This window comes from Pontixanthobacter rizhaonensis (assembly GCF_012972675.1).
In the GTDB taxonomy this organism is placed as follows: domain Bacteria; phylum Pseudomonadota; class Alphaproteobacteria; order Sphingomonadales; family Sphingomonadaceae; genus Pontixanthobacter; species Pontixanthobacter rizhaonensis.
In genome coordinates, this window is record NZ_JABCRE010000002.1 from 346628 (window position 1) to 461970 (window position 115343).

Annotated in this window: 107 protein-coding genes and 1 tRNA gene (2 of these 108 running past the window's edge); 63 read left to right on the forward strand and 45 right to left on the reverse strand. The window is 55.8% G+C overall.

Annotated elements, in window-relative coordinates; genetic code table 11:
• On the forward strand, window positions 1–859 hold the final stretch of the coding sequence (gene clpB / locus HKD42_RS01525; RefSeq protein ID WP_170009645.1) for an ATP-dependent chaperone ClpB. The gene continues 1721 nt to the left of window position 1, outside the view; only the last 859 of its 2580 coding nucleotides appear in the window; the start codon falls outside the window, past its left edge; the stop codon is at window positions 857–859.
• Window positions 860–925: 66 nt separating this feature from the next.
• Here clpB and HKD42_RS01530 read toward each other — a convergent pair whose 3' ends face one another.
• Window positions 926–1492 carry a hypothetical protein gene (locus HKD42_RS01530; RefSeq protein ID WP_170009647.1) on the reverse strand — a complete coding sequence of 189 codons (567 nt, stop codon included), beginning with the start codon at window positions 1490–1492 and terminating at the stop codon, window positions 926–928.
• A gap of 251 nt (window positions 1493–1743) precedes the next feature.
• Between HKD42_RS01530 and HKD42_RS01535 the strand changes: the two genes are divergently transcribed.
• Entirely contained in the window at window positions 1744–4665 is a 2922-nt protein-coding gene (locus HKD42_RS01535; RefSeq protein WP_170009649.1) for a TonB-dependent receptor domain-containing protein, read from the forward strand.
• Window positions 4666–4787: 122 nt separating this feature from the next.
• Here HKD42_RS01535 and HKD42_RS01540 read toward each other — a convergent pair whose 3' ends face one another.
• From HKD42_RS01540 to HKD42_RS01550, 3 genes are read right to left on the reverse strand one after another with little or no spacing between them, the layout of a single operon-like run.
• Window positions 4788–5711: a class I SAM-dependent methyltransferase gene (locus HKD42_RS01540; protein ID WP_170009651.1), complete on the reverse strand. Its 924-nt coding sequence runs from the start codon at window positions 5709–5711 to the stop codon at window positions 4788–4790.
• Window positions 5712–5738: 27 nt separating this feature from the next.
• Window positions 5739–7427 carry a putative 2OG-Fe(II) oxygenase gene (locus HKD42_RS01545; RefSeq protein ID WP_170009653.1) on the reverse strand — a complete coding sequence of 563 codons (1689 nt, stop codon included), beginning with the start codon at window positions 7425–7427 and terminating at the stop codon, window positions 5739–5741.
• A complete protein-coding gene (locus tag HKD42_RS01550; RefSeq protein ID WP_170009655.1) occupies window positions 7424–8167 on the reverse strand; it encodes a 2OG-Fe(II) oxygenase in 744 nt (247 codons plus the stop codon). The genes HKD42_RS01545 and HKD42_RS01550 overlap by 4 nt, the downstream gene beginning before the upstream one ends.
• A 178-nt stretch (window positions 8168–8345) precedes the next feature.
• On the opposite strand from HKD42_RS01550, the gene HKD42_RS01555 reads away from it, so the two are divergent.
• From HKD42_RS01555 to HKD42_RS01580, 6 genes are all read left to right on the forward strand, one after another.
• On the forward strand, window positions 8346–9518 hold the full coding sequence (locus HKD42_RS01555; protein WP_170009657.1) for an acetyl-CoA C-acetyltransferase: 1173 nt from the start codon (window positions 8346–8348) through the stop codon (window positions 9516–9518).
• Window positions 9519–9567: 49 nt separating this feature from the next.
• Window positions 9568–10353 (forward strand): SDR family NAD(P)-dependent oxidoreductase, encoded by a 786-nt coding sequence (locus HKD42_RS01560; RefSeq protein WP_170009659.1) that lies wholly within the window; start codon window positions 9568–9570, stop codon window positions 10351–10353.
• Between the two features lie 28 nt (window positions 10354–10381).
• Window positions 10382–11485: an amidoligase family protein gene (locus tag HKD42_RS01565; protein WP_170009661.1), complete on the forward strand. Its 1104-nt coding sequence runs from the start codon at window positions 10382–10384 to the stop codon at window positions 11483–11485.
• A 38-nt stretch (window positions 11486–11523) separates the two neighbouring features.
• Entirely contained in the window at window positions 11524–12318 is a 795-nt protein-coding gene (locus tag HKD42_RS01570) for a hypothetical protein (protein WP_170009663.1), read from the forward strand.
• A gap of 13 nt (window positions 12319–12331) precedes the next feature.
• Complete coding sequence (locus HKD42_RS01575; RefSeq protein ID WP_170009665.1) at window positions 12332–13216, forward strand: crotonase/enoyl-CoA hydratase family protein; 885 nt, start codon at window positions 12332–12334, stop codon at window positions 13214–13216.
• 83 nt (window positions 13217–13299) lie between these two features.
• On the forward strand, window positions 13300–13737 hold the full coding sequence (locus HKD42_RS01580) for a MarR family winged helix-turn-helix transcriptional regulator (protein WP_170009667.1): 438 nt from the start codon (window positions 13300–13302) through the stop codon (window positions 13735–13737).
• A 120-nt stretch (window positions 13738–13857) separates the two neighbouring features.
• On the opposite strand, the gene HKD42_RS01585 is transcribed toward HKD42_RS01580, so the two are convergent.
• The 7 genes from HKD42_RS01585 to HKD42_RS01615 all read right to left on the reverse strand — a co-directional run bounded on the left by HKD42_RS01585 (window position 13858) and on the right by HKD42_RS01615 (window position 21170).
• Window positions 13858–14865: a type II secretion system F family protein gene (locus HKD42_RS01585; RefSeq protein ID WP_170009669.1), complete on the reverse strand. Its 1008-nt coding sequence runs from the start codon at window positions 14863–14865 to the stop codon at window positions 13858–13860.
• Window positions 14866–14883: 18 nt separating this feature from the next.
• Complete coding sequence (locus tag HKD42_RS01590) at window positions 14884–15855, reverse strand: type II secretion system F family protein (RefSeq protein WP_170009671.1); 972 nt, start codon at window positions 15853–15855, stop codon at window positions 14884–14886.
• A gap of 76 nt (window positions 15856–15931) precedes the next feature.
• Window positions 15932–17221, reverse strand: a complete 1290-nt coding sequence (locus HKD42_RS01595) for a pilus assembly protein CpaE (RefSeq protein ID WP_170009673.1) — start codon at window positions 17219–17221, stop codon at window positions 15932–15934.
• A 3-nt stretch (window positions 17222–17224) separates the two neighbouring features.
• On the reverse strand, window positions 17225–17872 hold the full coding sequence (locus HKD42_RS01600; RefSeq protein WP_170009675.1) for a CpaD family pilus assembly protein: 648 nt from the start codon (window positions 17870–17872) through the stop codon (window positions 17225–17227).
• A gap of 11 nt (window positions 17873–17883) precedes the next feature.
• A complete protein-coding gene (locus HKD42_RS01605) occupies window positions 17884–19440 on the reverse strand; it encodes a type II and III secretion system protein family protein (RefSeq protein WP_170009677.1) in 1557 nt (518 codons plus the stop codon).
• A gap of 98 nt (window positions 19441–19538) precedes the next feature.
• Window positions 19539–20579: a Flp pilus assembly protein CpaB gene (gene cpaB / locus HKD42_RS01610; RefSeq protein ID WP_170009678.1), complete on the reverse strand. Its 1041-nt coding sequence runs from the start codon at window positions 20577–20579 to the stop codon at window positions 19539–19541.
• Window positions 20580–20678: 99 nt separating this feature from the next.
• On the reverse strand, window positions 20679–21170 hold the full coding sequence (locus tag HKD42_RS01615) for an A24 family peptidase (RefSeq protein ID WP_170009680.1): 492 nt from the start codon (window positions 21168–21170) through the stop codon (window positions 20679–20681).
• A gap of 107 nt (window positions 21171–21277) precedes the next feature.
• On the opposite strand from HKD42_RS01615, the gene HKD42_RS01620 reads away from it, so the two are divergent.
• From HKD42_RS01620 to HKD42_RS01630, 3 genes are read left to right on the forward strand one after another with little or no spacing between them, the layout of a single operon-like run.
• Window positions 21278–22237, forward strand: coding sequence for an alpha/beta fold hydrolase (locus HKD42_RS01620; protein ID WP_170009682.1), 960 nt, complete (start codon window positions 21278–21280; stop codon window positions 22235–22237).
• 1 nt (window position 22238) lies between these two features.
• Window positions 22239–23345 (forward strand): NAD(P)/FAD-dependent oxidoreductase, encoded by a 1107-nt coding sequence (locus tag HKD42_RS01625; RefSeq protein ID WP_170009684.1) that lies wholly within the window; start codon window positions 22239–22241, stop codon window positions 23343–23345.
• Between the two features lie 56 nt (window positions 23346–23401).
• Window positions 23402–23584, forward strand: coding sequence for a YegP family protein (locus HKD42_RS01630; RefSeq protein ID WP_170009686.1), 183 nt, complete (start codon window positions 23402–23404; stop codon window positions 23582–23584).
• 56 nt (window positions 23585–23640) lie between these two features.
• Here the strand turns inward: HKD42_RS01630 and rnhA are convergent, their stop codons facing one another.
• Genes rnhA through ispH form a run of 3 tightly spaced genes read right to left on the reverse strand, consistent with a single transcriptional unit; the run spans window position 23641 to window position 26065 of the window.
• Complete coding sequence (gene rnhA / locus HKD42_RS01635) at window positions 23641–24075, reverse strand: ribonuclease HI (protein WP_170009688.1); 435 nt, start codon at window positions 24073–24075, stop codon at window positions 23641–23643.
• A gap of 3 nt (window positions 24076–24078) precedes the next feature.
• Window positions 24079–25077 carry a homoserine kinase gene (gene thrB, locus HKD42_RS01640; protein WP_170009690.1) on the reverse strand — a complete coding sequence of 333 codons (999 nt, stop codon included), beginning with the start codon at window positions 25075–25077 and terminating at the stop codon, window positions 24079–24081.
• Window positions 25078–25090: 13 nt separating this feature from the next.
• Entirely contained in the window at window positions 25091–26065 is a 975-nt protein-coding gene (gene ispH, locus HKD42_RS01645; RefSeq protein ID WP_170009692.1) for a 4-hydroxy-3-methylbut-2-enyl diphosphate reductase, read from the reverse strand.
• Between the two features lie 71 nt (window positions 26066–26136).
• On the opposite strand from ispH, the gene HKD42_RS01650 reads away from it, so the two are divergent.
• The 9 genes from HKD42_RS01650 to tatC all read left to right on the forward strand — a co-directional run bounded on the left by HKD42_RS01650 (window position 26137) and on the right by tatC (window position 33638).
• On the forward strand, window positions 26137–26787 hold the full coding sequence (locus HKD42_RS01650) for a hypothetical protein (protein ID WP_170009694.1): 651 nt from the start codon (window positions 26137–26139) through the stop codon (window positions 26785–26787).
• Between the two features lie 71 nt (window positions 26788–26858).
• Window positions 26859–28631: an arginine--tRNA ligase gene (gene argS, locus HKD42_RS01655; RefSeq protein ID WP_170009696.1), complete on the forward strand. Its 1773-nt coding sequence runs from the start codon at window positions 26859–26861 to the stop codon at window positions 28629–28631.
• A 3-nt stretch (window positions 28632–28634) separates the two neighbouring features.
• Complete coding sequence (locus HKD42_RS01660; RefSeq protein WP_170009698.1) at window positions 28635–29468, forward strand: SPOR domain-containing protein; 834 nt, start codon at window positions 28635–28637, stop codon at window positions 29466–29468.
• Window positions 29469–29582: 114 nt separating this feature from the next.
• Window positions 29583–30602, forward strand: a complete 1020-nt coding sequence (gene nagZ / locus HKD42_RS01665; protein ID WP_170009700.1) for a beta-N-acetylhexosaminidase — start codon at window positions 29583–29585, stop codon at window positions 30600–30602.
• Window positions 30599–31420 (forward strand): segregation and condensation protein A, encoded by an 822-nt coding sequence (locus HKD42_RS01670; protein ID WP_246236657.1) that lies wholly within the window; start codon window positions 30599–30601, stop codon window positions 31418–31420. The genes nagZ and HKD42_RS01670 overlap by 4 nt, the downstream gene beginning before the upstream one ends.
• On the forward strand, window positions 31417–32040 hold the full coding sequence (scpB, locus tag HKD42_RS01675; RefSeq protein ID WP_170009701.1) for an SMC-Scp complex subunit ScpB: 624 nt from the start codon (window positions 31417–31419) through the stop codon (window positions 32038–32040). Before HKD42_RS01670 ends, scpB begins: the two co-directional genes overlap by 4 nt.
• Before the next feature lie 82 nt (window positions 32041–32122).
• Window positions 32123–32356, forward strand: coding sequence for a twin-arginine translocase TatA/TatE family subunit (tatA, locus tag HKD42_RS01680; RefSeq protein WP_170009703.1), 234 nt, complete (start codon window positions 32123–32125; stop codon window positions 32354–32356).
• A 23-nt stretch (window positions 32357–32379) separates the two neighbouring features.
• Entirely contained in the window at window positions 32380–32841 is a 462-nt protein-coding gene (gene tatB, locus HKD42_RS13430) for a Sec-independent protein translocase protein TatB (RefSeq protein WP_170009705.1), read from the forward strand.
• A gap of 5 nt (window positions 32842–32846) precedes the next feature.
• A complete protein-coding gene (gene tatC / locus HKD42_RS01690; protein WP_170009707.1) occupies window positions 32847–33638 on the forward strand; it encodes a twin-arginine translocase subunit TatC in 792 nt (263 codons plus the stop codon).
• Window positions 33639–33845: 207 nt separating this feature from the next.
• On the opposite strand, the gene HKD42_RS01695 is transcribed toward tatC, so the two are convergent.
• From HKD42_RS01695 to HKD42_RS01705, 3 genes are all read right to left on the reverse strand, one after another.
• Window positions 33846–34079 (reverse strand): hypothetical protein, encoded by a 234-nt coding sequence (locus HKD42_RS01695; RefSeq protein ID WP_170009709.1) that lies wholly within the window; start codon window positions 34077–34079, stop codon window positions 33846–33848.
• A 310-nt stretch (window positions 34080–34389) separates the two neighbouring features.
• Window positions 34390–36063: an amidohydrolase gene (locus tag HKD42_RS01700; protein WP_170009711.1), complete on the reverse strand. Its 1674-nt coding sequence runs from the start codon at window positions 36061–36063 to the stop codon at window positions 34390–34392.
• Window positions 36064–36073: 10 nt separating this feature from the next.
• Window positions 36074–36967, reverse strand: a complete 894-nt coding sequence (locus HKD42_RS01705; protein ID WP_170009713.1) for an NAD(P)-dependent oxidoreductase — start codon at window positions 36965–36967, stop codon at window positions 36074–36076.
• 99 nt (window positions 36968–37066) lie between these two features.
• On the opposite strand from HKD42_RS01705, the gene HKD42_RS01710 reads away from it, so the two are divergent.
• The 4 genes from HKD42_RS01710 (at window position 37067) to HKD42_RS01725 (ending at window position 45697) form a co-directional block, all read left to right on the forward strand.
• Window positions 37067–38296, forward strand: coding sequence for a threonine ammonia-lyase (locus HKD42_RS01710; RefSeq protein ID WP_170009715.1), 1230 nt, complete (start codon window positions 37067–37069; stop codon window positions 38294–38296).
• A 162-nt stretch (window positions 38297–38458) separates the two neighbouring features.
• Window positions 38459–39325, forward strand: coding sequence for an arginyltransferase (locus HKD42_RS01715; RefSeq protein ID WP_170009717.1), 867 nt, complete (start codon window positions 38459–38461; stop codon window positions 39323–39325).
• Between the two features lie 46 nt (window positions 39326–39371).
• A complete protein-coding gene (locus tag HKD42_RS01720) occupies window positions 39372–41513 on the forward strand; it encodes an autotransporter assembly complex protein TamA (protein WP_246236659.1) in 2142 nt (713 codons plus the stop codon).
• Window positions 41513–45697 (forward strand): translocation/assembly module TamB domain-containing protein, encoded by a 4185-nt coding sequence (locus HKD42_RS01725; protein WP_170009721.1) that lies wholly within the window; start codon window positions 41513–41515, stop codon window positions 45695–45697. Before HKD42_RS01720 ends, HKD42_RS01725 begins: the two co-directional genes overlap by 1 nt.
• On the opposite strand, the gene HKD42_RS01730 is transcribed toward HKD42_RS01725, so the two are convergent.
• Together HKD42_RS01730 and HKD42_RS01735 are read right to left on the reverse strand one after the other, a co-directional pair.
• Complete coding sequence (locus HKD42_RS01730; protein WP_170009723.1) at window positions 45694–46314, reverse strand: lysozyme; 621 nt, start codon at window positions 46312–46314, stop codon at window positions 45694–45696. The genes HKD42_RS01725 and HKD42_RS01730 overlap by 4 nt on opposite strands.
• Window positions 46315–46613: 299 nt before the next feature.
• Window positions 46614–46865, reverse strand: a complete 252-nt coding sequence (locus tag HKD42_RS01735) for a hypothetical protein (RefSeq protein ID WP_170009725.1) — start codon at window positions 46863–46865, stop codon at window positions 46614–46616.
• A gap of 466 nt (window positions 46866–47331) precedes the next feature.
• Here HKD42_RS01735 and HKD42_RS01740 point away from each other — a divergent pair, with 466 nt between their 5' ends.
• Window positions 47332–47544 carry a hypothetical protein gene (locus HKD42_RS01740; RefSeq protein WP_170009727.1) on the forward strand — a complete coding sequence of 71 codons (213 nt, stop codon included), beginning with the start codon at window positions 47332–47334 and terminating at the stop codon, window positions 47542–47544.
• Here HKD42_RS01740 and HKD42_RS01745 read toward each other — a convergent pair.
• The 6 genes from HKD42_RS01745 to HKD42_RS01770 form a co-directional block, all read right to left on the reverse strand.
• Window positions 47534–50989, reverse strand: coding sequence for an autotransporter domain-containing protein (locus HKD42_RS01745; RefSeq protein ID WP_170009729.1), 3456 nt, complete (start codon window positions 50987–50989; stop codon window positions 47534–47536). The genes HKD42_RS01740 and HKD42_RS01745 overlap by 11 nt on opposite strands.
• 181 nt (window positions 50990–51170) lie before the next feature.
• Window positions 51171–52580, reverse strand: coding sequence for a type I glutamate--ammonia ligase (glnA, locus tag HKD42_RS01750; RefSeq protein ID WP_170009731.1), 1410 nt, complete (start codon window positions 52578–52580; stop codon window positions 51171–51173).
• Between the two features lie 95 nt (window positions 52581–52675).
• Window positions 52676–53014 carry a P-II family nitrogen regulator gene (locus HKD42_RS01755; protein WP_170009733.1) on the reverse strand — a complete coding sequence of 113 codons (339 nt, stop codon included), beginning with the start codon at window positions 53012–53014 and terminating at the stop codon, window positions 52676–52678.
• A 265-nt stretch (window positions 53015–53279) separates the two neighbouring features.
• Window positions 53280–54212 carry an N-acetyl-gamma-glutamyl-phosphate reductase gene (gene argC, locus HKD42_RS01760; protein ID WP_170009735.1) on the reverse strand — a complete coding sequence of 311 codons (933 nt, stop codon included), beginning with the start codon at window positions 54210–54212 and terminating at the stop codon, window positions 53280–53282.
• Window positions 54209–54571 carry an SH3 domain-containing protein gene (locus HKD42_RS01765; protein ID WP_170009737.1) on the reverse strand — a complete coding sequence of 121 codons (363 nt, stop codon included), beginning with the start codon at window positions 54569–54571 and terminating at the stop codon, window positions 54209–54211. The genes argC and HKD42_RS01765 overlap by 4 nt, the downstream gene beginning before the upstream one ends.
• Window positions 54572–54662: 91 nt before the next feature.
• On the reverse strand, window positions 54663–56051 hold the full coding sequence (locus tag HKD42_RS01770) for a leucyl aminopeptidase family protein (RefSeq protein WP_170009739.1): 1389 nt from the start codon (window positions 56049–56051) through the stop codon (window positions 54663–54665).
• A 72-nt stretch (window positions 56052–56123) separates the two neighbouring features.
• On the opposite strand from HKD42_RS01770, the gene map reads away from it, so the two are divergent.
• Window positions 56124–56951, forward strand: a complete 828-nt coding sequence (gene map / locus HKD42_RS01775) for a type I methionyl aminopeptidase (protein ID WP_170009741.1) — start codon at window positions 56124–56126, stop codon at window positions 56949–56951.
• Window positions 56952–57061: 110 nt separating this feature from the next.
• Here map and HKD42_RS01780 read toward each other — a convergent pair whose 3' ends face one another.
• Complete coding sequence (locus HKD42_RS01780; RefSeq protein ID WP_170009743.1) at window positions 57062–57715, reverse strand: heme exporter protein CcmB; 654 nt, start codon at window positions 57713–57715, stop codon at window positions 57062–57064.
• Window positions 57712–58296, reverse strand: coding sequence for a heme ABC exporter ATP-binding protein CcmA (gene ccmA / locus HKD42_RS01785; RefSeq protein WP_170009745.1), 585 nt, complete (start codon window positions 58294–58296; stop codon window positions 57712–57714). The genes HKD42_RS01780 and ccmA overlap by 4 nt, the downstream gene beginning before the upstream one ends.
• Window positions 58297–58360: 64 nt before the next feature.
• Between ccmA and HKD42_RS01790 the strand changes: the two genes are divergently transcribed.
• Complete coding sequence (locus HKD42_RS01790) at window positions 58361–58663, forward strand: 4a-hydroxytetrahydrobiopterin dehydratase (protein WP_170009747.1); 303 nt, start codon at window positions 58361–58363, stop codon at window positions 58661–58663.
• Window positions 58664–58666: 3 nt separating this feature from the next.
• Here HKD42_RS01790 and HKD42_RS01795 read toward each other — a convergent pair whose 3' ends face one another.
• From HKD42_RS01795 to HKD42_RS01805, 3 genes are all read right to left on the reverse strand, one after another.
• A complete protein-coding gene (locus HKD42_RS01795) occupies window positions 58667–59473 on the reverse strand; it encodes an SDR family oxidoreductase (RefSeq protein ID WP_170009749.1) in 807 nt (268 codons plus the stop codon).
• 113 nt (window positions 59474–59586) lie between these two features.
• On the reverse strand, window positions 59587–61656 hold the full coding sequence (locus HKD42_RS01800; RefSeq protein ID WP_343042120.1) for a S9 family peptidase: 2070 nt from the start codon (window positions 61654–61656) through the stop codon (window positions 59587–59589).
• Between the two features lie 92 nt (window positions 61657–61748).
• On the reverse strand, window positions 61749–62366 hold the full coding sequence (locus tag HKD42_RS01805; protein WP_170009751.1) for a DNA-3-methyladenine glycosylase family protein: 618 nt from the start codon (window positions 62364–62366) through the stop codon (window positions 61749–61751).
• Between the two features lie 93 nt (window positions 62367–62459).
• Between HKD42_RS01805 and HKD42_RS01810 the strand changes: the two genes are divergently transcribed.
• From HKD42_RS01810 to HKD42_RS01945, 28 genes are all read left to right on the forward strand, one after another.
• Window positions 62460–62777 (forward strand): 2Fe-2S iron-sulfur cluster-binding protein, encoded by a 318-nt coding sequence (locus tag HKD42_RS01810; protein ID WP_170009753.1) that lies wholly within the window; start codon window positions 62460–62462, stop codon window positions 62775–62777.
• 76 nt (window positions 62778–62853) lie between these two features.
• Window positions 62854–63870 carry a cysteine synthase A gene (locus HKD42_RS01815; RefSeq protein ID WP_170009755.1) on the forward strand — a complete coding sequence of 339 codons (1017 nt, stop codon included), beginning with the start codon at window positions 62854–62856 and terminating at the stop codon, window positions 63868–63870.
• A 47-nt stretch (window positions 63871–63917) separates the two neighbouring features.
• Complete coding sequence (locus HKD42_RS01820; RefSeq protein WP_170009757.1) at window positions 63918–64274, forward strand: hypothetical protein; 357 nt, start codon at window positions 63918–63920, stop codon at window positions 64272–64274.
• Window positions 64261–65016: a Gldg family protein gene (locus HKD42_RS01825; RefSeq protein WP_170009759.1), complete on the forward strand. Its 756-nt coding sequence runs from the start codon at window positions 64261–64263 to the stop codon at window positions 65014–65016. The genes HKD42_RS01820 and HKD42_RS01825 overlap by 14 nt, the downstream gene beginning before the upstream one ends.
• Window positions 65017–65379: 363 nt before the next feature.
• Entirely contained in the window at window positions 65380–65898 is a 519-nt protein-coding gene (locus HKD42_RS01830) for a division/cell wall cluster transcriptional repressor MraZ (protein ID WP_343042121.1), read from the forward strand.
• Entirely contained in the window at window positions 65895–66845 is a 951-nt protein-coding gene (gene rsmH / locus HKD42_RS01835) for a 16S rRNA (cytosine(1402)-N(4))-methyltransferase RsmH (RefSeq protein WP_170009761.1), read from the forward strand. The genes HKD42_RS01830 and rsmH overlap by 4 nt, the downstream gene beginning before the upstream one ends.
• Window positions 66845–67402, forward strand: coding sequence for a hypothetical protein (locus tag HKD42_RS01840; RefSeq protein ID WP_211483475.1), 558 nt, complete (start codon window positions 66845–66847; stop codon window positions 67400–67402). The genes rsmH and HKD42_RS01840 overlap by 1 nt, the downstream gene beginning before the upstream one ends.
• Window positions 67399–69156 (forward strand): peptidoglycan D,D-transpeptidase FtsI family protein, encoded by a 1758-nt coding sequence (locus HKD42_RS01845; protein ID WP_170009763.1) that lies wholly within the window; start codon window positions 67399–67401, stop codon window positions 69154–69156. The genes HKD42_RS01840 and HKD42_RS01845 overlap by 4 nt, the downstream gene beginning before the upstream one ends.
• Entirely contained in the window at window positions 69153–70646 is a 1494-nt protein-coding gene (locus tag HKD42_RS01850) for a UDP-N-acetylmuramoyl-L-alanyl-D-glutamate--2,6-diaminopimelate ligase (protein ID WP_170009765.1), read from the forward strand. The genes HKD42_RS01845 and HKD42_RS01850 overlap by 4 nt, the downstream gene beginning before the upstream one ends.
• Window positions 70643–72097 (forward strand): UDP-N-acetylmuramoyl-tripeptide--D-alanyl-D-alanine ligase, encoded by a 1455-nt coding sequence (locus HKD42_RS01855; RefSeq protein ID WP_170009767.1) that lies wholly within the window; start codon window positions 70643–70645, stop codon window positions 72095–72097. Before HKD42_RS01850 ends, HKD42_RS01855 begins: the two co-directional genes overlap by 4 nt.
• Before the next feature lie 49 nt (window positions 72098–72146).
• On the forward strand, window positions 72147–73217 hold the full coding sequence (gene mraY, locus HKD42_RS01860; protein ID WP_170009769.1) for a phospho-N-acetylmuramoyl-pentapeptide-transferase: 1071 nt from the start codon (window positions 72147–72149) through the stop codon (window positions 73215–73217).
• A gap of 7 nt (window positions 73218–73224) precedes the next feature.
• The gene (gene murD, locus HKD42_RS01865; RefSeq protein ID WP_170009771.1) at window positions 73225–74565 is read left to right on the forward strand and encodes a UDP-N-acetylmuramoyl-L-alanine--D-glutamate ligase; all 1341 of its coding nucleotides are present in this window, start codon (window positions 73225–73227) and stop codon (window positions 74563–74565) included.
• A complete protein-coding gene (locus tag HKD42_RS01870) occupies window positions 74562–75818 on the forward strand; it encodes an FtsW/RodA/SpoVE family cell cycle protein (RefSeq protein WP_170009773.1) in 1257 nt (418 codons plus the stop codon). Before murD ends, HKD42_RS01870 begins: the two co-directional genes overlap by 4 nt.
• Window positions 75815–77026 carry an undecaprenyldiphospho-muramoylpentapeptide beta-N-acetylglucosaminyltransferase gene (murG, locus tag HKD42_RS01875; RefSeq protein WP_170009775.1) on the forward strand — a complete coding sequence of 404 codons (1212 nt, stop codon included), beginning with the start codon at window positions 75815–75817 and terminating at the stop codon, window positions 77024–77026. Before HKD42_RS01870 ends, murG begins: the two co-directional genes overlap by 4 nt.
• A complete protein-coding gene (murC, locus tag HKD42_RS01880) occupies window positions 77023–78453 on the forward strand; it encodes a UDP-N-acetylmuramate--L-alanine ligase (protein ID WP_170009777.1) in 1431 nt (476 codons plus the stop codon). The genes murG and murC overlap by 4 nt, the downstream gene beginning before the upstream one ends.
• Window positions 78450–79415: a UDP-N-acetylmuramate dehydrogenase gene (gene murB / locus HKD42_RS01885; protein WP_170009779.1), complete on the forward strand. Its 966-nt coding sequence runs from the start codon at window positions 78450–78452 to the stop codon at window positions 79413–79415. The genes murC and murB overlap by 4 nt, the downstream gene beginning before the upstream one ends.
• Window positions 79412–80401 carry a D-alanine--D-alanine ligase gene (locus HKD42_RS01890; RefSeq protein ID WP_170009781.1) on the forward strand — a complete coding sequence of 330 codons (990 nt, stop codon included), beginning with the start codon at window positions 79412–79414 and terminating at the stop codon, window positions 80399–80401. The genes murB and HKD42_RS01890 overlap by 4 nt, the downstream gene beginning before the upstream one ends.
• A complete protein-coding gene (locus tag HKD42_RS01895) occupies window positions 80388–81287 on the forward strand; it encodes a cell division protein FtsQ/DivIB (protein WP_170009783.1) in 900 nt (299 codons plus the stop codon). Before HKD42_RS01890 ends, HKD42_RS01895 begins: the two co-directional genes overlap by 14 nt.
• On the forward strand, window positions 81287–82567 hold the full coding sequence (gene ftsA, locus HKD42_RS01900; protein WP_170009785.1) for a cell division protein FtsA: 1281 nt from the start codon (window positions 81287–81289) through the stop codon (window positions 82565–82567). The genes HKD42_RS01895 and ftsA overlap by 1 nt, the downstream gene beginning before the upstream one ends.
• A gap of 123 nt (window positions 82568–82690) precedes the next feature.
• Window positions 82691–84376, forward strand: a complete 1686-nt coding sequence (gene ftsZ / locus HKD42_RS01905; RefSeq protein ID WP_170009786.1) for a cell division protein FtsZ — start codon at window positions 82691–82693, stop codon at window positions 84374–84376.
• Between the two features lie 26 nt (window positions 84377–84402).
• On the forward strand, window positions 84403–86178 hold the full coding sequence (locus tag HKD42_RS01910) for an SPOR domain-containing protein (RefSeq protein ID WP_170009788.1): 1776 nt from the start codon (window positions 84403–84405) through the stop codon (window positions 86176–86178).
• 182 nt (window positions 86179–86360) lie between these two features.
• Window positions 86361–86867, forward strand: a complete 507-nt coding sequence (locus HKD42_RS01915; protein ID WP_170009790.1) for a type III secretion system chaperone family protein — start codon at window positions 86361–86363, stop codon at window positions 86865–86867.
• Window positions 86868–86896: 29 nt separating this feature from the next.
• Window positions 86897–87703 (forward strand): pyrroline-5-carboxylate reductase family protein, encoded by an 807-nt coding sequence (locus tag HKD42_RS01920; protein WP_170009792.1) that lies wholly within the window; start codon window positions 86897–86899, stop codon window positions 87701–87703.
• Between the two features lie 112 nt (window positions 87704–87815).
• Window positions 87816–88589 carry a Bax inhibitor-1/YccA family protein gene (locus HKD42_RS01925; RefSeq protein ID WP_170009793.1) on the forward strand — a complete coding sequence of 258 codons (774 nt, stop codon included), beginning with the start codon at window positions 87816–87818 and terminating at the stop codon, window positions 88587–88589.
• Window positions 88590–88752: 163 nt separating this feature from the next.
• The gene (locus tag HKD42_RS01930; RefSeq protein ID WP_170009795.1) at window positions 88753–89463 is read left to right on the forward strand and encodes a hypothetical protein; all 711 of its coding nucleotides are present in this window, start codon (window positions 88753–88755) and stop codon (window positions 89461–89463) included.
• 63 nt (window positions 89464–89526) lie between these two features.
• Window positions 89527–90582, forward strand: a complete 1056-nt coding sequence (gene obgE, locus HKD42_RS01935; RefSeq protein WP_170009797.1) for a GTPase ObgE — start codon at window positions 89527–89529, stop codon at window positions 90580–90582.
• A 56-nt stretch (window positions 90583–90638) separates the two neighbouring features.
• Window positions 90639–91772 (forward strand): glutamate 5-kinase, encoded by a 1134-nt coding sequence (proB, locus tag HKD42_RS01940; protein WP_170009799.1) that lies wholly within the window; start codon window positions 90639–90641, stop codon window positions 91770–91772.
• Window positions 91769–92686 carry an NAD-dependent epimerase/dehydratase family protein gene (locus HKD42_RS01945; protein ID WP_343042129.1) on the forward strand — a complete coding sequence of 306 codons (918 nt, stop codon included), beginning with the start codon at window positions 91769–91771 and terminating at the stop codon, window positions 92684–92686. Before proB ends, HKD42_RS01945 begins: the two co-directional genes overlap by 4 nt.
• 4 nt (window positions 92687–92690) lie before the next feature.
• On the opposite strand, the gene HKD42_RS01950 is transcribed toward HKD42_RS01945, so the two are convergent.
• The 9 genes from HKD42_RS01950 to HKD42_RS01990 all read right to left on the reverse strand — a co-directional run bounded on the left by HKD42_RS01950 (window position 92691) and on the right by HKD42_RS01990 (window position 101184).
• Window positions 92691–93485 carry a phosphoadenylyl-sulfate reductase gene (locus HKD42_RS01950; protein WP_170009800.1) on the reverse strand — a complete coding sequence of 265 codons (795 nt, stop codon included), beginning with the start codon at window positions 93483–93485 and terminating at the stop codon, window positions 92691–92693.
• Window positions 93478–93915: a DUF934 domain-containing protein gene (locus HKD42_RS01955; protein WP_170009802.1), complete on the reverse strand. Its 438-nt coding sequence runs from the start codon at window positions 93913–93915 to the stop codon at window positions 93478–93480. Before HKD42_RS01955 ends, HKD42_RS01950 begins: the two co-directional genes overlap by 8 nt.
• Entirely contained in the window at window positions 93908–95539 is a 1632-nt protein-coding gene (locus tag HKD42_RS01960) for a nitrite/sulfite reductase (RefSeq protein ID WP_170009804.1), read from the reverse strand. Before HKD42_RS01960 ends, HKD42_RS01955 begins: the two co-directional genes overlap by 8 nt.
• Window positions 95539–95835 (reverse strand): DUF2849 domain-containing protein, encoded by a 297-nt coding sequence (locus HKD42_RS01965; protein ID WP_170009806.1) that lies wholly within the window; start codon window positions 95833–95835, stop codon window positions 95539–95541. The genes HKD42_RS01960 and HKD42_RS01965 overlap by 1 nt, the downstream gene beginning before the upstream one ends.
• Entirely contained in the window at window positions 95832–96590 is a 759-nt protein-coding gene (gene cobA, locus HKD42_RS01970; RefSeq protein ID WP_170009808.1) for a uroporphyrinogen-III C-methyltransferase, read from the reverse strand. The genes HKD42_RS01965 and cobA overlap by 4 nt, the downstream gene beginning before the upstream one ends.
• A 98-nt stretch (window positions 96591–96688) precedes the next feature.
• The gene (locus tag HKD42_RS01975; RefSeq protein ID WP_170009810.1) at window positions 96689–97813 is read right to left on the reverse strand and encodes a mechanosensitive ion channel family protein; all 1125 of its coding nucleotides are present in this window, start codon (window positions 97811–97813) and stop codon (window positions 96689–96691) included.
• Entirely contained in the window at window positions 97810–99018 is a 1209-nt protein-coding gene (metC, locus tag HKD42_RS01980) for a cystathionine beta-lyase (RefSeq protein ID WP_170009812.1), read from the reverse strand. The genes HKD42_RS01975 and metC overlap by 4 nt, the downstream gene beginning before the upstream one ends.
• A complete protein-coding gene (locus HKD42_RS01985) occupies window positions 99015–99887 on the reverse strand; it encodes a sulfurtransferase (protein ID WP_170009814.1) in 873 nt (290 codons plus the stop codon). Before HKD42_RS01985 ends, metC begins: the two co-directional genes overlap by 4 nt.
• Before the next feature lie 58 nt (window positions 99888–99945).
• On the reverse strand, window positions 99946–101184 hold the full coding sequence (locus tag HKD42_RS01990) for a hypothetical protein (RefSeq protein WP_170009816.1): 1239 nt from the start codon (window positions 101182–101184) through the stop codon (window positions 99946–99948).
• A 149-nt stretch (window positions 101185–101333) separates the two neighbouring features.
• Between HKD42_RS01990 and queF the strand changes: the two genes are divergently transcribed.
• Window positions 101334–101807: a preQ(1) synthase gene (gene queF / locus HKD42_RS01995; protein ID WP_170009818.1), complete on the forward strand. Its 474-nt coding sequence runs from the start codon at window positions 101334–101336 to the stop codon at window positions 101805–101807.
• A 287-nt stretch (window positions 101808–102094) separates the two neighbouring features.
• Here the strand turns inward: queF and HKD42_RS02000 are convergent, their stop codons facing one another.
• The 4 genes from HKD42_RS02000 to HKD42_RS02015 all read right to left on the reverse strand — a co-directional run bounded on the left by HKD42_RS02000 (window position 102095) and on the right by HKD42_RS02015 (window position 105541).
• Entirely contained in the window at window positions 102095–103042 is a 948-nt protein-coding gene (locus HKD42_RS02000; protein ID WP_170009820.1) for an LAPAL motif-containing putative phage structural protein, read from the reverse strand.
• A gap of 145 nt (window positions 103043–103187) precedes the next feature.
• A tRNA-Thr gene (locus HKD42_RS02005) sits at window positions 103188–103263 on the reverse strand.
• A 42-nt stretch (window positions 103264–103305) separates the two neighbouring features.
• Window positions 103306–104199 carry a hypothetical protein gene (locus HKD42_RS02010; protein ID WP_425500357.1) on the reverse strand — a complete coding sequence of 298 codons (894 nt, stop codon included), beginning with the start codon at window positions 104197–104199 and terminating at the stop codon, window positions 103306–103308.
• A 7-nt stretch (window positions 104200–104206) separates the two neighbouring features.
• Window positions 104207–105541, reverse strand: coding sequence for a replication-associated recombination protein A (locus HKD42_RS02015; protein ID WP_170009822.1), 1335 nt, complete (start codon window positions 105539–105541; stop codon window positions 104207–104209).
• Window positions 105542–105700: 159 nt separating this feature from the next.
• Here HKD42_RS02015 and HKD42_RS02020 point away from each other — a divergent pair, with 159 nt between their 5' ends.
• Window positions 105701–106123, forward strand: coding sequence for a hypothetical protein (locus HKD42_RS02020; protein WP_170009824.1), 423 nt, complete (start codon window positions 105701–105703; stop codon window positions 106121–106123).
• Window positions 106124–106152: 29 nt separating this feature from the next.
• Here the strand turns inward: HKD42_RS02020 and HKD42_RS02025 are convergent, their stop codons facing one another.
• Window positions 106153–107301, reverse strand: coding sequence for a glycosyltransferase family 4 protein (locus HKD42_RS02025; protein WP_170009826.1), 1149 nt, complete (start codon window positions 107299–107301; stop codon window positions 106153–106155).
• 176 nt (window positions 107302–107477) lie between these two features.
• On the opposite strand from HKD42_RS02025, the gene HKD42_RS02030 reads away from it, so the two are divergent.
• The 6 genes from HKD42_RS02030 (at window position 107478) to HKD42_RS02055 (ending at window position 114630) form a co-directional block, all read left to right on the forward strand.
• The gene (locus HKD42_RS02030) at window positions 107478–108629 is read left to right on the forward strand and encodes a phosphoserine transaminase (protein WP_170009828.1); all 1152 of its coding nucleotides are present in this window, start codon (window positions 107478–107480) and stop codon (window positions 108627–108629) included.
• 122 nt (window positions 108630–108751) lie between these two features.
• Window positions 108752–110347: a phosphoglycerate dehydrogenase gene (gene serA / locus HKD42_RS02035; protein WP_170009830.1), complete on the forward strand. Its 1596-nt coding sequence runs from the start codon at window positions 108752–108754 to the stop codon at window positions 110345–110347.
• Between the two features lie 79 nt (window positions 110348–110426).
• Window positions 110427–111548: an ATP phosphoribosyltransferase regulatory subunit gene (locus HKD42_RS02040; protein WP_170009832.1), complete on the forward strand. Its 1122-nt coding sequence runs from the start codon at window positions 110427–110429 to the stop codon at window positions 111546–111548.
• Window positions 111549–111713: 165 nt separating this feature from the next.
• A complete protein-coding gene (locus HKD42_RS02045; protein ID WP_170009834.1) occupies window positions 111714–113003 on the forward strand; it encodes an adenylosuccinate synthase in 1290 nt (429 codons plus the stop codon).
• A 28-nt stretch (window positions 113004–113031) separates the two neighbouring features.
• Window positions 113032–113562, forward strand: coding sequence for a L,D-transpeptidase family protein (locus HKD42_RS02050; RefSeq protein WP_170009836.1), 531 nt, complete (start codon window positions 113032–113034; stop codon window positions 113560–113562).
• 66 nt (window positions 113563–113628) lie between these two features.
• Window positions 113629–114630 carry a helix-turn-helix domain-containing protein gene (locus HKD42_RS02055; protein ID WP_170009838.1) on the forward strand — a complete coding sequence of 334 codons (1002 nt, stop codon included), beginning with the start codon at window positions 113629–113631 and terminating at the stop codon, window positions 114628–114630.
• A gap of 42 nt (window positions 114631–114672) precedes the next feature.
• Here the strand turns inward: HKD42_RS02055 and HKD42_RS02060 are convergent, their stop codons facing one another.
• A protein-coding gene (locus HKD42_RS02060) for a hypothetical protein (protein ID WP_170009840.1) crosses the window boundary here: on the reverse strand, window positions 114673–115343 show its 3' portion. The gene runs 1228 nt beyond the window's last position; 671 of the gene's 1899 nt are visible here — the last part of the coding sequence; its start codon lies beyond the right edge, outside the window; it ends in the stop codon at window positions 114673–114675.

The following is a 115343-nucleotide window of genomic DNA, read 5'->3' on the forward strand; positions in this document are numbered from 1 at the left end:
GCGGCAGCCGATTGAAGCGGTCTCCAAGGCCGTTCGGCGGGCGCGAGCAGGGCTGCAAGATCCGGGCCGTCCGCTGGGTTCATTCCTGTTCCTCGGCCCCACCGGCGTGGGTAAAACAGAATTGACCAAGGCGCTCGCAGAATTCCTGTTCGACGATGATAGCGCGATGGTGCGCATCGATATGAGCGAATTCATGGAGAAGCACGCGGTAGCCCGTCTGATCGGCGCGCCTCCGGGCTATGTCGGCTATGAGGAAGGCGGCGTGCTGACCGAAAGCGTGCGCCGGCGGCCATATCAAGTCATCCTGTTTGACGAGGTGGAGAAAGCCCACTCCGACGTGTTCAACGTTCTGCTGCAAGTGCTGGATGATGGGCGTTTGACCGACGGGCAAGGCCGCGTGGTCGATTTTTCCAACACGCTGATCATTCTAACCTCCAACTTGGGCAGTCAATATCTGGCCAATATGGAAGATGACCAGACCGTGGCCGATGTCGAGCCGCAAGTGATGGATGTGGTGCGCGGGCATTTCCGGCCGGAATTCCTCAACCGTTTGGATGAGACAATTCTGTTCCACCGTTTGGCGCAGGAACACATGGCGCCGATTGTCGCGATCCAGGTTGGGCGTGTGCAAAAGCTGTTGGCGGACCGCAAAATTACGCTGGATCTAACCGATGCGGCGCTGCGCTGGCTGGGCCGGGTGGGTTATGACCCGGTATACGGCGCCCGCCCGCTGAAACGCGCGGTACAGCGCTACTTGCAAGACCCGCTCGCGGATATGATCCTGAAAGGCGATGTGCCCGACGGTAGCACGGTCGCGATTGATGAAGGTGATGGCGAATTGCTGATGGTGGTAGGGTAGAAGGCGGAAACAGAAAAGAATCGAAACAAGCGACATGCATTGCCGTAAACGTCTTCTTTTACTCTCCTATTCTACCCGTTTGCCTTTTATGCCAAGGCGACCGTTTATCCTGATGAAATAGGTTCCGAGTGAGGCCTTTTTAAAGACGACCGTGTCGCCGACTTTCGGGCGGAGCATGTTTCTTGGTGGATTCGCCATTCTCCATACAGCATCACCATCCTTAATGGTGATGCTGATTGCCCGGCGCTCGCGAAAACTGACTTTCGTAATCGTGGATTCGAACAGTTTTTCTTCTTCTTCTTCTTCTTCGTCCGAGTTGCCTCCCAAAATGCCCAAGTCTGGTATCCGAAAGCCGAACAGGTTGCGACGCGTCGTTTTTACATCCTGTCGATCCACTAGCGTGACGTTACCTTCGTCCGCCGCCGTGACCACCCGGCCAACTGCTTCATCATAACATGCCAGTCTCTCACCATTTTCAGCGATCGATAAGCACTGTTTTAAAGGGTCCAAATAAGCAACTGCCCCAGAGCCAGCACCCACTTCATCTGCGGGCATGTCTTGGGCAGCTACACCCACGGCGGTTAGGTATGACGAAATAGCGATGATCGGGCCGATATATATATAATGTCGCATAGAGTGACTCTAACTTCCTAAAGCAGGAAAACAACTGAGGGCTGTGGTTAGTCCATTGATGATGCCACACTAAGGGAGGTGCGCCAACTGATGCACGAATATCACACTCGAAATTTTACAGATGCCTAAACAATCACACGCGTTGCGAACGCCTTACAGCTTCGCCTAGACGGGCGAAATTCGGGTTAATAGCTCGATACTTTCTGTTTTACATGCTCGCCATGGTGGCGGGCATTACTAAGGGGATTGGAATGTCCAACCGTTTTACTAAATCCGCGCTGTTAGCAGGGACTTTCATGGCTGGTGCCATGATTGCTACGCCTGTTGTGGCGCAAGAAGCAGCTGGTGAAGCAGCTGCCGCTGAAGATGAGGGCTTCATCGTTGTTACCGGTTCGCGTATCGCGCGTCGCAACGTTGAAACAGCTGCGCCAATTGCGGTTGTTGATGCTGCCGAATTCTCACTTTCGGGTACTGTTAACGTCGAAAACGTTATCAATACACTGCCGCAAGTTGTGCCAGGCACAACATCTTTCTCCAACAACCCAGGTAACGGTACAGCGTCGGTAAACCTTCGCGGTCTTGGTGCTACGCGTACAATGGTGCTCGTGAACGGTCGCCGCTGGATGTTCTATGATACGAACCAAATTACTGATTTGAACACAATTCCACAGTTCTTGCTTGAATCTGTGGACGTTGTGACCGGTGGTGCCTCTGCCGTTTACGGTTCAGACGCTCTTGCTGGTGTTGTGAACTTCCGTCTTCGCGAAGTTGAAGGTGTTGAAGTCGGTGGTCAGTACTCGCTTACTGAGCAAGGCGACGGCGCGCGTTATCAACTTAACGGCGCAGTTGGTTCTAGCTTCGCAGACGGTCGCGGTAACGTGACTTTGTTTGGTGAGTACTATAACCGTGAAGAAATCTTCCAAGGCGATCGTACGTTCTCGAACTTCGCGCTTGGTGGTTCGCCGCTTCGTCAATTGGGTTCATCGCTTCCACCAGAAACACGCCTCCGTTATGACGGTGATGGTGACGTGACAGGTACGTCGTTTGAGCCTAACAGCAATCTGGCTATCTTCGGCTCGCCTGGTTCGCTGCGCGATTACCAAACACCACGTGATCTGTATAACTATGCACCTGTGAACTACCTGCAATTGCCGCAAGAACGGTACATGCTCGGTGGTAATGCACGCTATGAAATTTCAGACGCTCTCGAGCTTTACACTGAACTAGCGTACATCAACAACCGCGTGGATTCAGAGCTTGCTCCGACTCCAATTCTTGTGAACACATTCCTCGACATCGATTCTTTGGTTGCGAATGGCTTCATTGACGCCGCTACCGAAGCTCAGTTCCGTGACTTGGATGCTTCAGAAACTGGCGCAGACCAAAACAACGGTCTAATCGACGTACAAGTTCGTCGTCGTCTGGAAGAAGCTGGTGGTCGTCGTAACCTAGACGAGCGTAACTCATTCCGGATCGTTACTGGTGCTCGTGGTCAGATTAATGACTATCTCAGCTATGATGCATATTACATGTTCTCACGGACACGTAACTCCAACATCCAGCAAGGCAACGCGTCTGTTTCACGTTTCACTGAAGCGATTAACGGCACCGGTGCGACACAGATCAACATCTTTGGTGCCGGTACTCTGACACCTGACATGGTCGATGTGTTCCGTATCCAAGCGCAAAACGGTGATATCTCATCAATTGAAGTCGCCTCGGCTTCTCTTTCTGGCACTTTCGGCGATTTCGCTCTAGGTGCTGCTGAGCCTATCGCATTTGCTGTTGGTGTTGAATCCCGTGCAGTTAGTTCGCGTTTCATTCCTGATGAATTCTTGGCATCGGGCGACGTTGCTGGCTTCAACGCGGGTGAACCAACCGAAGGCTCTTATAATGTTAAAGAGATCTTCGGTGAGTTGAACATTCCGTTCGAAACTGAAAGCGGTATGCGCTTTGAAGTTAACGGTGCGGTACGTTACTCGGATTACTCACTCGATACCGTTGGCGGTGTATGGGCATATGCTGGTGGTGTACAGTTCGCTCCAATTCCTGACGTCACTTTCCGTGCTCAGTATCAGCGTGCGGTGCGTGCACCAAACGTAGGTGAATTGTTCCAAGGTACTGCGATTGGTTTCCCTGGTGCTACCGATCCTTGTGCTGGTGTTGGCGGTGCTACACCGACCGGCGGCCTTCTCGCTACCTGTTTGGCGAACGGCGTTCCTGCAGGGAACATCGGTCTTCAGCAAGATCCTAGCGTAAATCGGAACCAAGTGATCCAGCCTGATGGCCAAATCGCGACTCTGTTCGGTGGTAACCCTAACCTGACTGAAGAAACTTCAGACAGCTACACCTTTGGTGTTGTTCTGCAGCCTTCCTTCATCCCGGGTCTTACGATCACTGCCGACTATTTCGACATTGTTGTTGAAGATGCAATTTCGACTGTCAGCTTGCAGACTGTTTTGGATATCTGTTTCAACGAAATCCAAGATCTGAACTCACCTACATGTCGGAACTTCAACGGTACACGTGATGCGCAAGGCGCGTTTGGCCGTGATAACCCACCTGTTCTCGGTGGAGCTAACATTGCTGAAATTAGCGTTTCAGGTGTCGATCTGGAAGCCAACTACTCAACAACTATTCCGTTCTCGCTTCTCACCGATTCAGGTGAGCAGATGTTGAACCTGTCGTTCTTGGGTACTTGGACAGAGACTTCTGACTTTGCACCAATTCAGTCAGATCCTACTAACGTTATCACATGTGCCGGTGAATTCGGTCTGACTTGTGGTGAGCCAACACCGTCGTTCAAGTGGACGTCACGTGCTAGCTTCTCTGACGGTCCATTGACTACATCGATTCGCTGGCGTCACCTGTCAGCAGTTGATGATGACACAGATGCGGCTGATAACTTCGTTGAACGCATCGATGCGTACGACCTTATCGATCTCACATTGTCTTTCGATGTGAACGAGCGGTTGACGATTGCAGCTGGTATTAACAACCTGTTTAATACGCTGCCGACAACACCACAGTTCGATGCTGCTGGTAATGTTATCAACGACACCAACACACTGCTACTCGGCGATTTCAATAACGGTGAGCAGTCTAACACATACCCAAGCACATATGACGTGCTGGGCCGTGACTTCTTCGCATCTGTGAACTTCAAGTTCTAAGATTTAAGAAGCTACGATTACAGACAAAGAAGGGGGCGACGAACTTCGGTTCGTCGCCCCCTTTTTCTGTATTTAACTGTAGCCGAAACGGCGTGCGTTCAGTCAGCAGCCGAGACCAATTTCTAGTTGTGTGTTATCGACCGAAAATCGGCTACGGGAGAGCCGCTGCCAGGATCGACGATGTCTGTACGATCAATTTGTTCCAGACCGCCGTCCTTAAGTGCCGTCAAAAACAGGTCTGAATCTGCCGTTTGCTTGCAAGCATATTCAAGTGATGCGATCCGCCCAATTTCATTCTTGGCCCGCATTGCAATGGTGTCGAGCATGTTGGCGACGTTGGCAGGGTGGTCGCGCACGCCCATCACCAGCGTTTGACGAATGGCCTCTGGTATTTCCCACCCAGCAGATCCCCGACCAAATTTCTGAGCGCCTTCAATAGGTGCGTTTGTAATCTTGGGCGGTACGCTACGAATGCCACTAGCCCATAATTGAAGGCTACGTTTTGCGATTGCTATCAAATCCTGATCTTCTAGCGCCCATTGAATTTGACTGCGACGTTCCAAATTATGTTTCAAGATTGGCCCGTCGATACGGTGAGTTATCAATCCTACTTTACCGCCAGGCTTTAATACTCGCGCGATTTCAGCGGCCGCCTTCGGTAACTCCCCATATTCAAAGCCAAATTGGCTGACGACGGCGTCAAATTTGTTGTCCGGTAGCGGCATTCTCTCCATTGGTACACCGGGTTTGGCCTTCGTTCCTTTAGGGGCGGGCGGTAATTCTGGAGCTAAATCGACTCCTAAAAATTTGAAATTCGGCTTATTTTTGAGCAACCATGCCATAACGCGGCCATCGCCCGTTGCGATGTCCAGTCCATGGCCTTTGGCAGGTAGGGTGTGTGCAAATGACTGCCATGCAGCGCGCTGCGCCGCATCAATGCCTTGCCATTTTGATGGTAAGCATCCGCCGTCTTGGCCGGAACTGCGATTTTGCGCCCAGAAATCGCTCCATGCCTTCTTGCTTTCAGGGTTTTGTTCCGCGTTCATTGGCTATGGTCTTTCAAAGGAGTTTGGCTAACAAGTTTGGGTCGCAGTTACATCAAAAGCTACGGTCATGCGCTGCTGATGAGAGAAAGCCCGTGTGCCGTGGTATAGGGTACTTGGAAATAGCGCCATATATCCAACTTTGGGCTCTATTGTTCGCAAGGGTTCGAGTTCTAGCCGCAAGTCGGGGGGCGGGCGGCCGATCTCCAGCCAACCCGCTTTATCTTCATTTTCTGTCTCTTCTGGCAGCTCCAAATACAGTGCGGATGAGACAATTCCCTGAGGGTGAATATGTGAGATATGATAATCACCACCCCCAGCCAAGCGGACTGACCATGAGCCTGCCACATTCCAATCGAGATCACGATATCTTAGAAGTGGGTGAGCGCTGTCGTGTCCTGGTAGAGACTGTCGAAACTGTTCAACGGTGTCACGAACGGCATCACCCAACTGTTGGAAAACTGCCTCGTGGCGATCGAACAAATTACCACGGGTCTGTGAGCCGCCACGCAAGGATTGACCCAGGGGCAGCGGGGAATTGTCATGCAGTCGATGCAGGGCGGGAATGATGTTTTCCAGAACTTCACCAGCGCGTTTCAATGGCACCAACTGCACCAACTCGGCCTGTTCATGTAGCCATCCGGCCTCCGGGGCTTGTGTCACGCGCCATAGAAGCCCGCGAAGCGCCCACGCTGCAACACTCTCAGAATCTGAGGTCAGGAGCGTATCTAAAAGCTTATCTGCTTCCGAATATTCTGCTCGCCGTATGCGGTGTCGTGCTTCGTTTAACCGCCGTTCTGGCGTGTCTAGCTCCAACGTTGAGTAGAGTTTGTCTGCTTGTTCACTATCTCCTGCTGCGCCAATATATGTGGCTTGTAGTAAACGGAAGTGTTCAAGCTTTGGAAAAAGCACGCTGCCCCGCGAGGCTACATTGGCCGCCTCTTGATGATAATCTAGGCCAGCAAGAATTCCGCACCACTCGGCGTAGATATTGGGATCTTGGGGTACGCGCTCTGCAGCATCTCCATAGTGTGACGTGAAATCTCGATCGCCTGATGCCAATCGCAATTGGGCAAGGAAGCGTAAGCCTTCCGACCATTGCGGTGCTTGTTGAACAAGAGATTCCGCGATGGCACGAGCGCCAACGACATCACCGGCTACATCGAGAGATTGAGCCTTGCCGAGCCACAGATCAGCGTCACCTTGGTTTACCGATAGTGCTTTATCAAACCATGCCAGCGCATCTGTCTCGCCGCGCTCGAGCGCGACGCGCGCACGTCCGTGAAGTGCCTTAGGCCGAACTGGTTCCAATGCTAAAGCTCGGTCATACCAACGGGCAGCCTCAACCTTGTTCCCTTGTCCGCGAGCGACCATTCCCCGAGTCGATGAATACAATGCCGAACGTGATCCTTCTGCTTCGTAGCGCTGCAGCACTGCTAAAGCGTCAATATGACGGTCAAGCCCAGCTAAAGAAATTGCATGGTTGATGGCTATATCCAACGCTTCCGGTTTTAACGCGAGCGCTTTGCCGAATTGGGTTTCGGCTTCTTCCATATCTCCCATTTTTTGGAACAGGCTACCGGCGCTGTTGCGGAATGAAGAATCTTCAGGGAAAGCCGCGAGCCCTTCTTTCAGCGCCTGACGAGCTGCATCTGCATCTCCGGTCTTCGCAGCTGCCTGCGCCGTTTGCCAAGCTTGAAACGCGGAAGAAACAGTCACCGGTCCCGTAGCCAGCCGGTTATCGCAAACCGCCCTGTGGGACCGGTTGGCGGTACATATGAAACGTTATGTGCCTGCGGCACGAGAAACAGGTTAAGGGCGTTAAAGCGCGGACGATAGCCACGAACAACGTCTCCGTCGTTATCAAAGAAATTGAGATAGCCGCCCCAATCAGGCTTCCATTCATCCAGTCCGAGATTCAAGACATAAGCAACCCTCCACCCCTCTGCGACATGACTGTCGATGTGCAGTCCAAGAAAGTGCTGGGCCGCAAACAGTGTTGCTTGACCATCGGCCTTCGCTAGCTCTTGAATTCCGGTCACGTCACGCACCAGTTGCAGAAAGTCAGGGGCATTCAAATATTCGAGCAGCATGTCGTGTACGCCGCCTTCATCCCATTTCTCGTTTAGCCCTTGTACCAAAGAATATTGCGCGAAATGAAACCCATATCCACCTTTAGCACTTTCTTGATAGGCAGCATTGGCTAACTCTTGGGCTTTTTTCTTACCATTATCGGACGCTAGTTCTTTTGCCAGAACTTGTTGCGGGCCTGGGTCTAGGCTGTCGCCTGCTTGCATTGCCAACCCCCATGGGGTTTGGCGAGCCAAGATCATCCTGACTTCTTCGGCGGTCTCACGCGTCAAAACATCACGAATTTGGGTTCTAGTGTTTGCGGCAAAGTCTTCTGCGCAAGCAACTCGATCGATAGCCGGGTTAATTTCGAACAGCTTTTTGGCCATGACGTCCTTGGTTAGCTCTCGGTGGGAACAAATACTCTGCGCTGGTCATTAACGGGAGAGGCGACCAGTTGGCAAGAAGGTCAAATATCGGCTTATGCGACGCTTGACCAAGCAATTGATGATGCTAACCAGCGTTTCACAACATAGCTAACTAAGTGAACCTTGTGGAGAGATACGTATGGCCACCGCTTATATCGTAGATGCTGTTCGGACAGCCGGAGGCCGCCGTGGCGGCAGGTTGGCCGGGATACACCCTGTTGATCTGGCCGCGGCATCGCTTGATGCTTTGATGGAGCGGACGGGTGTTGATCCTGCCGCGATTGATGATGTCGTGATGGGCTGCGTTAGCCAAGCTGGCCAGCAGGCAGGGCAAGTAGGCCGTAACGCAGTGCTGGCCTCCAAACATCTGCCGCAATCCACCCCTGCGGTGACGATTGATCGCCAATGCGGTTCATCCCAGCAAGCGATTCAGTTCGCTGCGCAAGCGGTTATGTCCGGCACGCAAGATGCCGTGATTGCGGCGGGCATTGAAAGTATGTCGCGCGTGCCCATGGGCTCCACTGGCAGCTTCCATATGAAAGAAGGTCTGGGTCACTATAAATCACCGGGGCTCGAAGAGAAGTATCCCAACATCATGTTCTCCCAATTTATGGGCGCGGAAATGATCGTGAAAAAACATGGCTTTTCTAAAGATGATCTCGATCAATTTGCATTGAACAGCCATCTGAAAGCCATTGCCGCCACGGAGGCAGGTGCTTTCAAAAACGAAATCGTTCCGATCACAATCGAAACACCGGAAGGCGAGGAGCAACATACAGTCGATGAAGGCATCCGGTTCGATGCCACGCTGGAGGGCATTAGCTCGGTCAAACTCATCCAAGAAGGCGGAGCGGTTACTGCGGCTAGCGCAAGCCAGATCTGCGATGGATCTAGCGGCGCGTTGGTGGTTTCTGAAGAGTTCTTGAAAGCTCACAATCTAACCCCGCTGGCGCGGATCCATAATCTGACCGTGACGGCAGGTGATCCTGTTATCATGCTGGAAGAACCACTGTTTGCGACGGACAAGGCGCTTGAGCGTGCGGGCCTTAGCATCAACGATATTGATCTGTTTGAGGTGAATGAGGCTTTTGCTCCGGTACCACTGGCTTGGCTCAAGCACACCGGAGCTGACCCGGAAAAGCTCAACGTCAATGGCGGTGCGATTGCGCTGGGGCATCCGCTCGGCGCATCGGGCACGAAATTGATGGCCACTTTGCTGCATGCGTTAAAAGCGCAAGGCAAGAAATACGGTCTGCAAACGATGTGCGAAGGCGGCGGTGTCGCCAACGTCACGATCGTTGAATCACTTTAACCCCCTTATTAACTAGACGATTAGATTCAAATTCAGAGAGGAATTGTTCATGGAAGTTGGCGCAAATACACCTGCAGTCGTTACCGGCGGCGCATCAGGTCTTGGTGAAGCAACCGCGCGGGCATTGGCTGCAAAAGGCGTGAAGGTCGCAATTTTTGACCTTCAGGAAGAAAAGGGCCTTAAGGTTGCTTCGGAAATTGGCGGTATCTTTTGCGAAGTAAATGTTACCGACGATGCATCCGTAGATGCCGGCTTTGCCAAAGCGCGTGAGGCGCATGGCCAAGAGCGTATTCTGGTCAATTGCGCAGGCACTGGCAACGCAATCAAAACGGCTAAGCGGGATCGCAACACTGGAGAGATTTCACACTTCCCCCTTGATGCGTTTAACTGGCTGATCCAGATCAACCTGGTTGGCACGTTCCGTTGTATCGCCAAATCTGCTGCGGGCATGATGGCGGTTGACCCGCTCAGCGAAGACGGTGATCGCGGCGCTATCGTCAACACTGCATCTGTTGCCGGTGAAGACGGTCAAATCGGCCAAGCTGCTTACTCCGCTTCCAAAGGCGGCGTTATCGGTATGACGCTGCCCATCGCCCGCGACCTGATGAACGAAGGTATCCGGGTCAACACAATCCTGCCCGGTATCTTTGAAACCCCGCTGATGGCTGCGGCACCGCCGCAAGTGAAAGAAGCGCTTGCAGCGTCTGTGCCGTTCCCGAAACGTTTGGGTAAGCCAGAAGAATATGCGCATCTCGCCCTGACTATGATCGAAAATGGCTACTTCAACGGCGAAGACGTTCGTTTGGATGGCTCGATCCGGATGGCACCACGCTAATTACACACTATCGAACTCGGAGCCGGCGATGACAGTCGCTATCGATTGGAAAGTCGGCTTCGAGATCGAACTGATGGCCCCGCGGGGTTCGACGCGCCTCGCCTTGGCTCAGCGGGTATCAGACCGTATCCAAGGGTCTGTCAGTCGCTATTTCCAGCAAGATTCAGAACATAGCGCCGTACCGGGCAGGCCGGTATTTGAAAATCTTACACTGGCGTTCCGGGTTGACGATTCTGCTGGCAATTGGGCTGCCAGTTTTGTTGATGATCTGACATTGCAGGCCGATTGCGATCACGGCGCTGCGCCGCTGGATGGCTGGTACCGCATTGTCGGTGATGATGGCCGCTTGCTTCGCTTGGCCGCCCGCCATTGCGATGCCGAAGAAGACCTTTCCAAAGTATTGGACCCATTTGCCGAACTGTTTGGCACGGCGCCATCAGCACATGAGGCGGGAATGATCCGGGTGGTGGACGGCCAAGATATGTCGCTCGCCATCGGGGCACCTTTGCCCGGCGAAAGAGAGCGGCCTTGCGAAATCGTAACCGCGCCGATCGCGCATAATCACGCCAAGCAGCTAACCGCCTTGCTCGATGATGCGAAATCTCTCGGCTTCATTGTTCCCGTCGAAGGCGCGACACATTTGCACTTTGATGCCGCCAAGCTGTGCAACACACATTTTATCAGCCGCTTCGTGCCGATCGTTTTGCGCCACGGACCCGCTCTCCGGCAATTGGTGGGGGTCAATCCGTCCTGCGTCAGAATAGGCGGTTGGCCGGATGCTGTATCTGCTCTGGTTGAAACACCCGAGTTTCTTGCGATGAGTTGGGAAGATGCGTGCGGCGCGCTCGCTATGACCAAGCTCACCAAATATTGCGATTTCAATCTGGTGAATATGGTCAAAGGATTTGCAGACAAGCACACATTGGAAGTGCGCATTCTGCCCAGCCATATGGAGGCAGATGCCATTGTGATGGCCACCGCCTTGTTCGAAGGGCTGATCCGTTTCGCGCTTGGGGATGACGATTATGCCCAGTTGCACAGCACCGCCCGGCTAATTGAGGCGATACCCCTGACCGGCACAGCGCGCGAATACTGGGTAAAGCGGTTGGCGCACTTGCCTGGCCCAGCCTGATAGCTAGACTGAATTTCCGACACACGGGGGTGAACTTAATGCGAATTCTGAAACATCGTAGGTCTTTTCGCTATGCTTTGGCACTGATGGCCAGTGCATCGTTAGGCTGTATAGCCACCACAACACCGGTATCTGCACAGGACAGTGCCGCGATGTTCGAGAATTATGCGAATTCCAATTATACCTATTGCGATGCCAAGCTGGTCGGCGCGTTTTATCAAAAGGGCGCGGATTACGGCAAAACGGTTATCGGTGCGAAGATAGCAAATGGCATTGAACAGAACCTGCCCCCAATTCTGAGCAGCAGCCGGATCGCGGGCAATCGCTGTGAGTGGATCGATATACCGCATTCTTACGCTGATGCAGAACAATTGGGCTCCTATTGGGGTATCGCAACCAGCAGCGCTAAAGCGAAGGCAGCCTCTTTTTACACCGAAGGCAAAGCAGGCGTCATCACAGGCATATTGGCGAGCCAGGGACAGAATACCGGTTGGGGCACGTCTGAAGATGCTGCCTTTGCTTCCTATGCCCGTTCAGGTTTTTCATATTGTGATGCCAAGCTGATCGGTGATTTGTGGGGCTGGGATCCGTATCGCGGCAAATTGGAAATCGGCAATAAGGTCAAGGCTGGCCTGATCGAGAACATCCCGGGAATGTTGGCGAGCTCACGAAATCAGGGCAATCAATGCGATTGGAGCGAACTGGGCTATTCCTATAACGACGCTGAAAAAATGGGTCGCGCTTGGAATATCAGTACCAATAACGCCAAGTCGGTTGCGGAACGCCTTTCGAATGAAGGACGGACAGAAGTGATAGCGGCAGCTCTAAGGTAATAGGATACATCACATGACAGATAACGCATCAACCCCCAGCCAAATCCTGCTTGAAAAAGACGGGCCGATTGCAACAATTACACTCAACCGCCCGGAAAAAATGAACGCATATACGCGTCATATGATGGCGGAGATGATTGCTGCGTTGGATGAAACTGATGCGGATGACGATATCCGTGCGGTGATCATTACCGGCGCGGGGGACCGTGCGTTTTGTGCCGGGGCTGACCTGACACCTGATGACGGTACCACGCCGTTTTCCAGCACAAAAAACGTCACGGATCTGTCTGACGAAATTGTGCGGGATGGCGGCGGGCGCCTGACATTGCGGATGTTCCAGAGCACCAAGCCGCTGATCTCTGCCTGTAACGGGGTCGCGGTTGGCGTTGGCGCGACCATGCAATTGCCAATGGATTTCCGGCTTGCTTCAGACAATGCCCGCTATGGGTTCGTTTTTGCCAAGCGGGGGATTGTTCCAGAGGCGGCCTCCAGCTGGTTTCTGCCACGGTTGGTAGGGCCGCAACAAGCGCTTGAATGGTGCATGACAGGGCGGATATTTGATGCTGAAGAAGCGTTAAGCGGGGGCCTTATTCGGTCTATCCATCCGCAAGGCGAATTGATGGACGCGGCACGGGGGTTGGCTCTGGAAATTGCGGAGAATACATCTGCAATTTCGGTCGCCATGACGCGCGCGATGTTGTGGCGTTTGCCGTCAGAAAGCCACCCGATGATGGCGCACCGGGTCGATAGCCGGGCGATTTACACATTGTCGCGCGGCAAAGACACTGCTGAAGGTATCCAGAGTTTTCTGGAAAAACGGCCACCTCAGTTCCCCGGTAAAGTGTCGCAGGATATGCCAGAATTTTACCCTTGGTGGGACGAGCCGGGATACGAATGATCTTGGGTTAGCGATCCGAACAAGGGGGGAAGCGCTGGCCAACCCCCTTGCCAAGCCATCTGGTTGCATTAGAAACTGGTTCTATGAGCGGAGACAACTTTCAGCTTGCAGATTTTCTGCCGTACCAATTGTCCGTCACATCAAACGCGGTCAGCAACCGTATTGCCCGTGTTTATGAGGAAGCATTTGGCCTCAAAGTGACGGAATGGCGGGTGATGGCAATGCTTGGGGATGGCGGGCCGCTCACCCAGCGCGATCTGACCTCCAAGACACAGATGGATAAGGTTGCGGTCAATCGCGCCTGCAAAGTGCTTGAAGGGCGGGGGCTGGTTCACCGGCTGCCCAATCAGAAAGATGGCCGGTCGCACCATTTGGAACTAACCAATGATGGCCGGATAATGCACGATCAAATCGTGCCGATGGTGCTTGCGGAGGAAGCCAAAGTGCTGGCTCCATTGGATAAAGACCAGCGCCGCATTTTTCGCGAATTGCTCAATCAGGTGCGGGCCCAAATAGACTGACGCCGGAATAGCGGCTGCAATAAACAATGGCCCTGAAACAATGGCCCTGAAACAATGGCCCTGCCACCAGATGGTGACAGGGCCATTGTTTTGAGCCGATCTATTGGTCGGGCTTCTCTGCTATTGCCCCGGTTTGGAGGCGAACGCATCGCTGATCGAACAGGCCGCAGGGCCAAGGATCACGATGAACAGCACTGGTAGAATAAACATAATCAGCGGAATGGTCATAATAGCAGGCAAGCGAGCCGCTTTTTCCTCAGCACGCATCATGCGCTCATTCCGGAATTCAGCAGACAGAACCCGCAATGCGGATGCCAATGGCGTACCGTAGCGTTCTGTTTGTACCATAGTGGTCACAACGCCTTGTACCGCTTCCAGATCAACCCGGTAGGCAAGATTATCAAATGCCATCTTCCGCTCGGTCAGGAATGACAATTCAATCGCGGTGAGGGCGAATTCATCACCCAGTTCCGGATAGGCACGGCCCAATTCCTTAGCAACACGGTTGAAGGCTGCATCGACTGTCAAACCAGCTTCCGCACAAATCACCAACAGATCCAGCGCATCCGGCAGACCCTTGCGGATCGCGTCAGTACGTTTGCCAGCTTTGTTCTTCAGGAAGAATTCTGGCCCCTTATACCCTGCGAACAATGTCGCAGCAAAGCCGCCCAGACGCTTCATATCACCCCAATCGGGGAAATAATCGATCACATAGATCACGGTAAAACCGATACCGCCAAGTACGATCGGCAAGATCAAACGGGCAAGAATGACCACAACGGCCATTTCCTTGTTGCGGTAACCCGCATGAGCGAGCTTTTGCTGGATGATCTCGATCTGGCTCTGTTGCAGCACTTTCATGCCGGACAGAGCGTCTTTCATCTTTTCCGTCTGTTCGGTTTTCCGAACAAGGCTGGCGCGTTTCTTGGCTGTGCTGTGTGTAATGCCAGCTTTCAACTCGTCACGCCGGGAATTCAGCGCCTTTACGCGCTTCGCCATCGGATCTTTTACAGTGACGGCTGCGTAGATCGCAAGCACCACCATAAAGGCAGCGACACCCGCGAGTAGCGTACCGGCAAGAACAACATCAACACCGAGAAGGGTTGGTCCAGGAGCTTGGCCTATCATATCCTACACATCCCTCGCTTAAATCTCGAAATTGACCATTTTGGCCATGATGAATGCGCCAATGGCCATCCACACGCCGCCGCCGAGGCCCGTCACAATCAAGCGTTCATCGGTAAAGAACCCGCCAACATAGCCTGGGTTAATCCACCAAATCATGCCGAACACGATAAAGGGCAGGGAACCAACAATGTATGCGGAGGCCTTCGATTCAGAGCTCATCGCTTTAATCTTGAGCTTCATCTGTGACCGTTTGCGCAGCACGTCGGACAGGTTGGACAGAGTTTCTGCCAAGTTACCGCCGGTTTCCCGTTGGATTGCCAGCGTGATACAGAAGAAGTTGAATTCCGGAATACCCAGCCTGTCGGCTGCATCTTGCAGGGATTCGTCCATCGACTTACCGATCCGGATACGTTCGGTAATGCCTTTAAATTCATCACCAACAGGGCCGGGCAGTTCTTGTGCCACAACGCTCAGTGTTTCGGTTACCGGCAAACCAGAGCGAAGTCCGCGCACCAGCAGTTCAATCGCATCAGGGAATTTCGCGTTGAAATCGTTAGTTCGTTTGTTGATCATGAAGCCGACGACCAAATGCGGCAAGCCAGCACCAATGACCAATCCGACGCCTAACGACAGCAAAGCTGCACCGCTGCGCAGGTAAATCGCGATAGCAATTACCAGCGCGATACCGAATGTCGCGTAGAAATATTGCGAAACGGTCCAGCCTTTGCCGGTCCGGTCAAGGCGGATGGCCAAGGCTTCGATGCGAGAGGTTGAGCCCGCGACCTTATGCGCCTTGGGCTTCCGCGCGGCGATCGCTTTTTTCAGTTGCGATTCAACCTTGGTGTCGGTGCTTTCCGAGTGACGAAAGCGAACGGCGTCCAAACGCCGTTGGCCTTCTTTCACAGCGGACGGTCCGGCAAGCAGCGAATAGCCGAGTACCATCAGGGCCATTAGCCCTCCGCCTACCAGCAGGAGCTGTATAATGCTCATGCTATTGACCTGCCTTTCCTTCGTTCATTGCACCTCTGGATGAGTCCAAAGGCGGCGGGAGAGTGCGTAAAATGAATTACGCGTCAGCTCCGGCGGGTTCGGATTTCTTCGATTTCTTCTTCGCAAGAAGCGATTTCAGATCAAAGCTGCCCAGCAGAGATTTCTTGGCTGGCTGTTGGCCTTCCAATTCCTCTTCACTGGCGCCCATCACGCGGTCGGCCAGCTGTTTGACCACTGCGGTCACTTTGCTGGACGGGTTGGCATGGACAAATGTCTGTCCCAGCTTCGCCGCATTGGTGGATGCCTTGATGTCGTAAGGGATGGTGAAGTCGATACTGCGTTCGATTGACGCCTCGAAATCAGCCTTGCTGATCTCTCCGGTGCCGCCCTGTACTTTGTTGGCGACCACAATCGGCAATGCGTGCGCAGCGTTGGTTTTCAGCCAAGCCAGAATACGGATTGTATCGCGGGCTGATGCCAAGGTCATCTCTGTCGCCAGAACCACAACATTCACATCTGCCAGCAAATGCGGGAAGTTGATCAGCATGTTCCGTGGCAAATCGATCATCGTCATTTCGAATGCTTGGCGGAATTCTTCCTCCAGCTGAACGAATGCCGACCCATCGGTCATCAGTGGTGCGTTAATCGGTGCCTCAGCAGACAAGATCGCTAGATTGTCATTCGCCCGCACCATAGCACGTTCGATAAACAGCCCGTCGATCCGGCTGGGATTGTCGATTGCATCTGTCAAACCGCGACCCGGCTCCAGATCAAGCGCGAGTGCGCCCGTCCCGAAGTGGACATCAAGATCGAGCAAAGCAGTCGGCAGTTCATGCTCGGCGCTGAACAGCCACGATAGCGATGTGGCCAGTGTAGAGGCACCGACCCCGCCGCGTGTTCCAACGATAGCAGCCGATACATGGCGCTTGGCGGATTCTGGATCGCTTGTGCGCGGCGCAGCAAAGACTGCCTGCGCTTGGTTGAGCGAATCCCGCAATGCGCCTGCAGATAGCGGCTTCAGAAGATAATCATGAATGCCGCTCGACAGAAGATCGCGGTACAAGCGAACGTCGTTCACTTGGCCGATTGCGATCACGACAGTGCCAGGCTCGCAAACCTCTGCAAGGCCGTTAATATCAGTCAGCGGATCGCCGCTTTCCGACAGATCGACCATCAGGATGTTAGGGCTGGCCGCGACGGACAAAGACTGCACAGCATTACGCAAGCCGCCTTTGGCACATTTCTCTGGCTGCCAGCCCATTTCGATAACGACTGGACGCAACACGTCCAATGCCGCTTCGTCGCAAATGAATGCTGCAAAGGGATCGCGATTTGCGCCCGCACTTGGTTTCCAAGGTGCGTTCATGACTTAACCCCCTTCGCTTGAACTAGTGTTTGAAAGACCACCAGCGCCTGTCGGAGCTTGCTCTCGATAAGAATCGATCGCTTTGGTCGATGTGGTAACGGTGGTTTGACTGTCCCCGGCTTGACCCCGGATCAGATCTTCTGGGTTGGCGATCATGGCAGCCATATTGCTGTTGATCGAACACCCGTAATTCGGGTTCGTACCGTTATTATAGTTGGAGTCTGAGTAGGCTTCCCAATCCGGACATCCCGGTACACTCGCGCTGGAGCGTGTGATGACGACGCGGGCGTTGCCTGGATTGACATAGCCGGTCGTGACAGGGGCACCCTGACTTACCAAAATACCGTGGCGAGCCGCCAAGGCGCTGATGGCGTCGCGAGTGGACTTGCCCATCATCGGATCTTCGATAGAAACACGGTCACCGTAGCGCAGGTCCATGGCTTCGAACCAACCAGCAAGACGCTGCTGTTCCGGGATAGAAAGTCCGCCCGCACCAGCACGCACATCAAGAGTATAGTTCGTCCGTTCGACCACAGGCTGCTTGACGCTTTCCAAGCTGCGATTGGTGGCCATGCCGCCGCACCCAGCCAGTGTGAGGCCGATAGAGAGAGCCAACGCACCGGCCAGCTTACTGTTTTTTCCGATCAACATCGTATTCACCTTTATTGGTTGAGGCTGAAGCCAGGTGTGGCTGGGGCTTTGGCACTGCGTTCTTTGGCTTTGCCGCGTTCTTGGGAAGAACCGGCACCTGGCAGAACAGCGGCAGGATCAATGCGCGACACTGCTGGTGGCGGTGCATCAGAATTGCGTGCTGTCGGTCCCGCACGGGTGCCGCCTGTCACGCCATCGCTTGCTGTATAGCCGAGCAATTGTTGCAATTCGCTCGCCGCACGGAAGCCGTCTGTTGGCAGAACGATGTCTTTGTCGTTAACCGGTTTCACCAGATACGGCGTGACAACAATTACCAACTCGGTTTCACCCTTACGGAAAGAGCGTGAGCGGAACAGGTTGCCGAGGATTGGCACGTCGCCAACACCGGGGGTCTTATCCAGCGTGTTTTGCGCATTGTTGCTCATCAGACCAGCGATCATGAAGCTTTGGCCAGATCCCAGTTCCACTGTCGTTTCCGCGCGGCGGATCGTCAGGGCAGGGATTTGGAAGCCGTTCAGCGTCACAGCACCTTGGCTTGAAAGCTCGGATACTTCCGGGCGGACACGGATCGAAATCCGGCCATTTGCAAGCACAGTTGGAGTATACGCCAAGCTGACACCGAATTTGCGATATTCAATCGCAGTGGTGCCAAGGCCCTGGCTGATGGGAATAGGGAATTCGCCGCCCGCCAGGAAGTCAGCAGTCTCACCAGACAGTGCGGTAAGATTGGGCTCTGACAGTGTAGTGATAAGGCCATTACGTTCGGCAAGATCAAGTGCGCCGGCCAGGTCGAGACCAAGAAACTTTCCGAAACCAGAGAGTGTCGAACCAGTCCCTTGGGCAGTCACTACCGATGTACCGGCAGATCCTGCGGTAACGCCGGTGAATACACCGCCGCCGACGTTATATTGTGGGATCGCCCCGGTACGGCCATTGCCGATACCGAATTTGAAACCGCTGGTTCCATCGAAGGATGCCAGATTGGCACCGACTTCGCGAACCCAGCTGCGGCTTACCTCAGCGAAACGAACGCGCAGGTTTACCTGCAGCGGTGTCGCCATTTTAAGGCGGCTGATGACGTTGACGTCATCACCCACAAAGGCCTGAACCAGACGCTCTGCTTCAGCGGCATCTTCTGGTGCTGCAACGGTTCCGGTCAGCAACATGGTGTTAGTACCCATTGTTGAGACGGAGACTTTCGCTTGCGGCATAGCCAGCCCGAGCATCTGATCGACGCTGTCGAGGTTGGAACCGACGCGAACATTGGCGGACCAAATAATATCGCCGCGGGCATTGCTGGCATACACGGTGGTTTCACCGCCCGTTTTGCCGAACACGTAAAGCTGGCGCTGGGACTTGATTTGCACATCCGCAACTGAGTCGTCGGCGATGAATACATCGGCCATTACGCCGGGCACGTTGACCAGTTCACCGCGGCCGATGGACAGAACAACATCCCCCCGTGGCTTTTGAACAGACTGGGCATTCGCTGCGCCAGCCGGAATTCCGGCGATTGGCGCAACGGCCAAGCTGGCCAGTAATAGTGTTGCAGTAAGGCGGCGTGCCATAGTCTTGCCCCTAGGTTGAGTATTGGAAGCTGTTGCGCTTCCGGCTGAAAATATGTGAGCGCTGGATTTGGACGCTGAACGAAATTCGCTTTTCATGGTCATTCACCCTCGCTTGATGTGATCACCGATGTTCTGCCGCCGGATGCCACTGGAACTTGCGATGTTGTTTTTCCGCGCGTTACCCGAACTGATGGGCCTGCAGTGATCGGTTTGCCCGCTGGGACACCGATAGCTGCCGGCGCAGGTGCACTGCGTTTTTCGATTTTCTCGACGGTCTTGCGTTGGAAGCGTGAAACGTCACCACCGGTTTGGAAGGTTGTTGCACCTTCTGTCGGGCGGGTCGCTGCTTGTGTCAGCAGACGCTCTTCTTCTTCCGGTGTGGCATCGTCAGGGATTTTGACAGCGCCAGAAGCAATCGCTTTTTCAAGCTCGCTTTGGTTGTCAGCAATCGAACGGAGCGACAGGCTCAATGTACCAAGTGTCTGCGCAACAGCCACTTTTTCAGCAATGCGCGGTGTCACTTCCAATGTAACCGTACGGAAGGCGCGAACAACAGTTTTGCCGTCTTGCGTTTCCTGTGTGGTTGATTGGTCGGTCGCCAATACGCGGATATTGCTGAGGATTGTTTCGGATGCCTTCATGCCGGCACCGCCATTTTCGCCCTTAACTGTCTGCGTCAGCACCATGTCTACACGGTCACCCGGGAAGACAAAGCCAGCCACACCAGTCTTGGCGGAAACAGGAACGGTTACTGCGCGAAGGCCAGGGCCGAGCGCCGCAGCAAGGAAGCCGCGATCGCCGGGCTTGACCAGCGAACCTTGTGTTACTGGCTCGCCTGCGGTCACTTGGTGGCGCACCACTGTGCCAAGCAATTGTTGAACGTCAGATTCGCCATCAATGAAATAGGCGTCCTGTACCAATTCTTCCGGCCACATCTGGAAGCTGATCGCATCCGCGGTAATAATAGTACCGGCTGGCAGACTGCGCTGCGCGACGAGTACCTTAGGACCCTTCGGTGTTGGAGGAGCTGCTTCTGCCTGCGGAGATCCGGCCCCGGCAAACATACTACGTGCTGCAAAAGCGGTACCGATCGCAATGATCAGCGCCCCAATCAGCAGAACCATCTTCTTCCTATCCATGGCTATTCTAGCCCCCTAATTCGGCCCGCAAACACAGCGGGAATGAGTTGATTTTAGTTACAGTTTGTCGTGATACGCGCAGATTGGTTAAAATCGGGTTCACCCCAAACCTGCAATTGTGCCGCTGGGCGGCATATATTGTGTTCCCAGCACCCAGAGGCCCCCGGCAGAGATCGCCACACCGTATGGAATGGCGAGCCGATCTTTTTGGCGGCGCATGATGTGCCATGCGCCCATGACGATTGTCAGCACGCCGCCGACTAGCGCCATCATGATCAGCAATTGCAGAAATGCGTTGGGTTCAATCCAAAGCGCCAGGGCTGTCAGCAGTTTTACATCGCCGCCGCCCATTGCTTTGACAGCGAAGAGACCGGCCAGAACTACGAATGCAGCCAGAGCAACGCCAAGTTGCATGGCCACATCAGGCCAAAGCGACAGGCCGCTAGACCACCAGAACAGCGGCGCGCCAATGACGATGGCAATGTTCAGCCAATTGTCGATTTGACGGCGGCGGATGTCCGTAAATGCGGCGAAAAGCAATGCGATTGCCAACGCTGCGAGCAGTCCGTAGTGGAAGTATTCACCAAGCATTTTAGCCCCCAAAGGTATCTTTGTTGAAGGGGGTGCTACAGACGATGGCTTACTAAATAGTAACCAACAGCAACAAGACGGTATTAAGGCAAAGGCCCGCACATCGAATGACAGCCAAAGTAATCGACCGGCGCAGCATACCTTCACAGGCGGTAGAGAGCGTGTGGACAGCGCCCGACGGCCATGCAATCCGGCGGATTGATTGGGCGGCCAAAGATCAATCTACACCCCCTAAAGGATCGATTTTATTCTTTCCTGGGCGGGGTGATGCTTATGAAAAATATCTGGAATCTTTGCAGCAGTGGTACGATTCCGGCTGGCAGGTAACTGCCGCTGATTGGCGCGGGCAAGCTGGCTCTGGCAGGCTGGGCGATGATGCCGTTACTGGCCATATTGAAGATTTTTCGATCTGGATTGACGATTTGGCTGCTTTCTGGAGCGATTGGAAGGCTTCCAACCCTGGGCCGCACGTGTTGGCAGGACACTCTATGGGCGGGCATCTTGTACTGCGCGGGGTAGTGGAACAGCGGGTACGGCCCGACGCCATGTTCCTGTCTGCGCCGATGCTGGGCTACTTCGGAAATGTGTTGCCGCGATCTGTGATGCATGCAGGTGCGAAGCTGATCAGAAAGTTTCGGGGCGATACCACGCAGGCATGGGTGTGGAGCGAAAAGCCCGGCGAAGTTCCAATTGGCCGGATCAATTTGCTCACCCATGACAAAGACCGGTACGAAGATGAGCTTTGGTGGCGCGATAACCGGCCTGAGATTGTTATGGGGCCGGGCAGCTGGGGCTGGGTTGAACGCGGCTATGCATCAATGGATGTCATATTTGCGCCCAACCGGTTGGAGGCTGTTGATATTCCGGTGCTGATGGTCGCGACGACCAATGACAAATTGGTTGATTATCGCGCGATCGAAGAAGCAACGGATCGCTTGCCGAAGGGGGAACTGCTGTGCTTCGGTAAAGAGGCGCATCATGAAATTTTGCGTGAAACTGATGCCGTGCGGGACCGTGCAATGAACGGTATTGCCGAATTTTTGGACCGCGTTTTTTCGACCAGATAATATGACCGAGACTACGCCAATCTATGATTTTGCGATTGTTGGCGCAGGCATGGCTGGCGCCAGCTTGGCGGCTGAGCTCGCCGGTTCAGCCACCGTCGCTATGCTGGAGGCTGAGGATCAGGCAGGATATCATGCAACCGGCCGTTCGGCAGCGTTCTGGGAAGAATGTTATGGCGGTCCAGATATCGTCCCTTTGACGTTGGCATCCGGTCCATTCCTGAACGACGGCGGCTTTCTTACACGGCGCGGAGCGCTGTATATCGGCCGCAATGAAGACAGCGCTCAACTCGATCATTTTCTTGAACGCTTTGAGGGGACCGGGGCAAGTATAAGCCGTGTGGAACAGGCAGAGATTACCGCAAAAATTCCGGGATTGAGACCGCAATGGACGGGCGCGATTTGGGAACCGGCCTGCGCGGATATCGATGTCGGCAGCTTGCACGCGCATTATCTGTCAGCCGCAGCGCGGGCGGGGGCTGTGCTCAAAACCCGCTTCCGGGTGGCCAGTCTGGCTATGGCAAACGGTGTCTGGACCATCACGAGCGAGGCCGGTTCCGTTATATCTGCCCGCCGGATTATCAATGCGGCAGGGGCATGGGCGGATCAAATTGCCGGGCTGGCTGGCTGCGAACCTGCGGGCATATCGCCCTTGCGGCGTACAGTGGTGCAGCTGCGTACCAACCCGCAGCCATCTTCTGAAATGCCATTGGTCCTGGATGTGTCGGGCCGGTTTTACTTCAAGCCCGAGGCTGGGAGAGTATGGCTTAGCCCGCATGACGAGACACCTTCCGAACCGTGCGATGCTGCACCCGAAGAACTGGCCGTGGCCGAAGCAATAGAGCGGCTGCAAAGTGTGGTCGATTGGAACGTGACGACTGTGGAGCGTAAATGGGCGGGGTTACGCAGTTTCACACCTGATCGCTTGCCGATCTATGGCGCAGATCAGCATAATTCTGATTTTATCTGGTTTGCCGGGCAGGGCGGGTTTGGCATCCAGACAGCTCCGGCGGCGGCCAGATTGATGGCCGCACGGCTGCTCGGCAATGAAACTCCAGATGATCTCGCAGCAATAGATGTAACAAAATACACAGCGGATCGGTTTGGCTAGATTTTCCAGTTTGAGCGGGTAGGATGCGGCGCACACTATCACACAGGAGAATGAACATGGCTCATCGTTTTGAAATTCGTAACAACAAGAAGGGCGAGTTCGTGTCCTATTTCATGTATAATTCGGAAACGATCTGGTGGACCGAAGGCTACAGCTCGAAAGCAAGCGCCAAAAATGCCATCGAGTCCGTTCTCAAAAACGGCCCTGGCGCTGAAGTGGTCGATACAACCACAAGCTAAGACATCTTGAAATTTGCAATGAAGGCTCGGTCCGAAATGGCCGGGCCTTTTGTGTTTTATCGAACCGAATCGGCTTGATCGGAAGCCAATTGATCGACCCGTTCGTTTTCCGGATGGCCGCTATGCCCTTTTACCCAGTGCCAATGAACGGTGTGGCGTGCAGATGCTTCTATCAGCTCGTGCCATAAATCGGCGTTGCGTACCGGCTTTTTACTAGCGTTAACCCAGCCCCGCTTTTTCCAGCCTTCGACCCATTTGGTCATGCCATCTAAGACATATTTGCTGTCTGAATACAGATCGACCTCGCATGGCTCGATCAGCGCTTCTAAGCCTTTGATCGCTGCGGTCAGTTCCATACGGTTATTGGTTGTGTCCGCATCGGCACCCGAAAGTTCTTTTTCGTGCTTACCCATGCGCAGCAAGGCACCCCAGCCGCCGGGTCCAGGATTGCCTTTGCAGGCGCCGTCAGTAAAAATTTCAACGCGTTTCATGGGTTAGCCGTTGGCGGTTTGGTCGGGAATGTGAAAGGCGTTTTGTCCCAATGCGTCATAATGGTTCAGCCTGCGAACAAAGGCCATTGGATCCTTGCGGGCGACAAGCGCTGTGTCAGGCGTATCGATCCAGTCAAAAGTGCGTGTGGCGATGAACCGCATGGCAGCCCCTTTTGCCAAGATCGGCAAAGCTTCTTGTTCGGCTGGCGTGAGCGAGCGGGAGGACAAATACCCGCCGATCAATCCTTTCGAGATGTCGGAATGAAATTGTGTGCCATCGTCTGAAAAGCACCATGCGGCATGAGTAACAGCCAAATCATAAGCGGCGATGTCGCTGCACGCGAAATAGAAATCAATCAGGCCGCTGACTGTGTCATTCAACATCAGTACGTTGTCGGGGAACAGATCGGCGTGAATTGTCCCTTTGGGCAAGTGTTCCGGCCAATCATCAATCAATGTGGGCAGATGAGACTGGATTGCGGCCAGTAGGTCGGGGTTGATCGCCGCAATCGCGTCATCCCCGCATTGTTCAAACAGCTTACCCCAATCGGCGGGGCGCAAATCATTGGCTCTCGTGGCTGAAAAGTCCTCTGAGGCGGTATGGATTTGCGCCAGTGCCTGCCCAACGGCGTGGGCTTGCTGCGGGGTGGGCTCATCGATTGATACGCCTGGCAGAAATTCGATCAGTGCCACAGACTTTCCATCGAGGTCGCGATACGCATTGCCCGCCCGGTCATGGATGGTGGCCGGTACCGGGCAATGTTTGGCGGCGAGATGGTCCAGTAGGCCCAAGAAAAATGGCAATTCCCGCACATCAATCCGGCGCTCATACATGGTCAAGATAAAGCGTGCGCCTGTGCCATCAACGCCGGTCGTTTCGATCAACCAGTTACTGTTGGATACGCCCTCCGCGATTCCCTTGGCAGAAACCAGTTTGCCGACATCATACTGGCCAATCAGATCGGCCAACACTTCCGCTCCAAGATGCGTATACACTGCCATTTGTGCGCGCCAGTTAGTCCAGCAATTGACGGGGAAGTTTGAACACCATCTTTTCTTCGGCGGTGACCAGAGTATGCTCTTCAACGTCGCGCCATTCGGCGATTTTATCGACCACTTCCCGGACCAATTCTTCCGGCGCGGAAGCCCCGGCGGTCAGGCCCAAAGTGCCCACGCCTTCCAGCCAAGCGGGATCAATGTCGCTCGCCCGGCGGATAAGTTTGGCGTCGGTCCCGCATTTCTCGGAGACTTCGACCAAACGGACTGAATTGGAACTGTTTCCAGCACCGATCACCAAGACCAAGTCACTTCCCGGCGCGATTTGTTTTACCGCAGCTTGGCGGTTGGATGTGGCGTAGCAAATATCCTCGGCCTTGGGCCCGACGATTTGCGGGTATTTGACTTGCAGCGTGCGGACAATCTCGGCTGTATCATCAACCGACAAGGTGGTCTGGGTGAGGAAGGCAAGCGGAGTGTCTGCGGCAAAGTCCAGCGCCTTAACGTCTTCTACAGTTTCAACCAACGTCATCATGCCTTCAGGCACTTGACCCATTGTTCCGATAACTTCTGGATGGCCGCTATGGCCGACGAATACGATGTGCCGATTGGCTTCTATCTGGCGTTCTGCCTGACGATGGACTTTGCTGACTAACGGGCAAGTCGCGTCAAGATAATCCAAACCGCGGCGCTGTGCTTCTGCCGGGACCGCTTTGGGAACGCCGTGGGCGCTAAAGACAACGGGCGCGCCATCCGGCACTTCGTCCAATTCCTCGACGAAAATCGCCCCTTTGGCTTTCAAACCATCAACAACGAACTTGTTGTGAACGATTTCATGCCGGACATAAACCGGCGCGCCATATCGTTCGAGCGAGCGTTCGACGATCTCGATCGCACGGTCTACACCGGCACAAAAACCGCGTGGGGCGGCTATCAAAAGGGTCAGCGCTGGTTTCACAGCGCCATTCTTGGGGGATTGCAAGGGGGCGTTCATATGACAGCCTCTAGCGTTTTGCGACGCGCGCCGCTAGAGCCGCGACGTTCGATTTTAAAGGGTTTACCTGCATGACACTTCGCCGACCGATCTTTTCTGCACTTATCATGGTGGCTGCGCTGGCTGGTTGTCGCGGCGAAGGTGACTTAGTCGTCGACCAAGGTGTTGGTATCACAGCAATACGCTCCACTTGTCCGGCTGTTGGTGTACCTGACTATACCGGAGATGTTACCACTTTCAGAACAGCGGGCGCGACCACAGCAGATCAAATCGATGTCGTGGCGGCGATCACGAATGTTCGCAGCACGTGCAATGATACAGGCGACAAAGTCTATTCAGAGGCGACGTTTGATGTTTTGGCGCGGCGTACCGACACACGCGGTGCACGGTCGGTTGAATTGCCGTTTTTCTCTACCGTGTTGCAGGGCGGTTCTGCTGTTCAGGCAAAACGCATCGGCAGTGTCGTAGTCAATTTTGCAGATGGTGCAGAACGGGCGCAAGCAACGGCAAAGGCCGGCGCATTTGTTGACCGGGCAGCGGCCACATTACCCGATGATATTCGCGAGAAGATCACCCGGCGCCGTAAAGCGGGTGACCCTGACGCAGCGCTTGATCCATTGGCTGATCCCATCGTTCGTGCCGCGCTTAACCGTGCCACGTTCGAGCTGCTGGTTGGTTTTCAGCTAACCGAGCAACAATTGGCGCATAACGCGACCCGTTAAGCTGCGGAAATTCCGATTCGATTTGAGGGACGGAGTCTTGCGATTCTGGCCAATTCGGCTAGGCGCGCCTGATGTCCGATAACACTCAAAAATCTGCGTCTTTTGCGCGCACACTTCACGCTGCCTTTGCCGCTAAGGTCAAGGCAGTTCTGGCTGAACTAGAAGCAGACGGAACGCTGCCGGCTGGCACGCAATTCGGCAATGTCGCCGTCGAACCGCCGCGCGACCCCGATCACGGTGATCTAGCGACAAATGCGGCGATGGTTCTGGCCAAGCAAGCAAAGACAAATCCGCGCGAACTGGCGGGTAAAATCACTGCAAAGTTGATTGCCGATGCGGATATATTGTCCGCCGATATAGCGGGCCCGGGTTTCATCAATATGCGCCTGTCTGACGCAGCATGGCAGGCCGAGCTGGCTACTATTGCGGCATTGGGTAGCGATTATGGCCGATCCTCAATGGGCGGCGATGCTATTGTCAATGTTGAATATGTGTCTGCCAACCCGACCGGCCCGATGCATATGGGGCATTGCCGCGGTGCGGTGGTGGGTGACGCGTTGGCGGCTCTGCTGGAATATGCCGGGCATCAGGTTGTACGCGAGTATTACGTAAACGATGCGGGGGGGCAGGTGGATGTGCTCGCGCGGTCCGCGCATCTTCGTTATCAAGAGGCGCTAGGCGCCGATATCGGTGCCATCCCCGAAGGTCTATACCCGGGCGATTACTTGGTGCCTGTTGGCAAGGCATTGGCTGCCAAGCTTGGTGATCAGTTCCAGAATGCTCCAGAAAGCGAGTGGCTGGACACCTTCCGTACCGAATCTGTCGCTGCAATGATGGACATGATCAAATCCGATCTGGCGTTGCTGGGCATCCACCACGATCTGTTTTCATCAGAAGCCGCGTTGCAAGCTGCGGGTAAACCCGAAGCTGCGGAAGCGTGGTTGCGGCAGCATGACCTTGTGTATGATGGCGTGTTGGAAGCGCCCAAGGGCAAGGCACCGCCGGAAGATTGGGAGCCGGTTGAACTGCCTCTGTTCCGCTCGACCAAATTTGGTGATGATCAAGATCGCCCGATTAAGAAGTCCGACGGCAAATGGACCTATTTTGGCGCTGACCTGGCATATCATATGCAGAAGGCAGAGAAGGCTGACGCCCTGATTGATGTGTGGGGCGCGGATCACGCTGGCACGGTCAAGCGGATCAAGGCAGCCGTCGCCGCGCTGGCGGAGGGTGAGGGCAAATCAATCCCCTTCGATGTGAAGCTGGTGCAGATGGTGGCGCTGATGCGCGATGGCGAGCCGCTGAAAATGTCCAAGCGGTCTGGCAACTTCATCACTTTGGCTGAAATGGTTGAAGAAGTGGGCAAGGATGTTGTCCGTTTCACCATGCTTACCCGCAAGCCCGAAGCCCAAATGGAATTCGACTTTGCCAAAGTGGTGGAAGCATCAAAGGACAACCCGGTATTTTATGTCCAATATGCTCACGCACGGATTCATTCGACGCTGCGCAAAGGCGCAAATGAAGGCTTCTCACCTTCAGGAAAGCATAATGATTTGCTCGGAGCCGAGGAATTGGAGCTGGTCAAACACGCAGCGCAATTCCCCCGTATCGTGGAATCGGCGGCCGCCGCGCGCGAACCGCACCGGATTGCGTTTTACCTCTACGACCTCGCCGGAGCGTTCCATACCTATTACAATCTCGGCAATGACAAGCCTGAAAAGCGGTTCATCGTGGCACAGCAGAATGATTTGACCGCGGCGAGACTATTCCTCGCCAGCCAAATCGGGCAAGTTATCCAAAACGGGCTCGCTTTGCTTGGCGTCGAAGCGGTCGAGGAGATGTAAGTAATGACACAGAATGACTTCGGGCAAAATGATAATGGCCGCGATGGGGCCGGGCAGGACGGCGAAACGTTCGATCATATTGACGATGCAGGCGATGATACAATCATCGAAAATGAAGAACTCTCTCTAGTGGAAGATGATGGGCCTCTGCCGTGGCTCGAATCTGATTATGATGACGAGGAAGAAGGCGTTGATACTGGCCGCTTGGTTGGCCTCGCGCTGCTGGGGGCGCTGCTGTTAGCGCTGATCCTCGGCACGATTTACTTCTTCAGCAATCGCGGGCCTGATCCTGAACTGGTCGCTGATGGCAGCACCATAGAAGCGCCTGAAGGCCCGATGAAAGAACGCCCTGCGGATGCGGGCGGCAAAGAGTTTGCCGGTACTGGCCAGGTCGCACCCGCTGTTGGTGACGGCCAAACAACTGAAGGCCGCTTGGCTGATGGCAGCAATGGCGGCGGCGGCGATGGTGATGGCGACCGCAACGGGGCTGGCGATACTGATGGCGCAAAGCCAAGCATTGATACAGCGACAACGGCGAATGCCGGGGCCACCAATTCTGGATCGGCTAATGCCAACGCGGATGGCGGTGCTGCATCTTCGCCTAGCGGTGTTGGTGTTCAAGTCGGTGCGTATTCCACCCGCGAAAGCGCGGTTGAAGGCTGGAACCGGCTGACGCGTCAAACCGATGCTCTCAAAGGCGTGAAATACCGTGTTCAGCAAGGGCAGGCGGATATCGGCACAGTGTTCCGTCTGCAAGCTGTTGCGGGGGATAAAGCATCAGGCGATCGCCTCTGCCGCGCGCTGAAAGCTGACGGAATTGCCTGTCAGGTAAAATGATTTGGGTTGAGGAGGCGGTGAAACGCCGCTTCCTCGCCAATTCATCCTCATTTTCCACATTCTGCGGGATCAATCCGCTTGCGCAATGCGTAAGTGGCTGCAACGCTGCACAGTATGACGCCCGCAATATTTGGACTGGCTGGAACAGCTCTGACGCCCGACGAGATCGCCTTTTTTAAGGAGGCTGACCCGGCTGGATACATCCTGTTTGGCCGAAATTGCGAAACACCTGAACAGCTGCGCATTTTAACCGACTCGCTGCGCGCCCTTCATGGCCGTGACCGGCTCTTGATATCGATTGATCAGGAAGGCGGGCGGGTCGCGCGGTTGCGTCCGCCATTATGGTCTCCCTTCCCGGCGGGTGAAGCGTTTGACCATCTGTATCAAATTGCGCCTGCTAGCGCGATTGAAGCAGCACGGCTTAATGCCTTTGCCATGGGTCTGGAACTGGCAGAAATGGGAATCTCGGTCGATTACCACCCGCCGCTCGATGTCCGCCAGGAAGGTGCACACGATGTTATCGGGGATCGCGCCTTGGGGCATGAACCCAAGCAGGTGGCCGCTTTGGGCCGGGCCATTCTCGATGGCTTGGCACGCGCCGGGGTGGCGGGTTGTATCAAGCATATGCCCGGTCATGGCCGGTCGATGACAGATACCCATAAGGAAATGCCGACTGTTACGGCGACAGCAGCAGAGCTGGAGTGGGATATTGCGCCGTTTCGCGCTTTATCAGACGCCCCTATCGGCATGACCGGCCATTTGCTCTTTACCGAATGGGATACGGATAATCCGGCCACCCTTTCCAAAACCGTGATCAAGGACGTCATTCGCGGATCTATCGGGTTTGATGGGCTGCTGCTCACCGATGACATTGATATGGAAGCCTTGTCTGGCACCGTTCCCGAACGGTCGGAACGCGCCATTGCTGCGGGCTGTGATCTTGTCCTCAATTGCTGGGCCAAGATGGACCATATGACCCAGATGGTGGAGCGGCTTCCCTCTATATCAGAGCGTGCAGCAGAGCGTCTTGACCGCGCGCTAAGCTATACCGATGATCGGCGCGTTAGCGGCGATAAGGCCGAGCTTTTGGCGAAGCGTGACGCACTGCTAGATTTGGTGAAAGCCGCCGCATGAGCACAGGCGATCTGATGTTTCCGGAAGGGCAGGGGGCCTCTACCGACACCGAATGGATCGGTGCAGGTGCTGCCGATACAGAAGATAACGCGCTGTATCTGGAGCTGGATGGCTGGGCAGGGCCGCTCGATCTGCTGCTTGATCTGGCCCGGCGGCAGAAAGTAGATTTGCGCGCGATTTCCATTCTGGATCTGGTCGATCAATATCTGAACTATATTGACCGTGCCGAAGCGCTGAAGTTGGAATTGGCAGCGGACTATCTGGTCATGGCAGCTTGGCTGGCTTTCCTGAAATCATCCATGTTGCTGCCCAAGGAAGAGCAGGAAGATCCCAGCCCCGAAGAGCTGGCTTTGAAGCTGCAATTGCGGCTGCAACGGTTGGGCGCAATGCGGGAAGCCGCCGCACGCCTGATGGCGCGCGACCGGATCGGCCGTGATGTTTTCATACGCGGCGCACCAGAAGGGCTCCGCACTGATCGTAAGACGCAGTGGCAATGCGATTGGTATGCGCTCATCCAGGGATATGGCCAGGTCAAGGCACGCACCGCGCCGGCCGTGCACATGGTGCGCGAACGGCCGGTGATGACGCTGGATAGTGCGCTTGACCGGGTGTCCAATATGCTGGGCGTGACGCTTGATTGGATGACGCTGGAGGAATTTCTGCCGCCCCATGCAGAACCGCGCTTGCGGCGGTCCGCTTTGGCATCGAGTTTTGTCGCGGCGCTGGAATTGGCCCGGATGGGCAAGGCGGAAATCGCCCAGGATGATATTTTCGGACCGCTGAGGCTACGCCGCCTGACAGAGCGTGCAACAGCATGAATGATGATAAGCCCGAGCCGCTTGTAAGAGCAGTTGAGGCGACTTTGTTTGCAGCTGAAGAACCAATGAGTGTCGATGCGCTTGCATCGCATTTGGGCGATGAAGAGAAAGCCACGATCAGGGCGGCCCTCCGGCAATTGGCAGCGCACTATCAGGACCGGGGCATCCATTTGGTGGAGCGAAGTAAGCGCTGGCACTTCCAAACCGCCGCTGATCTTGCGCATTTGTTGCGGACAGAGCGAGAGCAGGTCCGCCGCCTGTCGCGTGCAGCCACCGAAGTGTTGGCGATCATCGCGTATCATGAACCGGTTAGCCGGGCAGAGATCGAATCGATCCGGGGCGTTCAAACCGCCAAAGGTACATTGGACGTGTTGATGGAAGCTGGGTGGGTGAGGGCTGCCGGCCGCCGCGAAGTTCCCGGCAGGCCGGTTATTTACGCCACCACCCCGGAATTTTTGGAGCATTTCGGGCTTCAAACCCGCCGTGATTTGCCCGGGCTTGATGAATTGCGCGCGGCCGGTCTGCTTGATCCGGTGGATGATGCGTATAATCTACTGACAGGTCTGGATGATACGGATGCGCCGGCGGCTGACGACACGCCGATAGAACAAGCTGACTAGTCGCAGAGGTGCTGGCGTTCTGGTTCAATCATCCCTATATTGGCCTATAGCAGAGATGCCTTACACAGATTGGAATTGAATAATGTCGCTCGGCCCTTGGCAGCTTATTATCATTGCCCTGGTTATTCTCGTCCTGTTCGGACGCGGACGTATTTCAGAAATGATGGGTGATTTCGGTAAGGGAATCAATAGCTTTAAGAAGGGCATGAGCGAAGATGAGGCGGCTGAGGAAAAGGCTAGCGGTTCATTAGAGGCGCCCGCTAAGGACGCTGCTGCAACCGACAGCTCTAAGAGTAAAACGTCTGATCCTTCATAATCTTCTAAGGTACCGCCTTCCCCATGTTTGACATCGGTGCCCTTGAACTTCTGGTTTTGGTAGTCGTCGCGATTATCGTGATCGGCCCCAAAGACATGCCCGCAGCACTGCGAGTCGTTGGCCGATGGGTCGGCAAGTTGCGCCGTGCTTCTGCTCAATTCCGGACTGGCTTCGATAATATCGTCCGTGAGGCCGAGATGGAGGACATGGAGAAGAAGTGGAAAGAGCAAAACGCGAAGATTATGGCGGAAACGCCTCACAGTGAAATGGAGCCGCTCCCCGCAGATGCGGAATCGGCTGTGCCCTCTAAAGAACAGTCTGATACAGGGCCCTCGCAAGCCGCTGCTGCAAAGCCCAAACCATCGGCTACCTTGACTAAGAAAAGCGCGGCCAAGAGCGTGAAGAAGCCGTCTGCCAAGGTTAAACCGGCAAAGCCGCAAGCCAGTGAGCCGATGTTGCCGCTTGATAAGACGGACTCGGAGTAGACGCGATGGCGCTTGGCGTGGATGATATCGATGAAACGCAAGCACCGCTGCTGGATCATTTGATCGAGCTACGCGGCCGCTTGGTTCGCTGCGTTATTGCCTTGGTTATCGGGTTCGGAATTGGCCTGTATTTCGCCAACGAAGTGTATGGCTTTTTGGTGCGCCCGCTGGAGGCTGCATTTCCTCCAGGTGAGGGAAAACTGATCTATACTAAGCTGTACGAGGCATTTTTTGTCCAGCTTAAAGTCGCGTTGTTTGCCGGCTTCTTCATGACATTCCCGATCATTGCCAATCAGTTGTGGGCGTTCGTTGCCCCCGGTCTGTATGCCAAAGAGAAAAAGGCATTTTTGCCATTTCTGTTTGCGACGCCTGTTTTATTCGGGGCGGGCGCTGCGCTTGCATATTATATTGTGATGCCAACTGCGTTTCGATGGTTCATCGGCTTTGAAGGGGTAACCGGCGGGATCGAGCTGGAGGCGTTGCCGGCTGCGGGCGAGTACCTCTCTTTAGTCATGCAGTTTATTCTGGCGTTCGGCATCAGCTTTCTGCTGCCGGTTTTACTTCTGCTGCTGAACAAGGCGGGTATTGTCGATCGCCAACAGCTGGCTGGTGCGCGGCGCTATGTGATTGTGCTGGTGGTGGCTTTGTCGGCAATTGTTACGCCGCCAGATCCAGGATCGCAGTTGATCCTTGCAGTGCCGCTGCTGTTCTTGTTCGAGGGATCTTTGCTGATCATGCGGTTCAGCGAACCCAAGAAGGCAGACAGCGATACCGAAGAAGAACCGGAAAGCGCGTGATCAGTCTGCACAATCAAGCGAGGTGATTGTTTTGGCAGCTTGGGTATTCGGTTAGCCTAGACACCGGTTTAAAGCTGTGGGGTCTTATATTGCTGACCGCTAGGATTCAATCGCATCCAAGTGTGTCGCGACCAGTTCTTAAAATCCTGACGAGACCAAAAAAAACGGGGCCAAAAGGCCCCGTTCTAATTTCGTTATCAGTAAGTCTTATGGGCTTACTGGAACATCGTCATCATTGTTATCGCCAGCGATAACGATACCAGCGATGATTGCAGCAGCAGCCAGAAGCGCGAGAATGATGCCAGCACCACCCTTACCACCAAGCTCGCTTTCACCTTCAACAGGTGCAGCAGTACGCTCAGCTTGTACGCTTTGTGCGACGGCTGGCGACGCAACCAGAGTAACAGCTGCAGTTGCAGCAAGTGCGTTACGGAACTTCATTATTGTCTCCTCAGAGCTCTCTATTTGTTTCAATCTCGTAGCCTCAATAGGTGAGTACGTTGTATGAGGCAACCCTAAATGTTGTATCAAGATGTTCGTCGTGTGGCCGAATTGTAACAGTGAACCGAACCCATATCGATTTGAATAACCGGCCAAAATTGCGTTTGACAGCCGCAAACCCTCCGTAGGGTTAACTATTTGTCTCACACCAAGCCCTCATGGCAGGGTTATCATTTCATTTTAGTTAACATCCCTGGAAATCAGCCATTTCTAGTTGGATGGTTGGATTTTCCCGACGAAACGACGTCAATTACTGACCCGCAGCAAAGACCTCTCTTCCTCCCACCCAAGTGGCAAGTACCTTCGTTTGGCGGATATCCGCGGGCGAAGAGAGCAAAATGTCGCGATCAATAAACAGAAAGTCAGCATGTTGTCCCGCGACCAGCTTCCCGAATCGTCCATCGGCGAATCCGGCGAAGGCACCATCGCTGGTAAATCCGGCCAGCGCTTGTTCCCGGCTGACCGCTTCCTTTACACGCCAACCGCCAAACGGTTGCCCGTCAGCACCGGTTCGCGACATTGCGGCTGCCAGCCCAGCGAAAGGATCGGGTGATTCGACAGGTGCATCCGATCCGAAAGCCAATCGGGAACCTGCACCAAGCAGGCTACGCCAAGCGTATGCGCCTTCTAATCTTGCAGGATCCAATCGCGCTTCTGCCATTTCCCTGTCAGAGGTTTGATGAACGGGTTGCATCGAGGCGATAATTCCATGCTTGCTGAATGCGGCGATGTCTGCGGGGTCGACAATCTGGGCGTGTTCGATACGCCAGCGCCGATCCCCTTCATACGTATCTGCCAATTCATCAATTGCCTGCAATACCTCGCTATTGGCAGCATCACCAATTGCATGGATGGCTAGCTGAAATTCATCCAAGGCGGCGCGGCTCATCAGATTGCGCAGCTGGGCGCCGGTTTGCAAAGGCAATCCTGTGTTTGCCGGGTCGTCCTGATATGGCTGTTTCAGCCACGCTCCGCGCGATCCGAGCGCACCATCCAGATAGAGTTTGACGCCGTTTAAGCGCAGTTTGTCTTGATATAACCACGGGGATGGGCCGGGGCCGCCAATCAGCTCCATAGCTTCTGTGCCAGCGGCATAAGACATAATCCGGATGTTGAGCCACCCGCCGTCGCCAGCGCGCCGGAAAGACTGCCAATCCTCAATCGATGTTCCCATATCGGCGGCAGCTGTAATGCCGAAGCTGAGCAGAATATTCTGGGCTTTAGAAAGGGCTAGATCGCGATCCTCTGGTCGCGGTTTCGGAACCGATGATTGGACCAAGGCGCTGGCATTATCGACAAAAACGCCCGTTGGGTTACCGGCACTGTCGCGGATTATCTTGCCGCCAGCTGGTGATTTGGCAGTTTTATCAACCCCTGCAAGTTGCATAGCCTTGCTGTTGGCCCAGCCAGCATGCCCGTCGACGCGTTCCAGCCACACGGGCTTATCGCCGACTACCGCATCCAGTTCAGCAGCGGTGGGGAACCGGTTAAGACCCCATTTCTCTTGGTTCCACCCGCGCCCGATAATCCAGCGATTGGCCGGATTCTCCGCTGCGTATTGAGCGATGGCAGCTTGCGCTTCTTGCAGCGAACTCGTTTCTGAAAGATCGAGCGTTAGCGCTCCGAACCCCAGCCCCATCACATGGAGGTGCGAGTCGATTAGGCCGGGAATGACATAACGGCCTTTGCCATCAAATCGGAAGTCAGTGTCGCGGGGCAATTCATCTTGGCGCTTGAGGACCTGCTTAATACGCCCATCATCATCAATCCATAAGGCAGTGAAGCGTTCAACCTTACCGTCTTCGCCGACTGTTATGCCTTGGATATTGTCCACCAGCGTATCGGCATGAGCGGGTACAGAAACCGTCAATGCAGCCATGGCTAGCCCGGTGATCGTCTTGCGAGATGGTGTCAGTCTTATCATGGAATCCTCGTTATCTCGGCAGTCTGCGGATGAGCGCGCTGGTATCTTGGCGCGCGCCGCCTTCCAACGCCTGTACATCTGCATAGAGCCGGTCAACCAACTGTGTGACGGGGCTTTCCAAGCCCAATCGATCAGCCTCTTGAAGCGCATAGGCCAAATCCTTGCGCATCCAATCAATGGCAAAGCCGAAATCAAATTCGTCAGCGACCATTGTCTTCCAGCGATTTTCCATTTGCCAGCTTTGTGCCGCACCGCCCGATATGGCGGAGAGTACCTTATCAGCGTCTACACCCGACGCCTGGACCAATCGAACCGCTTCGCTCAGCCCGCCCAACGCACCGGCGATACACATTTGATTGGCCATTTTGGCAGTCTGCCCGGCGCCAGCTTGGCCGATATGGACGATTGTTTTGCCATAGGCCTGCATAATGGGTTCGGCAGTTGCAAATGCATCGTCCGTGCCGCCACACATAATCGCCAAGGCACCATTTTCCGCGCCTGCCTGACCACCTGAAACCGGTGCGTCCACAGCGGCAATATCCTTGGCGGTGCACCATTCAGTCGCTTTCCGGGCCATATCAGGAGACACGGTGGTGTGGTCAATCAGAGTGCTGCCAGCCTGCATGGCAGACAGCGCGCCATCTTGGTCGCTCAGGACTTGTTCCAAATCATTATCATTGCCGACACAGACGATCACTATATCGCGGCCAGCTGCCGCCTCTGCCGGTGTTTTGCCGACAGCGGCCTTCAGTCCTTCGGCAGTTAATGCAGTTTGCAGTGCATCTGCGCGGGCCGCAGTCCTGTTATAGATTGCAACGTCATATCCGGCTCTTACCAGATGTGCAGCCATCGGACGGCCCATCACGCCCAGGCCTAGAAATGCGAGTTTTGGTTTGCTGCTCATGGTGCTGGAGTAGGCAATCTGGCTGGCAAAGCAAATGCATAGGGGGTTAAACCCAATCATGTGTTCCCCAGAAACATCATTTCGCCTAGTTGAAGCTGCATGAGTGAAAGAGCAACAGATCGCCTGACTATCGACAATGTACGCGCTGCGGCGGAGCGAATTAAGGGCTCTGTCGTCCATACGCCGACCATGCATTCTATTACTCTTTCAGAGATTACCGGTGCGGAAGTTTGGCTGAAGTTCGAAAACTTGCAGTTTACTGCGGCTTATAAAGAACGCGGCGCTCTCAATGCGTTGCTGCTTTTGACGGATGAACAACGCGCAAAGGGCGTCATTGCGGCATCTGCTGGCAATCATTCACAGGGGCTGAGCTATCACGGCCGCCGGTTGGGTGTACCCGTAACGATCGTTATGCCGCGCACGACCCCCACTGTGAAGGTGATGCAGACCGAGGCGGTTGGCGGCAATGTGGTGTTGGAAGGCGAAACATTTGATGATGCCTACGCCCACGCCCTTGAGCTGGAGCAAGAACGCGGGCTGACTTTCGTCCACCCGTTTGATGATCCCGACGTGGCAGCAGGGCAGGGCAGTGTGGCGCTCGAAATGTTTGCCGATGCCCCTGAGCTAGACTGCATCGTAACTCCAATTGGCGGCGGCGGCCTTATGTCCGGTATGGCGACGGTAGCCCGCGCTTTGAAGCCTGACATGGAAGTGATCGGCGTTCAGGCAGCGCTATATCCCTCGATGTATGCGCGGCTGAAAGGGCAAGACCTGGCCTGTGGCGGAGATTCTTTGGCGGAGGGGATTTCCGTAAAAGCTCCCGGCGAATTCACGTCAGAAGTCATTGCCGATCTGGTCGATGATATTCTGCTGGTAAACGAATCTGTGCTGGAAAAAGCGGTTGCCTTGCTGCTGCAGATTGAAAAGACTGTTGTCGAAGGTGCCGGTGCGGCTGGATTGGCGGCAGTGTTGGCCAATCCAGAGCGGTTTGCCGGTAAGAAAATCGGGTTGGTGCTATGCGGCGGTAATATTGACACTCGCTTGCTCGCCAATGTTCTGCTGCGCGATTTGGCGAGAGAAGGGCGGCTCGCCCGATTGCGGATCACTTTGCAAGATCGCCCCGGCGCTTTGTATAAGGTGATGGGTGTGTTTGATGATCACAACGTCAACATCATCGAAATCTATCACCAGCGGGTGTTTACTACCCTACCAGCCAAGGGGCTGATCACGGATATCGAATGCGAGGCCCGGGACCGCGATCAGCTCGACTCGCTCGTCGCTGCGCTGCGGAAAACCGGTTACACAGTGAAACAAATTGAGCTGAATTAGGACAACTCAATTCGCAAACCCTAAGCGAATGGGAAATTGTGCAAAATAATCAATGATTAACTGTGTTTGATGGTTAAGGGACTTTTACCGGCGGGCTCAAACGGCCATACATACGGTCTTCGCTTTTGACCGATTCCTCCGCAAAAGGACTTGCCCGAACCCGTGACGGCTCCCGTTCGCTTCCCCCGTTTCTTTGTGACGACACCCGCGCCTTGCCCTTACCTTCCTGGTAAGAGTGAGCGGAAAGTGTTTACAGAACTAAAGGGTGAGCACGCCGAGCAATTGAACGAGGCGCTGGGCAGAATCGGGTTTCGCCGCAGTCAGACCGTTGCTTACCGGCCCAGCTGTGCCGGTTGCCAAGCCTGTGTTTCAGTGCGCGTAGCTGCCCATGAATTTGCACCAAGCCAGACGCAACGCCGTAATTTACGCCGCAATAGTGGGCTGATCGCGACGGAATGCCGCCCTTGGGCAACCGAAGAACAATTCGATTTGTTGCAGCGCTATCTTGGTGTGCGCCATCCCGGCGGCGGCATGACCACGATGGATGAAACCGATTATGCTGACATGGTCGAGCATACTCCCGTCACCAGTTATGTGATCGAATATCGGGAACCATCAGAAGATGGCGTAACCCCGGGCAAGCTGGTGGGGGCCTGTCTAACAGACCGGCAGACTGATGGCTTGTCGATGATCTATAGTTTCTACGATCCTGACCATGCGTCACGCCCCGGGCTTGGAAATTACATTATCCTTGATCATATCCGCCGCGCGGCGGAACAGGGTTTACCTTATGTCTATCTCGGCTATTGGGTCGAAGGATCGGACAGAATGCGGTATAAAGTGCGATATCGTCCACTTGAGCGGCTGACCCGTGACGGGTGGCAACGTATGACTCCAGAGGAGCAGAACGCGCTCATCGCGCAGACAAGTGCCAATGCGACAGTTTCTAAGCCAGACGGCGCTGCGGACGCGAAAACCGTACAAAAGGATGGTACGCCACAGCAGTATCAGACTGCTCAAAATCAATAGGGCCAAAATCAATAGAGCCGAAAGCAATCAGGACAGCGCGGCCTGTTTGAAGCGGTTATACGCCGGTTCGGCTGCGCAGGTCGCTGCCGCTTCTTTGCTACTGGCCGCTGTGCCAGCCGCAGCGCAAGACGCATCGGCGCCGCTCACGCTTGAAGACCTTATCCCCGATTCAGCGGTAGCCAATCCGGAAGAATGGGCGGCTGAAGGCGTCAACCAAGCTGGCGCAGAGGAACCGGAATTACCAGAGCTGGCCCCGGAAACGCCGATGGCAGAATTGCCCGAATTATCGTTGGACTGGCCCGAGCAATTGGAGATCCCGCCCCTAGAGGCTTTGGACGTTGATCAAGACATCCAGTTTGCCGATGTTGAACTGCCGGATGTGCCGCTATCGGATAATGCGACTGTAGAGAAAGTCAGTTCCGAACTGACTATCGTGTTACCGTCTGAAGATGCCGCATTCCCGATGCGCGGGGAATTTATTGACCGGTTCAAATCTTTGTCGGCCATTACAGAATTGTCGGGCGATGATGAAAGCATCGCCCAACTGGCTGCACGGGCGCGATCGGATGAAGCGCTGCTAACCGACCTGCTCAGGGTGTACGGTTATTACGATGCGGAAATTACCCGCATTGTGGGCGGAGCCAAAGTTGGCGAGGCCGAGAGCGATAGAGCGCCGTCCGTCCGGTTCGAAATAATCCCAGGGCAACGCTACAGATTTGGTGCCATCGACTTGGGTGCGCTCGATGAAGCGCCGGATTATCCATCGCTACGGAAGTCCTTTGCCATTGAAACCGGCGATCCGATGTCCAGCGACGAGATCGTAAGTAACCGTCTCGCTTTGGAAGTAGCTTTGGGTGAGACCGGCTATCCATTTGCAGAAGTCGGCGCGCCGGATCTGTTGATTGATCATGCTCGGTCTGAAGGTGATCTTTCAGTACCCGTTGCGCCCAACGGCAAATATCTGATTGCGTCTGTATCCAGTTCGGACCCCGGCTTTCTGTCCGACAAACACCTCTCCAGCATCGCGCGTTTTGATGCCAATGACTTGTATCAAAGAAGCCTGACAACAGACCTGCGCCGTGCAGTAACAGCAACCGGTCTCGTTTCCTCAGTGACGGTAACACCGCGTGAATTGACGGCCCCCACCAATGGGGAGCCGGGCCAGGTAGTGTTGGATGTTGGCCTAACCAAAGCCAAGCTCCGCACGATTGCCGGGGCTATCGGTTATGGCGCTGAAGAAGGCGTGCGTGTCCAAGCCAGTTGGGAACATCGCAATCTGTTCCCTTCGGAAGGTGCCTTAAAAGTCCGCGGTATTGTCGGCACTCGCGAACAGCTGGGCGGGGTGACGTTCCGCAAGAATAACTTCGGCGGGCGGGACCGCGTTCTGACGCTCGATGCGTTTATCAGTACGCTCGATAGCGACGCTTTCGATGCGCAGTCGATTGCATTGGTTGGGACGTATGAACGGGCATCGACTTTGCTGTTCCAGAAACAGCTGGGATGGAGTGTTGGCTTTGAACTGATTGGGTCACGGGAACGTGCACCGGCGGTCGGCGGCAGCCAGCAACCAAGGGACACATTCTATGTCGCTGCGCTGCCGGCATCGGTGCTGTATGATACAACAGATAGTCTTTTGAACCCAACCAAAGGGTTCCGGCTCGGTGGGCGGTTTTCGCCTGAGATATCGCGCACCGGCGGGAAGCAAAGCACTTATATCCGCACGCAGCTCGATGCGAGCTACTATCAAAGCGTGAACGACCGTTTGGTTATGGCAGGGCGCGTGCGGTTCGGTTCCATACCGGGGGCTCCACTGGACGATATTGCCCCGTCCCGCCGGTACTATGCCGGGGGTGGCAGCTCTGTACGCGGATACGGCTTCCAACAGATCGGGCCAAGGGATGTTGCCGGCGCGCCTAGTGGCGGTCGTTCGGTTGTCGAAGCAGCGGTGGAAGCCCGCATCAAAACCGGCTTCTTCGATGGAGCGCTATCCGTCGTGCCGTTCCTTGATGCCGGTTCGATCGGGCCTGATCCTGCACCCAATTTTGACGATATTCGTTTCGGCGCAGGCATTGGCATTCGGTATGATAGTGGGTTTGGGCCATTGCGGGTTGATGTCGGTGTCCCGCTCAATCCCGGTCCAGATGACAACCCCGTCGCGGTCTATGTATCGCTGGGTCAGGCATTTTGATGGCTGAAGCTGAGTTAGCAAATAACGATAAAGAGGCGGCTACACCGGCCAAAACGAGCTGGAAACGTTGGCTGCTGCGCGGAGTGTTGGGGGTGGGAGCCTTGCTGGTGCTTGGCTTTGCGCTTCTTAATAGCCCGATTGGCAAACGCTTTGTGGCCGACCAGATTGCGGCTGTGGCCCCGGCATCAGGATTGCGGTTTGAAGTGGGGCGGATCGAAGGCGATCTGTTCTCTGATGCCAAGCTGTATGACGTGACCGTATTCGACCCCAAAGGTGCGTTTTTGACCATTCCAGAAGTGGAGCTCGATTGGCGGCCACTCAGCTGGGTGACGAGCGGGCTCGACGTTCGTAAATTTGCCCTTCGGCGGGGCACGCTATCACGTTTGCCAGAACTCCTTCCGGGTGATCCGGATGCTCCAATCTTGCCTGATTTCGATATCCAGATTGGCCAATTGGTGGTGGAGGATCTGACAATCGCGTCCGGTATTGCGGGCGAGGAATCCCACATTGCTAACTTGCAAGCGGAGGCTGATATCCGGTCCGGCCGCGTCTACCTGAAGGCGGATGGCCAGATCGGTGAGCAAGATACGTTGCAGGCACTGATTGATGTCGAACCGGACGGTGATCTGTTTGATGTGGCCGTTGATTTTCGCGCGCCATCGGGCGGAGTGATCGCCACCATGCTTGGCATGGAAACCAGCACGACGGCGAAAGTTCGCGGCGAGGGCACTTGGACTGTATGGGACGGGGCGGCTGTAATTCGTCAGGCAGACCAGCGATTGGCAGCCTTCACGATCGAAAATCGCGCCGGGCAATATAGCCTGTTGGGGCAAGTTGATCCTTCCCGCCTGCTGTCCGGTTTGCCTGCCAGAGCGCTCGGCAATACCGTGTCTGTGGCTGCCAATGGAACGCTGGAAAATAGCATTCTTGGCGGAAAATTGAACATCATTGGCTCCGGCCTCAGCGCGCAGAGTAGCGGCAGGGTTGATCTGGCGAACAACGCCTTTGACCAGCTCGACATCACGGCATCGCTCCGCGATCCTGGATTGTTTGGGGAAGCGGTCGTTTTAAACAATGCTGTCCTTGATGTAACGGCTGATGGCGATTTCCGTGATTTGACTGTTGAGCACCGCTTCGCGGCCAGCGAATTGCAATCGGGCACCACGATCATCAGTGATATCGTCCAGCAATCGACCGCCCGATATGATGGTACCCGCTTCACTTTGCCTCTGGCGGGATCCGTTGCAAAAATCGTAACCGGCAACGCGCTGGTCGATCCAAAACTTGTCGGCGGGACTGTCGGTGGAACTTTGGTGTATACTGGCGACCGGCTGCTGTCTGACAATCTGGCGATAGATTTTCCCAACGCTGCCGCGCGATTGGCATTGCAGGGTAATGTGCAGGCTGGCGCTTACGCTTTGGTTGGCCCTGTTACCGCACGGGGATTGCCGATTGATCAAGTTGGCCTTGTGGACGGATCGGCGCGGATCGATTTTCGGATTGGTGAAAGCTATCCATGGACGTTGGCTGCGGAATTTGATGCCAATATTCCGCGGGTCAATAATGATACGATAGTCAACCTTGCGGGGCCATCGCTTGCCCTGCGTGGCGGGGTCAGGTTGGGCAGTGTCGCGCCGCTCGACTTTCGCAATGTCCGGCTCACTTCCAACAAGCTCAACCTTTCGCTCAATGGTAAGGTGCGCCCCGGTGCAACCACCATCGCCGGTCGCGGGACCCAGCAGGATTACGGTGATTTCACGATTGAGGCCGCGCTGCAAGATGCTGGACCGACGGCTGTATTGGTCTTTGCCAGTCCGCTGCCTGCTGCTGGGCTGGAAAATGTTCGTGTCGCAGTCGCCCCGACAGAGGAAGGCTTTGCTGTCGATACGGAAGGGCAGTCGCTGCTGGGTGCATTTGATGGATCGCTGACATTCGTGGCTCCGGAAACCGGACCGTCGCGGATCGACATCCAGCGGCTTAATGTCTGGCAGACCGCAGTAACCGGCAATTTGACATTGGGAGACGGCGGGGCGGATGGCCGCTTGGTGCTGAGCGGGGGCGGTTTGGATGGCCGGATTGGCCTTGCCGCACGCGAGGGCGGACAAGCTGTCGCCGTCGAAATTAATGCCAGACAAGCCCGTTTCGGGGGCAGCACGCCGATTGCTATTAGCCGGGCTGATATTGAGGCAAGGGCCTATCTGAAAGATGGCAATAGCGCCGTTGAAGGCAGCATGAGCGGGCAAGGCCTGACCTATGGTAGCCTGTTTCTGGGCCGGATTGCCGCGCAGGCAGAGGTTGAGAATGGCCGCGGGAATGCCACCGCATCTGTAGCAGGGCGGCGAGGGAGCCGGTTCAACCTGCAATTGAATGCCGATTTTGTACCTGAACGCATAGCCGTTGCAGCGCGGGGTAGCTTTGCTGGCCGCACCATCCGTATGCCAAGGCGGGCGGTATTGGCGCGCGGATCTGATGGCGGCTGGACACTTGAAAAGACCCAAATTTCCTATGGCCAAGGCGGGATGATTGCTTCGGGCCAGTTCGGCGGCGATGGAGCAAACGGCGAATTGAAGCTCGACAGGATGCCATTGTCGCTGGTTGACTTGGCAGTCGCCGATATCGGGCTTGGCGGTACCATATCGGGGGTTGTCGATTTTCAAAGCACTGCAAATGCCGCGCCCACCGGGAATGCACGCGTCAAAGTCGAGAAGCTGACACGCTCCGGTTTGGTTCTGACATCCAAGCCGATTGATTTGGCGATCGTTGCCCGTCTGACCGCAAACCGTTTGGAGGCAAGGACGGTTATTGATGAAGAGGGGCAAAGAAGAGGCCGCCTGCAAGCGCGAATTTCCGGGATGCCAAACGCAGGGGATCTTATCACGCGGTTGGAGCGCGGGGACCTGTTTGCGCAATTGCGTTTCAATGGCCCGGCAGCCGCCGTCTGGCGTTTGGCTGGCGTTGAAGGGTTCGATTTAACCGGCCCGCTTAAAGCTGCTGCCAATATCACGGGTTCGCTTGCCGATCCGAAAGTTCGCGGATCTGTTTCCAGCGATGACCTGCGATTGCAAAGCTCGCTGTCGGGCACCGATGTCCGCGATGTAAGTATGCGCAGCACTTTTTCCGGTTCACAACTGAAACTGTCCCGCTTCTCCGGCACAACTGCAGGGGGCGGATCGGTTTCGGGCAGTGGGACCATCGGGTTCCTCGACTTGTCGTCACGTGGCCCGCAGATTGACCTGCGTATCGCTGCAAAGAACGCCAATTTGATCAACGCGGCCGGTTTGAATGCCACTGTTACCGGACCGCTTCGGATCGTGTCCAACGGTCTGGGCGGAACAGTGGCTGGCAGAGTGCAGATCAACCGTGCCAGCTGGAATCTCGGCACCGCTGCCGCTGCGGAACAATTGCCAGAGATCGCGACGAGAGAAATCAATCAGCCTGCCGACATTGCCCCGGCAAAAGTCATCACCCGGCCATGGCGGTATCTCATTGATGCAAAAGGCGGCAGCCGGATCATGGTCGATGGGTTGGGCCTTGATAGTGAATGGGGCGCAAATATCCGTTTGCGCGGAACCACCAGCGATCCACGTATTGGCGGGCAGGCCAATGTGGTGCGCGGTTCCTATACATTCGCAGGTAGCCGGTTTGAGCTGACGCGCGGGCGGATCGATTTCAATCAGAACGAGCCGATTGACCCGCGGCTGGATATCAGGGCGGAAACGGACACTGGCGACATCGATGTGATTGTCAGTGTGCAGGGCAACGCTTTGCAGCCGGAAATCACCTTTACGTCCGACCCCGTCTTGCCGGAGGAAGAAATTCTGGCGCAATTGCTGTTTGGCGGATCAATTACAGAATTGTCGGCAACCGATGCGCTGCAATTGGGGGCAGCACTGGCAAGCCTGCGCGGCGGTGGCGGCGGACTTGATCCGATCAATCAACTGCGCGGCGCCATTGGGCTGGACCGCCTGCGCATCGTGAGTGCCGATCCAGCCTTGGGCCGTCAAACAGGTGTTGCCTTGGGTAAGAATATCGGACGCAAGTTCTATATCGAGATTGTGACTGACGGGCGGGGATACAGTGCCACCGAAGCAGAATTCCGCGTAACTAGCTGGCTTTCCTTGCTCGGCAGTGTCTCTACCATCGGCAGGGAAAGCGTGGTGGCAGAGATTAGCCGCGACTATTAGCCGCCGGCGTAAAGCTTTGCCTCCGCCGCGCGCCGCCGTGATAGCCCGCGCATCACTCGTCCACCAGCGCGGTTCCAGCGGGAAAATTCGCTTTGGGCAGCGGCATAATCGCCAGCCTTGTGGCGGCGGGTCAATGTCGCACGGGCGATAGCGCCGGTATTGTAGTGGAAGCTGACCAGTGCATCGAACTGGCTTTGGGTGGTGGGCACGCCGTCCAATGCGCGCGTCACATCGCTGGCGTAACGGACCAGATCGCGTTCCAAACGATCATCGCATTGCTGCTGTGTCCATAGTGTGCCGGGGCCGATGGGGGCATCCAGCCCGTGGCCGGTCGCGCCCCAGCCGATTGTCCAGGGCGCGCCGCCCGTGCCGGGATCGGGATAGGCTTCTATCATTCCGTCACTGCGGACGCGCGCGCACCCTTCAAATCGTTTGATCATGGCAATGCCGGCCGGCCCAACCCTTTGATCCGGGTGAGAACCGGCGGGCGGCGAAGCGCAGGCATCTTGGTTGCCACCTACGCAGTCGAGCGCATTATCGAGCCGGTCAACCTCCGATTGGCGCAAACCACGCCCGATAATGGTGCGCAGGGTTTGAAAGATAGGGGCACGTTTCATGGACAGCCTCGCTTTGCCTTTGAAGGAGAGAATCGAGGGGCATCCACTAGGCAGCAAGGCAGTGAGTAGGAAAATAGTTTTGGTGCTTGTTCAGGATTACATCCTGAAAGCTGTACGAAAGGGACAGGTGGTACACAGTCCAAGGGCAGAAAATCAGGCTGTTGGCAGCTGCGCCGTTCATTTCCAATGCGGCAGAGCGATAGCTCAACAGGGCCCGAGTAGGACAGGCAACAGTTGTGAGTTGTAAGGCCGGCTGCAAAAAGTCTGGAGGGTTTTCCTTCTTGGTAGCGGCGAATTAGTTATTCTGAGTTCGACCTGCCACTTTGTGACTCTGCGAGCCTTAGCTCGATCTTATCTATGCGCTTCCACGCACCTTCAGAAAATTTTAGATGGTCCTTATAGGCTAGCATAGCCTCGCGACTTGCTGCTGCATCTGCTTGTCGATCGGCGTAGTTTTCAAACTGACTCATCGAATGACTAACTTGATCGCGCAGATCGGCAAATTCTGCTCGCAGATTTGAGAAATCGCTGTGCAGTGTTTCAACCGTCATTTGTAGTTCTTTGGGCTTATGTATGAAATCGTCGCGTTGAGTTCTCATCTCGTCTACCGCGTCACGAAATTCGGGCTCAAATGCTCATGCGCGTTCAATGCTAGCTTTGATTGTTGAAAGCGCTTCCCTTCCTTGGTGGCCATCTATCACGAGCTGGATAGCAAAGATCACCGCGAATATAAAAAAGGCTCCAAAGGGTATCCATGCTGGAACTGTTAAAAAGTATGCGAAGGCTTCCTGCCACCATACCGGGTCTTGGGCTGAACGTATGTTATTCGCAGTGCCAATTATGTGTGATAGTACACTTACTAGGCCCAACGAAAGCGCCACGGCGATCATGACCGCCACCCATCCAAATGAGGCCGCACGCCCAAACATCTACCTCTTTTATCACTGCTCTAAACGGTGTCGAGTGTGAGACGAATCTCAAAGGTATAATGCCCAGAACTCTTTACAGGCAAAAGGAATGGACTCGATAAGCAACCGCTTGAAAGACTACCGCGACAATCATGATCAACATCGGCACCAGCAATATTGCAGTACGTCAGCCAAGAACGAGTTCCTCGGTCAGTTTGCTTGGCTAACCTTCGCATTGACCGGCGGTAACGAAAAGGCGCCCGGATTTCTTCCAGGCGCCTTTTCTTATCGCAATGCGATGGATCAGAGTTTTAGAATTTGATCGTTGCGCTGCCCGTGAATGTAGTAGCTTCCACATTGTCGCGGCCAATGGTGCTATCGACACCCACGCCCAAGCGAACTGGGCCTTCTCCGAAGCTTGCGGACACACCGACTTCGATCCAGTCACGATCTGTCGGGGTGTAAGCAAATGCCGCAGTAGGGCCCACGCCTTGAGCGAAATTGGATTGGAACAATTGCGGTCCATCCTCAATTTCCTGAACGAAATCGACACCTGCGTGGAATTGTACCGGGCGATCTTCCAAAGAGGTGAAATCAACCCCGCCACGGATCTGGAAGCTGGTGAAAGTCTCACGGTTGAACGACAGAGCTGCAAAACCACCGGTTTCTGTAACTGCTGACGATTTCACGCTTGCATAGCGAGTTTCTACACCCGGCGACACAATGCCCAGACCGGTGTCGATGTCATATTGGAAACCAAGTGCACCAGAAATTCCGGTACTGCCACGATCAGCAACCAAGGTTTGAGAGGTACCGAGAATATCGACTGTACGCGATGTGTCGGTTGAGTAATCAGAAATGCTAACTTGCCCCTTGAAAACAAGGTTGTCTGCTTTGGCGCGGCCATAGAGAGTAGCGGCAATCATCTCACTTTCAGCAGTGCTGCCTAGGGCAACATTTGCATCCAGGTTCGAGTAGTAGAGCGAGCCACCGACCATCACAACATCGCTGACAAACACGTCCAGACCGCCGCCCAAATAGAAACCGTCAAAGTCTGTACGGGTGGTTTGGAAGCCGGGCATCGAGTCTCCCTCACCTTGAATGTAACCACCTGCGAAATAGACAGCCATATTCTCAGGTACTGCACCTTCAGTGACATCGCTGCCTTGAAGACCAAGTTCGTTTGCACTCTGCGGCCGTGAAGCGCGAGCTAGATCGCCGGCAACGCCTTGGAACGGAGTGCTGAGCGTAGCCAATGTCCCGCCAGCGCTGGATTGGCTGGAGGTGGATAGGCGACGGTCGTTGAAGTTCAGCAACTGGGTGAAGTTTTCACCTGTCAGAGTGCGGACTGCAGTTTCACCGACAGGTGCAAGATTGGTCAGTGTTTGCTGGATTGTTTCAGCAGAGGCAAAGTCGAGTGCATAGAGCTCTGACAATGCTGCATTCGACCGGTTTTGATCGAGCAACTGAGCATATGCTGCTTGCACTGGATTGGTCGGATCAATTGCTGCGCTATAGCTCGCCGCTGCAATCTCCAGCAGCACCGCGTTTGCTTCATAAGTATAAGAAGTACTGAGGATGGAAGTGATGTTGTTTTCGGTGAATTCACCAGTCACACCGCCGTCAGCAGTCACAATTGTATATTGTTGGCCGTTGCCATTGACTTGATCGAACACGCCGGCTCCTACGCTGACCATACCGCCAACATTTGCGATACCTGTAACGTTCAATGTGTCAGACTCGCCAGCAGAGCCAAGATCAATCATCAGAGTCGAACCCGACGCTAGGATAGCATTCCCGTCAATTGTCAGGGTGTCGATTGTGCCCATTTCACCGGGTGAAATTGCACCAGCGATGTTGGTCAGGAACGGCGATGCGACGGTGCCGCTGCCGGTTAACATCCCTGAAAAGAGGGTGTAATCTCCCACTGATGACAGGTCGCCATCAACATTCACCATACCACCCATTTGGGTGATATCGATTAACACATCCAAATCACCGCCGTCGACGATGTTCAAGCCTGCCAAGCCGGATACCGTCAAGCGATCAATTTCGCGTTCACTGCTGAGTGTTGTTGTGCCCGTGTTGGACAGCGTGACATCGAAATAGCGACCGTTGATAACATCACCAGATCCAGTGAAGCCGGGGTCTATGTTGTCGGGCACAAAGTTTGTTGCGCCGGGTAATCCGTTTTCGATGGTTGCTGCCGGAAGCGTATTTTGATCTTCTTCAGCTTCCATCTGTGCTTGGATCTGACCGGATTCCAAAGTTGTGATGCCGCCCTCAAGCGAAACTTCGGTCACGCCGCCAATAAGATCAGCGCCAGAACCGATATCCGCCCAGCCGAGATTATTGTTTAAACCTGCGACAGCTGCGTCGGTCCGCATATCTGCAACCTCTGCAGGAACGCCCGAAGGAGAAGTGACGCCGGTTGCCGTGTTCACACATTCATCCGGTCCAAGAGCGGGAGCGCCGATGCCTTCTACGCAGACAAGGCCGAAATCACCGCCTGTACCATCGAGACCTAGTTCAGGGGTAGTTGGAACACCATTAATGATATTACCGTCGGCATCAATGGCGCGGTAATTTGGATCAATCAGACTGACCCAGTGATCAGCGTCTTCCCAGTTGCCGTCGCCACCAGCAGTGCCCACGTAGCGATATGGGTTTGCCGCAGCGATATATTCCCAGAACAGTGCCAGTGGTTGATAGAAGCTGCTGGTACCCAGCGAACTACCTGGGCCGAGCAGGCTTGATCCACCTGAAAGAACACCAATAACGAGGTCTTCGTCAGTAAAGCTGTTGTTGGCTGCATCCAGGATCAGCGGACCACCAGAATCTCCTCCAGCAGTGGTACCCTCATTCGGGCGAGCTGCATCGCCATGCATGTTGAAGTCAAAAAAGAAGTCATCAGGCGTTTGGGAGTCGAAATCGAACTGGTAAAGGTTCTGCGGGAGGTTTGGACCAGCTGGGCCGAAAATTGCATTGTTCCGGTCGTCTAGCGACAGAAACCCGCCCAGTACGTTTTCCGCAGCGCGGCGGCGGAAATCAATGCCCTGTACGCTGCCCTCAAATGCGTTACCCGTTCTGCCGTAGCCAGTGATGTTGACGTTATAACCGGTGCCAGCAACAGAATTGATATTTTCCGGAGCGGGCAAGATCGAGAATAGGACGGCCCACGTCGGAAGGTTGGCCGCAGGAGTGTCTAGCGTGGCCAACGCAACATCAGCTTCAATAAAGCCCCGTGCTTGTGGGTTCTGCAATGAACGCGGATCATATTGGATCTGGCTGATGTTGTAGAGGTGGTTCGCTACAGATGTTGAGCGTAACAGCGGGTTAGGCGCTAGTGCTGCGATTTCAGCTTCGCTCAAGCCATCGGTGCGGAAGACAAAACCGCCGTTCGGGTCAATGAAAGGCGCAAGCCATTCGCGAATTGCTGGTAGGTTATCAACGTTGAAGCCGAACGAACTGATGCGCGTACCGTCATTATATGCGGTTGCAGGAAGACTGTTTACACAGTGGGCAGCGAACAGAACTGTCCGTGGGTTAATCAGCGTGCCGGTACAAAGACCGAGCCCTGTATCGCCATCTATGCCGCTATTGGACAAAAATTGGCCTACGCCAGCGAATTCATCATCAGTATCGACAATTTCTTCCGAATCTGTCGTTTCGTTCGGGACAATAGCGTGGGCGGGTGAGCTTATTGCAGCGAGAGCCAAAGCCGCGGTTGCGCTGCTCGCCAGCAAGCGGTTTGATCGACGTGTCATGAAAGTGATTCCCCAAAAGTTTTACTGCGTGTTACATCTAACCAGTTCACCGGGGAGTCAACGGATCTTTAAGTATATTCCATTGAACTTGCGCCATAAATACAACAGCGGCGGCCGAAACCAATCGACCGCCGCCAGAGTTAACAAGTCTGTTGCAGATTAATGCAGAGACTGCTGAGTATTATGCACTGTAATACATGTCATACTCTACCGCGCTTGGAGTAGTCTCCCAGCGGCTGACTTCTTCCCATTTCAGTTCTGTGTAAGCCAAGATCTGGTCTTTGCTGAACACATCGCCCTGCAGCAGGAAGTCATGATCTGCTTCGAGGGCTTCAAGCGCTTCGCGCAAGCTGCCGCATACTGTCGGCACTTCAGCCAATTCGGCTGGCGGCAGATCATACAGGTTTTTATCCATCGCCTCGCCCGGATGGATCTTGTTCTTGATACCATCGATACCGGCCATCAGCAGAGCTGCTGAGGAGAGATACGGGTTGGCCAGAGCATCAGGGAAACGGAATTCAACACGTTTCGCTTTCTCGCCCGCACCGTAAGGAATACGGCAAGAAGCAGAACGGTTACGCGCCGAGTATGCCAGCAGAACTGGTGCCTCGAAGCCAGGGACCAACCGCTTGTAGCTGTTGGTCGTCGGGTTGGTGAATGCGTTCAGCGCTTTCGCATGTTTGATCACGCCGCCAATGTAATACAGGCAGGTGTCGGACAGACCGGCATAGCCATTGCCCGCGAATGTGTTCTTGCCATCATTCCAGATCGACATGTGTGTGTGCATGCCGCTGCCATTATCATCTTTGATTGGTTTCGGCATGAACGTGGCGGTTTTACCGTAAGCGTGTGCAACCTGTTGAACGACATACTTATAGATTTGCATGTTGTCGGCTGTTTCCAGCAGGCTGGCGAAGGTCACACCCAATTCGTGCTGCGCAGCGGCAACTTCGTGGTGATGCTTATCGCATGGCAGACCCATTTCGATCATCGTCGCGACCATTTCGCCGCGGATATCGACTGCGCTATCGACAGGAGCAACGGGGAAGTAGCCACCCTTTGCGCGGGGGCGGTGGGCCAGGTTGCCGCTCTCATACTCTTTGCCGGAATTGGTTGGCAGCTCGACATCGTCAAGTGCGAAACCCGACGCGGCGTAGCCGTCTTCAAAGCGAACATCGTCAAACATGAAGAATTCCGCTTCGGTACCGACGAAAATGGTGTCACCAAGGCCGGCAGTCTTGACGAAGGCTTCGGCGCGTTTTGCTGTTGAGCGCGGATCACGGGCGTAGAGTTCGCCGGTGGATGGTTCCACGATATCGCAGAACAGGATCAACATCGGTGTTGCACTGAACGGGTCGACATAAACCCGGTCGAGGTCCGGGCGCAGGATCATGTCGGATTCGTTGATGACTTTCCAACCAGCGATGGAGGAACCGTCAAACATCAAGCCGTCTTCCAGCTCGTCTTCACCCAAAACATTGGCCACCATTGTCAGGTGCTGCCATTTGCCTTTTGGATCGGTGAAGCGAAGATCCACCCATTCGATCTCGTTTTCTTTGATCTGTGCGAGAACTTCTTTTGCAGTAGCCATAGTGTTTCCCCTGATATTTGAGTGGGTCAATTGAATGAATAAGGGCAGTGAAATTTGTTAGATGCGGCCCGCCCCGTGCGGCTGCATCATGAATACTAAATCGCGTCGTCGTCGGTTTCGCCGGTGCGAATGCGCAGTGCTTTCTCAATCGGTGAAACAAAGATTTTGCCATCGCCGATCCGGCCGGTTTGCGCCGCGCTCGCCACCGCTTCAACAACCCGCTCAGCGATGTCATCGGTTACCACGACTTCGAGTTTTACCTTTGGCAGGAAGTCGACGACATATTCCGCACCCCGATACAGTTCGGTGTGGCCTTTCTGCCGTCCAAAACCCTTGGCTTCGGTCACAGTAATACCCGACACACCGATCTCGTGCAGCGCCTCTTTCACCTCATCGAGTTTGAAAGGTTTGATAATCGCTTCGACTTTTTTCACGTCTTGCCTCTCTTGAGCATCTTCCGCGCGATACTCTTGCGCACATAGGCTGACACCGCTGCCGCAGGGCCGACCCAAAGGATTTCCTACGGAAAGCTATCCAAGAACCATGCCAATTATGACAATGATTTTGCAATGGCAGCACGCGCAGTCGCGACTCGTGGATTCGAGCCGTTTCGCAACTGTAGCCAAGCAAGGGGGGCATTCAACCGCCCTAATCTCAGGGAACAGATTGCCCGCTATCGCGGCACAAGATGCCTAATTTTTAGGCAGAGGGTGTCAGGCCGGTCTGTTCGGGTAAGCCTGCCATAAGATTGAGCGACTGCACCGCCGCGCCGCTTGCACCTTTGCCGAGATTGTCGAGCCGTGCGATTAAGCGCACATTGTGCGCATCCCCAAACACGTGGAGGGAGAGGCCATCCCACGGCCGCGCATCCTTGCGCAGCAGCAGCTCGGACGGTGGTGCGTCTCCGAAATCAGCAACCTGAACCAGTGGCGCATCGGCATAAAAATCGCTCAGCACGGTATGCAAAGCCTTCGCATCGGCAGCACCTTCTATGGCACCAACCGGAACCGGTATTTCAACCACCATTCCGCGATGTGCGTCAACCACAGCAGGCGCGAAATTGGGGGCATGGTCCAGCCCGGAATACTGCTGCATTTCGGGCACGTGTTTGTGACCCAGAGCCAAACCATAACCGCGCCATGCGATGGAGTGATCGCTTTCAAACCGGTCGATCAGGGCGTTGCCGCCACCGGAATATCCGGAAATAGCATGGACAGAATAGGGCCAGCTGGCTGGCAATAGGTTTGCCCGGAGCAGCGGGGTAAGTAAGGCGAGAAAACCGGTCGGATAACAGCCGGGATTGCTCACCCGTTTGGCATTGGCAACGGTATCTTGCCCGATCAATTCAGGAAATCCGTATGTCCAGCCATCTGCCACGCGGTGCGCGGTTGAGGCATCAATTACCCGCGTGGTCTGGTTATCGATCATCGCCACGGCTTCGCGTGCGGCATCATCGGGCAAACACAATATTGCCACATCGCTCGCGTTCAAGGCATCTTGCCGGGCGGCCAAGTCTTTGCGGTTTTCATCTGATAAAACGACCAGCGAAAATTCCTTGCGACTTGCCAGCCGCTGGCGAATTTCCAAGCCGGTGGTGCCAGCTGCGCCATCAACAAATACAGAAAGTGTCACGATGCTGGCGCTGATGCAGGTGCTGACAAGGCGGTGATCGGGACATAGCCGGTTGGTCCATCCGCACCAACACATCCCCAACACCAGTCACCCGAGAAATCGAGTGCTTCAAAAGAAGAACCCGCAGCCAGAGTAGCCACTGTTTCTGAATCGGTTGAGGCTTTGAGCAGTAGGGGGGTTTCTGTTGCCCCGATTGCACGTATTTGGGGTTCCACATAATGGGCCACCAAATAACGGTCCGCCAATGCAATATGCGCCAAATCGCCGCGAATGGGCAGGCTCCCTTCGTCCGGGTGCACAGTGGGCGCTTTCAGGCCTAGCACCCCTGTAGGAATCCCATATTTCGCTACGTCGCTCACGACTTTTCTGTGCCCCTAATGCGTGCCGTACACAAGCATATGCCTGTGGAAGGATTGGCGCGCATATACGCTCAAACAGTCTGCGGCAAGTTTATGACGCTGGATAACGCGTTTTGAGCATATGGAACGCTGCGCGCAATCCATAGGCTGCGCCACCTTTTTGCCTGCCGGGTTTGGCAAATGGCCGCCAAGCAAAGGTATCAAAATGTGCCCATTCGATGCCGTCGCCAACAAACCGGTCGAGGAACAGGCCCGCCACGCTCGCCCCGGCATAGGGGTTGGCGTGGGCGTTGTTGAGGTCTGCAATATCGGAGTTGAGCCATTCGCGGTAACCATCTGGCAATGGCAAGCGCCACGGTTCGTCATCATGCGCGCGGCCTGCGGCAATCAGATCATCGGCGGTTTTGTCTTGCCGCGTCATCAGAGCCGGCAAATCCGGGCCAAGAGCGATCCGCGCTGCGCCGGTAAGCGTGGCAAAATCAATCATCAATTCGGGATCATCTTCGCTGGCACGGGTGAGTGCATCACCAAGTATCAAGCGCCCTTCAGCATCTGTGTTGCCGATTTCAACCGTCAGCCCTTTGCGGGTGGCCAGCACATCACCGGGGCGGAAAGCATTGCCCGCAATTGCATTTTCAACGGTTGGGATCAGCAGGTGCAGCCGCAGTTTCAAGCCCGCACGCATAATCAGATCGGCGAGGGCGAGGGCGTGGGCCGCGCCGCCCATATCTTTCTTCATCAGCTTCATCCCGATGGCGGATTTCACATCCAACCCGCCGGAATCGAATGTCACGCCTTTGCCGACAATCGCGACACGCGGATGGGATGGGTCACCCCATTCCAGCTGAATAATACGCGGCGCGTGATGCCGCGCTGCCGCGCGGCCAACGGCGTGGATCATGGGATATTCTTGTTCCAACCGGTCGCCTTTGACCACGTTGATGTCGGCTTTGTATGTTTTGGCAAGGCGCTCCGCCTCTGCTTCCAAAGCCGCCGGACCCATATCTTCAGCAGGGGTATTGACCAGATCGCACACCAGATTGACCGCTTCGGCTTCGGCAATGGCGGCATCAATATGCTTGGCCTGTTTGCTCAGCAGGATGCGCGGTTCGGTGTCTTTCTCGCTCTTTTTATACCGTTCAAACCGGTATTGCGCGGTGATCCAGCCATGCATTGCGGCCAGCGGTTCACCTGATGCCAAGCGGTATGTGCCGCCGGGAAGAACCTCAGCCAATTTTGCGAGGCAATAGCTGCCCAGATTTTCGGGATCGGCAATCCCGCCCACTGCAAACCAGCCATCGCCATCTGAGACAATCGCCGTTTGTGAAGCACCCCCGTCAAACTTCTGACCCGCTAAGGCCGCCCGTTGGCCAGCGGGGAGGGTCTTGGCAAAATCTGCAAAACTCTCCTGAGTGACAAGATGGATAGCGATAGCGTCTTGGCCGCGATCGGCCTGAATCAATGCGTCTGGTGTGCTCATCCATCCCATGTAGGCGAAATGTTGCGCGTTCCAAGCTCGCAATTTGCCAAACGGCACGCTACATGGCCTGTCATGACAGAATATCAGGTAATCGAAGGGACCGAGACCGTCATTCGGGACGGCACGATCAAGCTACATGGCCCTGCGGGTTTTGAAGGTATGCGCAAAGCGGGGCAGCTCGCCGCGAGTATCCTCGACACTATCGCACCCATGGTGCAGCCCGGTGTCACAACCGGCGCGATCGATGATAAGGTGCGCGAACTGACATTGGCGGGCGGCGCTGTGCCGGCCACGATGGGATATCGCGGCTATGCGCATAGCTGCTGCATCTCGATCAACCATGTTGTGTGCCACGGTATCCCCAGCGACAAAGTGCTGAAGGATGGCGATATCGTGAACATCGATGTCACGCCGCTGCTTGATGGCTGGCACGGCGATACCAGCCGGATGTATCTGGTTGGCGATGTGCCGCTTAAGGCGCGCAAGCTGGTTGATGTGACGCATGAATGCCTGATGATCGGTATTGAGCAAGCGCAACCGGGTAACCGGCTGGGTGATATTGGTGCGGCGATTATGGAACACGCGATGAGCCACCGTTACGGCGTGGTGCGCGAGTTTTGCGGGCACGGTTTGGGCCGTTTGTTTCATGATGCGCCAGAGGTAGTCCATGCTGCCGAAGCGGGTACCGGTCCGGAACTGCGCCCGGGTATGTTTTTCACCATCGAACCGATGATCAATATCGGCAAGCCTTGGGTCAAGCTGCTGAAAGATGGCTGGACAGCGGTGACACGGGACAAGTCCCTGTCAGCGCAGTTTGAACACTCGCTGGCTATTACCGAAACCGGCAATGAGATATTCACGCTCAGCCCAAAGGGGTTGCATAAGCCGGGGGATTATTGACCCGTTTGATCTTGGTCGCGGCAGCCAGAGCCCGACCGGGCGACGCGCGGTTAGCGCGGTAGCCTAAGGGAGCGAATGCGACCGCCGGCGCTTGAGGCTAAACAAAAAATCTAACCTTCACGCGCGGCTCTGATCGCTGCACCGCCGGCAAAGGGGCCAGCGGCAAGCAGTAGTAAACTTATCGCCCCGCACAGCGCGATGCCGCTCATCTCGCCGCGGGCCAAGCTGCCTGCACCGAAAATCAGGATGGGTACTGCAAGCGGGATGAGCATAAGGCCGGATAAAGCTGCGCCGCCCCTTAACCCTGCGGTTAGTGCGGCGATCATAACGCCTATCGCAGCTAAGCCGGGTGTTCCGGCCAGCAGACCTAGCAAGACCAGTTTTACGGTATCCCCTTCCAAGCCGAGCAATGCCGCAGCGGGAAGAGTGGCGACCAGCAAAAGCGGCCCAAAGCTGAGCCAATGGGCGATTATACGAACCGCGACGACCATGTCTTCGGAAATGCCCCGAAGAGCCAGTTGGTCAAACACCCCCAAATCCAGATCGGGTGCGATCAATCGGTCGAGCGGAAGAATGGCCGCGAGCAACGCCGCCACCCAAATCACCCCGCCGCCGGTTCGTGCCAGCAGCGGCGCATCGGGACCAACAGCGAATGGATAGAGCATGGCAACTGCAAGGAAGAACAGCACCGGTAGCATCGTGCCGCCCTGCCGTCCCCCGGGCAGCAGCATCGACAGGTCGCGTTTGAGCAGCTGCCAGATCATGCTGCAAAGCCCCTGAGATCAAGCGTTGCGGGGGCGGGCAAAGTGATCGGCTGGTGGGAGGCGATGATGGCAATCCCGCCGGTCGCGCAATATTCCGCAATCAGCGTTTCCACGAGTTGCACGCCGCCAGTATCCAATCCGTTTAACGGTTCATCGAGCAACCAGATATCAGCATTCTGGTTGAGCAATCTTGCCATGGCCGCGCGCTTTTTTTGTCCGGTCGACAGATAGCGGACGGGCACATCCAAAAGTTCAGCAATCCCGAGCCGATCTGCGTGAGCGGTCTTGGTAGAGGCAGAATCCAGCCCGGTCCAAAAGGACAAAGCCTTTCCTAGCGGCAATTGTGTGTCGAGAGCGGGCCGTTCGTCTACCAATCCCACTGATCCTGTCCGGATAACGTCGCCAGAAAAGGGAGCGAGTAACCCCGCCAAAATCCGCATTAGACTGCTTTTGCCAATCCCGTTTGCGCCTTTGATATGAAGCGCATCGCCATTGGTGGTATGCAAGCTGACGCCGCGAAACAGAACGCGATCTCCTCTGCGGCAGGCAATGTCAGTGGCGGAAAGGCTGCAGGCTTGCATAGGGCAGCGCGATAGGGGAAAGGCAGCGGCTGGACAAGCAAGTGATCAAAGCAAGGATGATCTGATGAGCGTAGCGCAATTGACCGAAGCAGAACGTACAGCAGCCTTGGCTGAGCTGGCCGACTGGTCGCTCGCGCGTGATGGTGCCGCGATTGAGCGAACGTTCCAGTTTGCGGGCTTTGTCCAAGCCTTCGGGTTTATGTCCAGCGTGGCAATTCTGGCTGAAAAGCAGGATCACCATCCCGAATGGTTCAATGTGTATAACCGGGTCGAGATTACGCTCACCACGCATGATGTGCCGGGCGAGGGGGGCGGATTGTCGCAGCGTGACGTGACGCTGGCCAAAGCGATTGATGCGCTGGTCTAAATACTAGTCACCCAGTGGTTGCAGTGAAGAGCGGACTTGCTTGCGCAATCGGCCCGGCATCCACCGTGCAGCAAATGCGACACGCTTGGCGGTTTTGCCCACGACAGTATGCAGAGTGTTGCCATGAACCGCGTTCCACGCCGCTTCCGCCACTTCAACAACTGGCGTGATTTCCATACCGCCTTGGATCACCCGTTCGCGGATGCCTTGATTGGTGGTGTGGTTGGGCGTCATGTCGAGCAGGGGCGTGTCGATAAAGCTGGGCATCAGTGACCGGACATTGATCTGGTCGCTTGCCCATTCCGCATCAAGCGATTCCGTAATCGCCCGCACTCCGAATTTCGTCGCGGCGTAGACTGATCCGCCCGGTGTACCGTAGATACCCGCGGCGCTGGCAGTGTTCAGCAGGCAGCTGCCGGGGGCGGTCTTTTGCAGATATGGATAGGCTGCTTGGGCGCCGAACAGCACACCTTTTAAATTGATATCCAGACAGCGTTCAATCTCGTCGACGCTGTTTTCGGTAAGAGATCCGCCGATAGGTATGCCGGCATTATTCGCCATCACATCGATCCGCCCGCCAGCTGCTGTAGAAAACGCTTCCAAAGCGACATCCCAGGCATCGCGGTCACGCACATCAAATTTATGGCTGTAGGAAAAGCCGCCGGGCAGCAAAGCCTCGGTGCCAGCCATTCCCTGAGTATCGATATCACCAAGACCGACAAACCAGCCGCGCTCGCCAAAATATTGGGCGATTGCGCGACCAATTCCTGATCCGCCACCGGTGATGAAAATGGCTTTCTTGCCGCTCATAATACTCTCCAAGAAATGACTAGCCCGAAAAAGACCGGCCTAACAAAAGACCGCACAAGGACTAGTACCTAAACTAGCCCTGCGCGGTCACTTTGTCAGCTATGGTCTGTGCATTAGCCGCCGAGCGCGTCTGCCAGACCTTTCACATGTTCTGCACCTTCGACGATTTGGGCAGTGGACTTACCCACAGTGTCGCCAATCGGTTCCGAGCGCCCGCCAAGGCAGGTGGCCAAGAAGTTTTCCGTCACCGCATTGAATGCGATATTATTGTTCGGCTTGGCAAATCCGTGCCCTTCATCGGGATAAAGAACATAAGTCACCGGAATGCCTTTTTCTTTCATGGCCGCCACAATCTGGTCGCTTTCCGCCTGATTGACGCGCGGGTCATTGGCACCTTGCCCGATCAGCAGCGGTTTAATGATGTTGCCAGCTGAATAGAGCGGGCTGCGTTCTTTCAGCATGGCCAAGCCTTCAGGCGTGTTCGGGTTGCCCATCCGTTCGTGGAATTGGGCAATCAGCGGCTCCCAATATGGCGGGATGGTGGCGAGCAGTGTTTCAAGGTTGGAAGGGCCGACAATATCAACGCCGCAAGCGAATTCGTTCGGGGTGAATGTCAGCCCGGCCAAAGTCGCATAGCCGCCGTATGAGCCGCCCATGATCGCAACCTTGTCGTCTGTGGTGACACCTTTGCTCACCGCCCAATCGACCGCGTCGATCAGATCGTCATGCATTTTCTTGCCCCACTCCAGGTCACCGGCGGAAATGAATTCCTTGCCGAAACCGGTCGAGCCGCGGAAGTTCACGCTGAGGACGGCGTAACCGCGATTGGCGAGCCATTGGTGATAGCTGTTGTAGCCATAATTGTCGCGCGCCCACGGGCCGCCATGAACCAACAATACCATCGGGACGGGCTTTTCCGGCACGCCGTCACCGGTCGTATCGCTGCCCGGTGGCAAAGTGAGGTAGGATGGCAATGTCAAACCATCACGGCTGGTCAGTTCCAGCCCCTGCATGGGTTGAAGCGGAGCGCCTTCCAGTTCTGGCCGCGTTACATAGAAATCGGTCAGAGTTTTTGCGGCCCGGTCATAGATGAATGTCTTGGACGGGGCCGTCAGCGGATCATTCCACACAATCCATTTCTGGTCATCTTCGGTCCTGCTGGAAACGCCGAATTCACCGTCAAGCTTGGTGTCGAGCCAATCGAGAGATGCCTTGATGTCAGGATCAATCGCAGTCCATTCGGTTTCCAGATAGGTAAAGGAATAGGCTTCGACTTCGCCGGTTTTTGGATCGGACATTGCGCCGCCAATATCGGCTTTGTCATTTTCCGCGATGACCGTCTTTTCGCCTGTGGCGACATCTTGAGCAATCAGAGCGGCTGTGTTCCGGCCGCGGCTGTCGATCCAGTACATGGTCTTGCCATCGGTTGTGAAACCCGCAGGTTGGGTGGTGAGCGAATCTTCCAATCCCGTACTGTCGGTTGCCTCGGTCGCTATCGTACCATCGACAATCGGGAAGAAATCCATGCCGCCAGCCGCGTTGGGCCGGATCGCCATGCGGAGCTGCAAATTATCATCAGCCAGAAAACCGGCATAGCCGTCATTCTGCTGAACAAGGGTCAATTCCCCGGTGTTCAAATCGAGCAAATGGACATCATGGAGCCGTGCGTCACGATTGTTCAGCCCGACCAGCATTTTGTCGCGAATGGTTTCGGAGGTACCGATCACTTGGACGCGGGTTTTCTCGAAATCGGTTAGAGTGCGTTCGGCACCGGTCGCAAGATCGACGCCGTATAGCAGGTAATTTTCATCACCGCCTTTGTCTTGAACATATAGCAAACTTTGCGAATCCGGTGCCCAGAAATACTGCGAAATCGGCCGGTCGGTTGCGCTGGTCATAACCTTGGCTGCTGACGGGTCGGATGCTGGTGCAATCCACACATTGAGGACATCATTGTCTGGCGCAAGCCAGCTGAGCCATTGTCCATCGGGGCTAATTCGGCCCCCGGCTTTTGTCGGATTACCAAACAAATGTGCGCGCGGGATTATCGGAGCCGCTTCGGCAGGAGTGGTCATTGTTTGCGGTGCTTCTTTCTGCTGTGCGTGCGCAGCTACCGGCAGGGCCATGCTCATCGCAATGACAGCGCAGCTGGCGAAAAGTGATTTAGAATTGAACTTCGACATTGATAGTCTCCCCAGTCAAGATGACAACACTTGAAGTGTAAAGTGACATTGACATGGACGCTCCAAATAGCCAGCCTGGATCGACTAACGGCTTACAGAACCGGATTATCGTAGCAGTGCCAGGCAAATATCGCGATTGCACCGCGATGCGGGCTCCACGGCTCGGACAAGGCCCGCACTTGCTTCTCTGTCGGGCGCTCGGCCAGCTCCAAAATCTTCTGGATCGCGACTTGCACAGCCAAATCACCAGCGGGCCAAATGTCCGGGCGGCCCTCAGCGAACAAAAGATAGATTTCGGCCGACCAGCGACCAATGCCTTTGATGCGGGTCAGTTCGGCAATGGCGGCCTCATCATCGGCGGGTAGGTTGTCTAGGTCCAACGTATCGCTGACCACAAGCTCGCATAGCGACCGGGCATAGCCTTGCTTTTGCCGCGACAAACCGCACGCGCGCAAAGTATCGAAATCGCGCGATAACAGCTCGTCAGGCAGGATATCTTCACCCAGTTCAGCCTCCAGCTTGTTCCACACCGAAGCGGCGGAGGCGACACTGACTTGCTGGCCCACAATCGTGCGCAGCAATGTGCGGTATCCAGTCGGACGGATGCGGGGTTCTGGGTATCCGGCAGCGTCCAAACCGCGTGCAAAAGCGGGTTCCAGCGCCACAATATGATCAACCCCTTGCTTGATTTGCTCTGCGGTCAATCCCATTTGTGTCCCTCTCTGCTTGCCAAATGCGGTCCCGTATTTTAGCAGCCGCGGCGAATGGCCACGATTGGCCTAAATTAATTCTGGAGTGCCTTCATGCCCAAGATGACTGTCGTCAACCGTTCCGGTGAAGAATCAACCATTGAAGTGGAAGACGGCCTGACAGTAATGGAAGCCATTCGTGATAACGGCTTTGATGAATTGCTGGCGCTATGCGGTGGCTGCTGCTCATGCGCGACGTGTCACGTTTATGTTGACCCCGCATTTGCCGAGAAACTGCCGGCGATTTCTGAAGACGAAGACGATTTGCTGGAAAGTTCCGACCATCGGACAGGGCAATCCCGTTTGTCCTGCCAGCTTCCGCTTACCGCTGATCTGGATGGACTAAAGATCACTATTTCCCCGGAAGACTAAGCTTCAGAAGATTGAGTGTTTATCGGCGTAGCGGAACTGCATTGCGCCATCCCTATGCGCATCTTATCTGGTGAGCATGATAGCTATGCCAACGCGTGCGAACACGCTCGAACTTATTGGAAACACCCCGCTTGTCTTACTGGAAGGCCCCAGCGAGGCGGCCGGATGTGAGATTTATGGCAAGTGTGAATTTGCCAATCCGGGTGCGTCGGTCAAAGACCGTGCCGCCTTGGGTATCGTCCGCGATGCGGAAGCGCGCGGTGAATTAAAGCCGGGCGGGACCATTGTTGAAGGGACCGCAGGAAATACCGGCATAGGCATTGCGTTGGTTGCCAATGCGCTGGGTTATAAAACCATCATTGTGATGCCCGATAACCAGTCCAAGGAAAAGATGGATACGTTGCGCGCTTTGGGCGCGGAACTGCTTTTGGTTCCTCCGACGAAATTCGCAGATCCATGCCACTTTGTGCATACATCGCGGCGCTTGGCGGAAGAAACCGAAGGCGCTGTATGGGCCAATCAGTTCGATAATATTGCCAACCGCAGGGTGCATATTGATACGACAGCGGCGGAGCTATGGGCGCAGTTGGAAGGCAAGATTGACGGGTTCACTTGTGCGGCTGGTACCGGCGGAACGATTTGCGGTGTCGGATTAGGGCTGAAGGAATTCGACGAGACGGTGCAGATCGCACTGACCGATCCGCATGGCGCCGCGCTCTATAGCTATTATGCCGAAGGTGAGCTGAAATCAGAAGGCAGCTCGGTTGCAGAAGGGATCGGGCAAGGGCGCATCACAGCCAATCTGGAAGGTGCGCCGATTGATACGCAATTCCGTATTTCGGACGAAGAAGGGCTTGTCTGGGTCGCGCGCTTGCTGCGGGAAGAAGGCCTGTGCCTTGGTCTGTCATCGGGTATCAATGTTGCCGGTGCGATTGCATTGGGCAAAAGGCTGCAAGAACAAGGCCGGGAGAACCCGCGGGTCGCCACGATTTTATGCGACACTGGCTTCCGATATCTGTCCTCGCTCTACAATGCTGATTGGTTGAAATCGAAAAATTTACCCGTCTTTGATTGGTTGGAAGAGAGCGCATAATCCCCAAAGCGATTGACTGAGGCGTTGGCTAGGCTAGCGTTTGGATCATGGTGAAGAAGATGTTCAAGCGGGTCCTCCACGGACCGTCCGCAGATACCGCTGCCCCGCTGGGCGGGAGCCGTGCGCAATCCATCCAGCGTTTGCAAATCGGCATCAGCGGTATTGTGCTGATGATCTTGCTGGTTGCGTTTGCTGATCTCATTCAAGACCGCGCTGCCCAAACCGAGGCGACCAGCGTTCCGGAGGCAGCCGCCACAGTCGCTGCAGAAGACGTCGAAGCGCCGCAAAGCGACCCGCTGGCGGATGCCGGCGTGGTACCAAATCTGCCTGCGGAACCGACGCCAGCCCCGGAACCTGACCCCGAATTGCTGGAGCCACAAGAACAGGCCAGTGAGGCGGAGTAAGCTCGCACTGGCGGGCATTTTTGCCGGTATATTGGCGATCTCATCCGCTTGGTTTGCAATGGATGAGCCGCCAGTTCCGCGCCAAAAACAGCAGCTTGGCTTGATGACCTCGCTGGCGATCTATTGGTCGGGCGGCGAATTGGCAGATATGCTGACAGAGGAGGGGGAGCCGCATTGGGTGCGCAGCTTCCTTGAAAAGCAATATGAACTTGTGCTGCTGGATAGTTTTGCAGCCCCAGACGGGCTGGTTCCCAATGCGCAATTGGCGGGGCTAACGCAGCTGGTTTTGGCGCAACCTGCTGCATTGCCGCCGGCAGATTTGGTCGCCCTTGATGATTGGGTCCGGTCTGGCGGGCGATTGCTGCTGTTTGCCGATCCAATGCTGACCGAAGAAACAGATTTCGGGCTTGGCGACAAACGGCGTCCGCAAGATATAGCGACGCTCTCTCCTCTGCTCAAAAGATGGGGACTGGAGGAAGGCTTTGATCCGGCCCAGCTTGATCTGCCATCGGCAGTGCCGGTCCAAGATGAGGATCTGCCGGTTCACATCTATGGACAGTTTGCGTCCGCCGATGCCAGCGCTTGCACACTCCTTGGTGAAAGGCTGGTCGCGGATTGTGTGATTGGCGATGGACGAGCGGTCATCATCCTGGATGCGCATATGTTGGCTGCCGATCCTATCGATGCGCAAAAAAACAGGGCTTTACGCCGCCTTATGGATATCGCCTTTTCCCAAGAATGAGTGGATTTCGGGATGAGACGGGAAAATCGCGGGTTCCGTCGTTCTGATCCGGGATTTTGTGGGGATTTGGCGGGGATTCGGCGGGAAAAACACGGGATTTGGGCAATTTTGAACAAATTTCGGGCGCTATTGGACTGAGTGTTAAGGATAATTAAGCAATAAAATCATATCTTTAACGCGCTATCCCCAATGATCCCTTAATTTCCCCTAGTATCCCTGCTTTTCACCAGTTAGAACCGTATTCCATCAGACAGACTGTCTCGTGCCGTGTTCAGCCATGCTGGGCAAGCTACCCGTTCTTATGCGCGGGTGGAAGCGGGAAAGTCATGTCGGAGATGTGGTGCAAACAATCGAGGGGGCGAAGTGGCGGGAGCGCTTCAACATAAATATAGCGGACAGGCCCTCACCATGCTCGGTGATAAGGGTCGTTTCGTCTTGCCCCCGGAATTTCGCAACACAGTAAAGCTTTCCAGCGAAGGCCGCACATTGTGCCTCGTTAAAGATGAAGAGTTTGATTGCCTGGTCGGCTTTGGTCTGTCCCGCGAAGATGAATTTGAAGATATGCTGGACCGCGAGGAAGAGCGCGCGATCCGTCTCAATCGCGATTTCAGCCGGTTGAAGCGGTCCAACCAGCTTTACGGCTATAAGAAAATCCCATTTGACGATAGCGGCCGGTTTACCATGCCGGACTATTTGCTTGGTCTCGCAAACATTACGGACTCGCTCTATTTTCAGGGTGCTGGTTCTTCCTTCACAGTTTGGAATCCAGAAGTTCTCGCCCGTCAGGATGATGGCTGGAGCAATGCCAAGGCCGCCTGTGCTGGGATGGTTGCAGAAGCTGCTGCCAAGGCGGGCAAAAAAGCAGGCGGGAAGGGCAAATGACCTACGCCGCTGACACCGTCCCGCATATTCCCGTCCTGCTCGACGAGGTAATCGCCGCGTTGCATCCGCAGCCGGGTGATGTGATTATTGACGCCACATTTGGTGCGGGTGGATATACGCGAAAACTGCTCGATGCGGGTGCAACCGTTCATGCATTCGACCGTGATCCTGATGCGATTGAAGCTGGTTCTGCCTGGACAGAAACCCAAGAAAGCCCGCCCCGGCTTATTCTTCATGCCCGCCGGTTTTCCGAAATGGCGACGGCAATGGCTGAAGCTGGCGTTACCAAGATTGACGGCATCACGATGGATATTGGCGTATCATCCATGCAGCTTGATCAAGCAGAGCGCGGCTTCGCGTTTTCGTTCGACGGCCCGCTCGATATGCGGATGTCGCAAGAGGGTGAAAGCGCGGCGGATTTTCTGAACTCGGCGTCTGAAACTGCGATTGCGGATGTGCTCTATCACTATGGTGAAGAACGGCAGTCGCGCCGGGTTGCGCGCGCTATTGTCGCTGCGCGCCCGCTGGAAACCACTGGCGAATTGGCGCGCGTGGTGCGTAAGGCGCTTGGCTATCACCCTGGCGCGCCGAAAGATCCTGCGACACGTAGTTTTCAGGCGATCCGCATTCACGTGAATGCAGAGCTGGACGAGCTGAAAGACGGGTTGGCCGCAGCCGAGCATTTGCTTGGTGAGGGCGGCAGGCTTGCTATGGTGAGTTTTCACAGCCTGGAAGACCGGATTGTGAAGCGCTATTTGCGAGAGGCGTCTTCCACCGGTGGCGGATCGCGGCATATGCCCGTACTTGACCGTGCGGCACCCGTTTACGCATCGGTTTCCAAAGCCATTCGCGCGTCTGACAAAGAAGTGAACGACAATCCGCGCAGCCGCTCTGCCACATTGCGCCATGCCATTCGCACCGCTGCCCCTGCACGGGAGGTCGCGTGATGATCCGCGGAAGCCGTCTACGTCAAATTGGTTGGGCAGCGTTGCTGGCCGTGTGCATTGCGGGTTTTGCTGGCCTGACTTTCCGTGTGAATGCGGTGAAGAGCGAAGTTCGCTTGGCCGAGCGTGAGATTATCGCGCTGCGCAAAGAAAAAATGATCTTGGAAACCGAGTTCCAAACGCGCGCCAATCAGCAGCAGCTTGCTGATTGGAACCGGATTGAGTTTGGCTACCAAGCCCCCAAGGCAGATCAATATCTGGAAAATGAGCGTGAGCTGGCTGATCTAGGGCTGCCGCCTGGTCTTAATGCGCCCAATCCGATCCGGGTGGCGCGTGCGCCGACCGAAGGCGAAAGTGATAATCTGCCGTCCCTGATTTCCCCGCTGACCGGTGCAGCTTTTGAAGCTGTCACTGCTGACGAAGCCGGTGAAGAGGTGCTGGGTGATGGCGTACAAGGTGAGGGGGATGCAGAGCCAGCCGAAGCGCCGCGCCAATCACTATCTGATCGGTTGGCATTGGGTAGCCCATTGGGCGGTCAGCTTGGCGAGGTGTCAGAATGAATACGATGGCGGTCAGCACCGCTATGACCAGTGGCAGTGTGCATCTTGTTTCTGCCCGCCAACAATCGCTCAGCGTCGCTCAATTGCGAGTGCTATGGGTGGCAATTATTTTCGCCATTGTCGCTGCGGCGGCAATTTTGCGGATTGGTTACCTTGGCTTCAGCGACGTGGGAACGCGTGCGACCTCCTTTGCCGAAGCCTTGCTGCCGCCTCGCGGAGAGCTCACAGATCGTCACGGCGTCCCGCTCGCCCGTGCGTTTCCCGCCTATGCTTTGTGGTACAATCCCAAAGCGCTTGGCGATCCGGCCGATCCCTTGGTGAAATCCCCGCAAGAAGTTGCACAGCGTTTGGCGCAAATTTTCCCCGGTCTGGATGTCGACCGCACGGTGCGCAAGCTGGAAGCCGGGCGCGCGACTTATCTGCGCCGCCGCGTGATGCCGGAAGATGCAAACAAGGTGCAATCCATCGGCGAACTGGCGTTGGAACTGCCTGAGGAAACTGATCGTCACTATCCGCAAGGGTCAATGGGCGCGCATGTTCTGGGTTATGTAAATAATGAAGGCCAGGGCCGCGTTGGCATGGAGCAAGTGCTGAACGACCGGTTGGTCGATGCGTCGTTACGCGGCGAGCCGGTTCCTCTGTCGATCGATATGCGGGCGCAAGGCGCGTTAGAAGATGAACTGCGTGCCGGTATGCTGGCCACCAATGCCAAGGGTGCGGCTGGAATTGTTCTTGATGTGGATACGGGCGAGGTAATGGCGCTTGCATCATTGCCGGAATTTGACCCCAACAAAGTACGTAGCGAAGATCTTGTTCTTTCCGAAGAGCAAGTGAAGCGCGGCGAAACGCCTGCCAGCTTTAACCGCGTGACCAATCAGGTTTATGAACTGGGTTCAACATTCAAGCCGCTGACTGTGGCTGCGGCCATTGATGCCGGGACCGTCCGTGATTTCGGCAGGCGCTACAATGCAAGGCCGCTTGAAGTGGGTCGGTTTGAAATCACTGATAGCCACTTTCTTGGTAATCATTTGAATGTTCCGGAAACCCTGATCCATTCATCCAACACCGTCACTGCGCGGATTGCGGACGAGCTTGGTGCAGAAAAAATGCGCCAAACGATGATCGATTTGGGGATGAGTGAACGCCCTTATATCGAATTGCCCGCACGCGGACATCCGATCTGGCCCGGCAATAATTGGCCGCGCCTGCGGAATATGACCGTCAGCTATGGTCACGGTATCGCCGTTACACCGCTGCATCTGGCAAGCGCATATGCGGCAATGGTCAATGGCGGTGTTTGGCGTCCGGCTACTCTGCGTAAGGTCGAAGCAGGTGCTGCACCCAAAGGCCGCCGTGTGTTTAAAGCTTCGACTTCTTCCCGGATGCGTCAATTGCTGCGGATGATCGCGGTCTATGGGACGGGTAAAAACGCCGACGCCCCGGGCTTCCGCGTGGGCGGTAAAACAGGCAGCGCGGAAAAGCCGGGCTCAGGCGGCTATCGCAAGACATCGCTGGTTTCGACATTCGCTGCAGCCTTCCCAATGGACAAGCCGCGCTATGTTGTGATTGCGATGTTGGATGAACCCAAGGGTACAACAGCAAGCTCTTTCCAACGGACGGCGGCATGGAATGCGGCGCCTATAGTAGGCCGTTTGGTGCCGCGTATCGGCCCGGTTCTGGGTGTGCGCCCTGATATGTCGCGTGACATTGATATGAGTGATCTAGAGCCACTTCTTCCCGGAGCACGCCGATGAAGTTGGGCGCTCTTGCTTCTGCTGCTGGTATCGCAATGCCTGAAGCGTGCGATGCGCTCGTCACCGGTTTCGCGATTGATAATCGTAAGGTTGCCCCCGGGACTGTGTTCGGCGCATTCGAGGGTACCCAGGTAAATGGTGAGGATTTCATTCCAGCCGCCATTCAGGCAGGGGCTGTTGCCGTTGTCGCGCGCCCTCAGGCCACGGTGGAAGGTGCCATTCACATCGTATCGGAAGAACCGCGTCAGACATTTGCGCAGCTGGCGGCGCAGTTCTTCTCTCCTGTGCCAGACAACATCGTGGCGGTGACCGGCACCAACGGCAAAACATCAACCGCCGAAATGACCCGTCAAATCTGGCGGATGTGCGGACATAGTGCAGCGTCGATTGGGACGCTGGGTGTAACCACGCCTGATGGATCGGTATCCACTGGCTTGACCACGCCCGACATCGTGACTTTCCTTTCCAATATGAGCGGATTGGCTCGTGAAGGCGTGAGCCATGTCGCTTATGAGGCATCCAGCCACGGATTGTCGCAATACCGTAATGAGGGCCTGCACGTTACGGCGGCAGGTTTCACCAATTTCAGCCGCGATCATCTCGACTATCATGAAACGATGGAAGAGTATTTTGCGGCCAAGATGCGGCTGTTTGACGAAGTTGTCAGTGACAGCGCAACAGCAGTAGTCTGGACGGGAACTGGCGAGTGGACCGACCGGGCTATCGACCACGCGCAGCAGCGAAATCTGCGCGTGTTCACGGTGGGCGAGCAGGGGGATAGCGGCCCCAACGGTATCCGTCTGCTCACCCATACGCCGACCCAATTGGGCCAGGAATTGGAGGTTGAGCATGATGGTAACGTCCGCACAATCACCCTTCCGCTGATCGGTGCGTATCAATCCGCCAACGCTTTGGTTGCGGCTGGCTTGGCATTGGCAACCGGATGCGACCCGTCTGCGGTGTTCGACGCAGTCTCTCGGTTGCAGCCTGTACGGGGGCGGTTGGAACGGGCAGTGATTACCCAAGCAGGCGCTCCGGTATATATTGATTATGCGCATACGCCTGATGCGCTTGAATCCGCGATTTCCGCGCTGAAGCCCCATGTGAAAGGCCGGCTTATCACAGTGTTCGGCGCTGGCGGTGACCGTGATCAAGGCAAGCGGGCCGAGATGGGCCGGGCGGCAAGCGCCCATTCAGATGTTGTCATTGTTACCGATGATAATCCGCGCGGTGAAGATGCCGCTGCCATTCGTGCAGAAATCATGCGCGGCACCACGGGCGCCACCGAAGTTGGCGACCGGCGTGATGCGATCACTGAAGCCATCACAGCCGCGGCGCGTGATGATATTGTGTTGATAGCTGGCAAGGGCCACGAGCAGGGCCAGATTATCGGTTCCGGAGAAACTATGCGAATTTTGCCATTTGACGATGTAACTGTCGCGCGTGAATGCGCGGCCAACGTCGGGCCAAAGCTGGAGACGAATTCATGAACGCATTGGCAGCTCTTCGTGCGTGGCCAATAGACCGGCGTGATGCTTTGGGCATGGCGCTGTGGGATGCGGATGCTTTGGCCGTGGCAATGGCTGGCACCGCCAGCGGCGCGTTTCAGGTTTCTGGTGTTGAAATCGATTCCCGTGATGTCCGTTCAGGCGATTTGTTTTTCGCGTTGAAGGGCGAAACGATGGATGGGCACCGTTTTCTGGATAAGGCGTTTGCCAATGGCGCGGCTGCTGCGGTTGTCGATCGCCCGGTTGATTATCCGCATATCCTTGTGGCGGACACTAACAAGGCGCTTGAAATGCTGGCTGCTGCTGCGCGCGATCGCTGCGGTGCGCGCCGGATCGGCGTAACCGGCTCGGTTGGAAAAACGGGTGTTAAAGAAGCCATATTTGCCGCGCTGGACCGGGCCAGCCGGGGCCATACCCACCGTTCCGTGCGCAGCTATAACAACCATGTTGGTGTCCCGCTGAGTCTGGCAAGAATGCCAGTGCGCAGCCACTATGGTGTGTTCGAGATGGGCATGAACAATGCCGGAGAAATCTCTGGGCTGACTGCGCAAGTGAAGCCGCATGTGGCAGTGATTACAACAATCGCGCCGGCTCATATTGAAAACCTCGGCAGTATTGAGGCCATTGCGGATGCGAAGGCGGAAATCTTTGAAGGCGTTATGCCGGGCGGCACCGCCGTTATCCCAGCCGATATTCCGCAATTCGCGCAGCTGCGTGACGCTGCCAAAGCGCGCGGCGTTTCCATCAAATCCTTCGGCAGAAGCGCTGATGCTGATGTGCGCCTGCTTGATACTATCCCTGCTGCCAATGGCGGCGCGTTAGTGACCGCTGATCTGGGTGACAGGCGGCTGTGTTTCACTGTGGCAGAGCCGGGTGAGCATTGGGTCAGTAACGCCCTAGCCGTGATGGCGGCAGTGCAGGCTGTAGGCGGCGATTTGGGTGCGGCGGGACTGGCTCTTGCGGAAATGGGCGGCCTTAAGGGGCGCGGCGCACGCCATCAGATCGCGGCACATAGCGGCAAAGCGCTGATGATTGACGAAAGCTATAATGCGAACCCTGCATCCATGCGGGCCACACTGCGGGCGCTGGGCCAAACGCCTGCCACGCGGCGGGTTGCCGTGCTTGGTTCGATGAAAGAACTTGGTGATTTTGCACCGCGTTTTCATGGCCAATTGGCAGAGCCTTTGGCCGAAGCCAATGTCGATTATGCCGTGCTGGTTGGCGATGAAATGAAGGCGCTGGCACAGGACTTGGGGAAAGGCGCAGGCGGGGCGCTTGCAGCCGGACTCAGCTTCGCGCATTGCGAAGGTCCTGCAGAGGCGATTTCTGCCCTTGAAGAGTTCGGAATTACCGCTGGTGATGCCATTCTGGTCAAGGGCTCGAATTCTGTCGGTTTGGGCAGGTTGGTCGCGCACTTCACTGCGAGAAGTTAAACTGCGGTGCGCGCCAAGGTCATACCCAAGGGCGCATAAGGGAAGCTGAATGCTCTATCTGATTGCAGAATGGTTGAATTTTGAAGGTGTTTTCAACCTGATACGGTACCAGACGTTCCGTTCTGGTGCGACGCTGATCACTGCGTTGATTATCGGGCTGATTATCGGCCCGCGCTTCATTAACATGCTCCGCGTCCGTCAGGGTAAAGGTCAACCGATCCGTGAAGATGGCCCGCAAAGCCACTTGGCTAAGCGCGGCACGCCGACAATGGGCGGATTGATGATTATCATTGCCCTGATGCTGGCGATGCTGCTGTGGATGGATTTACGCAATCCGTTTGTCTGGGCGTGTATGGCTGTGACCGCTGGCTTTGGCTTGATCGGCTTCCTTGATGACTATGACAAAGTGTCCAAAGGCAGCCACAAAGGCGTGTCAGGCAAAGTCCGCCTGCTGATGGAATTCGTGGTGGCGGGCATCGCTTCCTATATCATTGTTAGTCAGATCAATACCAATCTGTATGTACCGTTCTTGTCGGATGTCTCGATTCCGCTGGGGCCGTTTTACTATGTCTTTGCGGCTGTTGTCATCGTTGGCGCGGGTAATGCTGTAAACCTGACAGACGGGCTCGACGGCTTGGCCACGATGCCGGTGATCATCGCTGCCGGTACCTTCGCAATTATTGCCTATCTTGTTGGCCGTGCCGATTTTTCCGAATATCTCGGTATTCCCCACGTTCCTGGCGCAGGTGAACTGGCGATCCTGTGTTCAGCCATCATGGGTGCGGGTCTTGCGTTCCTATGGTTCAACGCCCCGCCAGCAGCCGTGTTTATGGGCGATACTGGCAGCTTGGCTTTGGGCGGCGCGCTGGGCGCGATTGCTGTCGCATCGCATCACGAAATTGTGTTGGCGATTGTCGGCGGCCTGTTTGTGATGGAAGCCTTGTCTGTCATCATCCAAGTGTTCTGGTTCAAGCGGACTGGCAAACGCGTGTTTCGCATGGCGCCGATCCACCATCATTTTGAACAAAAGGGCTGGGCGGAATCGACGGTGGTGATCCGGTTCTGGATTGTATCGATTGTTCTGGCTTTGGCGGGGTTGGCAACGCTGAAGCTAAGATGAGCCAGACGTGATCACCTCTGATGCCTTCCGCGGCAAACGATATGCCATTCTGGGTCTGGCCCGATCGGGCCTTGCGGCGGCTGAAGCCCTGCTGGCGAGCGGCGCTGAGGTAACAGCCTGGGACCGGCAAGATGTGGCGCGCGCCGCATTGGAAGGGCGCGCTGAATTGGTCGATCCGTTGGACATTGATCTGACCGGCTATGACGGCGTTGTTGTGTCACCCGGTGTGCCGTTGAACACACATCCAATCGCAGAACACGCCGCCAAGTTTGGCGTGCCCGTAATTGGCGATATTGAATTATTCGCCTTGGCGCGTGGCAGCTTGCCGCAGCACAAGGTCGTGGGAATTACAGGCACTAATGGCAAATCCACCACCACCGCTCTGATCGCCCATGTGTTGGAACAGGCCGGGCTTCCCGTGCGGATGGGCGGCAATATCGGCGTGCCAATTTTGGGTGAAGATCCGCTGCCTGCGGGCGGTGTTTATGTGCTGGAGCTATCCAGCTATCAGATTGACCTGACCCGCAGCCTTGATTGCGAAGTGGCGATTTTGCTCAATATTACACCCGATCATCTCGATCGGTATGATGGGTTCGCGGCCTATGCGGCATCCAAAGGCAGGCTGCTAAAGATGCAGTCGGAAGATAGCCAGGCTGTGGTTTCCGCCTCGACCGAAGCAGGCGCAGATCAAGCAAGCGGCCTCAACCAGTTCGTGGCTTTTGTTGATGCTGAAAGCCGTCCTGAAGATCAAAGCCAATGGCCCTCGCTACAGGGGCCGCACAATCTAGAGAATTTGCAATGCGCCCGTGTTGCTTGCGAAATGCTGGGGGTTTCTGGTCCCGATATTGAGAGCGGGATGCGCAGTTTCCGCGGGCTTCCGCACCGCATGGAATTCGTGTGCGAGCATCGCGGGGTTTTGTTTATCAACGATAGCAAGGCGACCAATCAGGCCTCCGCTGCCCCGGCGCTGGCAGCTTATCCGCTATCCCCCAACCCGCGCATCCATTGGATTGTCGGGGGGCTGGCTAAGGAAGACGGCTTAGGGGAATGTGAGCAATATCTCCCGAATATAGCCGCCGCTTATACCATCGGTGATGCTGGCCCGCGCTTTGCGGAACTTCTGGAAGGTCAGGTAAACGTGCATCGTTCCGAGCTTTTGTGCGAAGCTGTTAAGCAGGCCGTTGCCCAAGCGGTGCCGGGTGATGTGGTGTTGCTATCACCGGCTTGTGCGAGCTTTGACCAGTTTCGTGATTACGAAACGCGCGGCGAGCACTTCCGCCAGATCGTGAATGCGCTCACTGCTGATCAATCCGGGGACAGTAACGCTACGGGGATGGATGGCCGATGAGCACGACACAGCCCTATATCCCGCGCAGCGGTGATCACGCGATGGCGACCGAGCGTTTTCAAAGCTCCAAGCGTGCTGAATTACGCATTTGGTGGCGGGAGATTGACCGGGTTCTGCTGTTTTTAATTTTGGGACTGATGGCCATCGGAACGGCTGCCGTATTTGCGGCTTCACCGGCCAGCGCCGACCGTCTATCAACCGATGAAGTCCAATTGCCTGAACTTTACTTTTATTGGGCGCATCTGCGGTGGCAGATCATCAGTTTGGGGGTGCTGATTGCCGCCTCTATGCTCTCGCAAGAGAATGCGCGGCGCATCGGCGTGCTGATCGCAGCGGGCATGATCTTCTGTTTGTTGCTGGTTCCGCTCATTGGTTACGAAGTAAATGGTGCCAAACGTTGGCTCAACTTTGGTATGCGGTTTCAGCCGTCTGAATTCCTGAAGCCCGGTTTCGCGATTGCGCTCGCGTGGATTTTATCGTGGCGATTGAAAGATCCGCATTTGCCTGTGCTGACGGTTGTTACGCTTATTATGGGCATGGTAGCCGCGCTGATGATGATGCAGCCCAATCTGGGAGCAACATTGCTGTTTTGCGGCGTGTGGTTCGTTTTGGTGCTGCTGTCGGGTGTGCCGGTAAAACGGCTTGCAATGCTTATCGGCGGAGCGATGGCTCTGCTTACAGCAACCTATTTTCTGTATGATAATGCGCGCAACCGGATCGACGCATTTTTGGGCGGTGGTACAGCGTTCGACCAAGTTGATTTGGCCCAGCGGACTTTGCTTGCCGGCGGTTGGACCGGTAGCGGCATTTGGCTGGGTGTACGCAAGAACAACCTGCCGGAAGCGCATACTGACTATATTTTCTCTGTGATCGGGGAAGAGTTTGGCCTGATCGCCTGCGCGATTATCGTGGCGCTCTATCTTGCGATCATAGTGCGGGTGCTGATGCGCCTTGCCAATGAAGACAATTTGTTCACTCTGCTGGCCGGGGCCGGATTGGTCACGCAAATTGGCGGGCAAGCCTTCATCAACATTCTGGTGAACTTGCAGCTGTTCCCGTCAAAAGGCATGACATTGCCCTTGGTATCCTATGGCGGTTCGTCCACCATCGCGGTGTGTTTGACAGTCGGCTTGTTGCTGGCGATCACGCGGCGTAATCCATATTTGAAACGGCAGTCTCCGGGTCTGCGGACTATTCTGGCTGACCAAGTACCCAGTTTTGGCGGGAATGACCGCGAGAGGAATAGCCCATGAGCGGCGCAAGCAAACACTTCGTTCTCGCAGCCGGCGGTACTGGCGGGCATCTTATCCCGGCATTTGCTCTGGCGATTGAGCTCGACCGCCGGGGCCATCATGTTGCGTTGATCACGGATGAGCGCGGGGCCAATATTCCCGGCAAGCCAGACTTTCTTCCGGCGCATATTCTACCCGCGGGGCGGATTACCAAAAATCCGCTAAGCTGGGTGCCCGGCCTGCGTTCAATTATGGAGGGGCGGCGTATGGCGCTCCGCTTGTTTGAAAGTTTTGAACCCAGTGCAGTGATTGGCTTTGGCGGTTATCCCGCTGCGCCGGCATTGTTGGCTTCGACTTCGGCAGATATTCCGAGCTTGGTGCACGAACAGAATGCTGTTCTGGGCCGGGTCAATCGCTTGCTTGCTGGCCGTGTTCAGGCAATTGCAACTGCGTTCCCGGGGGTTAAGCGGCTGAAAGCCAAATATGCCGACAAGGTGCATCTGGTGGGCAACCCTGTCCGGCCAGAACTGTTGCAACTGCGTGATGAACCGTTTCCCGCCTTCACTGATGATGGCTTGTTACGCGTATTGGTGACAGGCGGAAGCCAAGGGGCGAATATCCTGTCCGAAATCGTCCCGGATGGTCTTGCGATGTTGCAACCTGCCTTGCGGTCCCGCTTGCAAGTCACGCAGCAATGCCGTGCTGAAGATTTGGATGCAGTACGCGAACGATATCGCGCTCACGATATCCCTGCCGAGCTTGGCACCTATTTTGAAGATATGGCCGCGCGATTGGCAGACGCCCATCTGTTTATCGGGCGCGCCGGTGCGTCCACCATTGCAGAGTTAACTGCCGTGGGCCGTCCGGCAATCTTGGTGCCGCTGCCAATCGCGACGGATGATCATCAAACCGACAACACCCGTGAAGTTGTCAAAGCGGGTGGGGCCAGGGCGATCAAACAACCCCGCTTTACTGCGAAGGAACTGGCCAAGCAGATTCAGGCAATGGCGCAGCGGCCAGAGACTTTGGCCACGGCAGCACATGGCGCGTGGAATTGTGGCCGGCCCGATGCGGTGAAAGATTTGGCTGACTTGATCGAGAGTGCTGGCGGGGCGGATTTGATGGATGTCATTCGTGTGGACGGCAAACACAGGCAAGGGGCAGCCCAAAGCGTCAAGCCTGCATCCTCTGCAGCCAAAGATGTATCAGCAAAGGTTGGATCAGAATGAAGGGCGTCGCCACCGATATTGGAACAGTCCATTTTGTGGGTATTGGCGGGATCGGCATGTCCGGAATTGCCGAAGTGATGCACAATCTGGGCTATTCGGTTCAAGGGTCTGACCTGGCCGAGAGCCCCAGCGTGCTGCGTTTGAGAGAGCGCGGCATCACGGTGAAAATCGGCCATACCAAGGAAAACGTGGAAGGTGTTGCTGTTGTGGTGACTTCCACAGCCGTTAAACGCACCAACCCAGAGGTCGCCCAAGCTTTGGAAGACCGTGTGCCGGTTGTCCGCCGGGCTGAAATGCTGGCAGAATTGATGCGTTTGAAAAGCACCGTCGCGGTGGCCGGGACGCATGGCAAAACAACGACAACCAGCATGATCGCAGCGTTGCTTGATGCGGGTAATGTCGACCCGACCGTCATCAATGGCGGTATCATTGAACAATATGGTTCCAACGCGCGCATGGGCGATAGCGATTGGATGGTTGTAGAAGCTGACGAGAGCGACGGCAGCTTTTTGCGGCTTGATGGCACCATTGCCGTCGTCACCAATATCGATCCGGAACATCTTGATCACTATGGTGATTTTGACGGGGTGAAGGACGCATTTGTGGAGTTTATCCATAACGTGCCGTTCTATGGTGCAGCGATCCTATGTATCGATCATCCAGAGGTGCAAGCAGTCGTCGGGAAAGTGCGCGACCGGCGCGTAATAACCTACGGGTTCTCGCTGCAAGCTGATATTTGCGGGGTCAATATCCGCCCGGTTGATGGCGGTAATGAATTTGATGTTGTGGTCCGCCAGCGCGGCGAAGAAGATCGCCGGATCGAAGGTGTTCAGCTGCCCATGCCCGGCCGCCACAATGTGCAGAATGCGCTGGCGGCAATTGCTGTGGCAGTGGAAATGGGCTGTGCCGATAATGTCATTCGCGGCGGGTTTGGTGAATTTACCGGGGTGCGCCGCCGCTTTACCAAAGTGGGCAATGTGTCTGGGGCAGTGATTATTGATGATTATGCGCACCACCCGGTCGAAATTACCGCAGTGTTAAGCGCAGCGCGCGAAAGCGTGGACGCCAAGGGCAAAGGCCGTGTCATAGCGGTGATGCAGCCACATCGTTATACGCGGCTCAATGATTTGATGGATGACTTCCAGAACTGCTTCAATGATGCGGACCAAGTGTATGTCACGCCGGTCTATGAAGCGGGTGAGGAACCGATCGACGGGGTGAATTCCGATACGTTGGTATCGGGCTTGAAATCGCGCGGACATCGTTTTGCTGCCACAGTGGCCAGCGAAAGCGATCTTGCGAAGACTATCGCAGGTGATTTGGAAGAGGGCGACATCGTGGTTTGCCTTGGCGCAGGCGATATTACCAAATGGGCCGCCAATCTTGCCCCTGCGATTGAGAGTGAAAAGGCTGGTTCTGCATCATGAATCAAGCCGGTGATCATGCACTTAATGACAATGGCCGCGCGCCATCTTGCGAAGTGGAAGGCGCGCTAGCGGCGCCTGTTTCCACCGACGGAATTCGCGGCAAGCTGACGCAGAATGCGCCGCTGGCCAAATTGGTGTGGTTCAAAGCGGGCGGGGCAGCTGATTGGTTGTTTGAGCCTGCCGATAAAGCGGATTTGATTGAATTTCTGGACCGGCTTGGTGGCAATTTACCGGTGATGGCGCTTGGCCTTGGTTCCAACCTGATTGTCCGTGATGGCGGTGTGCCGGGGGTTGTGGTGCGGCTCGGAAAGCCATTTTCACGGGTCGAAGATCACGGCGATCACGTGCTGGTTTGTGGCGGCGGCGCGAGCGGGATTCTGGTATCATCCACCGCCCGCGATGCCGGCATTGCAGGCTTGGAATTCCTGCGCGGCATTCCCGGCACAGTTGGCGGGTTTGTGCGCATGAACGGCGGTGCATATGGCCGCGAAGTTGCCGATGCGCTGATTGATTGCGACGTGATTATGCCTGACGGGCAGTGTCATACTCTTCCAGCAGCGGACCTGGCGTATACATACCGCCATTCCTCCCTGCCCGAAGGCGCGGTGGTTATTAGCGCGCGTCTCCAAGGCAGCGCAGGTGATCCGGCAGAGATTGGCGCGGAGATGGACCGGATTGCCGAGGCTCGTGAAAATTCCCAGCCACTGCGCAGCAAGACGGGCGGTTCCACCTTCAAAAATCCTGAAGGGAAAAAGGCGTGGCAATTGGTTGATGATGCCGGATGTCGCGGTCTGACAATGGGCGGTGCCCAAGTGAGCGAGAAGCATACGAATTTTATGATCAATACCGGTGATGCCACCAGCGCCGACATCGAAGGCCTGGGTGAAGAAGTCCGCCGCCGCGTCTATGCGCAGTCGCGGGTTGAACTGGAATGGGAAATCCAGCGGGTGGGGCGGCCATGAGCGAATTACCCAAACTGCATATCGCTGTCCTGATGGGCGGTTGGGCCAATGAACGCCCGGTATCCTTGATGAGCGGGAATGGCATTGCGGATGCGCTGGAAGAACGCGGTCACCGGGTAACCCGGATTGATATGGACCGCAGCGTTGCGGCCCGCATTGCAGACGCAGCGCCGGATGTGGTGTTCAACGCGCTGCACGGTGTTCCCGGTGAAGACGGGACGGTACAGGGGATGCTGGATCTGATGGGCGTGCCCTACACGCATTCGGGTCTCGCCACGTCGGTTATCGCAATTGATAAAGAGCTGACCAAACAGGCGCTTGTTCCGGCGGGTATTCCCATGCCGGGCGGGCGGATTGTGGCGAGTGAAGAACTCCATACATCCGACCCGCTGCCGCGCCCCTTTGTATTGAAGCCGGTCAATGAAGGGTCATCTGTCGGCGTGGCTATCGTGACGGATGACAGCGATTACGGTAACCCCATCCGGCGCGATGCTGCAGGCCCTTGGCAGGAATTTGAACACTTGTTGGCCGAGCCGTTCATTCGCGGACGGGAAATGACCACTGCGGTCATCGACGGTCCCGACGGGCCGCGCGCGCTGACTGTTACAGAGCTGGTCCCCAAAAGCGGTTTTTATGATTTTGACGCCAAATATACCGACGGCATGACCGACCATATTTGTCCGGCTGATCTGCCGGAAAATATCACCAAACTATGCCTCGATTATGCGGTAAAGGCGCATCAGGTGCTTGGCTGCAAAGGCACCAGCCGCACTGATTACCGCTGGGATGATGAACAAGGCGAGGCGGGCCTATTTGTGCTGGAAACAAATACCCAGCCAGGCATGACCCCGCTCAGCCTCGTTCCCGAGCAAGCGAAATATTGCGGCATGGATTACGGTGATCTGGTCGAGGCAATTGTTGCCGAGGCGCTTCGCACCCACTCAGCCCAGCCCGCAGAGAAAGGATCAGCGCATGGCGACAGTTAAGCGCAAAGCAAAGGGCGTTAGACGCTCGGCTGCGGCCTCCAGCAGGGCGACAAAGGCCCGCAGCGCCAAGGCAAAGACCGGTTCGGTTTTGGATTCCGTGATGGCTTTGTTGCCGTTTACGGATGAACAATTGCACCGTGTGTTTTTGGCCATCATTTTAGGCGGTGCAGTGGCGCTCGCTTGGTTTGTTGCAAGTTTGGCCGGTGTTCCGGCCATGGCGCAACAACAGCTATCTTTTCTGGCGCAGGATTCAGGCTTTGTCGTGAATAAGGTTACGCTTCGCGGCGGTGACCGGATCAATGAACTGAAGATCTATCAGCGGGTTCAGCTTGGTCAGGCGATGACCGACGTCGACCTTGGTTTGGTCCGTGATGATTTGCTGGAGCTTAACTGGGTTAAAGATGCGCGGGTTTCTCGCCAGCTGCCTGACACGATCGTTGTCGATATTGTCGAACGCGTGCCGCATGCAGTGCTGAAGAAGCCTGACCGGATGGTTCTGATTGACAGCACCGGCGCGGAGCTGGAGCCGATTTCAGAAGCGAATGCCAAGGGTATGCTGATCGTGTCTGGCCCAGGCTCTCGCAAATATGTGGCAGAGCTTACTACATTGCTCGACTCTGCGCCGGCGCTGAAGCCGCAAGTGGCGGAAGCAGAATGGATCGGCAATCGCCGCTGGAACCTGACTTTCGGGACCGGCCAGATGTTGGCGCTGCCGCAAGGTGATGATATCGCCGCAGCGGCGCTGATCCAATTCGCACAGCTGGACGGGAAGAGCCGGCTGCTGGGCGGTAAAGTGGCAACTTTTGATATGCGCGCACCAGAACGCATTTATATGCGTATTCCGGGCCGATCGAAGGAAATCCTCAACACCAGCGGAGGTAGCTAATGCCGTTGCCGCGTATCAGTAAGGTCTTCGGGGCCGTTAATGTCGGGTCATTCCGTATCTCGGCCATGATTATGGGAATGTCGGAAACCGGCGAGATGATCGTTCTGGGGTCGGGCCACCGCGCCAGCCAAGGGATCAAGCGCGGCTATATCACCGATATGGCGGGGGCGACCTATGCCATCCGCGATGCTGTAGAACGCGCGGAGAAAAATGCTGGAACCAGCGTGTCTAGCGTTTGGATCGGCTGCGCCGGGGCAGGGCTTGCCAGCCAGATTGCCAAGGTAGAAATCGATATTGGCGGCCGCCGGATCGAAGAAGAAGATATTGAACAATTGCTGCTGACCGCGCGGGATTCGATCCAGCCCGATGGCCGCATGGTGCTGCACGCACAGCCGGCACATTATACTTTGGACGGGGCGCATGGCGTGGCCAATCCTAAGGGGCTGCACGCAGAACGGCTGGGCGTTGATATTCACGTGATGCTGGCCGATGGAGCGCCGATCCGCAATCTGATTGAGTCTGTTCAAAACGCGCATCTCGATGTCGAAAGTGTCGTCGCCGCGCCAATTGCTGGCGGCTATGCCTGCCTCAGTCCGGAAGAGCGGGAGCTTGGCACCGCCCTGATCGAGATTGGCGGTGATGTTACCAATGTCTCTGTCTATGCGGCGGGTATGCTGCTGGGTTTGAAGGCTATTCCGCTGGGTGCAGCTGACATAACAGACGCAATTGCAAGCGCCTTTGGTATTCGCCGCTTTCAGGCGGAACGGCTGAAATGCGTGGCAGGATCTGCCATTGCCAGTCCGACTGATCATCGCGAAATGATCCCGGTGGGCGGACCGTCTGACAGCGGTGAAGGGCCTATCGCACGCGGGGCAGATGACAAAAACCGGATCCCGAGAGCGGAACTGGTATCGGTCGTGACGGAAGAATTATCCCGCCTGACTGACGCGATTAACAAAGCGCTTAAAGAGCTCGGCTTTGCCGGGGCACGCGGTAACCAAGTGGTCTTAACCGGCGGCGGCGCAGAATTGGCCGGTATCGCGGAATTCACACAAAGCGCGCTTGGCCGGCCTGTGCGCATCGGCAAAGCGCCGTCATTGCGCGGTTTGCCAGAGGCCCATGCGACGCCGGGCTTTGCGACTTTGTCGGGCCTATGCCTTTATGCTGCTGATGATCCTGTGGATATCCGGTCCATCCAATCGCACCATCAGGAAACCGTAAAAGCCACTGGCACGGCGATGGCTGGTAAGGTATTTCGTGCCTTGAAAGAGTATTTTTAAGATGGATCAACAATTATCCACCGCTGTGGATAAGACCATTAACCCTATGCACGGGCGATTCGCTTTGTGCCAAGATTCAAAACAGTATTTAAATCTGTGTATTTTCCCTTGGAGGGACACCCCATGAGTATCAATATCGGCCCAGCAGCATCGGATGAGCTCCGCCCCAAAATCACCGTAATTGGTGTTGGCGGTGCTGGCGGCAATGCGATTGCCAACATGATCGCCGCAAAGATTGAAGGTGTGGACTTCATTGTAGCGAATACGGATGCGCAGGCGCTCAACAATGCAGTGGCGGATACACGCATACAGCTCGGGCCGGAAAGTACCGGTGGTTTGGGCGCGGGCGCGCGGCCTGAAGTCGGCAAAGCTGCCGCCGAAGAAACAGTATCGGAAATTGAAGACGCGCTGGAAGGCGTGAATATGTGCTTCATCGCCGCTGGTATGGGTGGCGGCACCGGTACTGGTGCGGCGGCTGTTATTGCAGAAGCAGCACGGCGTAAGGGTGTTCTAACGGTTGGTGTTGTGACCAAGCCATTCCTGTTTGAAGGCACGCGCCGGATGCGGGCGGCGGATGCCGGTATTGAAGAGCTGCAAAAGCACGTCGATACTTTGATCGTTATCCCGAACCAGAATTTATTCTTGGTCGCCAAGGCTGAAACGACATTTAAAGAAGCATTCCAGCTCGCTGATGAAGTGCTGCAGCAAGGCGTTCGCTCTATCACCGACCTGATGGTTATGCCGGGCCTGATCAATCTCGATTTCGCTGATGTGAAGTCGGTGATGGAAGAAATGGGCAAGGCCATGATGGGTACTGGCGAGGGCGAAGGCGAAAACCGCGCATTGGAAGCGGCAGAGCGCGCCATTGCGAACCCGCTGCTCGACGGTGTGTCTATGCAAGGCGCGAAAGGTGTGATCATCTCCATCATTGGTGGCGAAGATATGAAGCTGCTTGAGGTGGATGAGGCCGCGAACCACATCCGCGAATTGGTTGATGAAGATGCCAACATCATTTGGGGCTCTGCATTCAATTCTGAACTCGATGGCAAAATCCGTGTCTCTGTCGTGGCCACGGGTATTGAACCCGCATCAGGCATGGTCGATGGTTCGGGTGAAACGCACTCATTGTCGATGGGCGGCAGCCGTGCACCAAAACGGCCGGTCCTGGATTTGCCGGAAGAAGAGGCCGTGGAAGAAGCGCCTGCCCCGGTTGAAGCGGCGGCACCGGCAATCCCGCAGCCATTTGCAGAACTGTCCTTGGATGATGAAGAGGACGATGACGATGATGACGTCCATGAAATCGTCGATCCGCTAGCCGGTTTGCGTCAATCGCAAGAGGAAGAAGTTGCTGCCGAAGAACCAGAAGACAATGACTGGGGTGCTTCGGACGACGATACAGAGGCTGCTCAGCCTGCTACTAATCAAGCGAGCGAGCCCGAACCCGCGCCGCTCGACTTGGTTGCAGAGGCCGATCAAACACCAGAGCAGCCAGCGAAGTCATCTACCGATCAAGATGAACTGCTTCTCGACGCTGACAAACTTTCCCAAGAAGATGCTCCTGTGCAAGGCGGTGCCGGACGGCGCCGTAATCTGGTCGCCGGAGATGAAGGGGGCGCTGCCGAAACTAGCGGCGGAGCTGCCGCTGGTGGCGGTGGCGGGATAGCCGGAAAGACCCTGTTTGAGCGGATGGCGAACCTGTCTCGGAGCAGCAATCGCGAAGAAGAGGACGAGGACGATGCTGATGATAGCGGCGACGATGCGTCATCGCTTAACATCCCGCGTTTTCTTGGCCGCCAAAACAACCAATAGGGACTGTAGCGGTTTGACCGTTCCCGATGGGTTCATATTGTCGAGCCTATCGCGCCGATGGTATATTGGTTTGGCTTGGTAAGTTGGAAGGTTGGTGGCCTGTGTCTGTGGCCTGTAAATTGCGCGGTTCTACAGTATCGAAAGCGGCTCTGGGTTGCGGGATCGCTATGCTGGCCATGCCGGGCGCATCGGTGGCTCAGGCACAGTCGAGTGCTCCGGTAGTTTCCCGGCCAGTGGTCCAACCGCTGCCGCCAGCTGAAGTGACCAAACTCAATTCTGCCTTGCGAGTGCTTGCCCGTAATTCGCAGAATATCGGCGCTTTGATCGACGCGGGCAATGCGTCATTGGCGGTCAATGATATTGATGCGGCGATTGGGTTTTTTGGTCGCGCCGATGATCTTTCACCCAACAATCCGAGAGTGAAAATTGGTTTGGCCGCGGCATTCGTTCGGACACAGCGCCCGATAGAGGCACTGGCCCTATTTGACGAAGCTGAGCGTGCCGGAACCTCTGCGGGTGCGTTGGCGATGGATCGCGGGCTTGCCTATGATTTGGTCGGCGACAATGCCGCGGCGCAGCGGTATTATCTTCAGGCCCTTAACGGACGCGAGAATACAATAGCGCGCCGCCGTTTTTCACTCAGCCACGCAATCGCCGGTAATCGCGAAGAGTTTGAGGCGGTGTTGCTGCCTCTGCTTGAGGCGCAGGATTTTGCATCTTACCGGACCAGAGCTTTCGGCCTTGCTATATTGGGTGAGGAAGATGAAGCAATCGCCATTACCGAAGCTGTTATGCAGCGCGATATGGCGGCACGAATAGCCCCGTATTTGCGGTACATGCCGCGCCTCACCAAAGCACAGCAAGCTGCCGCTGCCAATCTTGGGATATTCCCCCGGGCGGCCCAAATCGGCCGGGATACCCCGCAAATTGCAGGGTATATCGGACGGGCGGAGGCCGGACGGAACGCGGATGCCCGCTTAACGCCGCAAGGGCAGCCCTTGGGGGCCAAGCCGGACAATACCAGCCAGCGCCGCCGCCCCGACAGGGGTGGAAGCGCGGTTGAGCCGGTGCGTTTAGCGGCGGTGGAAGCAATACCGAGTGCCGGTGCCTCTACAGCCACGTCACCAGCGGCGACGCCAGCGGCGCCAATAGCTGCACCAGCAACGCCTACTCCGGAGCCAGCAGCGCTTACGCCGGAGCCGACGCCGGAACCAGTCACGCCGGTTCCAGCACCAGTGGCCGTGGCGCAGGCAGCGTCCGGCACGGCTTCATCGTCTGTGGCGGTGAGGGAAGAGGCCAGCGGATTCGATTTGGCAGACGTTGCACAGCCGATTGCGACCACGTCCAATCCTGTCGTTCAGCCTATTCCGCCCAAGCCAGAGAGTGTGGCGGAGGCGTTTGCCAATCTGTCGCTGGAAACGGTGCCCGCCGCGAAGCCGACCGGCGGTGTTGATATTACCGCGATCAAGCCTCCACGCGAAGTGGCCCAAAAGCCAGTTGCTGAGAAAAAGGCCGAACCGGAAAAGCCCAAGCACCCCCGGCGCTTCTGGGTGCAAATCGCCACGGGTAAAGATCGTAGCGCACTGCGCTTTGACTGGCGGCGGATAAGCCGCAAGGCAGATGGCGATCTAGAGGGAAAAGGACCATTTGTGACCCCTTGGGGGCAATCCAACCGATTGCTGGCAGGTCCGTACAGCACGTCTAAAGCTGCGCGTAATGCTATGAATTCATTGAAAGAAAATGACATTGATAGCTTTACCTTCACTAGCCCGGAGGGGCAGGAAATCGAAAAACTGCGCTAGTCTGAGCTCGCGCCACTTGGTGCTTTTGCACAGAGTTTGAACAGGCAATTTTACTTCTCCCCAGCCACTGTATCAGTTGGCATTGCGCCAAACGGGCCGCCGCTTCATCCCGCCAATATGATATTTGGTAATCGGCCTTTTAACGTTATTGCGTTTAGCCACTCACGTGAAAGCCTTTCTCTATGAGAGTGGCTCAACACGCCTTTCCCGGTAATGATGATGCTGCACCAGTCGATATGCTGGCCGCTTTGTTTGAAGCGCGCGGTTGGCCATTTGAAACCTTGTCACCCGAAGAATTGTCAGGCGAAATCCAAGGCAGTTGGACCAAATATCAAATGCGGGCGATCTGGCGTGCTGAAGACAAGGTGCTCCAGCTTTTGTGTTTGCCCGATATCCGTGTGGCGGACGATAAGCTGACGGGTGCTTACGAGCTGCTGGCGCTGGTCAATGAACAGATGTGGCTTGGTCATTTCGATGTTTGGTCAACCGGCAACGTGTTGGTCTATCGCAACGGCGCAATGCTGGGCAGTGGCGGGATGATGGGGCTCGATCAGGCGCAGGCGATGGTCGAAACGGCAGTGGAAGAATGCGACCGGTTCTACCCCGCGTTCCAGTTTGTACTGTGGGGTGACAAAGCGCCGCGTGATGCGCTGGATAGCGCGCTTGTCGATGCGGCTGGTGAGGCTTAGGTCAAGCTTTCAGATAGAAGGCACGCATAATGGCATTTGAAAAGATACTGATCGTTGGCTTCGGCACAATGACGGGGGCAATGGTCGATGGCTGGATCGCGGCAGGTTATCCGGCGTCACGGTTTGAGGTCTATCACCCTGACAAGACCAGGGTTGCGCATGATCTGATGGTGCATAACTCTTGGCCCGATGCAGGTTTCGATGCGATCTTGCTGGGTGTGAAGCCGCATATGCTGGATGATATTGCTGGCGGATTGGCAGCTTTGGCAGGCAGCGAAACCGTGATCCTGTCGGTTTTGGCAGGGGTTGAACTTTCCAGCTTGCGCGATCGTTTCCCGCAGGCAGCCGGGGTGGTGCGCTTTATGCCCAATCTGGCTGTTGCATTGGGAAAATCGCCTAATGCGCTTGTCGCGGAAGGCCTGAGCGAGCCGCGAATAACGGCCGTGACGCAGCTGGCATCAGATATCGGCACGGCAGAGTGGCTTCACGATGAAAGCCAGTTTAATTTGGTGACCGCATTGGCCGGGTCAGGCCCCGGTTTTGTTTACCGCTTCATAGATGCGCTGGCCGCCGGTGCCGCCGAACTGGGCCTTGATCCTGCCCAAGCGGGGCGGTTGGCCACCGCTATGGTTGATGGCGCAGCGGCATTGGCTGCCGCATCAGAACATTCCCCGGGCGAACTGGCGCGGCGGGTGGCCAGCCCTGGCGGCATGACCCAAAAAGGCCTGGATGTGCTCGATGCGGACGATGCGCTCAAAAAATTACTGACCGAATGTCTACGCAGTGCGAGAGACAGAGGGGCAGAAATGGCGGAGCAGGCCCGAAAACAGGGTTAACGCTGATGATCACGCAAGAGTCCGGTTTTGCTTGAAAAACGCGGTGTAAATGCCAATATCGTAACCAGAGCCGATACCTATAGGGGTTTCGGGAAAAGGAGTTTAATTCGACATGGCTGATTGGAACGATACCCGTCAGGAAAGATCTGGGTTCGGTACTGCACCCGGCGCTGCCGGTGATCTCGGTACCCGTGCCGTCTTTGACGAAGGTCTACGGAAGCATATGCTTTCGATTTATAATTACATGACATCCGGCGTTTTGCTGTCAGGCATCATCGCAATGGTGTTCGCCAATGCTGGTTACGCCGCTGCAATGGTCGGTAGCCCGATCATGTGGCTGGTTGTTTTGTCACCGCTGGCAATCGTGTTCGCGATGAGCTTCGGGCGCAATAAATTCAGCACCGGGACATTGCAGATCATGTTCTGGGCCTTTGCAGTTCTGATGGGTGTGTCACTATCGACCATCTTCCTGCGCTACACTGGCGGATCAATTGCGGTAACATTCTTCGCGACATCGGCAGCCTTCGCAGGCCTCAGCCTGTTCGGTTATACCACAAAGAAGAATATGTCCGGCATGGGCAGCTTCCTGATCATGGGTGTAGTCGGGCTGATTGTCGCGATGATCGCCAATATGTTCATCCAGTCCGCGCCGCTGATGTATGCCATCAGTTTCATCGGTGTGCTGATCTTTGCGGGTTTGACCGCTTACGACACACAGCGTCTGAAAATGGAATATTTGGCTGTGCAACAGGCAATGGTGACCAACCCTGCGGTTGCCCAGCAATATCCGGTTGGAAAAATGGTGATCCTTGGTGCGCTGACGCTCTATCTGGATTTCATCAATATGTTCCAGTTCCTGTTGAGCTTCCTCGGCAGCCAAGACTGATTTCAACACCCTTGGCGGTGCATTGAACGAGAATTAAGATGCCCGGAGTGCGTGATGCATTCCGGGCATTTTTTTTACATGATTGACTCATTAGGGTTGACCTTCAGACAATAGTCAGACTCAAGAGAACAAAGCTTATTGCGCGCTAAGGAGGCCGCTTTTCATGTTCCAATCGAACACTGCCAGAATTCGCCTTGCAGGAACCCTGATGGGGCTCGCCCTATTGGCAGGGTGCGTAACGCCTCCGCCGCCACCTCCGCCTCCGCCGCCACCTCCGCCTCCTGTGAAGGTCATTCCAGCACGTCCGGTACCTCCGGGTGGGGCTGCTCTGGGAATGTATATCCCGCCGCGCGGACCCGATGGCATCCGTCTCTCTGTCAATTCTAATATTACAACCGCGCAATCGGTATGGAATCTGCGGTCCGGTTTGAATGTGGCCGCGCTAAATTGTTTAGCACCGCGATATGCCGGTATTTTGCCCGCATATTCCGAGCTGCTGAAGCAAAATCGCAGCAAGCTCAAAACTGTGAATGATGTCATCATCCGCGAATTTCGCGCTGAGCACGGACGCCGGTACCGTGATGAATTTGATGGGTATATGACGCAAGTCTATAACTACTTCGCATTGCCACCGGCCAAGCGGGATTTTTGTGATACAGCCTTACAAGTCGCCAATGCATCTGTTGGCGTGACGTCTGCTGAACTGGATGGGTTCGCGCTGGCGAACTTACCCGTCTTGGACAGCGTGTTCGATAATTTCTACACACAGTATGAGCAATATCAGATCGATGTGGCAGCGTGGGATGCAGAATACGCCCCGCCTCCTGCTGTTCCCCCTGCACCGATAGAGCCGGTTGAAACACCGGGCGGTTAACGCTGTTTTGATATGGCAGGCACGGTGCTGGCCATATCGGTGATTTGCTCCTAAGGGCGCGTCATGCATTTCCTTGACCAAGCCAAGATCTATTTGAAGTCCGGTGCCGGCGGCCCGGGGGCGGTTAGCTTCCGGCGCGAGAAGTATGTCGAATATGGCGGCCCCGATGGCGGCAATGGGGGCAAGGGCGGCGATATTATTTTTGAAGCCGTTCAAGGCCTCAACACGCTGATCGATTTTCGGTACGCGCAGCATTTCAAAGCGAAACGTGGCAGCCATGGTATGGGCCGCGACCGTTATGGCGCAGGCGCTGATGATCTGGTGATCAAAGTGCCCGTTGGCACGCAGGTTCTGTCCGAAGATAAAGAGGACGTGATCGCTGACTTCACCGAAGTCGGCCAGCGGGTGGTGATGCTTGAAGGCGGCATGGGCGGACGCGGCAATGCTAGCTTTAAAAGCTCCACCAACCGCGCGCCGCGTCAGCATCAACCGGGTGAACCGTCAGAAGAAATGTGGGTCTGGTTGAGGCTCAAGCTGCTGGCGGATGTCGGCTTGCTCGGCCTTCCTAACGCAGGCAAATCCACATTTATCAACTCTGTATCCAACGCGAAGGCGAAGGTTGGGGCGTATGCCTTTACCACCTTGGTCCCCAAACTTGGCGTCGTGCAGCACAAAGCGCGCGAGTTCGTGATTGCCGATATTCCGGGACTGATCGAAGGCGCAGCCGATGGCGCCGGTATTGGTGACCGGTTTTTGGGGCATATCGAACGCTGCCGGGTGCTGATCCATTTGGTTGATATTTCTGGCAGCGATCCCGCAGAGGCGATGGTGACCGTGCAGAACGAGCTGGCAGCCTATGGCGCTGATCTGGAAAGCAAACCGCAACTGATCGTGCTGAACAAAACCGATTTGGCGGATACTGAACTGGTTCGGGGTTTCGCCGCCGAATTACGCGAAGCTGGCGCTGACGAGGTGTTTGCGATTTCGGGCGCAACAGGCCGCGGTATCAGTGACTTACTCGATTCGGTTCTATCATATCTGCCCGACCGGACGTCGACCGAAACCAATGCAGCGGAAGAGGAAAATCTGGATGAGGCAAAGCCTTGGTCCCCGATTTGATGCACTCTGTCTAACGACGCTGTTCATGTATTAGGCCGGACGCTATTTGACTGATCATGGCAATCAAAACTCTCAGACAGCTTGTTTCCGCAGATAGCTGCAAAACACTGGTCGTTAAAGTCGGCTCGGCATTGCTGGTTGATGCCAATGGCCAGCCGCGTGAAGAGTGGTTGTCCGGCCTATCGGCGGAAATCGCTGCGATGCACGCTAAGGGCCAACGGGTTGTGGTGGTAAGCTCTGGGGCGATCGCATTGGGCGCATCGCGGCTACATCTCGATAAAGGCGGACGGGCCAACTTGGCCGATGCGCAAGCGGCAGCCTCTGTCGGCCAGATTGGCTTGGCAGGATTATGGTCATCGAAGCTTCAGACGCATGGTTTGAACGCGGCGCAAATTCTGGTCACTGTTGGTGATCTGGAAGATCGGCGTCGCTATTTGAATGCATCCTCCACTCTGGAACGGTTGCTCGATTGCGGCGTGGTGCCGATCGTGAACGAGAATGATAGCGTCGCGACAGAGGAAATCCGGTTTGGCGATAATGACCGGCTGGCCGCGCGGGTAGGGCAGGCGGCAGGGGCCGATGCTGTTCTGCTGCTGTCCGATGTCGATGGCTTGATGGACCGTGACCCGTCCCAAGCGGGTGCGCGCCTCATCCCCATTGTAGAGGGTGTGACGGACGATATCCGGTCCATGGCAAGTGGCAGTTCCGCAAGCGGCTTGGGTTCCGGCGGGATGATTTCCAAAATTCAGGCGGCCGAGATTGCCGAACGTGCCGGTATTGCGCTGGCGATCATCAATGGCACGCGGGACCACCCGGTTTCGGCGGCTGTGGATGCAGATCTTGGAACGCTGTTTATTCCCACCCGCCAAGATGGCGGACGCAGGGCTTGGCTGGGCGGCCGGATTGCGCCCGCTGGCAGCCTGACTGTTGATGAGGGCTGCATCGCAGCACTGGCCAAAGGGGCGAGCTTGCTTGCGGCAGGCATCACCAAAGTCGATGGCAGTTTCCAGCGCGGTGAATTGGTGTCGATCAAGGATGCAGATGGCTGCGCGATTGCCCAGGGCCTGGTGGAATACGATGCGGCTGTGTGCGCCGCTTTATCCGGAAAACGGCATGAAGAGCAGGCTGAGGTGTTGGGACACGCGCCGCGGTCCGCCGTTGTCCACCGTGATCAAATGGTATTGTTGTGAGCGAGGGTATGGTCGCGGTTACGGGCGGAACCGGTTTCGTCGGGCAGGCTGTGCTTGATGGGCTGGCTGCAAAGGGCATCAAAGCGAAAGCCTTGGCCCGCAAAGTCCCAGAGGACCGGCCAGAGGTGCAGTGGGTGCAGGGCAGCCTGTCAGACAATGCTGCGCTGGCCGATCTGGTAAGCGGCACAGACGCAGTGATCCATATTGCGGGGCTGACCAATACGCCTGATCCAGCGAATTTCACTGCTGCCAATGTTGATGGCACAGCGGCCGTCATTGCTGCGGCGAAGGCGGCCAAAGTGAAGCGCTTTGTATTTGTCTCCTCCCTGTCAGCTCGCAAGCCTGATTTATCCCGCTACGGAGCTTCCAAACTGGCGGCTGAAGAGCTGGTCATGGGAAGCGGACTCAATTGGACAATGGTTCGCCCCCCGGCTGTCTATGGCCCGCGTGACAATGATATGCTGGAACTGTTCAAGGCTGCGCGTTGGGGCGTCATCCCGATGCCGCCCAGCGGCGCAACGTCGATGATCCATGTCGATGATTTGGCTGAATTGCTGATCGCTCTTATTCCATCATCACCGAAAACACGCCGCCGAATGTTTGAACCTGATGACGGGCGCGAAGGCGGCTGGTCCCATCAAGAGATGGCCAAGGCGATTGGTACAGCGATGGGCCGCAATCCTTTTGTTGCGCAGCTGCCCAAGCCGGTTTTGGATATGGCAGCCAGGACAGACCGCTTGATGCGCGGCGATGCGGCGAAACTCACTGCCGACCGGGTAGGGTATATGTGCCATCCCAATTGGGTGGCACGGTCTGATAAGGCAGTGCCGGCCGATATCTGGCAGCCCAGTATCGAAACACATAAGGGGCTGAAAAGCACCGCCGAATGGTACCAAGCCAACAATTGGCTATGATGCCTTAGAACGCCGGGTCGTAGCCTGGTGGCAGGTCGCTGGTGTCGCCATCTTCTGACCCCGGCGTGTGGATCCCGCATTCGGTCTTGTCCCAGCCCTTCCAACGGCCAGAACGTGGGTCTTCACCAGGCGCAACTTTGTTCGTGCACGGGCCGCAGCCAATAGAGGGATACCCCTGCGCCACCAAAGGATGGCGGGGCAGGTCGTGCTCGTCAAAATAGGCTTCGATATCGTCTGATGTCCAATCAATCAGCGGATTGATTTTGAGGCGCCCTTGGCTGTCTGAATTGTCCACTTCAAAGCGCGGCAAGTTAGCGCGCGTTGCCGATTGGAAGGCTTTGCGCCCGGTCAGTGTTGCGTCGTAATCCGACAGCGCATTTGCCAGCGGTATTACCTTGCGAATGTCGCAGCAGCCATCAGGATCATATGACCATCTCAGGCCGGTCTCATCCTTCTTTTCCAGCGTTTCTGCATCAGGCGTTAGGTTGCGCAGATTGGTCAGGCCAAGCTTGGCAATAAGCGCGTCACGATACGCCAATGTTTCGGGAAAATGTTTGCCCGTATCCAAAAATAGCACGGGCAAATCCGGCGCAACTTCGCTGATCAAATGCAGCAAGACCGCGCTCTCTGCGCCAAAGCTGGATACGGTTGCCAAATCACCGGCCAAACCGTCAGCGATCAAATTGCCCAGCATCTCGCGCGTGTCCTGCCCGCGAAACATACGGTTGAGACGCACGGCATCTTCGTCTGTAAAGCGGGGGCCGGTATCAATCCGGTCAATCGCGCGTAGCTCATTCATGGTTGGCACCGTGTCTGATATTCCAGATCGGGTTCCGGCCATCTGTGGTCGCTTGATAGACTTCGGGCCATGTTTTGAATGCTGCATCAGCATCCGCCCGATCAAGCGGAGCGTTTGGTTGGAATGCATCAAACCCGCACCGGCGCATATTGTTCAGCTGATCGACCAAAACGTCACCAACCGCACGGATTTCTCCGTCGAACCCGGCTTCGCGCAATATCCGCGCAGCGGAATAGCCGCGTCCATCGCCATAGACCGGAAAATTGACTTCGACCAAAGTCAGCCGGTCAAGAAACGTAAGCAGTGCACGCGCATCATCACCCGGTTCAATCCGGACGGCGGTGGCGTTGCTTTGGTCGCAGCATGTTTCAAAGGCAGCAACGGGATCTGTTGTGGGCGTATCGTCGCGAAAACGCAGAAGATCAGTCATAAAGCGCCTCCTTAAATGGGGCCATGCCAATTCGGTTATAGGTGTCGAGAAAGCGCTCCCCATCCTCTTTTTGAGCAAGGTAAACGTCGGTCACGGTTTCCACCGCTTCGATCACGCCATCTTCGTCAAAACCGCGCCCGGTGATCTTGCCCAACGCAGTGTCTTCAGCTTCGCTGCCGCCCAATGACAATTGGTAATTCTCGACGCCTTTTTTATCCACGCCGAGGATACCGATATGGCCGGCGTGGTGGTGCCCGCAGGCATTGATGCAGCCGGAGATTTTGAGCTTAAGCTCGCCGAGCGTATCTTCCTTGCCGTTGGCTTTGAACCGTTCGGAGATTTTCTGTGCGAGCGGGATCGAACGCGCATTGGCGAGGCTGCAATAATCGAGACCAGGGCACGCGATGATATCGCCAATCTGGTCCAGATTTGGTGTGCCCAGCCCTGCGGCTTCCAGTTTGGTCCATAGCGCGTGCAGATCAGCGATTTTTACGTGCGGCAGAACGATGTTCTGCGTGTGCATGACGCGCAGTTCATCAAAGCTGTATTCCTTGGCCAGATCGGCCATCAGATGCATTTGCTCTGCCGTTGCATCGCCGGGAATTCCGCCAACGGGTTTCAGGCTGACTACCGCACTGACATAGCTATCATGTTTATGACGATGCGTATTGCGATCGACCCATAGTGCGAAGTCTGGATCGCTGCGATCCACGGTTTTGGTACCGTCTTCAAAGGCCGGGTCAGCGAAGAAAGGTTTGATCCGCTCTAGCTCGGCAATTGGCGGTTCGATGCCTTGCTCGAGTAGATGGGCAAACTCTTCCTCGACCTGCCGAGTATATTCCTCTGCGCCCAATTCATGGACGAGAATTTTGATCCGTGCTTTGTACTTGTTATCGCGCCGACCATAGCGGTTATAGACGCGCAGGCAGGCTTCGGAATAGGTGATGAGCTGGTCGAGCGGAACAAAGTCACGAATGTTGGGCGCGATCATCGGGGTCCGCCCCATGCCGCCGCCAACATAGAAGGACGCGCCGATTTCACCGTCAGCATTTTTGACGATCTGGATGCCGATATCATGCAGCCGCATCGCCGCACGGTCCGTGTCGCTGGCAATGACCGCGATTTTGAACTTGCGCGGTAGATACATGAATTCCGGATGGAAGCTGGACCATTGTCGCAAGAGTTCGGCGTAAGGCCTTGGATCAACTAGCTCATCCTGCGCAGCGCCAGCAAAGTGGTCGGAACTGATGTTGCGGATGCAATTGCCGCTGGTTTGAATGGCGTGCATTTCCACTTTGGCGAGATCGGCGAGAATGTCGCCCGCATCTTCCAGCTTGATCCAGTTATACTGGATATTCTGACGGGTGGTGAAGTGCCCGTAGCCGCGATCATACTTGTCCGCGATGTCCGCGAGTACGTGCATCTGTGTACTGTTCAGCGTGCCATAGGGCACAGCAACGCGCAGCATATAGGCATGCAATTGCAGATAGAGACCATTCATCAAACGCAATGGTTTAAACTGGTCTTCGGTCAGCTTCCCGTCGATGCGGCGCTGTGCCTGATCGCGGAATTCCGCGACGCGGGCATCGACCATTGCTTGGTCATATTGGTCATATTTATACATCAGACGATTTCCTCAATCGCAGCCGGATTGTCAGGCTTTAGTGTCAGATCAGGGCGCACAGTCGGGCCAAGGCCGCGTACCCGGTCCTTAATATGGTTTGGGCGGGCGATACCGTCTGTCAGCGTTGCCTCGACAGAATAGGGCACATTGACACGGCGGGCGCTTTCTTCGCGCGCCATGATCGCTTCTGCTTCGTCACCCACATCCACCGCGCTTTCGATGTGGAGCGACCATTCGGCCCCATCCCACCAAACGACAGCGCCGCTTTTCAAATCGTTACCAGTAAGAATAATCATGCTGCGGCCTCCAAAGCCATTTGTGCCACGGCCGTATTTTCCCGCGCTGTCACATCGCCAATCACGATAAGGGCAGGGCTGATGACCTGTTGCTGTTCAACCAGTTGGGGAAGCGCCGCCAGCGGTCCGCGCAAGACGCGCATTTCAGGCCGTGCGGCGTTTTCGATAATGGCCACCGGCATATCTGGTGCCAGCCCGTCTTCCATCAATTTTTCAGCAATTTGCGGCGCTGTTTTTACGCCCATATAGATCACCAATGTGCGGTTCTTGCCTGCCAGACCTGCCCAGTTCTGATCTTTCAACCCTTTGCATTGGCCTGCCACAAAGCTGACGATGCTGGCGCTGTCACGGTGGGTTAGCGGGATTCCGGACGCTGCCGCTGCGCCATTGGCGGCGCTGATACCGGGTACGATCTGAACGGGAACGCGGGCTGCATGGCAGTCTTCCATTTCTTCGCCGCCGCGCCCGAATACGAACGGGTCGCCGCCTTTGAGCCTTATCACATCACGGCCCGCGCGTGCTTCACGCACCAGCAAAGCGTTAATCTGATCTTGCGGCAAGGTGTGCTTTGACCGTTTTTTGGCGACGGATATCAGCCGCGCATCTGCACTGGCGAGCGCGAGAATGGCCGGATCAACCAGACCGTCATGCACGATCAGCGATGCGCTTTCTATCAGCCGCGCAGCGCGCAGCGTCAGCAGCTCTGGATCGCCGGGACCCGCCCCAACGAGGTATACTGTGCCTGTGTGTGTCATGCTGGCGAAATGGGCCGAGCAGCCCCTATTCGCCAGCGAGAATGGATTTTAGTTCGGCAAGCAAAGGTATTAGGCTGATAGTGTAACGTGCCCTGAAGCTATGCCTCTTTCTGGCTGACACGCTGCGATACCGCGGCGATCAATTGGTCTATTTGATCATTGCTGCGCACGTTCAAATCACGCTGCGGGAATGGAATCTCGATGTCGTGTTCCTGGAACAGTTCCCAAATACGCATATACACATCGGACCGGATATTCGTCAGACCCTCCTCGGGATCCTGAATCCAGAAGCGCACTTCAAAATTGACCGAACTGTCGCCAAATTCCATGATATTGACCCGCGGTGCGCGGGTCTTGAGAATGCGATCTGTCTCCTCGACAGCTTGAAGCAGAAGCTTGCTCACCAATTTCAAATCACTGTCATATGACACGCCCACTGGCGCTTTGACCCGTACATCGCGGGAGCTGTAAGACCAGTTGACCACTTGATTGATCATCAAATTTTCGTTGGGGATCAAATGCTCTGTCTGGTCACGCGTAATCACCGATATTGCGCGAACACCAATTTTCCGGATTTGTCCGACGCTTTCATTCCCCGCCTGGTCGGACACAGAGATAACATCGCCGGGTTTGATCGACTTATCCAGCAGCAACAAAATGCCAGAGATAAGGTTGCCGAAGGTCTTTTGCAGGCCGAAACCAATCGCCAAACCGAATGCACCGGAAAATACCGCCAGCGCGGTGAGGTCAATACCGAGCAAGTCAACGCCCAAGAAGAACGCAGCTGCCCAAATGATAATTGTGCTGAGCTTTTCAGTCAGCAATCGCTGGGTGCTATCCAACCGTGACATCCGGTTGATTGCCGCACGGCAGATCCTGGTCGCGACCCACGCAAGTATGATGACGAAGGCAATCACGCCCACCACGACCAGCACGTCGAATACCGAAAGGCGCATCGACCCGACTTCAATTGCCATTGCGTCGAGGCCTTCGGCCATACTGCCGATGGTTTCACTCTGCCCTGCGAGACCTTCTTTGATCTCTGCCGAAGCGCCGACCGCCTCAACCGGCTCTTCATCGACTATAGCGTCAACCGCAGCTTCTACCGGGCCTTCCGCGGCTTCCGTACCTTCGCCAGCATCTGCTGATGTCCCTTCGGGCGGGGTGCTGGATGGCTGTGCATCGCTATCGGCAGGAATGCTGGGGGTGGTTGCGGTTGTCATATTTGCTCCAGTGCCGCAAAACCGTTTTCAAGGTCGCGAATTAAATCTTGTGGGTCTTCTAGACCAATAGACAGACGAATGCCTAGATGTTCCCCATCACCCCAACTTTCAGGTGGCCATGCCGTTCCGGTGCGGATCGATTTGGGGTCATAGGGTATCGCCAGACTTTCAAACCCGCCCCAACTGAAGCCTATCCCAAACAGTTGCAGCGCATCGATAAAGCGTGCGCGCGCTGCGGTGTCGGCGTCAGACAGAACGAAGCTGAATAAGCCGCATCCACCGCTAAAATCGCGCTTCCACAATGCATGGCCCGGCGCACCGGGCAACATGGGGCATAAGACGCGGCTGACCGCGGGATGTTGATTGAGCCAGTGGGCAATCTCAAGCGCGCTGGCAGTGCTTTTGTCCAACCGCAAGGGCATCGTCCGCAATCCGCGTAGCGCGAGCGCTGCATCATCGGGAGAGACAACGTGGCCCAATGATTGGGCTGTCCGGCGCAGGCGGCTGTAATATAGCTTGCCCGCGCTCGCACTGCCCATCATCAGGTCGGAATGCCCGCCGACATGTTTGGTAAGCGCCATAATCGCAATGTCGCAGCCATGCTGGAGTGCCGGGAAGCCAAGCGAACTGGCCCACGTATTATCAAGGAGGCTGACCGCCTTGTGCTCTCGCGCGATACTGGCAAGAGCCGGGATATCGCACACCTCCATTGTCAAACTGCCCGGGCTTTCCAGCATAACCGCTGCTGTCCGATCGCAAAAATGATCGGCAAAACCATCCAGATCGAGCGGATCAAAAAAGCGTGCTTCGATACCGAATTGTTTGAACAATCCGCTCGCCATCAGCCGGGTGGGTTCATAGGCATTGTCCGTCACCAGCAATACGTCGCCTGGCTTTAGAACCGTCATCAACGCGCCAGACAGAGCGGCCACTCCGCTGGGATACAGCACCGTGCCATGCGCGTCTGGTTCCAATTGGGTCAGCGCTTCGGATAAAGCCCATTGGGTTGGAGAGCCGCGCCGGCCGTAGAAAAATTCACCATCGGCATTGCGGGATTTGGAATTTTCGAATGTTTCGATATCCGGGTAAAGATGCGTGCTTCCCCGCCAGATTGGCGGGTTGACGACTGGGCCAGTCCATTCTGCGCGCCGACCGGCAGCAACGGCTTTGGTGTCGCGCCGCCCGTTTTTACCTGCATCGCTCACGCTGCCACCCCCGTTTGTTTAGGCGTATCAGGGTCTGCACCCCATTCGCTCCAGCTACCGTCATATAGCGCGTAATGTGAATGCCCAAGAAGCTCCAAGGTAAACAGAATGACTGACGCCGTCATCCCGCTGCCGCAGCTGGCGGTGATCGGGGCGGATCGATCAATCCCGGCATCATCAAACAGGGCCGCCAGTTCATCGGGGCTTTTGAAAGTACCGTCGGTGTTGAACAATTGGGCAAAGTGCAGGTTCTTCGCGCCGGGAATATGGCCGCCGGGCAAACCATGGACAGCATCATTGACCTCCGCCGCGAACCGTCCCGCATCGCGCGCGTCGATCACTTGTTCTTTGCGGCTGTCGATATTTGCCAGCATGTCGGCTTTTGACCGGACTGTATCGGTGAGCTGGCGGGGCAGCGGAAAGTCGGATGGCGGGGCCTCTGTCACCCCGGTCGCGACGGGTAAATTTTCCGCGCGCCATTTTGCAAAACCGCCATCCAGTATGGCGACATTGGTGAACCCGAACATTGCGAAGATGAAGAATGCCCGGGCCGAACTTCGCAATGCGCTATCGTCATAAAGCACGACATGGTCGTCAGGCTGGACACCTAACGCAGAAAGGCGATCGGCGAATTGATCAGCACGCGGCAAGGCTGCCGGTACGGGCGAAGCCGTGTCTTGGAGTGATGGCAAATCAAGAAAGCGCGCGCCGGTAATATGGGCATCGGTATGTTCGGCAAGCGGGTCCCGCCCCGCTGCGGGCAGATGCGCTGAGGCATCAAGAATTACGATATTCTCTTGATCCGGCTTCTCGGCCAGAATCCGCGCCAGATTTTGGGCAAGCCAAGCTGTAGTAACCAGTTTTTCCATAGTACGGCGGTAGCGTTCAGCTCTGTGCTCGTCGAGCCTGACGTGAAGCAGGGCGGGGTTATGTCAGCGCCCGGAATCCAATCGTACGGTAAGTCTGCGGCATTTCGTCCAGACGGAAGGGGCGCAGCTTGCCGCCCTTGGCCTCTGGCCGGATTCCGACCACAAAAGTATGGACAACCGGTTCCAAGCCCTCCGCCTCGACGCGCAACCGGACCAATGGAACGTAAAGTTTGGCCGATCCCTGTGCGATCCAGCGGATACTGCCGACGGGTAGGCGCAGCTCGCCTTTCAGTTCCTGACTGCCGCCTTTTTTGATGGCGGCAATAATGCTGACGAATGGCAATTCGGATCCACTATGAGCGACCTGCTCGTCAATCGGCGCTTTTCCATGTGCGGAAATCATATCCGCGCTGATGGATATTTCTTCCAGATCTTTGCCGCCGATATTCATAAATTCAAACCGGTAGGACAATGCAGCATTCATTATGCTGCGGCTGAGAGATATTGCCTCGGCTTTGATCTGGATAGGCAGCAGCGGCGTTGCCGCATCTGCTGTTGTGTCTTGGGCCGCAGCTTGCGCTTCAGCCGCGCTATCCGGTGCAGGGTCAGCGGGCTTTTGCGAGCGAGCCAAAGGCGGTTCAATGGTTGGAACACCAGCGGCCAACGGTGCGCGTTGGCGCCACCACATCACCGCGCCTATCAATAGCAATACCAGCAGGGCGAGTCCGCCGATCCACCACAGATAATTCGGGAGGGGGAGGGCATCGCTGCCGGAAAACTGCGTGGCAGGTGATGCGGCGTTTGGTGTGGTGTCAGCGGGCGCATTATCGGTTGGAAGGCTGGCCGGGCCGTCGGGCAGTGCACCATCTAATGCTGGATCGGGTACCGGTGTGGTGCTTGGTTCAACCGATTGGACTGGCGGGCTGGGCGGATTTTGGGTTCGCGATGGTTGTGGCGCTGCCCGGCGGGGCTGGGGTGCTGATCTGGTTGCCTGAGGAATAGGCTGAATGACCGGCCTAGACACTGTGTTGACGCTCGCTGGCGGCGTTCCATTTGCCGTTTCAGTCGCCGTTTCAGCAGGGGCGGCTTGATCATTGGGTGCAGCGATATCCCGCGGCCGGGTAGCGATAGGGGCTTCGCTATCAACCGGGCCTTGAACTTCAGGTGCGTTACTTGGTGTCGGCGCGGGGGCGGGCGGCAACTGAAAACCGCGTACGCTGCCGGGTGCTGCAACAGCAGCCGTCGCAAGCGGTAGGAGCATTGCAGCAAGCAGGGAAAGAGTAAGCGTGCGTTTCATGGTATGTCTTTGGGGCAGTTCTTAAGCGATGTTCTGGGTGGCTGGCGGTTCGGCTAACTTTCGGGCCAAGCTGGCGCTGAATAGTCACTGAATACCATTATGGCCACAGGTGACTTGTGCGAGAGACGCGATCACGGCATCAGCGCGGCATGACTGACACACCCGATTCATCCAGCCCGAATGTGCAATTTCTTGGCCAGCAAAGCGCCTTGCCTGCCAGCCCTGAAGACGCAAAGCTCGATTATGTGCCCAATCCGCGTGCCGGATCGCTATATCTGATCCGTTTTGCCGCGCCGGAATTTACGTCGCTCTGTCCTGTAACAAGCGCGCCCGATTTCGCCCATCTGGTGATTGATTATGCGCCCGGCGACACAATCGTCGAATCGAAGTCGCTCAAGCTGTTCCTTGGCAGTTTCCGCAATCACAACGGATTTCACGAGGATGTGACGGTGGGAATCGGCCAGCGGCTGAATGACGAGATGAAGCCGAAGTGGCTGCGCATAGGCGGCTATTGGTATCCGCGCGGGGGAATCCCGATTGACGTATTCTGGCAGACCGGCGCGCCGCCGGAAGGGCTGTGGGTGCCGGATCAAGGCGTACAGGGATATCGCGGTCGGGGTTGAAGCCGAATCCAGACAAAAATGTCGTGACTTTGGTTGCGGCAGCCTGAGGGCGACTGCCCGCCGCAGCTTATGCTGCGAAGCCAAGCGAGCCGGATGGCTAGCGCCCGGCGTTTGAGGGTCAAATTAAAAAAGGAAAATGGTGCCGGCTACACGATTCGAACGCGTGGCCTGATGATTACAAAGCTAAATGACCCACGGTTTTCTGAGGTTTTCTGTCTGAAATCGTTCCAACATCGTGTCGTATTTCCGTAAATGTTGGAACGATTTTGCCTATGAAACGGTCATTGCTAATCGGATAGGAAGTCTGTTTGGCGAGGTGGAGGAGTAACTAGATGCACCTCGGTTATTCGATAGGTTGCCCGGCCCAATATAAGGCCTTGTGGATCCAAGAATGCTCGCTCAAACATCGTGACGTTCAGGATGCTGTTTGGCGGAGCGCTAACTCTGTTTTCTTGGAACTCGATCACCCAATCTGCTGCCGCATCGACCATCTCGGCCGAAATGGCCCGGCCGTTCCATAAAAATGACCATTGAGCGGTTCCTTCATACTGTGCAGATTTGATCCGAAGATCTCCGCGAATTGTCGAAACGCTCTCTTCTGGGATACGTTCAAAAGGTGTGCTCGGGAGATCTTCAATCTCATCGGCATCGTTGTAGTCGAATTCGACTACTTCCTTATTATCCTGGATGAATGTTAGGGTGCTGTACCCTTCGCTATGCAGCGGACTGAGTAAGGCTTTTGCTTTGTCGATCATCCGTGGCTCTTGAGCCAATTCATATACGGGCCGTGGAACAATGATGGTATTGCCGTTGCCAGTTATGACAGTGCTGCCATCACCGTGGTTCTCGACGCGGAGTGGATCAGCTTTATTCGCGTTCGCTGTCAACCATTTGAGGAAAGTCAACAACCCCACTGAGCCAGCGACTCCGATACCAATCCATTCTGCAATCTCGCGAGCTGTCTTGGCATTTTCTGATCCAAGAAGATCCTTCGCTTGATCCAGAAAAGACTGAACCAGGCTGATATCTATCATGAAGCATTTTTGCTCAACGTCTGTGTTCACCAAGACTTTAATCTCAGTCTGCGAACCATTGAACTTTCGATTGGCCGTTTGGATCATATCTGCGAGCGCCAGCAGGGCTGGTGCGAGATCCTGAACGTCCATCTCATGATCTACCAACGCGGGACCATCATACTTCAGAGTTGTGCGAGCGTGCTTACTCATTTCAGCCATTTGTTCCCTCACTGATGAACCACAAATTGTCCATAATGCAGTTGATGCCAACACTTATGTTGGAATTCCAACATAAAAAAGTTGGAATGTTTCAAATGAAACTTCTTCTTAGTCGGGCTAACGCATTGTTTTCAAATGGGAAAAATGGTGCCGGCTACACGATTCGAACGCGTGGCCTGATGATTACAAATCAACTGCTCTACCAACTGAGCTAAGCCGGCCCATCAACAGCACTCTAAAGTGAGTGCGGAGCGCCCTTTGACTCAAAATGCGCCAAAGGTCCACCCCTCAGTTGCAGCTATTTGCAAACTCATGTGTTTTGGGGCCCATCTCGGCGGTTCTACGGCCACTTTTCTGAGCCATGCGGCAGTTAAAAGCGCATCGGAGGAGTGGTCGTCGATTGCACCTGTGTGCTTCACGGGCTGCGAATCGAGCTGTGTTAGTGCTTCATTGAGCTGAGCGTAGTCCCTCACTTTTGTTCGGCCCGGCGGCCGGCCTGCCTCAATCGCGGCAAGGCCGGTATATATTTCGGTAATAACAGAGCCTGATTCTGGCAGGGGATCAATCGGCCATACCGGTATCGCATCATTAAGCTGGTGTAACATTCGCATACCGGTGAGGCTGGATTTGCCGACTTGGGCCGCACCAACCAGATTGAAATTGCTGTAAGGTTTGCACTGCTGTTGTTGCTGGGCCAGCTCTGTCAGGCGGAAGCGCCCGCGTTTGTCGTTCGCACCCGGGGTATGAAACAAGTCCCCCTCACGCCCGCCATGACGGCGAAAATAGCGCGAGAGATCGGGATGATCGACAAAGCTGCCTGCTTCAAGGTTGGGATCATTGGTGCAGATCTGATCGATTAATGCCCACAGGGCACGCGCATTGGCGGGCGTTTCGGCCCAACCGGGAAAATACGCGCCGCAATCCGCAAACGGCAGCGCGATGCCCAAATCGAGGCCAATCAAAGTGTTGGCGGGCAAAGTGTCACGGATGAAGGCCAGAACTTGGGTTCGCGACCATGCGGCATCGCTTTTCACCAGAACCGGCGCTGTGTTTCCCGCCCCGCCTGCTGCAATGGCGATCGCGATTCCCTTTTGCCGCGGTCCGGCGGCACCAGACCAGTCAATCGCGCAGAAATGGTCGAAAACCGGGATGCTCACGTAACACTCACGGCGCGCTGTTGGGGCCGCGCAACTCGTCGCGCTTTTTGTCCCACCATTCCATACGTTCGCGCACTTTGCGTTCAAAGCCGCGTTCTACCGGTTCATAATAGGTCTGCGGCTCCATGCCTTCCGGCCAGTAATTATCGCCTGAAAAACCATCTTCCAGATTGTGATCATACGCATAATCTTTGCCATAGCCGATATCCTTCATCAGCTTGGTTGGCGCGTTGAGGATGTTCTGCGGCGGGGACAGGCTGCCGGTTTCTTTCGCGTTTTTGAAAGAGGCTTTCTGCGCCACATAGGCGGCGTTCGATTTTGGCGCGGTGGCAAGATACAGGCACGCTTGAACAATCGCCACTTCGCCTTCCGGGCTGCCCAGAAATTCATAGGCTTGTTTGGCGGCAAGACATTGGGTGAGGGCCTGCGGATCAGCAAGGCCGATATCTTCGCTGGCGAACCGAACCAAGCGGCGCAGCACATAGAGTGGCTCCTCACCCGCTGTCAGCATTCTGGCCATATAATAGAGCGCGGCTTGCGGGTCTGATCCGCGCAGGCTTTTATGGAGCGCGCTGATGAGATTGTAGTGCCCGTCACGATCCTTGTCATACACTGCGACGCGGCGCTGCAAGAATGTGCCCAGTGCAGCAGGATCAAGCGGCGCCTCTATCTTGGCGGCGTAAAGCGTTTCGGCTTGGTTGAGCAGAAACCGCCCGTCACCATCAGCAGATGCGATCAGTGCATCACGGGCATCGGCGGTTAGCGGCAACGGGCCTTCCAATGCTTCTGCGCGGTCCAGCAATGTGCCCAATGCGTCATGGTCCAACCGTTGCAGAATCAAGACCTGCGCGCGGCTCAGCAGAGCAGCGTTGAGGGCGAAGCTGGGGTTTTCAGTGGTCGCGCCGACCAGCGTCACTGTGCCGCGTTCCACAAAGGGCAGGAAACCATCCTGCTGCGCGCGATTGAAGCGGTGGATCTCGTCCACAAACAGCAAAGTACGTTGCCCCGCCGCTGCGGCCTTGTCAGCCAATGCGAAGGCTTTCTTCAGGTCAGCTACGCCGGAAAAAACCGCACTGATTGCCTCAAACCGCATACCGACTGCATCGGCCAGCAGGCGCGCGGTGGTGGTTTTGCCGGTTCCGGGCGGCCCCCACAAAATCATAGAGGATAAGCGGCCCGCTGCGACCATCCGGCCAATCGCGCCCTCCGGCCCCGTAAGGTGCTGCTGCCCGATAACTTCGGATAGCATTTGTGGGCGCAACCTGTCTGCGAGCGGCGCATCTTCGCGTACCGTGTGAGGCGTATTATGCTGGGAAGGATCGTCACCAAACAAATCTGTCATGATGGTGCGATAGGGCAGGGCGGTTGGCATTGCAGCCAAAAAACGCGGGCTAGCCCTTGCACGGCCCTGATACCGCCCCCGCACGGACCTGACTTGCATTTGGCGCACCCCACCTATTTATGGTAGCCCCCCTCCATTATAACGATGGAGGGGAACATCATGACGGATCACGTCAAAACACCGTGGCATCTTTGGGCCGTTGGTATCATCACATTGCTGTGGAACGGCATCGGTATTTTCAGCTATCTGATGACCCGGCTGGGCAAGCTTGAATCGCTGGGCATGACCGCCGAGGATATTGCCTTTTTTGAAAGTTTTCCGGCATGGGCCAATGCTCTTTGGGCAATGGGTGTATGGGGCGCATTTGCGGGGTCGATATTGCTGCTTTTACGCTCCCGCTGGGCGGTTACCTCCCTTGTGATTGCCGTGATCGGCTTGTTGGGTACGACTTACTTTCAGCGCATGATGATCGAAATTCCGGAAAAGCATGACAGCATCCCATTGTCGGTCATGATCTGGGTCATCACAGTGTTTATGCTGTGGTATGCAAGCCGGATGAAACGCGAAGGCGTTTTGCGGTAATCAGCGTTTCGGCCGCTATTTTTTGGGCGCTATTTTTTGGCGCTATCAATCAGGCGTAGATAGGTGTCAGCCACCGCCTGATTGATGGCGTCCCAGCTATATTCCAAGCTGCGCTTTTCGCCTGCTGCCCCGTGGGCATGGCGCACGGCATCATCGGTTAGATAGGGGCTGATGGCGTCGGCCAGCTTCATCGCGGAGCCGGGCGGGACCAAATGGCCGGACACGCCGTCCTGAACCAGGCTTTGACTGCCGGTGGCTGCAGAGGCGACCACAGGCAGGCCAGATGCCATCGCTTCCAACGTGACATTGCCGAATGTCTCGGTGACCGAAGGGTTGAAGAATACATCACCGCTGGCAAGCGCGCGGCCCAGATCAGCACCCATCTGGAAGCCGACAAAAATGCCGCCGGGCAGGTGCTGTTCAAACCAATTACGGGCCGGGCCGTCCCCGATAACCAGAACCTTATGTTTCAATTGCCGCTTGCGCAGTTCGATGATTGTCTCGGCAAATATGTCGAGACCTTTTTCCATCACCAACCGGCCCAAGAATACGATTGCTATATCATCATCTTCGATGCCGAGCGACCGGCGCCACTCAAGATCGCGCCGTTCTGACGCAAATATCGTCCGGTCTACGCCGCGTGACCAGATTGAAACATCATCATTCATGTTCTGCTCTCGCAGAACTTCGACCATGCTTTCTGATGGCGTTACCAGCGCGTCGCAGCGCCTATACAGCCCGCGAATCCAGCTTTCCAAAATGGGTTCAAGAAAGCCCATTTTGTAATATCGGGGATAGGTTTCAAACCGTGTGTGAACGGAAGCCAGAACCGGAATATTTTTGCTGCGGGCCCATTTTACCGCCGCACGTGCGCTAAAATCCGGTGATGAGATATGAAGCAGATTCGGAGCGAACGCTTCCAAATCCGCTTTGACTTGCGCAGAAATTCCCGTGGGAATGTGATATTCCGACCGGCCGGGAATCGCGAATGATGGCAGGCTGACCAGATCGCCTTGCGGTTCAAAAGCTGGCGTGTCGATGGTCGGTGAATACACTCTCACCTGCGCGCCCATGCGCAGCATATATTCAACCAGCCGGTTCAGCGCTTTGTTCGCGCCGTCCAGCGTCATGTTGTAATTGCCGCTAAATAGGGCGATCCGAAGGTCAGACATCTGCATTACTTTCGCGCTGTACGCATCAATTGTTACTTTGGCGAGAGGGGAGTTAACCGCAGATTACGTGCCATCCACCGTGATAAGCGTAAGAACGCTTGACTTGCTGCGGCGCAGCATTAGTGACGCCGACGGGCCACGCGGTCCCAACGCCGCGCGAGCTCTCTGTAAGGAGAGAATACATGACAAATACACCTGCGCTCAAACCTGAGCGTCCATTTTTTTCGTCCGGTCCCACTGCCAAAATTCCTGGCTGGTCGGCACAATCCCTTGAAACAAAAGCATTAGGCCGTTCGCACCGCTCTGCCGTTGGTAAGGCGCGGCTGAAATATGCCATCGATTTGACTCGCGAATTGCTGGGCGTTCCCGACGATTATCTCGTCGGTATTATGCCGGGTTCCGACACCGGTGCGCTTGAAGCCGCGATGTGGACTATGCTCGGCGCACGCCCGGCGACTGTCGCTGCGTGGGAAAGCTTCGGCAATGTCTGGATCCAGGATGCGGTCAAACAGCTCAAGCTGAAAGACCTGACCGTTCTCGACGCCGATTATGGCGAAATTCCTGATCTGGCGAGCATTCCGCAAGACAATGATGTTGTCTTCACATGGAATGGTACGACTTCGGGCGCCAAGATTAAGAACACTGACTGGCTTGCTGAAGGCCGCGAAGGCATCACCATCAACGATGCCACCAGCGCGGTATTTGCGCAGGAAATGGATTGGGCGAAGCTCGATGCCACGACCTTTAGCTGGCAAAAAGTGATGGGCAGCGAAGCGCAGCACGGAATGCTGATCCTCAGCCCCAAAGCGGTTGCACGGATCGAAAGCTACGATCCGGAATGGCCGCTGCCGAAATTGTTCCGCATGAAGAAGGGCGATAAAATCAATCGCGCTATCTTTGAAGGCGCGACGATTAACACGCCAAGCCTGCTTGCAACCGAAGATTACATTATGGCTCTGGAGTGGGCGAAATCCCTCGGCGGACGTCAGGCCATGTTTGACCGGGCTGATGCCAATGCCAAGATCGTAACCGACTGGATCGAAGCGACACCGTGGCTACGCAATATGGTTTACGATCCGGAACAACGCACCAACACTGGTGTCTGTTTCGTATTCCAGGGTGACTATTACGATAGCCTCTCGCCAGAAGAACAAGCGGCAGTACCAAAGACCATCGCGTCAAAGCTTGACGAGCTTGATGTCGGCTATGACTTCAATGGCTACCGCGATGCGCCGCCAAGTCTGCGGATCTGGTGCGGCGGTACGGTTGAGCAAGAAGATTTGCGCCGTCTGCTGCCATGGATTGAATGGGCTTACGCAGAGCTGCAAGCCTAACTCCACCCCGAACAGTTTTCTCGTCATTCCCGCGAAAGCGGGAATCCAGAAATACTCAGCGCATAGCTTACCGCTCTGGATTCCCGCTTTTGCGGGAATGACGAAGTCAAAGGTATTCCGATATGACTAACGTAACGACCAAACCACGCGTTCTTATTTCCGATAAGATGGATCCTAACGCAGCCCGCATTTTTGAAGAGCGCGGCTGCGACGTAGACGTTATTACAGGTGAGACACCTGAAGAATTGATCGCTCGCATTGGTGAGTATGACGGCCTTGCCATCCGGTCCTCGACCACGGTCACACCGGCGGTGCTTGATGCTGCGACTAATCTGAAAGTCATTGGCCGCGCCGGTATTGGTGTGGATAATGTCGACATTCCTTATGCCAGCGGCAAGGGCGTTGTTGTGATGAACACGCCATTTGGCAATTCCATCACTACGGCTGAACACGCCATTGCGATGGTGATGGCGCTTGCCCGTCAAATCCCGATGGCGGATGTCCGCACGCAGGCTGGCGAATGGCCCAAGAAAGACTTCATGGGTGTGGAGATTACCGGCAAAACCCTTGGCCTGATTGGCGCGGGTAATATCGGTTCCATCGTCGCCAGCCGCGCGCTTGGTTTGAAGATGAAAGTGATTGCCTTCGATCCTTTCCTGACCGAAGATCGCGCGGTGGAAATGGGTGTAGAGAAGGTTGATCTGGACGGTTTGCTGGAACGGGCCGACTTTATCACTTTGCACACCCCGCTAACCGATCAGACACGCAACATCCTGAGCCGCGAAAACCTTGAGAAAACCAAGCCTGGTGTCCGCATTGTCAACTGCGCACGCGGCGGTTTGATTGACGAGGCAGCTTTGAAAGATCTGCTGGAAAGCGACCATATTGCTGGCGCGGCGCTTGATGTGTTTGCGCAAGAACCCGCCAAAGAAAACCCGCTGTTCGGTACCAAAAACTTCATTTGCACCCCGCATCTTGGCGCATCCACAACAGAAGCGCAGGTGAATGTGGCCCTGCAAGTGGCGGAGCAATTGGCTGACTATCTGGTCAATGGCGGCGTGACCAACGCCCTCAATATGCCGAGCCTGAGCGCTGAAGAAGCGCCGAAACTGAAGCCCTATATGGCGCTGGCCGAAAACCTTGGTTCGCTGGTTGGGCAGCTGGCCCACGGCAATCTGACCAAAATCAGCATTGAGCGTGAAGGCGCCGCTGCCGATTTGAATGGAAAGCCGATCACTGGCGCCGTTCTGGCTGGTTTCATGCGCCAATATTCCGACACTGTGAACATGGTCAATGCGCCGTATCTCGCCAAAGAGCGCGGTATGGAAGTGCGTGAAATCCGCAATGAGAAAGAAGGGTATTACAACACCCTGCTGCGCGTTACGGTTGAAACTGAACAGGGCAATCGCTCTGTCGCGGGGACATTGTTTGGCAGCGAAGCGCCGCGTTTGGTGAACATCTTTGGGATTGGTATCGAAGCCGACCTTACGGGGCACATGCTGTATATCGTCAATGAAGATGCGCCGGGCTTTATCGGCCGGATCGGGTCGTTGCTGGGCGCGAATGGCATCAATATCGGCAACTTCAATTTGGGTCGCCGTGAAGGGGGCGGGGAAGCTGTCCTGCTATTGTCGGTAGACCAGGCTATTCCTGAAGATCTTGTGCAGGAAGCGTCCGCATTGGAAGGCGTCAAAATGGTAAAGGCGCTGACTTTCTAACGGCACGTGCCGCAATAGACTTCAAACCATCCGTCATTCCTGCTTTCGCAGGCGTGACGGATTGGTTAGAGGCCCCATTATGACCAACCGATCCGACGATTTGCTGCCCATCGGGCTATCCGACCGCTTGCCTGCCGAGGCTGCCATTGCGACTGACGCAATGCGCAAAGTGCTCGATACGATGGATGCGCATGGCTATGATCGCGTTCGGCCGCCACTGGTGGAATTTGAGCGGTCCATGGCGGAACGTATGGCCAGCAATGGCGATAGCGTTTCTGCCCGGCGAATGTTTCGTTTTGTCGATCCGGCCAGTTTGCGCACGCTCGCGCTGCGTAGTGATATGACAGTTCAGGTTGGCCGGATCGCGGCAACATCGCTTGCTGCAAGCCAGCGCCCGCTTCGCCTGTGTTATGCCGGTGAAGTCGCGGCCATCACTGCGGATCAGCTCGATCCGGCACGCCAGCGTTTGCAACTGGGCGCAGAGATTATCGGCACCGATACGGTTGCTGCGGCGGCCGAAGTGGTTGAGCTCGCGATTGAAGCCTTGAAGGGCGCAGGCGCGACCGGTGTTTCAGTGGATTTCACTCTGCCGGATTTGGTCGATACTCTGGCCCAAAGCGCAATGCCTTTGTCAGACGATCAAAAGTCTGCTGTGCGCCGCGAATTGGATACCAAGGATGCTGGCGGCCTGAAGCAAGCTGGCGGCGAAGCTTACCTCCCTCTGCTTTATGCTACCGGTGATTTTGCTGATGCTATTGAAAGGTTGCGCAATATTGATGCGGGCGGGGCATTAGCCAGTCGGATCGAGGGGCTGGAAGCGATTGCAGCGCGTGTTTCCACGCAAGCCCGCGTGACGCTGGACCCGACAGAACGCCACGGGTTTGAATATCAAAGCTGGTTCGGCTTTACGATTTACGCGGAAGGCGTGCGCGGCGCATTGGGGCGTGGCGGAACCTACTCCATCCGCGGAACGGACGAGGCTGCTACTGGTTTCTCCCTCTATCTCGACCGGTTGATTGATGCATTGGATGAGACCCCAAAGCGTGACACCGTGTTCCTGCCGTTGGGCTATGATGTCGCTGCAGCGAATCGGTTGCGGGCGATTGGGTGGCGCACAGTGGCGGCCTTGTCAGAGGATGACCGCGCTGCTGCGCTCGGCTGTACCCACCGTCTGGAGGGCGGCGAGGCAGTAGCCCTTTAATCTGTATATTATCGCGGAATGTCGCGTAGTAGTGCTTGACCCTGTTTACTCAGCGCGAGTAAGCTTTTGGGACATCGCGGCCTTTGGTCCGCTGCAATCCATCCCTTACGTCGAGTCCTGTCGAAGGACGTCTGAGGATCCCCGGGCAGGGGTGAAGGTATATCCATGGCTAACGTAACAGTAATTGGCGCCCAGTGGGGCGATGAAGGCAAAGGCAAAATCGTTGATTGGCTGGCCAGCCGGGCAGACGCGGTTGTACGCTTCCAGGGCGGCCATAATGCGGGCCATACTCTGGTTATTGACGGCAAAGTGTTCAAGCTCAGCCTGCTGCCTTCGGGCATTGTTTCGGGCACGCTATCCATCATTGGTAACGGTGTGGTCCTCGACCCGTGGGCGCTAAAAGAAGAGATTGAAAAGCTGGAATCGCAGGGCGTCACCATTACGGATGACAATTTCGCGATTGCCGATAATTGCCCGCTGATCCTGCCAATCCACCGCGATTTGGACGGATTGCGCGAAACCGCCGCCGGCTCGGGCAAAATCGGGACCACCGGTCGCGGCATCGGCCCTGCCTATGAAGACAAAGTTGGCCGCCGCGCGATCCGTGTGTGCGACTTGGCGCATTTGGATAAGATGGAATCCCAACTGGACCGTCTGTGTGCGCATCACGATGCGTTGCGCGCCGGGTTTGATGAACCACCGGTGGACCGTGACCGGTTGCTGATGGATCTTAAAGAGATCGCCGAGTTCGTGCTTCAATATGCGCAGCCGGTGTGGAAACGTTTGAAAAAGGTGCGCAAAGCGGGCGCCAAGATTTTGTTCGAAGGTGCTCAGGGCGTATTGCTCGATGTGGATCACGGCACGTATCCCTTCGTCACCAGTTCCAACACGGTCAGCGGTACAGCGGCCAGCGGTTCGGGCCTTGGTCCCAATTCAACCGGCTATGTGCTGGGCATCGTAAAAGCCTACACCACGCGGGTCGGTTCGGGGCCGTTCCCCACCGAGCTCGACGATGCAGATGGGCAGCGTTTGGGTGAGCGGGGCCATGAATTTGGCACTGTTACGGGCCGTCAGCGCCGCTGCGGCTGGTTTGATGCCGTGCTGGTGCGGCAAAGCTGTTCGATCAGCGGCGTTACCGGAATTGCGCTGACCAAAGTGGATGTGCTCGACGGGTTTGAAACGGTCAAAATCTGCACTGGATATCGGCTGCGCGGCAAGATCATGGATTACTTCCCCAGCCACGCGGCGGATCAGGCCGAGGTTGAGCCGATTTACGAAGAAATGGAAGGCTGGAGCGAAAGCACGGCGGGCGCGCGCAGCTATGCCGATTTACCGGCCAATGCGATCAAATATATCCAGCGCGTTCAGGAACTGATCGAAACGCCGGTTGCGCTGGTATCGACCAGCCCCGAACGGGACGATACGATTTTGATGCGCGATCCGTTTGAGGATTGATAGAACGGGCTGGGCTGCGTAGCGTACAATGATGCGCTATGCAGTTCTCCTAATCGCAATGCTGCTGGCTGCGTGTCAGCCGACATCCGGCCCAGCTCCGGAACCTGCACCGGCCAATATCGTCCCCGCCGCCGCTGATTTCGTGTTGGTCGATAAATCCGACCGGACGCTTGCGGTGTATTATGAAGGCAAATTGATCAAAACCTACCAAGGCATTGGTTTCGGCGATGCGCCAAGCGGGCATAAGCAGTTTGAAGGTGACGAGCGCACGCCAGAAGGGCTGTACACTATCGATACGCGCAACCCCAACAGCGCCTATCACCTGAGCTTGCGAATATCCTACCCCAACACAGCAGATCGTGCCCGTGCAGAATCTATCGGCCGCGATCCCGGCGGGGATATTTTTATTCACGGACAGCCCAATGCAATGAGCGGTCTTGGCCCCGACGCGCGCATCCCTGGTGACTGGACCGATGGCTGCATTGCCGTGTCCAATGCCGAGATAACCGAGCTATGGAATGCCATCCCTGATGGGACCCCGATCGAGATACGGCCTTGACCTGATCTCTATTTGTTCTCATTATGTTTCTGTTAACTCTATGAGTCGGCGGGAACGGGTGAACTGATGGCGCAAGCGGATTTTGAATATCAACCAGCGAGTATAGCACCTGAAGCGGCGAATGATGCGGCTGGGGTTGCGCTGGCCGTATCGATCTATTCCGATCGGGCGCATATGCGCGACATGATGCGCGATGATGCGCAGGCAGCCGGCTTTCGATTGGGCCAAGTGGGTGATTTGGATGCGCTGCTGGGAAAAGCAGCGGTCCCGCTGGGCGATGTCATTTTGCTTGACTGCCCCATAGCAGGCGGCGGTGTTTTGGCGGCTTTATCGCGGCTTGATACGCGGGCTGCGCATTCGGGTTCTCAGCTGATTGTTTCTACATCTGTGGACGGGTTGGACGGCGTGTTCGGCTGTCTGGAACAGGCCGATATGCAGTTGCTGGTCGATCCGACTAGGGGCGAGCGCGTAATTGCGCTTGGCAGAGCGTTAGCCAAGATGCCGGGCATGCGGCTGCGCGAAATAAATGATGAAGACCGGCTGACATTGATCCGCTTGACCGAGCAGGTCGGCCAGATTGCCGAACGGCTGGAGCGGATGGGCGCAGCCGGACAAAGCGCACATGGCGGGGCATTCCGTTTTGAAAGCCCCGACCCGAAGTTTCACGGCCAAACAGGACAGGACGGGTCGGAGCGGCTGGTGCGGGCGAAACGGCCATCCCTGCCCGATCCGCGCTTGGTCCGCCGGATTATCCGCCAGCGCCAAGCGCGTGCCAAGTTCTTTGACGGGGAACTGTTCGCTGATCCGGCGTGGGATATGCTGCTGGATCTGACGGCTGCGCGGGCCGAGCACGTGCGCGTTTCGGTGACATCTCTGTGTATTGCATCCGGCGTCCCACCCACCACGGCGCTACGCTGGATCAGCCAAATGGTGGAGGCTGGGCTGCTGGAACGAGTGGAGGATGAAAGCGATAAACGCCGCGCCTTCATCGCGCTAAGCGATAGCGCCGCCGACGCAATGGCGCGGTATTTCGCGGAACTGGCAAGCGATGGCGCGGGTTTGGTGTAACGCTACTGATCTTGCATCGCGCGGTACACGCCGAACGCTATATCAATACGGTCTTGATTGGTGCGTCGTCTTTCCCACAAAGAAATCCAGTTCCGGCTGCGAGCTAACTGCTGCCTGAATACCGCGAATTCTTTTGGTGCGGGTGTTTATGACGAACCGGTGAATGGAGGATTTGACATCCTGTAAGCTGATCGTATCGGCGGTCCTACCCGTCACTCGCAACTGTGTGTGGGGTTTGTTCCGGTCACCGCGCATACCGCCAGCTTGCGACGTTACAAACCAGTTCCAGATATTGGATCCTTCTTCGGATATTTCAAAACGGCCGCTTTGATTGACCTCGCCGCTGGCATTGAAACGGTCGTAATAAATTGCGCCCACATTTTGCCCGGTCACACCCTGCGGAGTCCAACGCATTTCCTCTGGCCCGCGTGGTTTTGGCGGAGACGTTGGTTGGCTTGTGCGTGCTTGCGGAGGAGATGATGTCGCGGCCTGTTTGGAAGCTGGCCGGACGCGAATAAATGACAGCACGTCATTAAAGTTCTGATTCGTCAGACAGGGTTGGAACGAGCTCAGGGTTTTGGTCACACCACCACGGGCATAATCATTGGACGAAACCACCGCTTCATATCCGTTCTGGATTTTGATGGATGAAACGGTGTCATTCGGCATTCCCATGCGGACCAAAGTTGCACTGTCCCAAGTGCCGATGTTCA

Excerpts from the sequence above, each read along its gene's own strand:
- HKD42_RS01820 (WP_170009757.1), top strand. The coding sequence starts at position 63,918 with ATGGTGAAGAAGATGTTCAAGCGGGTCCTCCACGGACCGTCCGCAGAT.
- HKD42_RS01565 (WP_170009661.1), top strand. The coding sequence starts at position 10,382 with ATGACAGTCGCTATCGATTGGAAAGTCGGCTTCGAGATCGAACTGATG.
- HKD42_RS01605 (WP_170009677.1), bottom strand. The coding sequence starts at position 19,440 with ATGGCACGCCGCCTTACTGCAACACTATTACTGGCCAGCTTGGCCGTT.
- HKD42_RS01710 (WP_170009715.1), top strand. The coding sequence starts at position 37,067 with ATGAGTGAAAGAGCAACAGATCGCCTGACTATCGACAATGTACGCGCT.
- thrB (WP_170009690.1), bottom strand. The coding sequence starts at position 25,077 with ATGGCAGTGTATACGCATCTTGGAGCGGAAGTGTTGGCCGATCTGATT.
- map (WP_170009741.1), top strand. The coding sequence starts at position 56,124 with ATGACAGAATATCAGGTAATCGAAGGGACCGAGACCGTCATTCGGGAC.
- HKD42_RS01550 (WP_170009655.1), bottom strand. The coding sequence starts at position 8,167 with ATGGCCAAAAAGCTGTTCGAAATTAACCCGGCTATCGATCGAGTTGCT.
- HKD42_RS01815 (WP_170009755.1), top strand. The coding sequence starts at position 62,854 with ATGATAGCTATGCCAACGCGTGCGAACACGCTCGAACTTATTGGAAAC.
- scpB (WP_170009701.1), top strand. The coding sequence starts at position 31,417 with ATGAATGATGATAAGCCCGAGCCGCTTGTAAGAGCAGTTGAGGCGACT.
- nagZ (WP_170009700.1), top strand. The coding sequence starts at position 29,583 with ATGACGCCCGCAATATTTGGACTGGCTGGAACAGCTCTGACGCCCGAC.
- HKD42_RS01910 (WP_170009788.1), top strand. The coding sequence starts at position 84,403 with ATGGGTTCATATTGTCGAGCCTATCGCGCCGATGGTATATTGGTTTGG.
- murC (WP_170009777.1), top strand. The coding sequence starts at position 77,023 with ATGAAGGGCGTCGCCACCGATATTGGAACAGTCCATTTTGTGGGTATT.
- HKD42_RS01745 (WP_170009729.1), bottom strand. The coding sequence starts at position 50,989 with ATGACACGTCGATCAAACCGCTTGCTGGCGAGCAGCGCAACCGCGGCT.
- cpaB (WP_170009678.1), bottom strand. The coding sequence starts at position 20,579 with ATGGATAGGAAGAAGATGGTTCTGCTGATTGGGGCGCTGATCATTGCG.
- HKD42_RS01630 (WP_170009686.1), top strand. The coding sequence starts at position 23,402 with ATGGCTCATCGTTTTGAAATTCGTAACAACAAGAAGGGCGAGTTCGTG.
- mraY (WP_170009769.1), top strand. The coding sequence starts at position 72,147 with ATGCTCTATCTGATTGCAGAATGGTTGAATTTTGAAGGTGTTTTCAAC.
- HKD42_RS01650 (WP_170009694.1), top strand. The coding sequence starts at position 26,137 with ATGACACTTCGCCGACCGATCTTTTCTGCACTTATCATGGTGGCTGCG.
- cobA (WP_170009808.1), bottom strand. The coding sequence starts at position 96,590 with ATGACACACACAGGCACAGTATACCTCGTTGGGGCGGGTCCCGGCGAT.
- HKD42_RS01615 (WP_170009680.1), bottom strand. The coding sequence starts at position 21,170 with ATGCTTGGTGAATACTTCCACTACGGACTGCTCGCAGCGTTGGCAATC.
- HKD42_RS02015 (WP_170009822.1), bottom strand. The coding sequence starts at position 105,541 with ATGACAGATTTGTTTGGTGACGATCCTTCCCAGCATAATACGCCTCAC.
- HKD42_RS01580 (WP_170009667.1), top strand. The coding sequence starts at position 13,300 with ATGAGCGGAGACAACTTTCAGCTTGCAGATTTTCTGCCGTACCAATTG.
- HKD42_RS01555 (WP_170009657.1), top strand. The coding sequence starts at position 8,346 with ATGGCCACCGCTTATATCGTAGATGCTGTTCGGACAGCCGGAGGCCGC.
- HKD42_RS01805 (WP_170009751.1), bottom strand. The coding sequence starts at position 62,366 with ATGGGATTGACCGCAGAGCAAATCAAGCAAGGGGTTGATCATATTGTG.
- HKD42_RS01960 (WP_170009804.1), bottom strand. The coding sequence starts at position 95,539 with ATGTATAAATATGACCAATATGACCAAGCAATGGTCGATGCCCGCGTC.
- proB (WP_170009799.1), top strand. The coding sequence starts at position 90,639 with ATGGCAATCAAAACTCTCAGACAGCTTGTTTCCGCAGATAGCTGCAAA.
- HKD42_RS01930 (WP_170009795.1), top strand. The coding sequence starts at position 88,753 with ATGTTCCAATCGAACACTGCCAGAATTCGCCTTGCAGGAACCCTGATG.
- HKD42_RS01770 (WP_170009739.1), bottom strand. The coding sequence starts at position 56,051 with ATGAGCACACCAGACGCATTGATTCAGGCCGATCGCGGCCAAGACGCT.
- serA (WP_170009830.1), top strand. The coding sequence starts at position 108,752 with ATGACTAACGTAACGACCAAACCACGCGTTCTTATTTCCGATAAGATG.
- HKD42_RS01600 (WP_170009675.1), bottom strand. The coding sequence starts at position 17,872 with ATGTTGATCGGAAAAAACAGTAAGCTGGCCGGTGCGTTGGCTCTCTCT.
- queF (WP_170009818.1), top strand. The coding sequence starts at position 101,334 with ATGACTGACACACCCGATTCATCCAGCCCGAATGTGCAATTTCTTGGC.
- HKD42_RS01530 (WP_170009647.1), bottom strand. The coding sequence starts at position 1,492 with ATGCGACATTATATATATATCGGCCCGATCATCGCTATTTCGTCATAC.
- ftsZ (WP_170009786.1), top strand. The coding sequence starts at position 82,691 with ATGAGTATCAATATCGGCCCAGCAGCATCGGATGAGCTCCGCCCCAAA.
- HKD42_RS01590 (WP_170009671.1), bottom strand. The coding sequence starts at position 15,855 with ATGAGCATTATACAGCTCCTGCTGGTAGGCGGAGGGCTAATGGCCCTG.
- HKD42_RS02020 (WP_170009824.1), top strand. The coding sequence starts at position 105,701 with ATGACGGATCACGTCAAAACACCGTGGCATCTTTGGGCCGTTGGTATC.
- tatB (WP_170009705.1), top strand. The coding sequence starts at position 32,380 with ATGTTTGACATCGGTGCCCTTGAACTTCTGGTTTTGGTAGTCGTCGCG.
- HKD42_RS01855 (WP_170009767.1), top strand. The coding sequence starts at position 70,643 with ATGAACGCATTGGCAGCTCTTCGTGCGTGGCCAATAGACCGGCGTGAT.
- HKD42_RS01575 (WP_170009665.1), top strand. The coding sequence starts at position 12,332 with ATGACAGATAACGCATCAACCCCCAGCCAAATCCTGCTTGAAAAAGAC.
- HKD42_RS01670 (WP_246236657.1), top strand. The coding sequence starts at position 30,599 with ATGAGCACAGGCGATCTGATGTTTCCGGAAGGGCAGGGGGCCTCTACC.
- HKD42_RS01560 (WP_170009659.1), top strand. The coding sequence starts at position 9,568 with ATGGAAGTTGGCGCAAATACACCTGCAGTCGTTACCGGCGGCGCATCA.
- HKD42_RS01990 (WP_170009816.1), bottom strand. The coding sequence starts at position 101,184 with ATGAAACGCACGCTTACTCTTTCCCTGCTTGCTGCAATGCTCCTACCG.
- tatA (WP_170009703.1), top strand. The coding sequence starts at position 32,123 with ATGTCGCTCGGCCCTTGGCAGCTTATTATCATTGCCCTGGTTATTCTC.
- HKD42_RS01535 (WP_170009649.1), top strand. The coding sequence starts at position 1,744 with ATGTCCAACCGTTTTACTAAATCCGCGCTGTTAGCAGGGACTTTCATG.
- HKD42_RS01585 (WP_170009669.1), bottom strand. The coding sequence starts at position 14,865 with ATGATAGGCCAAGCTCCTGGACCAACCCTTCTCGGTGTTGATGTTGTT.
- HKD42_RS01660 (WP_170009698.1), top strand. The coding sequence starts at position 28,635 with ATGACACAGAATGACTTCGGGCAAAATGATAATGGCCGCGATGGGGCC.
- argS (WP_170009696.1), top strand. The coding sequence starts at position 26,859 with ATGTCCGATAACACTCAAAAATCTGCGTCTTTTGCGCGCACACTTCAC.
- HKD42_RS01895 (WP_170009783.1), top strand. The coding sequence starts at position 80,388 with ATGGCGACAGTTAAGCGCAAAGCAAAGGGCGTTAGACGCTCGGCTGCG.
- HKD42_RS01985 (WP_170009814.1), bottom strand. The coding sequence starts at position 99,887 with ATGGAAAAACTGGTTACTACAGCTTGGCTTGCCCAAAATCTGGCGCGG.
- HKD42_RS02045 (WP_170009834.1), top strand. The coding sequence starts at position 111,714 with ATGGCTAACGTAACAGTAATTGGCGCCCAGTGGGGCGATGAAGGCAAA.
- ftsA (WP_170009785.1), top strand. The coding sequence starts at position 81,287 with ATGCCGTTGCCGCGTATCAGTAAGGTCTTCGGGGCCGTTAATGTCGGG.
- rsmH (WP_170009761.1), top strand. The coding sequence starts at position 65,895 with ATGACCTACGCCGCTGACACCGTCCCGCATATTCCCGTCCTGCTCGAC.
- HKD42_RS01795 (WP_170009749.1), bottom strand. The coding sequence starts at position 59,473 with ATGAGCGGCAAGAAAGCCATTTTCATCACCGGTGGCGGATCAGGAATT.
- HKD42_RS02000 (WP_170009820.1), bottom strand. The coding sequence starts at position 103,042 with ATGGCTGAAATGAGTAAGCACGCTCGCACAACTCTGAAGTATGATGGT.
- HKD42_RS02025 (WP_170009826.1), bottom strand. The coding sequence starts at position 107,301 with ATGCAGATGTCTGACCTTCGGATCGCCCTATTTAGCGGCAATTACAAC.
- HKD42_RS01810 (WP_170009753.1), top strand. The coding sequence starts at position 62,460 with ATGCCCAAGATGACTGTCGTCAACCGTTCCGGTGAAGAATCAACCATT.
- HKD42_RS02030 (WP_170009828.1), top strand. The coding sequence starts at position 107,478 with ATGACAAATACACCTGCGCTCAAACCTGAGCGTCCATTTTTTTCGTCC.
- HKD42_RS01540 (WP_170009651.1), bottom strand. The coding sequence starts at position 5,711 with ATGAACGCGGAACAAAACCCTGAAAGCAAGAAGGCATGGAGCGATTTC.
- HKD42_RS01915 (WP_170009790.1), top strand. The coding sequence starts at position 86,361 with ATGAGAGTGGCTCAACACGCCTTTCCCGGTAATGATGATGCTGCACCA.
- HKD42_RS01595 (WP_170009673.1), bottom strand. The coding sequence starts at position 17,221 with ATGAACGCACCTTGGAAACCAAGTGCGGGCGCAAATCGCGATCCCTTT.
- HKD42_RS01740 (WP_170009727.1), top strand. The coding sequence starts at position 47,332 with ATGGACTCGATAAGCAACCGCTTGAAAGACTACCGCGACAATCATGAT.
- HKD42_RS01730 (WP_170009723.1), bottom strand. The coding sequence starts at position 46,314 with ATGAAACGTGCCCCTATCTTTCAAACCCTGCGCACCATTATCGGGCGT.
- HKD42_RS01695 (WP_170009709.1), bottom strand. The coding sequence starts at position 34,079 with ATGAAGTTCCGTAACGCACTTGCTGCAACTGCAGCTGTTACTCTGGTT.
- HKD42_RS01975 (WP_170009810.1), bottom strand. The coding sequence starts at position 97,813 with ATGACAACCGCAACCACCCCCAGCATTCCTGCCGATAGCGATGCACAG.
- HKD42_RS01790 (WP_170009747.1), top strand. The coding sequence starts at position 58,361 with ATGAGCGTAGCGCAATTGACCGAAGCAGAACGTACAGCAGCCTTGGCT.
- HKD42_RS01625 (WP_170009684.1), top strand. The coding sequence starts at position 22,239 with ATGACCGAGACTACGCCAATCTATGATTTTGCGATTGTTGGCGCAGGC.
- HKD42_RS02050 (WP_170009836.1), top strand. The coding sequence starts at position 113,032 with ATGATGCGCTATGCAGTTCTCCTAATCGCAATGCTGCTGGCTGCGTGT.
- HKD42_RS02040 (WP_170009832.1), top strand. The coding sequence starts at position 110,427 with ATGACCAACCGATCCGACGATTTGCTGCCCATCGGGCTATCCGACCGC.
- HKD42_RS01840 (WP_211483475.1), top strand. The coding sequence starts at position 66,845 with ATGATCCGCGGAAGCCGTCTACGTCAAATTGGTTGGGCAGCGTTGCTG.
- HKD42_RS01700 (WP_170009711.1), bottom strand. The coding sequence starts at position 36,063 with ATGATAAGACTGACACCATCTCGCAAGACGATCACCGGGCTAGCCATG.
- HKD42_RS01850 (WP_170009765.1), top strand. The coding sequence starts at position 69,153 with ATGAAGTTGGGCGCTCTTGCTTCTGCTGCTGGTATCGCAATGCCTGAA.
- HKD42_RS01725 (WP_170009721.1), top strand. The coding sequence starts at position 41,513 with ATGGCTGAAGCTGAGTTAGCAAATAACGATAAAGAGGCGGCTACACCG.
- rnhA (WP_170009688.1), bottom strand. The coding sequence starts at position 24,075 with ATGAAACGCGTTGAAATTTTTACTGACGGCGCCTGCAAAGGCAATCCT.
- HKD42_RS02055 (WP_170009838.1), top strand. The coding sequence starts at position 113,629 with ATGGCGCAAGCGGATTTTGAATATCAACCAGCGAGTATAGCACCTGAA.
- HKD42_RS01920 (WP_170009792.1), top strand. The coding sequence starts at position 86,897 with ATGGCATTTGAAAAGATACTGATCGTTGGCTTCGGCACAATGACGGGG.
- murB (WP_170009779.1), top strand. The coding sequence starts at position 78,450 with ATGAATCAAGCCGGTGATCATGCACTTAATGACAATGGCCGCGCGCCA.
- HKD42_RS01870 (WP_170009773.1), top strand. The coding sequence starts at position 74,562 with ATGAGCACGACACAGCCCTATATCCCGCGCAGCGGTGATCACGCGATG.
- HKD42_RS01845 (WP_170009763.1), top strand. The coding sequence starts at position 67,399 with ATGAATACGATGGCGGTCAGCACCGCTATGACCAGTGGCAGTGTGCAT.
- ispH (WP_170009692.1), bottom strand. The coding sequence starts at position 26,065 with ATGAACGCCCCCTTGCAATCCCCCAAGAATGGCGCTGTGAAACCAGCG.
- obgE (WP_170009797.1), top strand. The coding sequence starts at position 89,527 with ATGCATTTCCTTGACCAAGCCAAGATCTATTTGAAGTCCGGTGCCGGC.
- glnA (WP_170009731.1), bottom strand. The coding sequence starts at position 52,580 with ATGGCTACTGCAAAAGAAGTTCTCGCACAGATCAAAGAAAACGAGATC.
- HKD42_RS01965 (WP_170009806.1), bottom strand. The coding sequence starts at position 95,835 with ATGATTATTCTTACTGGTAACGATTTGAAAAGCGGCGCTGTCGTTTGG.
- murG (WP_170009775.1), top strand. The coding sequence starts at position 75,815 with ATGAGCGGCGCAAGCAAACACTTCGTTCTCGCAGCCGGCGGTACTGGC.
- HKD42_RS01890 (WP_170009781.1), top strand. The coding sequence starts at position 79,412 with ATGAGCGAATTACCCAAACTGCATATCGCTGTCCTGATGGGCGGTTGG.
- tatC (WP_170009707.1), top strand. The coding sequence starts at position 32,847 with ATGGCGCTTGGCGTGGATGATATCGATGAAACGCAAGCACCGCTGCTG.
- HKD42_RS01705 (WP_170009713.1), bottom strand. The coding sequence starts at position 36,967 with ATGAGCAGCAAACCAAAACTCGCATTTCTAGGCCTGGGCGTGATGGGC.
- HKD42_RS01925 (WP_170009793.1), top strand. The coding sequence starts at position 87,816 with ATGGCTGATTGGAACGATACCCGTCAGGAAAGATCTGGGTTCGGTACT.
- HKD42_RS01950 (WP_170009800.1), bottom strand. The coding sequence starts at position 93,485 with ATGAATGAGCTACGCGCGATTGACCGGATTGATACCGGCCCCCGCTTT.
- HKD42_RS01620 (WP_170009682.1), top strand. The coding sequence starts at position 21,278 with ATGACAGCCAAAGTAATCGACCGGCGCAGCATACCTTCACAGGCGGTA.
- HKD42_RS01955 (WP_170009802.1), bottom strand. The coding sequence starts at position 93,915 with ATGACTGATCTTCTGCGTTTTCGCGACGATACGCCCACAACAGATCCC.
- ccmA (WP_170009745.1), bottom strand. The coding sequence starts at position 58,296 with ATGCAAGCCTGCAGCCTTTCCGCCACTGACATTGCCTGCCGCAGAGGA.
- HKD42_RS01780 (WP_170009743.1), bottom strand. The coding sequence starts at position 57,715 with ATGATCTGGCAGCTGCTCAAACGCGACCTGTCGATGCTGCTGCCCGGG.
- HKD42_RS01800 (WP_343042120.1), bottom strand. The coding sequence starts at position 61,656 with ATGTCGAAGTTCAATTCTAAATCACTTTTCGCCAGCTGCGCTGTCATT.
- HKD42_RS01570 (WP_170009663.1), top strand. The coding sequence starts at position 11,524 with ATGCGAATTCTGAAACATCGTAGGTCTTTTCGCTATGCTTTGGCACTG.
- HKD42_RS01735 (WP_170009725.1), bottom strand. The coding sequence starts at position 46,865 with ATGACGGTTGAAACACTGCACAGCGATTTCTCAAATCTGCGAGCAGAA.